Source organism: Levilactobacillus brevis ATCC 14869 = DSM 20054, from assembly GCF_001433855.1.
Classification (GTDB): Bacteria; Bacillota; Bacilli; order Lactobacillales; family Lactobacillaceae; genus Levilactobacillus; species Levilactobacillus brevis.
In genome coordinates, this window is sequence record NZ_AZCP01000002.1 from 173015 (window position 1) to 288357 (window position 115343).

Annotated in this window: 104 protein-coding genes and 2 pseudogenes (2 of these 106 running past the window's edge); 34 read left to right on the top strand and 72 right to left on the bottom strand. The window is 45.7% G+C overall.

Features of this window, described 5'->3' with window-relative positions:
• From FC61_RS04190 to FC61_RS04210, 5 genes are all read right to left on the bottom strand, one after another.
• On the bottom strand, positions 1-688 hold the 5' portion of the coding sequence (locus FC61_RS04190) for a threonine/serine exporter family protein (protein WP_035464301.1). 74 nt of this gene lie to the left of the window's left edge; only the first 688 of its 762 coding nucleotides appear in the window; its start codon is at positions 686-688; its stop codon lies off the left edge, out of view.
• 124 nt (positions 689-812) lie between these two features.
• Positions 813-1460, bottom strand: coding sequence for a metal-dependent transcriptional regulator (locus FC61_RS04195; protein ID WP_035464306.1), 648 nt, complete (start codon positions 1458-1460; stop codon positions 813-815).
• Between the two features lie 61 nt (positions 1461-1521).
• Complete coding sequence (locus FC61_RS04200; protein ID WP_015474047.1) at positions 1522-2418, bottom strand: cation diffusion facilitator family transporter; 897 nt, start codon at positions 2416-2418, stop codon at positions 1522-1524.
• Between the two features lie 171 nt (positions 2419-2589).
• On the bottom strand, positions 2590-3153 hold the full coding sequence (locus tag FC61_RS04205; RefSeq protein ID WP_024526551.1) for a GNAT family N-acetyltransferase: 564 nt from the start codon (positions 3151-3153) through the stop codon (positions 2590-2592).
• 530 nt (positions 3154-3683) lie between these two features.
• Positions 3684-4121: a MerR family transcriptional regulator gene (locus FC61_RS04210; protein ID WP_021741300.1), complete on the bottom strand. Its 438-nt coding sequence runs from the start codon at positions 4119-4121 to the stop codon at positions 3684-3686.
• Positions 4122-4344: 223 nt separating this feature from the next.
• Between FC61_RS04210 and FC61_RS04215 the strand changes: the two genes are divergently transcribed.
• Together FC61_RS04215 and FC61_RS04220 are read left to right on the top strand one after the other, a co-directional pair.
• Positions 4345-5841 (top strand): MDR family MFS transporter, encoded by a 1497-nt coding sequence (locus tag FC61_RS04215; protein WP_021741299.1) that lies wholly within the window; start codon positions 4345-4347, stop codon positions 5839-5841.
• Positions 5841-6566 (top strand): DUF4811 domain-containing protein, encoded by a 726-nt coding sequence (locus FC61_RS04220; protein WP_021741298.1) that lies wholly within the window; start codon positions 5841-5843, stop codon positions 6564-6566. The genes FC61_RS04215 and FC61_RS04220 overlap by 1 nt, the downstream gene beginning before the upstream one ends.
• Positions 6567-6697: 131 nt before the next feature.
• Here the strand turns inward: FC61_RS04220 and FC61_RS04225 are convergent, their stop codons facing one another.
• Positions 6698-6937 carry a helix-turn-helix domain-containing protein gene (locus FC61_RS04225; RefSeq protein WP_021741297.1) on the bottom strand — a complete coding sequence of 80 codons (240 nt, stop codon included), beginning with the start codon at positions 6935-6937 and terminating at the stop codon, positions 6698-6700.
• A gap of 188 nt (positions 6938-7125) precedes the next feature.
• Here FC61_RS04225 and FC61_RS04230 point away from each other — a divergent pair, with 188 nt between their 5' ends.
• Entirely contained in the window at positions 7126-7836 is a 711-nt protein-coding gene (locus FC61_RS04230; protein WP_021741296.1) for an AzlC family ABC transporter permease, read from the top strand.
• A complete protein-coding gene (locus FC61_RS04235; protein ID WP_021741295.1) occupies positions 7821-8153 on the top strand; it encodes an AzlD domain-containing protein in 333 nt (110 codons plus the stop codon). The genes FC61_RS04230 and FC61_RS04235 overlap by 16 nt, the downstream gene beginning before the upstream one ends.
• A 43-nt stretch (positions 8154-8196) precedes the next feature.
• Here the strand turns inward: FC61_RS04235 and FC61_RS04240 are convergent, their stop codons facing one another.
• From FC61_RS04240 to FC61_RS04280, 9 genes are all read right to left on the bottom strand, one after another.
• Positions 8197-9474, bottom strand: a complete 1278-nt coding sequence (locus FC61_RS04240) for a uracil-xanthine permease family protein (protein ID WP_035464299.1) — start codon at positions 9472-9474, stop codon at positions 8197-8199.
• Positions 9475-9655: 181 nt separating this feature from the next.
• Positions 9656-10849 carry an MFS transporter gene (locus tag FC61_RS04245; protein WP_035464298.1) on the bottom strand — a complete coding sequence of 398 codons (1194 nt, stop codon included), beginning with the start codon at positions 10847-10849 and terminating at the stop codon, positions 9656-9658.
• A gap of 31 nt (positions 10850-10880) precedes the next feature.
• Positions 10881-11279: a hypothetical protein gene (locus FC61_RS04250; RefSeq protein WP_035464297.1), complete on the bottom strand. Its 399-nt coding sequence runs from the start codon at positions 11277-11279 to the stop codon at positions 10881-10883.
• Between the two features lie 34 nt (positions 11280-11313).
• The gene (locus tag FC61_RS04255) at positions 11314-11832 is read right to left on the bottom strand and encodes a GNAT family N-acetyltransferase (protein ID WP_024526545.1); all 519 of its coding nucleotides are present in this window, start codon (positions 11830-11832) and stop codon (positions 11314-11316) included.
• Between the two features lie 103 nt (positions 11833-11935).
• Positions 11936-12421 (bottom strand): pyridoxamine 5'-phosphate oxidase family protein, encoded by a 486-nt coding sequence (locus FC61_RS04260; protein WP_024526544.1) that lies wholly within the window; start codon positions 12419-12421, stop codon positions 11936-11938.
• A gap of 120 nt (positions 12422-12541) precedes the next feature.
• The gene (locus FC61_RS04265) at positions 12542-13129 is read right to left on the bottom strand and encodes a GNAT family N-acetyltransferase (protein ID WP_021741289.1); all 588 of its coding nucleotides are present in this window, start codon (positions 13127-13129) and stop codon (positions 12542-12544) included.
• 137 nt (positions 13130-13266) lie between these two features.
• On the bottom strand, positions 13267-14043 hold the full coding sequence (locus FC61_RS04270; protein WP_011668354.1) for a DUF1003 domain-containing protein: 777 nt from the start codon (positions 14041-14043) through the stop codon (positions 13267-13269).
• Positions 14044-14050: 7 nt separating this feature from the next.
• Complete coding sequence (locus tag FC61_RS04275; RefSeq protein WP_042516720.1) at positions 14051-14935, bottom strand: RluA family pseudouridine synthase; 885 nt, start codon at positions 14933-14935, stop codon at positions 14051-14053.
• 18 nt (positions 14936-14953) lie between these two features.
• Entirely contained in the window at positions 14954-15271 is a 318-nt protein-coding gene (locus FC61_RS04280) for a biotin/lipoyl attachment domain-containing protein (protein ID WP_011668356.1), read from the bottom strand.
• A 131-nt stretch (positions 15272-15402) separates the two neighbouring features.
• Here FC61_RS04280 and FC61_RS04285 point away from each other — a divergent pair, with 131 nt between their 5' ends.
• Complete coding sequence (locus FC61_RS04285; RefSeq protein ID WP_011668357.1) at positions 15403-15603, top strand: hypothetical protein; 201 nt, start codon at positions 15403-15405, stop codon at positions 15601-15603.
• Positions 15604-16069: 466 nt separating this feature from the next.
• Here the strand turns inward: FC61_RS04285 and FC61_RS04290 are convergent, their stop codons facing one another.
• The 8 genes from FC61_RS04290 to FC61_RS04325 form a co-directional block, all read right to left on the bottom strand.
• On the bottom strand, positions 16070-16633 hold the full coding sequence (locus FC61_RS04290) for a sugar O-acetyltransferase (protein ID WP_021741286.1): 564 nt from the start codon (positions 16631-16633) through the stop codon (positions 16070-16072).
• A gap of 76 nt (positions 16634-16709) precedes the next feature.
• Positions 16710-18134 carry an L-arabinose isomerase gene (gene araA / locus FC61_RS04295; RefSeq protein ID WP_021741285.1) on the bottom strand — a complete coding sequence of 475 codons (1425 nt, stop codon included), beginning with the start codon at positions 18132-18134 and terminating at the stop codon, positions 16710-16712.
• A 48-nt stretch (positions 18135-18182) separates the two neighbouring features.
• The gene (locus FC61_RS04300; protein WP_011668360.1) at positions 18183-18911 is read right to left on the bottom strand and encodes an L-ribulose-5-phosphate 4-epimerase; all 729 of its coding nucleotides are present in this window, start codon (positions 18909-18911) and stop codon (positions 18183-18185) included.
• A gap of 19 nt (positions 18912-18930) precedes the next feature.
• Complete coding sequence (locus tag FC61_RS04305) at positions 18931-20532, bottom strand: xylulokinase (RefSeq protein ID WP_015474062.1); 1602 nt, start codon at positions 20530-20532, stop codon at positions 18931-18933.
• A 31-nt stretch (positions 20533-20563) separates the two neighbouring features.
• On the bottom strand, positions 20564-21961 hold the full coding sequence (locus tag FC61_RS04310) for a sugar porter family MFS transporter (protein ID WP_015474063.1): 1398 nt from the start codon (positions 21959-21961) through the stop codon (positions 20564-20566).
• A 366-nt stretch (positions 21962-22327) separates the two neighbouring features.
• A complete protein-coding gene (locus tag FC61_RS04315) occupies positions 22328-23413 on the bottom strand; it encodes a GntR family transcriptional regulator (protein WP_021741283.1) in 1086 nt (361 codons plus the stop codon).
• 188 nt (positions 23414-23601) lie between these two features.
• Complete coding sequence (locus FC61_RS04320; protein ID WP_021741282.1) at positions 23602-24165, bottom strand: sugar O-acetyltransferase; 564 nt, start codon at positions 24163-24165, stop codon at positions 23602-23604.
• A 112-nt stretch (positions 24166-24277) separates the two neighbouring features.
• On the bottom strand, positions 24278-25168 hold the full coding sequence (locus FC61_RS04325) for an ArsR/SmtB family transcription factor (RefSeq protein WP_021741281.1): 891 nt from the start codon (positions 25166-25168) through the stop codon (positions 24278-24280).
• Between the two features lie 243 nt (positions 25169-25411).
• Here FC61_RS04325 and FC61_RS04330 point away from each other — a divergent pair, with 243 nt between their 5' ends.
• The 3 genes from FC61_RS04330 (at position 25412) to arfA (ending at position 29251) form a co-directional block, all read left to right on the top strand.
• Complete coding sequence (locus tag FC61_RS04330) at positions 25412-26392, top strand: glycoside hydrolase family 43 protein (RefSeq protein ID WP_021741280.1); 981 nt, start codon at positions 25412-25414, stop codon at positions 26390-26392.
• Between the two features lie 13 nt (positions 26393-26405).
• A complete protein-coding gene (locus FC61_RS04335) occupies positions 26406-27695 on the top strand; it encodes an oligosaccharide MFS transporter (protein ID WP_015474069.1) in 1290 nt (429 codons plus the stop codon).
• A gap of 65 nt (positions 27696-27760) precedes the next feature.
• On the top strand, positions 27761-29251 hold the full coding sequence (arfA, locus tag FC61_RS04340) for an arabinosylfuranosidase ArfA (protein WP_035464294.1): 1491 nt from the start codon (positions 27761-27763) through the stop codon (positions 29249-29251).
• A gap of 36 nt (positions 29252-29287) precedes the next feature.
• Here arfA and recQ read toward each other — a convergent pair whose 3' ends face one another.
• Both recQ and FC61_RS04350 read right to left on the bottom strand, forming a co-directional pair.
• Positions 29288-31063: a DNA helicase RecQ gene (gene recQ, locus FC61_RS04345; RefSeq protein WP_021741278.1), complete on the bottom strand. Its 1776-nt coding sequence runs from the start codon at positions 31061-31063 to the stop codon at positions 29288-29290.
• Between the two features lie 246 nt (positions 31064-31309).
• Positions 31310-31732: an Rrf2 family transcriptional regulator gene (locus FC61_RS04350; RefSeq protein ID WP_024526527.1), complete on the bottom strand. Its 423-nt coding sequence runs from the start codon at positions 31730-31732 to the stop codon at positions 31310-31312.
• Between the two features lie 140 nt (positions 31733-31872).
• Between FC61_RS04350 and FC61_RS04355 the strand changes: the two genes are divergently transcribed.
• Positions 31873-32448, top strand: coding sequence for an NADPH-dependent F420 reductase (locus tag FC61_RS04355; protein ID WP_021741276.1), 576 nt, complete (start codon positions 31873-31875; stop codon positions 32446-32448).
• 201 nt (positions 32449-32649) lie between these two features.
• The gene (locus tag FC61_RS04360; RefSeq protein ID WP_011668372.1) at positions 32650-34053 is read left to right on the top strand and encodes a C69 family dipeptidase; all 1404 of its coding nucleotides are present in this window, start codon (positions 32650-32652) and stop codon (positions 34051-34053) included.
• A 90-nt stretch (positions 34054-34143) separates the two neighbouring features.
• Here FC61_RS04360 and arcD read toward each other — a convergent pair whose 3' ends face one another.
• The 9 genes from arcD to helD all read right to left on the bottom strand — a co-directional run bounded on the left by arcD (position 34144) and on the right by helD (position 50580).
• Positions 34144-35586: an arginine-ornithine antiporter gene (arcD, locus tag FC61_RS04365; protein ID WP_035464303.1), complete on the bottom strand. Its 1443-nt coding sequence runs from the start codon at positions 35584-35586 to the stop codon at positions 34144-34146.
• 373 nt (positions 35587-35959) lie between these two features.
• The gene (locus FC61_RS04370; protein ID WP_021741274.1) at positions 35960-38494 is read right to left on the bottom strand and encodes a M1 family metallopeptidase; all 2535 of its coding nucleotides are present in this window, start codon (positions 38492-38494) and stop codon (positions 35960-35962) included.
• A gap of 157 nt (positions 38495-38651) precedes the next feature.
• Positions 38652-39050, bottom strand: a complete 399-nt coding sequence (locus FC61_RS04375; RefSeq protein WP_021741273.1) for an iron-sulfur cluster biosynthesis family protein — start codon at positions 39048-39050, stop codon at positions 38652-38654.
• Between the two features lie 75 nt (positions 39051-39125).
• Positions 39126-41339, bottom strand: a complete 2214-nt coding sequence (locus FC61_RS04380) for an alpha-galactosidase (RefSeq protein WP_035464292.1) — start codon at positions 41337-41339, stop codon at positions 39126-39128.
• A 198-nt stretch (positions 41340-41537) separates the two neighbouring features.
• Positions 41538-43784, bottom strand: a complete 2247-nt coding sequence (locus tag FC61_RS04385; protein WP_021741270.1) for a KxYKxGKxW signal peptide domain-containing protein — start codon at positions 43782-43784, stop codon at positions 41538-41540.
• 688 nt (positions 43785-44472) lie between these two features.
• Positions 44473-46014, bottom strand: coding sequence for a glutamine-hydrolyzing GMP synthase (gene guaA, locus FC61_RS04390; RefSeq protein WP_172757523.1), 1542 nt, complete (start codon positions 46012-46014; stop codon positions 44473-44475).
• 108 nt (positions 46015-46122) lie between these two features.
• Entirely contained in the window at positions 46123-46707 is a 585-nt protein-coding gene (locus FC61_RS04395; protein WP_042516719.1) for a hypothetical protein, read from the bottom strand.
• A gap of 7 nt (positions 46708-46714) precedes the next feature.
• Positions 46715-47638 (bottom strand): type I pantothenate kinase, encoded by a 924-nt coding sequence (gene coaA, locus FC61_RS04400; protein WP_024526517.1) that lies wholly within the window; start codon positions 47636-47638, stop codon positions 46715-46717.
• A 647-nt stretch (positions 47639-48285) separates the two neighbouring features.
• On the bottom strand, positions 48286-50580 hold the full coding sequence (gene helD / locus FC61_RS04405) for an RNA polymerase recycling motor HelD (protein ID WP_021741582.1): 2295 nt from the start codon (positions 50578-50580) through the stop codon (positions 48286-48288).
• Positions 50581-50924: 344 nt separating this feature from the next.
• On the opposite strand from helD, the gene FC61_RS04410 reads away from it, so the two are divergent.
• Both FC61_RS04410 and FC61_RS04415 read left to right on the top strand, forming a co-directional pair.
• Positions 50925-52778 (top strand): cation:proton antiporter domain-containing protein, encoded by a 1854-nt coding sequence (locus FC61_RS04410; RefSeq protein ID WP_021741580.1) that lies wholly within the window; start codon positions 50925-50927, stop codon positions 52776-52778.
• A 45-nt stretch (positions 52779-52823) separates the two neighbouring features.
• On the top strand, positions 52824-53474 hold the full coding sequence (locus FC61_RS04415) for a histidine phosphatase family protein (protein WP_011668381.1): 651 nt from the start codon (positions 52824-52826) through the stop codon (positions 53472-53474).
• 91 nt (positions 53475-53565) lie between these two features.
• Here the strand turns inward: FC61_RS04415 and FC61_RS04420 are convergent, their stop codons facing one another.
• From FC61_RS04420 to FC61_RS04445, 6 genes and pseudogenes are all read right to left on the bottom strand, one after another.
• Entirely contained in the window at positions 53566-54525 is a 960-nt protein-coding gene (locus FC61_RS04420) for an ABC transporter ATP-binding protein (protein ID WP_021741579.1), read from the bottom strand.
• Positions 54525-55625: an ABC transporter ATP-binding protein gene (locus FC61_RS04425; protein ID WP_021741578.1), complete on the bottom strand. Its 1101-nt coding sequence runs from the start codon at positions 55623-55625 to the stop codon at positions 54525-54527. Before FC61_RS04425 ends, FC61_RS04420 begins: the two co-directional genes overlap by 1 nt.
• 13 nt (positions 55626-55638) lie before the next feature.
• Positions 55639-56664 (bottom strand): ABC transporter permease, encoded by a 1026-nt coding sequence (locus tag FC61_RS04430; protein ID WP_011668384.1) that lies wholly within the window; start codon positions 56662-56664, stop codon positions 55639-55641.
• Positions 56665-56675: 11 nt separating this feature from the next.
• A complete protein-coding gene (gene opp3b, locus FC61_RS04435) occupies positions 56676-57605 on the bottom strand; it encodes an oligopeptide ABC transporter permease (RefSeq protein ID WP_021741577.1) in 930 nt (309 codons plus the stop codon).
• 196 nt (positions 57606-57801) lie between these two features.
• Positions 57802-59427 (bottom strand): annotated as a pseudogene (locus FC61_RS04440) (peptide ABC transporter substrate-binding protein).
• A 372-nt stretch (positions 59428-59799) separates the two neighbouring features.
• Entirely contained in the window at positions 59800-61419 is a 1620-nt protein-coding gene (locus tag FC61_RS04445) for a peptide ABC transporter substrate-binding protein (RefSeq protein WP_024526511.1), read from the bottom strand.
• Between the two features lie 221 nt (positions 61420-61640).
• On the opposite strand from FC61_RS04445, the gene hflX reads away from it, so the two are divergent.
• Positions 61641-62918: a GTPase HflX gene (hflX, locus tag FC61_RS04450; protein WP_035464430.1), complete on the top strand. Its 1278-nt coding sequence runs from the start codon at positions 61641-61643 to the stop codon at positions 62916-62918.
• Positions 62919-62982: 64 nt separating this feature from the next.
• On the opposite strand, the gene FC61_RS04455 is transcribed toward hflX, so the two are convergent.
• The 9 genes from FC61_RS04455 to FC61_RS04495 all read right to left on the bottom strand — a co-directional run bounded on the left by FC61_RS04455 (position 62983) and on the right by FC61_RS04495 (position 69383).
• The gene (locus FC61_RS04455; RefSeq protein WP_024526509.1) at positions 62983-63636 is read right to left on the bottom strand and encodes an amino acid ABC transporter permease; all 654 of its coding nucleotides are present in this window, start codon (positions 63634-63636) and stop codon (positions 62983-62985) included.
• 19 nt (positions 63637-63655) lie between these two features.
• Positions 63656-64294 carry an amino acid ABC transporter permease gene (locus tag FC61_RS04460; RefSeq protein ID WP_011668390.1) on the bottom strand — a complete coding sequence of 213 codons (639 nt, stop codon included), beginning with the start codon at positions 64292-64294 and terminating at the stop codon, positions 63656-63658.
• Positions 64291-65127 carry a transporter substrate-binding domain-containing protein gene (locus FC61_RS04465; RefSeq protein ID WP_011668391.1) on the bottom strand — a complete coding sequence of 279 codons (837 nt, stop codon included), beginning with the start codon at positions 65125-65127 and terminating at the stop codon, positions 64291-64293. Before FC61_RS04465 ends, FC61_RS04460 begins: the two co-directional genes overlap by 4 nt.
• A gap of 19 nt (positions 65128-65146) precedes the next feature.
• Positions 65147-65887 carry an amino acid ABC transporter ATP-binding protein gene (locus FC61_RS04470; RefSeq protein ID WP_011668392.1) on the bottom strand — a complete coding sequence of 247 codons (741 nt, stop codon included), beginning with the start codon at positions 65885-65887 and terminating at the stop codon, positions 65147-65149.
• 383 nt (positions 65888-66270) lie between these two features.
• The gene (locus tag FC61_RS04475) at positions 66271-67203 is read right to left on the bottom strand and encodes a DUF6681 family protein (protein WP_021741571.1); all 933 of its coding nucleotides are present in this window, start codon (positions 67201-67203) and stop codon (positions 66271-66273) included.
• A gap of 20 nt (positions 67204-67223) precedes the next feature.
• Positions 67224-67769 carry a hypothetical protein gene (locus FC61_RS04480; protein WP_011668394.1) on the bottom strand — a complete coding sequence of 182 codons (546 nt, stop codon included), beginning with the start codon at positions 67767-67769 and terminating at the stop codon, positions 67224-67226.
• 74 nt (positions 67770-67843) lie between these two features.
• Positions 67844-68302, bottom strand: coding sequence for a Fur family transcriptional regulator (locus tag FC61_RS04485; protein WP_011668395.1), 459 nt, complete (start codon positions 68300-68302; stop codon positions 67844-67846).
• Between the two features lie 93 nt (positions 68303-68395).
• Complete coding sequence (locus tag FC61_RS04490; protein WP_015474139.1) at positions 68396-68968, bottom strand: nucleoside/nucleotide kinase family protein; 573 nt, start codon at positions 68966-68968, stop codon at positions 68396-68398.
• Entirely contained in the window at positions 68961-69383 is a 423-nt protein-coding gene (locus FC61_RS04495) for a bis(5'-nucleosyl)-tetraphosphatase (protein WP_021741569.1), read from the bottom strand. The genes FC61_RS04490 and FC61_RS04495 overlap by 8 nt, the downstream gene beginning before the upstream one ends.
• A 172-nt stretch (positions 69384-69555) precedes the next feature.
• On the opposite strand from FC61_RS04495, the gene FC61_RS04500 reads away from it, so the two are divergent.
• From FC61_RS04500 to FC61_RS04510, 3 genes are all read left to right on the top strand, one after another.
• On the top strand, positions 69556-70950 hold the full coding sequence (locus tag FC61_RS04500) for an APC family permease (protein ID WP_011668397.1): 1395 nt from the start codon (positions 69556-69558) through the stop codon (positions 70948-70950).
• A 36-nt stretch (positions 70951-70986) separates the two neighbouring features.
• Positions 70987-73422, top strand: a complete 2436-nt coding sequence (locus tag FC61_RS04505; protein WP_021741568.1) for a Xaa-Pro dipeptidyl-peptidase — start codon at positions 70987-70989, stop codon at positions 73420-73422.
• Between the two features lie 77 nt (positions 73423-73499).
• Positions 73500-74411 carry a proline-specific peptidase family protein gene (locus FC61_RS04510; protein ID WP_021741567.1) on the top strand — a complete coding sequence of 304 codons (912 nt, stop codon included), beginning with the start codon at positions 73500-73502 and terminating at the stop codon, positions 74409-74411.
• A 142-nt stretch (positions 74412-74553) separates the two neighbouring features.
• Here the strand turns inward: FC61_RS04510 and FC61_RS04515 are convergent, their stop codons facing one another.
• On the bottom strand, positions 74554-75153 hold the full coding sequence (locus tag FC61_RS04515; RefSeq protein ID WP_011668400.1) for a L,D-transpeptidase: 600 nt from the start codon (positions 75151-75153) through the stop codon (positions 74554-74556).
• A gap of 101 nt (positions 75154-75254) precedes the next feature.
• Positions 75255-76781, bottom strand: coding sequence for an ABC-F family ATP-binding cassette domain-containing protein (locus FC61_RS04520; protein ID WP_021741566.1), 1527 nt, complete (start codon positions 76779-76781; stop codon positions 75255-75257).
• Positions 76782-76993: 212 nt separating this feature from the next.
• Here FC61_RS04520 and FC61_RS04525 point away from each other — a divergent pair, with 212 nt between their 5' ends.
• Both FC61_RS04525 and FC61_RS04530 read left to right on the top strand, forming a co-directional pair.
• Positions 76994-77377, top strand: a complete 384-nt coding sequence (locus FC61_RS04525) for a VOC family protein (protein ID WP_011668402.1) — start codon at positions 76994-76996, stop codon at positions 77375-77377.
• Between the two features lie 11 nt (positions 77378-77388).
• Positions 77389-78078 (top strand): CPBP family intramembrane glutamic endopeptidase, encoded by a 690-nt coding sequence (locus FC61_RS04530; protein ID WP_021741565.1) that lies wholly within the window; start codon positions 77389-77391, stop codon positions 78076-78078.
• A gap of 86 nt (positions 78079-78164) precedes the next feature.
• Here the strand turns inward: FC61_RS04530 and FC61_RS04535 are convergent, their stop codons facing one another.
• The 4 genes and pseudogenes from FC61_RS04535 to FC61_RS04550 form a co-directional block, all read right to left on the bottom strand.
• The gene (locus FC61_RS04535) at positions 78165-78938 is read right to left on the bottom strand and encodes an ABC transporter ATP-binding protein (RefSeq protein WP_024526500.1); all 774 of its coding nucleotides are present in this window, start codon (positions 78936-78938) and stop codon (positions 78165-78167) included.
• A pseudogene (locus FC61_RS04540) lies at positions 78871-79836 on the bottom strand (ABC transporter permease). Before FC61_RS04540 ends, FC61_RS04535 begins: the two are co-directional and overlap by 68 nt.
• Positions 79837-79853: 17 nt before the next feature.
• Complete coding sequence (locus tag FC61_RS04545) at positions 79854-80819, bottom strand: ABC transporter substrate-binding protein (protein ID WP_035464427.1); 966 nt, start codon at positions 80817-80819, stop codon at positions 79854-79856.
• A 359-nt stretch (positions 80820-81178) separates the two neighbouring features.
• The gene (locus tag FC61_RS04550) at positions 81179-82069 is read right to left on the bottom strand and encodes a DegV family protein (RefSeq protein WP_021741560.1); all 891 of its coding nucleotides are present in this window, start codon (positions 82067-82069) and stop codon (positions 81179-81181) included.
• Positions 82070-82624: 555 nt separating this feature from the next.
• Here FC61_RS04550 and trpX point away from each other — a divergent pair.
• From trpX to FC61_RS04590, 8 genes are all read left to right on the top strand, one after another.
• A complete protein-coding gene (trpX, locus tag FC61_RS04555; protein ID WP_021741559.1) occupies positions 82625-83620 on the top strand; it encodes a tryptophan ABC transporter substrate-binding protein in 996 nt (331 codons plus the stop codon).
• Positions 83617-84519 carry an ABC transporter permease gene (locus FC61_RS04560; RefSeq protein ID WP_021741558.1) on the top strand — a complete coding sequence of 301 codons (903 nt, stop codon included), beginning with the start codon at positions 83617-83619 and terminating at the stop codon, positions 84517-84519. Before trpX ends, FC61_RS04560 begins: the two co-directional genes overlap by 4 nt.
• Complete coding sequence (locus tag FC61_RS04565; RefSeq protein ID WP_021741557.1) at positions 84512-85282, top strand: ABC transporter ATP-binding protein; 771 nt, start codon at positions 84512-84514, stop codon at positions 85280-85282. Before FC61_RS04560 ends, FC61_RS04565 begins: the two co-directional genes overlap by 8 nt.
• 236 nt (positions 85283-85518) lie before the next feature.
• Positions 85519-86223, top strand: a complete 705-nt coding sequence (locus tag FC61_RS04570) for a WxL domain-containing protein (RefSeq protein WP_021741556.1) — start codon at positions 85519-85521, stop codon at positions 86221-86223.
• Positions 86224-86248: 25 nt separating this feature from the next.
• Entirely contained in the window at positions 86249-86941 is a 693-nt protein-coding gene (locus FC61_RS04575) for a WxL domain-containing protein (protein ID WP_021741555.1), read from the top strand.
• Positions 86942-86957: 16 nt separating this feature from the next.
• On the top strand, positions 86958-87998 hold the full coding sequence (locus tag FC61_RS04580) for a WxLIP family cell surface protein (RefSeq protein WP_021741554.1): 1041 nt from the start codon (positions 86958-86960) through the stop codon (positions 87996-87998).
• Positions 87999-88020: 22 nt separating this feature from the next.
• A complete protein-coding gene (locus FC61_RS12605; RefSeq protein ID WP_021741553.1) occupies positions 88021-88383 on the top strand; it encodes an LPXTG cell wall anchor domain-containing protein in 363 nt (120 codons plus the stop codon).
• Positions 88384-88389: 6 nt separating this feature from the next.
• Complete coding sequence (locus tag FC61_RS04590) at positions 88390-91509, top strand: WxL domain-containing protein (RefSeq protein ID WP_035464425.1); 3120 nt, start codon at positions 88390-88392, stop codon at positions 91507-91509.
• A gap of 65 nt (positions 91510-91574) precedes the next feature.
• Here FC61_RS04590 and FC61_RS04595 read toward each other — a convergent pair whose 3' ends face one another.
• The 3 genes from FC61_RS04595 to FC61_RS04605 all read right to left on the bottom strand — a co-directional run bounded on the left by FC61_RS04595 (position 91575) and on the right by FC61_RS04605 (position 93587).
• On the bottom strand, positions 91575-91772 hold the full coding sequence (locus FC61_RS04595) for a hypothetical protein (protein ID WP_011668411.1): 198 nt from the start codon (positions 91770-91772) through the stop codon (positions 91575-91577).
• A 91-nt stretch (positions 91773-91863) separates the two neighbouring features.
• A complete protein-coding gene (locus tag FC61_RS04600; protein ID WP_021741550.1) occupies positions 91864-92781 on the bottom strand; it encodes an NAD(P)-dependent oxidoreductase in 918 nt (305 codons plus the stop codon).
• 56 nt (positions 92782-92837) lie between these two features.
• A complete protein-coding gene (locus FC61_RS04605) occupies positions 92838-93587 on the bottom strand; it encodes a TerC family protein (RefSeq protein ID WP_011668413.1) in 750 nt (249 codons plus the stop codon).
• A 235-nt stretch (positions 93588-93822) separates the two neighbouring features.
• Between FC61_RS04605 and FC61_RS04610 the strand changes: the two genes are divergently transcribed.
• Entirely contained in the window at positions 93823-95136 is a 1314-nt protein-coding gene (locus FC61_RS04610; protein WP_021741547.1) for a serine hydrolase domain-containing protein, read from the top strand.
• Between the two features lie 108 nt (positions 95137-95244).
• Here the strand turns inward: FC61_RS04610 and FC61_RS04615 are convergent, their stop codons facing one another.
• On the bottom strand, positions 95245-95868 hold the full coding sequence (locus tag FC61_RS04615) for a glycoside hydrolase family 73 protein (RefSeq protein WP_011668415.1): 624 nt from the start codon (positions 95866-95868) through the stop codon (positions 95245-95247).
• Positions 95869-95982: 114 nt separating this feature from the next.
• On the opposite strand from FC61_RS04615, the gene FC61_RS04620 reads away from it, so the two are divergent.
• On the top strand, positions 95983-96972 hold the full coding sequence (locus FC61_RS04620; RefSeq protein WP_035464421.1) for a YdcF family protein: 990 nt from the start codon (positions 95983-95985) through the stop codon (positions 96970-96972).
• Here FC61_RS04620 and FC61_RS04625 read toward each other — a convergent pair.
• From FC61_RS04625 to FC61_RS04635, 3 genes are all read right to left on the bottom strand, one after another.
• Entirely contained in the window at positions 96969-97946 is a 978-nt protein-coding gene (locus FC61_RS04625; protein WP_024526487.1) for a linear amide C-N hydrolase, read from the bottom strand. The genes FC61_RS04620 and FC61_RS04625 overlap by 4 nt on opposite strands.
• 89 nt (positions 97947-98035) lie before the next feature.
• A complete protein-coding gene (locus FC61_RS04630) occupies positions 98036-98797 on the bottom strand; it encodes an acetoin reductase (protein ID WP_011668418.1) in 762 nt (253 codons plus the stop codon).
• 77 nt (positions 98798-98874) lie between these two features.
• On the bottom strand, positions 98875-99111 hold the full coding sequence (locus FC61_RS04635; RefSeq protein WP_021741544.1) for a hypothetical protein: 237 nt from the start codon (positions 99109-99111) through the stop codon (positions 98875-98877).
• Between the two features lie 202 nt (positions 99112-99313).
• Here FC61_RS04635 and FC61_RS04640 point away from each other — a divergent pair, with 202 nt between their 5' ends.
• Positions 99314-102076, top strand: coding sequence for an MMPL family transporter (locus FC61_RS04640; RefSeq protein WP_021741543.1), 2763 nt, complete (start codon positions 99314-99316; stop codon positions 102074-102076).
• A 56-nt stretch (positions 102077-102132) separates the two neighbouring features.
• Here FC61_RS04640 and FC61_RS04645 read toward each other — a convergent pair whose 3' ends face one another.
• The 3 genes from FC61_RS04645 to FC61_RS04655 form a co-directional block, all read right to left on the bottom strand.
• Positions 102133-103569 carry an MFS transporter gene (locus tag FC61_RS04645; protein WP_035464419.1) on the bottom strand — a complete coding sequence of 479 codons (1437 nt, stop codon included), beginning with the start codon at positions 103567-103569 and terminating at the stop codon, positions 102133-102135.
• 2 nt (positions 103570-103571) lie between these two features.
• Positions 103572-104108 (bottom strand): PadR family transcriptional regulator, encoded by a 537-nt coding sequence (locus FC61_RS04650; RefSeq protein ID WP_011668423.1) that lies wholly within the window; start codon positions 104106-104108, stop codon positions 103572-103574.
• A gap of 228 nt (positions 104109-104336) precedes the next feature.
• Positions 104337-104807, bottom strand: coding sequence for a MerR family transcriptional regulator (locus tag FC61_RS04655; RefSeq protein WP_021741541.1), 471 nt, complete (start codon positions 104805-104807; stop codon positions 104337-104339).
• A 208-nt stretch (positions 104808-105015) separates the two neighbouring features.
• Here FC61_RS04655 and FC61_RS04660 point away from each other — a divergent pair, with 208 nt between their 5' ends.
• The gene (locus tag FC61_RS04660; protein WP_021741540.1) at positions 105016-105486 is read left to right on the top strand and encodes a C40 family peptidase; all 471 of its coding nucleotides are present in this window, start codon (positions 105016-105018) and stop codon (positions 105484-105486) included.
• A gap of 183 nt (positions 105487-105669) precedes the next feature.
• Here FC61_RS04660 and FC61_RS04665 read toward each other — a convergent pair whose 3' ends face one another.
• Together FC61_RS04665 and FC61_RS04670 are read right to left on the bottom strand one after the other, a co-directional pair.
• Positions 105670-106101 (bottom strand): GNAT family N-acetyltransferase, encoded by a 432-nt coding sequence (locus tag FC61_RS04665; RefSeq protein WP_024526483.1) that lies wholly within the window; start codon positions 106099-106101, stop codon positions 105670-105672.
• 16 nt (positions 106102-106117) lie between these two features.
• Positions 106118-106780: a histidine phosphatase family protein gene (locus FC61_RS04670; protein ID WP_011668427.1), complete on the bottom strand. Its 663-nt coding sequence runs from the start codon at positions 106778-106780 to the stop codon at positions 106118-106120.
• A gap of 216 nt (positions 106781-106996) precedes the next feature.
• Here FC61_RS04670 and FC61_RS04675 point away from each other — a divergent pair, with 216 nt between their 5' ends.
• The gene (locus tag FC61_RS04675; RefSeq protein WP_021741538.1) at positions 106997-109147 is read left to right on the top strand and encodes an LTA synthase family protein; all 2151 of its coding nucleotides are present in this window, start codon (positions 106997-106999) and stop codon (positions 109145-109147) included.
• A 79-nt stretch (positions 109148-109226) separates the two neighbouring features.
• Here FC61_RS04675 and FC61_RS04680 read toward each other — a convergent pair whose 3' ends face one another.
• A complete protein-coding gene (locus FC61_RS04680) occupies positions 109227-110222 on the bottom strand; it encodes an NAD(P)/FAD-dependent oxidoreductase (RefSeq protein WP_035464415.1) in 996 nt (331 codons plus the stop codon).
• A gap of 44 nt (positions 110223-110266) precedes the next feature.
• On the opposite strand from FC61_RS04680, the gene FC61_RS04685 reads away from it, so the two are divergent.
• A complete protein-coding gene (locus tag FC61_RS04685; protein WP_035464413.1) occupies positions 110267-111025 on the top strand; it encodes an alpha/beta hydrolase in 759 nt (252 codons plus the stop codon).
• Here the strand turns inward: FC61_RS04685 and FC61_RS04690 are convergent.
• Entirely contained in the window at positions 111010-112053 is a 1044-nt protein-coding gene (locus FC61_RS04690) for a PrsW family intramembrane metalloprotease (protein ID WP_021741535.1), read from the bottom strand. The two genes, FC61_RS04685 and FC61_RS04690, sit on opposite strands and share 16 nt — an antisense overlap.
• Before the next feature lie 168 nt (positions 112054-112221).
• Between FC61_RS04690 and FC61_RS04695 the strand changes: the two genes are divergently transcribed.
• Positions 112222-113178, top strand: coding sequence for a nucleoside hydrolase (locus FC61_RS04695; RefSeq protein WP_021741534.1), 957 nt, complete (start codon positions 112222-112224; stop codon positions 113176-113178).
• Positions 113179-113318: 140 nt separating this feature from the next.
• The gene (locus FC61_RS04700; RefSeq protein WP_011668433.1) at positions 113319-113666 is read left to right on the top strand and encodes a hypothetical protein; all 348 of its coding nucleotides are present in this window, start codon (positions 113319-113321) and stop codon (positions 113664-113666) included.
• Positions 113667-113706: 40 nt separating this feature from the next.
• On the opposite strand, the gene FC61_RS04705 is transcribed toward FC61_RS04700, so the two are convergent.
• From FC61_RS04705 to FC61_RS04715, 3 genes are all read right to left on the bottom strand, one after another.
• Entirely contained in the window at positions 113707-114369 is a 663-nt protein-coding gene (locus FC61_RS04705; protein WP_035464412.1) for a hypothetical protein, read from the bottom strand.
• A 71-nt stretch (positions 114370-114440) separates the two neighbouring features.
• The gene (locus tag FC61_RS04710; RefSeq protein ID WP_021741532.1) at positions 114441-115256 is read right to left on the bottom strand and encodes a Cof-type HAD-IIB family hydrolase; all 816 of its coding nucleotides are present in this window, start codon (positions 115254-115256) and stop codon (positions 114441-114443) included.
• 72 nt (positions 115257-115328) lie between these two features.
• On the bottom strand, positions 115329-115343 hold the final stretch of the coding sequence (locus tag FC61_RS04715; RefSeq protein ID WP_021741531.1) for an alpha/beta hydrolase. It continues 801 nt past the right edge of the window; 15 of the gene's 816 nt are visible here — the last part of the coding sequence; the start codon falls outside the window, past its right edge — the gene reads right to left on this strand; the stop codon is at positions 115329-115331.

Here is a 115343-nt window from a genome sequence, read left to right on the forward strand (position 1 = left end):
CCGGTCCACTCACTAAATTGCCTGCTAAAATATCCCGTACCGAATTGGTAATAGGAACACCGGGAACTAACGGCATCACGCTACCAATAATAATGTCGTCAACGCTGTTACCCAATCCCAAATGCACCACCAAAACAGCTAACAGACCAATTGCTGCTGATGCCGTAAACTCGGATAAAAATCGAATTTGAATAAATTTATTTAGTACATAATAAACCCACCAGCCCAGCAACCCGACCACACAGGTAATCCAGAAATCCGGCAGATTGTGCCGAAAGACCACCTCTAAAGGCCCGCTGACCAACGCAGCTGCCAGTAACTGTAACCAAAACGGAAAGTAGCGACTAATGCTATCGAGATGATCTAGTTGATCGGCAAACTGTTGAAGGGTAATACGGTGATCGGCAAACCGTCGTGACAGATCATTCACAACCGCGATTTTTTCCAGGTCAAACGTCCGCCGTTTAACTGGTTCAATTTGGGCCCCCACTTCTCCATTAATTGCCATCAAAATTCCGGTAATCATGACAAAGAGTTGACTGGTTTGTGCGCCTGCATTCTTGGCAATGCGCGTCATCGTGTCTTCAACCCGTTCGATTTCAGATCCATTTTCAATCATGATGCGCCCAGCCGTCAAAGCCGTATGCAAGATTAACTGATCTCGTTTCTTTTGACTAGCCACTGCCATCCCAACCTTCCTCATACGATTTATATTATACGGCACACCGAGTGGTTGCGAAATAAAAAGTTCACCATCGATGACCGGCTCAATTGACAGCAAAAAAGCCTGAACACCGTCAGGCTTTTAAAAGTTATTTAACAAAAATGTAGTGCGCCGCTTTATAGCTAACGATCAGTTCGGCATTATCCGTTAAATTTTGCACGGTCACGGGTCCCTCAAAAGGATCATGCTTTAACACCTGAAGCTGATCACCAATGTCCAGCTTCAGGTCTCCCAAATACGTTAACAGATCATGATTGTCAATGAAACGATCAACGGTCACAATCTCACCATCGGCAGCATCGTTTAAAACGGTATGACTGTCTTCATGATAATGCCCCTGTCGATCTGGAATAACCCCACCATGCGGACAATGCGTGGGATTCCCCAGCATGTCATCTAAGGCATCGATCAACTTAGGACTCGTGACGTGTTCCAAGACCTCAGCTTCATCATGAACGTCTGGCAAGGCATAGCCCAGCTTCTCCACCAAAAAGTCTTCCCAAATCCGATGCTTGCGGACCAAGTCTTCAGCTAACCGAATGCCTCGGTTCGTCAAGGAAATACCAGCGTAAGGCGTATGTTCTGCTAAGCCCTCAGCCGCCATCTTATTAACCATTTCCGTTACAGAACCTGCCGCAATATTCAAACTAATCGCAATTTGCTTATTGGACACCTTTTTCTGGCGACCGCCTAGCTCAAAAATAATTTTTAAATAATCCTCCTTCATCGGAGTCATCATTGTTCACCTCATCTAGATAGTGTTTCCTTTATACCGCGAAACAGCTTGGCATGCAAGTCTATTCGTGCCGCCAATCATTTTGATCATAAAATAACGACTCGTCTTTTCCCCGTCGACACTCCGCTTGGATCGTCACGTGGTTTACCCCATATTTACGACAGAGCAAGGCCTCGATTTGCCGATAAATCGGCTCAATCTTTGATAGCGGCAAGTTTTCCATATTGACGTGAACGGAAAAAACCACGTTGTTTTCATCAATTAACCAAGCGTGCAAATGATGGACACCGTCCACCTCTGGTAACTGACAAATATCTTGGGCAATCGCTTCATAGTCCAAATCTGGTGACCCTTCCATTAAGATATCAAATGTTTGCTTAATGATCGGCCAAGACTCATAAATAATGTAGAGGGCCACTAAAACCGTAATTAAGGGGTCCACCCAACTGATCTGCCAAATGGTAATCAAAATAGCCCCAATGATCACCCCAACTGACGCCAGCGCGTCACTCAGTAAATGTAGATAAGTGGCCCGAATATTTAAGTTATGCTGAGCCCCGTGATTCAGTAAGATCGTTGAAAACAGGTTGGCCAGGAAACTGACGACCGCGACCAACAACATAATGTCGCCCTTCACGGGTTCTGGGTGAAGTAGTCGGCGAACCGCTTCGACCGCCAATAACAAAGAGACTAAGATGAGTACGGCTGCATTCAGTAACGCCGCCAAAATTTCTGCTCGCCGATACCCAAATGTATTTTGCCGTGTCTGTTGCCGGCCGCCGACTCGATGAGCCACGTAACTCATCACAACGGACAGGGCATCCCCCAAATTATGAAAGGCATCTGATAGCAGTGATAGACTTCCAGACAACAGGCCACCTAACAATTCAAAAATCGTAATAACGACGTTCAAGATGGTGACGAGTAAAAATCGGCCACCAGTCAAACTCTTTTCCAACTAAACCGCCCCCATGACTTACTACCTTCTATTATCGCAGAATTTAGGTCAAAAGAACAGGCTCGTTTCGGCTCCCCTCACAAAAGGTTTATGAGTTGATTCCACAAAAAAGGGCTTAGTCAGCACGCCAACTAAGCCCTAGTTACATCTAATAATATAGGAAGCCTTTATTTATTTGACTGTAGCGGTTGCCACCACGTGCGCTGGGTTAGCATTGACCGTCAACCGTTCGTACGCAAAGTCTTTCGTTCCTGGCAAGCCAGCCGCTGTTAAATCAATTGTCCCTGTTTCACTAAAACCATTCTTTTTAATAACGTGTTGCATGGCCATGTTCTGGGGATGTGTATCAATCCGAACACTTTCAATGTTTGCGGCATGATCAATTTGGTCGAATAACCGTTGGAACAATTCACCGGCTAAGCCACGACCATGATGGTGACTAGATACTGCTACGCGATGAATTGCCAAGTATGGCGCTTGTTTGGTCAGCCACTGACCTTCAATTTCCTTATAGGTGGGATCTTCTCCCGGAATAATGGCTGCGGTCCCCAAAATTTCGTTGTTTTCTTCCAAGACAACCGTCCACCCTTGGTGGATGTCGTCAACTAAGATTGACGTGTTGGGATATGAGCCCTGCCATTGATCAATCGCTTGGGCCGCCAATAACTCACGGCCATCACGGATAATCGATTCAATTTGTGGTAAGTCAGCCATCGTCGCTTGTCGTAACAGCATGTATAACACCATCCTTCTGGTTTTTGTTTTTTGCGATTTTGTTATCTTAACACGTTGGCTTCAAAATACAATGAAATAGATAACTTTTTTGCCCCTAAATTTTCATTGGTGGCCTAAAAGCTGAATTACCAGTCTTTTTAGTCGATCAATCTTCTAATTTTTTCTTCATTTTCTTAAATATTTTTCATAAAATAGTGCACAAAAAAACCGTTCAAGAACTTTCAAAACTTGAACGGTTCACGGAAGCAGTGACTGGCGAGAGAAAAATCAAAGAACTTAATTTTCCAAAAACACGTCGTTTTAGGTTTACGATCGCTTACGCTGACATTTGGTCAACGTAGTCCATGCGCAAGATAACGCGCTACTACTCATGGTTATTCGCCTGGTTTCACAACACGTCAACAACATGATTAAACCACCAATCCAGCCAGAAGATCGATTGGTCTCGAAAGTTTTTGTCTGCCAACCACAACTTGCTCTTCCGTAACTTCAGATTACCATTGTTACCCCTGAGAAACAAATAAACCGTCCTATTCTAAAGGAACCAACCGAAACTGCCAGTGATCACCGACTTGGTCCGCGACCAACCGTTGATTAGGCTGCGGATCAAACACGCCTAAGTCAATCTCGCCGGCACCATCGGCCAATTCCAAATGTTCAAAGCGACTGGTAAAAAAGTCCTGTAGTTTGTCAAAATAATCGCGCCGCCGTTTGGCCTGTTTAACGGCCCCAACCAGTGTATAGCCATCATCTAAAAAGAATTTTATTTGTTGGACCTGAATCAGTGTCTTATAGGTAAACTTCCGATTACGGCCATCACTAACTGCCTGGCTTTGAATGTAACCCTTTCGTTCCCAATAACGTAATTGGCTTTGAGAGACACCTGTTGCTGCTGCTACATCCCCGATTCCGAGAACTAAACTATCTGTCGGCAGCTTCTTAAACATTTTCTTTTGTTCATCATCCACTTACTAGCACCTGCCTTAGATTCTATCGGTCATCCCGATAGTAATCGCGATGGCCATAACAATGAAAGCGTTTGTGAAAAATATAAAATTATTTTAGAAACATGTTCGCTTTTCTCTAAACAGTATATATATTCTAAAAAGTATGTCAAGCTAGTTGACAAAGAGGTTCAATGTGCGTATATTTATTCCAGAAATAATTTTTGAGTAAAAGAGGGAATTAACTTTGGGAAATGCTATTGATACCAACGGTAAGTCCTATAATCGTGGATTGCTTGTTGCACTTCTGCTGATTGGGACTTTTTGTACCGTTTTGAACCAAACTATTTTAAGTACTGCCTTTCCAACATTGATGAAGGCTTTCGACGTTTCCACGTCAACTGTCCAGTGGTTAACCACTGGTTTCTTACTGGTTAACGGGATCATGATTCCTATCAGTGCTTGGTTGATCACAACTATTAGTTCCAAGGTACTTTATATGTCCGCTATGAGTATCTTCTTAATTGGAACCGTTATTTGCTGGTCGGCGGTAAACTTCCCGATGCTATTAATCGGGCGGCTAATCCAAGCCGTTGGGGTTGGGGTCTCCATGCCATTACTTCAGACCATGATGCTCACCATCTTCCCTGCTAACAAACGGGGAACGGCCATGGGGCTAGCCGGTATCGTCATCGGTTTAGCACCAGCTATTGGCCCAACTCTGTCAGGGTGGGTCATTGATAACCTAACTTGGCGGGATTTGTTCGGCATGATTATTCCGATCGTTGCCGTTGTCATCATCGCTAGTTTCTGGCTCATGCGTAGTGTGCTTGAGACTAAGAAAGAACCATTGGACATTTGGTCTGTACTACTCTCAACAATCGGTTTCGGGAGCATGCTTTACGGCTTCTCTTCTGTTGGTGATGATGGTTGGGGCAGTGCCAAAGTGCTATCAACCTTAATCATTGGCTTTGTCTTTGTGGCGCTCTTTGTTTGGCGTCAATTAACGATGGACGATCCATTCCTGAACTTCCGGGTTTACAAGTCTAAAGAGTTTACGGTTTCCGCTATCTTAAGTTCCGTCGTTATGATGGCCATGGTGGGCGTTGAAATGGTCATTCCTTTATACCTGCAAATCGTCAAGGGCATGTCCGCGTTTCACTCTGGCTTAACCCTACTGGCCGGTGCTCTGATGATGGGGGTTATGAGCCCGATCACTGGACGGGCATTTGACCGTTTTGGTGCTAAGCGCTTAGCAATCATGGGGATGTTCCTCTTAACTATTGGGACCTTACCATTTGCCTGGATCACTAAAGACACCGCTACCTTATACATTGTCATCTTGTATGCGGTTCGGATGTTTGGGATTGCCATGGTCATGATGCCAGCCACAACTGCCGGGATGAACGCCTTACCAATGAACTTAATCAGTCACGGGACCGCTGTTAACAACACCCAACGGCAAGTCGCTAGTTCTGTTGGGACCGCCATTCTAGTGAGTGTCTTGACCAACGTCACTAAGAATAATATCCCTGCTAAACACGTCTTAACCACTAACCCATTAAGTTACGCAGATAAGGCCATTAATGCCACGTTAACCGGTTATCACGCTGCCTTCTGGGTTGCTATCGGCTTTAGCTTCATTGCCTTGGTCGTAGCCTTCTTCTTAAAAGGTAGCAACCGCTCAACACATGTAACCGATCAAAGTACCGATGAAGCTGCAACTAAGGGAGGTGCCGCCTAATGATTATCGTTACACTTGTCATTTGTGCGATTCTCGCATTTTACTTTTACGTTTATTTAAGCAACCGAGTTGTTTCTAATAGTTTAACTATTCTGGCGGTTGCTGGTGTTATGGTTAGCATCTTCTTCATTGTTAAGAATGACCATGACTACTATGGCATGCACAACGTCACTGAAACTAAAACGCAACGGATTTACTCAGCCTCACCATCCAAGAATCTACCGATGATGCTGTATCAATCGATTGGGACAGCCGATAAGCACCGCGTTTACGTCTACAAGACTAGCGCTTCGGCTAAGAAAACGAATCATACTCGAGCTAAAGTTACGACCAGTAACACGGTCAAACGGACAACTGGTCATAACCGGATTGTCACGACTAAGACCTATCGCGAATACAAAAATAGTACAGCGAAATTCTGGTTTGGTTTAGCCGATAATGGTCATCAATACGTGAAGGAACACAATACCATTTACATCAACAAGAACTGGACCGTATTGAGTGCCCCACAAGCTAAGAAATTGCAGAAACTAGCTAGTTCTAAGAGCTATCAAGCAAAACAAAAGGCCGCTGCAACGGCTTATGTTAAAAAAGCGGTTATGGCAGCGATGATGAAGAACCCATCAATGACTGCTGCGCAACAGAAACAAGTTACCCAGCAAGCCGCCGCTGCTTATCAAGCACAAGCCATGCAACAACTGATTAAACAAGTTAAAGCAGAATAGACTAAAAGGCCGATCGAGGATTTCTTCTCGACCGGCCTTTTTAGTTATCCCACAGTACGCATACAAAAAACGACCGGGACTCATCATCACCGGCCGTTCTATTCACCCATTTTACTCATTCATTACCTTAATTACTGTACCTGGGTTAACTGCGATTGGCCCTTGCGGCACCGTGGCATTAATCCGGATAAGTCGTCTAAAGACGTCCCATTATCCTGAAAACATTGAATCATGTCGATCCAGTACAAATCTGAATCATCGAACTCCGTCGTCGAATGTTCCTTACCTAATAGCCCACTCTTTACGTAGTCCTCAATGCGGCTAGCATCAACGTGTGCTGAAGCTGCTAGTTCAGTTAAGTTCATCTTCATCGCCCATACCCTCACTTTCGTTCGTTATCAATGAGAGTATCATACAACCCTCTTTACCGAAATGCAACCTTTTCCCTCAACTTTTTTCAGCCAGCATATTTACAAATAAATTACAGGTTTACAGGCCCCGGAGACACGGCTAAACTAAAGGTTAGACTTTAATTAGAAAACGGAAAGAAGGCTTATTTATGGGTCCAGACCTAACCTTTCGAGCGGGCATTCGTGACGTTCTTCCCACTGTCTTTGGCTACATTGGTGTGGGCTTAGCGTTCGGAATTGTTGCCCACACGAGTCACTTGAGCTTACTGATGGTTGCTGGCCTGTCATTTATTGTGTACGCTGGCTCCGCCCAATTCATCATCACCAGTATGCTCTTAATTCATGACCCCCTGTCAGCAATCTTCATTTCTACCTTCCTTGTGAATTCACGGATGATCCTGATGAGTACCAGCTTGGCCCAGTATTTTCGCCATGAATCCTTAATTCGTAATGTACTGATTGGTACGCTGGTAACTGATGAAACCTTTGCTTTAGCCATGAATAAACAAAATAAAACCCATGGACCATTAAGCTTTGCTTGGCAATCGGCAGCTAATCTTGTTGCCTATTTAGTCTGGGGACTAGCAACCCTGGTTGGGGCTATTCTAGGCGGACTCATTGCCAATCCAAGCCGCTTTGGGTTTGACTTCGCCTTGACAGCTATGTTTATTGGTCTCGTCTATCTCCAGTTGATTAGTGACAAACACCTCGGAATGCGCCTGCAATTATTCGTCATGGGGTTTGTTGCTCTCATTTATTACTTGATGATTGGACTCATGAGCGCCAACTTTGCCCTATTAGTCGCCACAGTTGCCGGATGTCTATTTGGAATGGAGATGAAAAAATGTCAATCAGCCTAACCGAATTATGGGTGATCCTGGGATGCGGACTCGTCACGATTCTTTCGCGAACGCTCCCCTTTATTTTTGTCAAACAACTGACGATGCCGGGCTGGCTGGTGAGCTTTTTGTCATTTGTTCCCATCACGATCATGACGGCCCTATGCTGTCAAAGCCTGTTCATCGCCCACACTGGTCAGTTAGCCACGCTAAATGTTGCCAACTGCTTAGCTGCCATTCCGGCGACCATCGCTGGGGTCCTCACCAAGAGCTTACTCATGGTCGTCGTCATTGGCATCATGGCAATGGCCCTTCTCCGCTATTGGCAAATCGGCTAATTCCAACATCAGAAAAGTCCCCGCAAAATGGCGAGGACTTTTTTTATTGGTGAGCTGCTTGGGGCAATACTAGATTTAAGATAATGCCTAAGACAGCCGCCACGGCTAGGCCTGAAAATTGATATTGACCGATTTTGAGGTAAGCGTCCCCAATCCCAATGACCAAAATTGCCGAGGCAATCATCAGATTACGTTTTTGATTAAAATCGACATGTTTCTCAATCAGAATTCGCAGACCACTTGACGCAATAACACCAAATAGAAGAAAGCTAATTCCCCCAATTACCGGATTAGGAATACTTTCGATCAAGGCACTCAACTTGCCAACAAAACTGAAGATGACGGCAAACGTCGCCGCGCCAATCAGGACATACACACTGTGTACGCGGGTGATAGCAAGGACACCCACATTTTCGCCATATGACGTGACAGGCGGCCCACCAACAAAACTCGCGATAATTGAAGCCACACCGTCGCCAGCTAACGTGTGTGTCAACCCAGGATCACGGAAGAAGTTACGATGGGTCAACTCGTTAAGCACGGTAATGTGGCCAATATGTTCCGTCATGGTGACAAAGGCAATGGGCGCCAAACTTAGCACCGCACCCCAATAAAAATGTAAGGAATAGCTGACCCCCGGAATTTCAAATTTAGGTAACTGAAACCACTCTGCCTGCAACACTGGTGTAAAGTTTACTAGACCAAATGCCACTGCCACCAGGTAGCCGCACACAATCCCTAACAGAATGGGGACTAAAGCTAAAAATCCCCGCAAGAATAAGTTAAACCCAATCGTCAGGAGTAAGGTGATGATGGCAACCGCAAAGAACTGCCAGTGATACGTACCTTGACTATCAACTGTAGCCTTTTGCGCTGCACTCCCGGCTAGTGATAGTCCGATGACCATCACCATCGGGCCAACGACAATCGGTGGCAAAACGCGATCAATCCAGTCCGGACCGACAGCCGCCACGACTAAAGCAACGATCAGATAAACTAGTCCCACCGCCAACGTTCCCTGAGCAATCCCCGGATAACCCGTGGTTTTCATCAGGGCAATCATGGGCATGATAAACGAAAAACTAGAGCCCATGTACGCTGGAATCTTTCCTCGCGTAATTAAGATATACATGAGGGTACCCACCCCTGAGCTAAACAGCGCAATGCCTGGATTTAACCCCACCAAGATGGGTACCAACACGGTGGAACCAAACATTGAAAATAAATGTTGCAGTGATAGTCCCAACCATTGGCCCCATCCGGGCCGCTCGTCGATATCAATCAACGCATCGGGATTACGATAATGTGACGGCTGCTGCATAATCAATTCCTCCTTGTCCATGAAAAAAGCGCACCCGTCCCGTAAGGAAACGTGTACGCCAATTAAGCCCAGCTTGCGCCAGAAACGTCGTACCTTCATTGCCTCACGGGACAATGTTAAAGGACTATATTAATAGAAATTATAGCGAGACTCACGCCTGCTTGTCAAGACCATTTAATAATCATCGTGACCGCCGGGCAAGCCGTTGATAGCCTTGATAAATGCCCACTAAACCGATTAGGAAACAACTACCGACTAACAGTAAGGTCGCATTCCCCAACTCATCCGTCACAAACCCAAAAATAAAACTGCCCAAGGGTTGAAACGCATCCATTGCTAAAAATAAAAGACCAAACATTCGACCCAAGTAAGCCGGATCAGTTAGCTCCTGTGTAATCGTCAACGCTCGGATATCAAAACACGTATAGCAAAAGCCAATGACCACACTGCTCCCCAGTAACATCCAATAATTAGGAAAAGCACCAGCCAGTAAGAGCATGCCAGCTAACAGGCCCAGATCCCCATAATTCTGCTGGTGTTGCGGTAATCGTTTAGCTAAAGTCAACCGCAAGCCACCTAAAATTCCGCCCACCGCCATGGCAATCAGTAAATAACTGTAACGGGCTGACTGTCCCCCATAGATGTGTTGAACATCATACGGGAGCACGAGTTTAGAGGCCGCGTACATCACATTTAACAACCCACCCAGAGCAATCGTTTCAACTAGAATTGGCCGTTGCCAGACATACCGCCAACCGGTCAGCAGGCTCGCTTTAATTCCCAGTGTCGCCTGCGTTGAGTGGCGCGGAGGATAACGAATACTGAGATATAACCCCAATGATAGGAGAAAAGATAGGCCATTAATAAGTAAAAACCCCCGCAAATTTAACCAGTGGAGGGTCAGTAAAAAGCCACCTAATAACGGGGCCAAAATATTGGCAAGGTCAAGTAAGGTATTACTAATGGCATTAAACCGCTGGCGAGCGGCTAGAACGATCAATTCGGGAATCATCGACTTAGCTGCTGGCAGGCTAAAGGCTAATCCAATATCTAAAATAACCGTTAGCGTTAGTAATGGGCCGGCAGTTAGATGAAGAGGGTCTAACCAGAGGGCCACCCCAATACAGCCCAACACACTCACGAGTTCGGCCAATACCACGACCCATTTACGATTAAAGTTATCTACGACGACGCCACAGAAGAGATCGCCTAAAAATAAGACAACCCCGCCAACCGCTTGAATAATGCCCAGCAAAGCCGCATTACCAGTGGCCTGTACGACAAACCAATTTAACCCAAATAAGTAGAGGGCATCGCCCATTCGTGAAATAAACGGTGCCAGTAACAGGGGGACGTTTATTTTTTTCGTACTCACTACCGTATCGCCCCCTCATGTTGAAAGTATGTTAGTCTTCAACCATCCGCCAGTTACCTTCGTCAGCTCGCGAAATATCATTTAGAAACTTCAACACGCGTTTTGCCCGATCTGGTTGGTGTTCAAACAAGGTATTGACCCCAGCACCCGTGACCATGGGTTCACTCAAGCGAAAGTCACCATCCGCTTGTTCACCCGTGGCAAAGGTAACGACCGTTTCACCTGACGCTAATTTTGTTGTCAAGAAGAACATCGTAAACTCGTCGTCGACCGTCATGTAAGCTGGCATTGCCCAAATATCGGGAGCAATCTCTTGCATCTCACCATCTAAGAATTTGAACTCTTTATGGTTAGCCTGAGTAACGGGCTCTTTCAATACCAATAGCATTTGATTGAATTCTGCGTCACCTAATTGTAAATTATCTTTCACGTTGGTTAGCCTCCTAAAATTGTCATAGCTCACATTATACCAGCGTCTTACGCAAAATTAAATCACGCTGAGTGGAATGGCCTAACTGGAAAACATGTTCACCAACAACGACAAATCCCATCTGCTGATAAAAAGCACGGGCCGAATCATTATGTTCCCAGACGCCCAGCCAAATCGCCGTTTTTCCCAATTGCTCGGCCGTTTTCCGCGCTAATTGGAACAATTGACGGCCCAATCCTTGTCGCTTAAACGCAGGGAGTACATAAATCCGTTGAATTTCGAGACAGTCATCCCCCTGCGCTTCTGACTGTGTCGCTCCCCAATTTAATTTTAAATACCCCGCCAGCTGTTCATCTTGATAAATAAAGGTAAACGTACTGGTCGGCTCAGCCAGTTCGCGGGCTAATTGCGGTAAGCTGTATGCCCGCTCTAAATAAACTGCTAAATCGGCGGCCGTATTCACCGCCCCAAACGTGTCACTAAAAGTTGTTCGACTAAGTTGCTGTAAGGCTGGCAAATCAGCTTCAGTAACGGCTCTTAATTTTGTCGCCATCAGGTCACACTCCTCGCTCATAACCGATTAAGTTCTAGCATAAGCTCATTTAAGTGTATTTGCAACAATAAACAAAAAAAGCGCCACCGCGCTTTTTTTCAGATCAGTGAGACTGTGCGAGATCGGCCGCTTCTTTTCCGGTCATGTGCGCCACTGTCATTTCCAATAAACTAAAATGATCCAGTCCCTGATCTAAATGTTGATGAATTTTTTGGGCGTAATCAGGTGCCAGATGCAAAGCAAATTGCCGCATCAATTCCCGCTTCCGCTTAGGATCCGTCACAATGGTGACTCGGCCAAAAGCAATCACACTGCGAAACTCATTGGTTAATGCTGCTGGTGCTACCACATCCCGATCGACTACACAAAAGGAAACCCGGTTGTCCCGTTGAATGGCCGCCATTTTATGACCAACTGGCGCACCATGAAAGTAAAAATGCGTTCCATCAAAGTAATAACTGAGAGGTACGGCATATGGGTAACCCGCATCCCCGTGGACCGCTAAGACCCCCGCTGTTCGCCGCTGTAAGACCGTATTTATTTGTTCAGGCGTTAACGCCTCATTTGCCAATCGCATCGCACGAAACATTACTGATCCACTCCTTCTCATAGATTTATTACTCTTAGTATACAACGGTTTGTTCATTAAATCACAAAAAAGACTACTATAAAAGGCTAGGAACAGTGCTCCTAGCCCGCATTTACGTGTTTAGTTAGTCACACGAACTGGATCACCAATCTCCAGTTGCATGTGGTAGTACTCATGGTCCCCAATCATTTGGGTCCCCGTCACCTCGTAGCCCATGCGTTCATATAAACGCATGGCACCCGGGTTCTCTAAGTCGACGTTTAGCCCAATCACCGCTTGCTGATCGCGACGCGCATAAACCGGTAAGGCCCGCAACAACTGGCGACCGATTCCCTGCCCTTGATGATCCGGCGAGACCGCCAGTGAATCCAAATACCATTCGCCAGCCGCTGTCTCGGATTCTAAATCAAATGGTTCATCAAACGCATCGCTTTTCGCTGCTAATCGTGTCATCACATCATCGACAATGTCTTCCCTTTCGCCGGGATAACCAAACGCTACCCCAACCACTTGGCCATTGGCCTCGGCCACCACCGTAGTTGCCGCACCGGATAAATACGTTCGGGTGCGGTAAGCTGCCGTGATGACCTTCAGTAAGTCAGGGCCTGGAACGTCTTCCAGGTCAGTTAAAGCCATTTCATCGTAGATCAAGTTCATCAACGGGGCTATCTGAGGCGCATCCGTTGGTCGAGCTTCACGAATTATCACAAAAAATCCTCCATTTCTAGTTCTTTAACCAGATTAACGGAGGATTACAGGTTTGTCAAAGGATTTGCCGGGCACTCTATGAATGAACCCGTCCAGCTACCCGCTGACCAAAGATGAGGCCAACGAGGAACAAGACACTAGCGGTGATCCATGTCCTCATGGTGAGACTCCCTTCGTGTCGCTGTGGTTGCGGCCGATTTTTCTGTCCGCAACTCAGCGAGTTCTTGGCGAATTTCGCCTAAAATTTCCAGTTGAAATCGTTCGACTTCCATGGTGTGCGGCACCTGATTCTGTGCTAGATGATCAACCTTAGCATGTAGTAACCGCAACTCATGTTCAGATTTCAGGTTCACGTGATAGTCATTCTCAGCCATCATGCGATCCCGGTCAGCAGACCGGTTCTGACTCATCATGATGATGGGTGCTTGAATCGCCGCGACACAACTCAGAACTAAATTTAACAGAATAAAGGGGTAATTGTCAAAGTCGACACCAAATAAATGCAGCCCATTGACGATCATCCATCCCAGTAAAACAAACATAAAAATGAAAATGAAGCCCCAAGACCCGCCAAAGCGCGCAACTTCATCCGACACCTTCTGACCAAACGTTAAGCTATTAGTGAGACTTTCGTTAACATCGATGATGTCATAGTCGTCACTTTGAAGGGCTTTAGTCAATTTATGATTGATCTTCTTCGTTTGCTTTAAATCGGCATTGATCATGGCATCAACGTGATCCAACCGATATTTTAGAAGATGGTGACCACAGATATAATCTGTCACCTTACTTTGGGGATAGTCACGCTTAATGCGATTCCGCAACCCTGCTTCCAACTCTGCTAACTGTAGACTCGTTTCCAGTGAGATTGGCTCACCATCCACTAAACACGTCAACTGTTCTTTTTCTGTCATTCCTGTGTCACTCCTCCGATAACTGGTGTATTAGGGCATGCCAATCTGCCGGTAATTCACTGGTAAAATGCCGCTGTTCATCTGTAAAAGGATCTTCGAACGTCAGTGAAAGAGCCTGCAATGCTTGACGGTTGATACCAGTCACAGACCCATCGTATAAGGCATCGCCAAGTAAGGGATGACCTAATGACGCAAAATGAGCCCGAATCTGATGGGTTCTACCTGTATGTAATTTAACAGCCACCACGGTTGCCGTTGCAAAACGCTGTTGCACCCAATACTCGGTTTGCGCCGGTTTACCAGTCGGTGACACCATCTGATTATAACCAGTCGGATCACTCGCTAGTGGCGCATCAATCACCGCATGATCTGCCTCGAGTCGTCCACTGACAACCGCCAAGTAGCGTTTATCAATTTGATGGGCCGCCTGTAATTGACTAGCTAGACTGTTGGCCAACCGGTGCCGAGCAACCCACACAACGCCACTGGTAAACCGATCTAAGCGCGTTAAAATATGAGGCACTAAATTCTCGGCGTGTTCCGCTTCCCAGTATCCTTTTATCCGATTAACCAAGGTATCTGTTCGATTGGCTGGTCCTGGTACCACATTTAACCCAGCTGGTTTATCCACCACGAGCCAATCCCGATTTTCAAACAAAACGGTAATTGGCTCGCGACTGACAGCAACCGCCTCATCGGCAGTCTCCGGTGGAAACGTAACCGCAACGTGATCGCCCACTGCCAAAGTGACTGCCGGTGTGGTCACCTGCCCATTAACGCGAATTGTTCCCTGTTGTTTCAAATCGCTAAAGACCCGATGACTAATGCCCTGATTAGTCAAAAATCGCTTCAAACTGGTTACGGGTTCTTTCACCTGCCAGTCGAGTTCCATAGGCTGTTATCTCCTTTTCTATTCATCAATTAATTCGAGTAACCAGGCAATTGAATCATCCCGATGATTCAATTGCTCAGGTTGCTGATTCAGCTGAGTATTCAGTTTTGTCACGCGTCCACTAAAGGGTAAGCGTAACGTCAAAGATTCCTGTTCACCGCGAATAATCATAAATGGCGTTCCCAATTTAACTGGACCTAGCGCAATCAGCCACTCAATTGCCGTCACTGGTCCCACCAATTGACGCCCGTTATCGGCAAACCCAATTTTCATGGCACCAGTCTCATCCGGTGTGACCCATAGGGCATCTGCACTAGCTTCAATTCGATCAATCATTTCGGTCACCTCTCACATTATCTTAACGGTCTAATTAGATTATATTTTACCATAGCACCAGAATCCACGGGAATTATTTCCCCTTTCACCACAAAACTGGTTATAATAAAGTTGTAAAGGGGGAGATATAAATGTTCACTGGTACAGAATTAACGGGGATCTTAATTCTCGCAACCGGAATCGCCTTGATTCTATTGATGTTGGTCAAATTTTGGCCACGAATTAAGCAACTGGATACGGATACCTCAACACTCGTCGGTATTTTCACGCTGCTGGCCATTGGCCTGTTGGGACTAGGCGGCTGGCTGAGCTTTAGTGGCCTGCTCCACTAATCATTCGGCAATCAACCTGTACACGAAAAAGTTGTGACCCTTTAAGGGTGGTCACAACTTTTTAATTTCCGCCATTATTAAACTGCCAATTCGAGTGTTTGAGGTGCTCAACTTGCTAAAGTCTAGTGCTAAGCCTGCCCCATGGCCGTACATAGCTTATACTGTTGTCATTCTCATAGCCAGATCACACTGATTCAATGAGGAGGACAACAACGATGACCGTCTATAAACCTATCTTGCCCACCAAACATCCCACACCGTCGGCTCCCAAGCCCAAGCTAAACGTCGTCATCCATCCGCACCATCAAGCGGCATTTTTACGAAAGCACGCACAACAACCTGCGCCACATGCACGTCGATGGCACTCTTTTAGAAACACTTATTGATTATTCGAAATACCTAGCCACTTCAGTACCTCATACACTGAAGTGGCTAGGTCTTTCTTAATGTCCGTATTCGTTTATCCTTACTTTAATGGCTTAATGACCCGCGCGGGATTGCCACCTAACACAACGTTGCTCCCAAATGACTTCGTCACAACCGCACCAGCGGCCACAATGACGTTATCTCCCAAAGTTACGCCGGGACAAATAATGGCACCACCACCGACCCACACATCGTCACCTAAAGTCACCGGTTTGCCGATTCCCATCGCGCCATTTCGGCGCAGTTCCGGTTCAGCGGGATGGTTAACTGAATAGATTTGCACCTTGGGACCCAATAAGCAATGCTTGCCAATCCGAATGGGAGCAACATCTAATATCGTACAATCGTAGTTGGCAAAAAAATCTTCTCCTACATAAATGTTATAACCATAGTCACAGCGAAACGTTGCATGAACCTCAACCTGATCTCCGGTTGCCCCAAATAGGCGTTTAATCAGTTGCTGACTTTTTTCGGGGTCCTGTTCACCCAATTCATTTAAGGCTTCAACCTGTTGTCGAGCCGCTCCCCGCTCTGCAACTAGCTCAGGGTCGTAGACGTTAAACAGCTCGCCAGTAATCATCTTTTCTTTTTCACTCTTGTCCATTTTAGTTAAACCACCTTTCGTTAAAAAAATGGCTGTGATTGCTCGCCGGCAACCACAACCATTTTAAATGTTTAGCTTACTTGATGAACGCCTTTGTCATACCAACCATGGTAGCAAAGTCTTCCATTTGTTCTTCCGTTAAGGAGAAGGAAAGCATGGTGTGGTGACCACCGCCGGCCTTCATCCATTCCAAGGCACCAGTCTTCAAACCAACCTTAGGTGTCCAAAGTTGCTTAGCAACTGGCAAATTAGGTGTTTCGCCTTCAGGCTTGTTCGCATCAACAGCATAGCCAATCATCTTGAAGCCATCACGGAAGTCCGCAACGGTGACGTCAATGGCGTCGCCTTCAGAACCAGTGAAGACCAAACGAGCTGGGTCAGCTTTACCACCAATATCCAATGGGTGAACTTCAACCCGTGGCTTGTCGGAAGCAATCGTTGGGTCGACTTCCAACATGTGAGAACCAAGAATAGCTTCGTGGCCCTTACGTAGATCCAAGGTGTAGTCTTCCATGAAGGCTGTCCGATCATTGTGAGACATGATCTTCATCACACGACCCAAGGCAGCGGTCTTCCAATCACCTTCAGCACCGAAGCCGTAACCGTCACGAATTAATAATTGAGCGGCCAAGCCAGGTAATTGTTCCATCCCCCAGAGATCTTCGAAGTTCGTGGTGAAGGCAGTGTAACCGCCCTTTTCCAAGAAACGCTTGATCCCAAGGTATTGTTGTAATTGAACGCGAACGGAATGCTTATAAGTTTCAGCATCATTGTCCCCTTGAACCATAGTGTACTTGGATTCAAGATCGGCATATTCTTTATCAACGTCGGCATCAGAAACCTTATTGATTTCTTCAACTAAGTCGCCGATACCATAGTAATCAACTGTCCAGCCCATCTTGATTTGTGCTTCAACCTTGTCACCTTCAGTAACGGCAACATTACGCATGGTATCACCAAAACGAGCAACTTTAACTTTAAAGCTTTCGTTGTAAGCAACCGCAACGTCTTCCCAACGTGCGATTTGGTCTTGAACGTCTTCATCACCCCAGTAGCCGTAAACAATCTTGTTGTTGACGTTTAGACGGGCATTGATGTAAGCATATTCACGGTCACCATGAGCACTTTGGTTCAAGTTCATGTAGTCAAAGTCAATGTCAGCATAAGGAATGTTGTTCAAGTATTGCGTTGCCAAGTGCAGCAATGGCTTTTGCAATAATTCTGTCCCACGAATCCAGTTCTTGGCTGGGGAGAACGTGTGCATCCACGTAATCACACCGGCAACCTTGTCGTTGTAGTTAACTTCTTTCATGAAGTTAGTGATGCTTTCGGCCGTTGTCATAACATCCTTGAAGACAACTTTGTAAGGCAACTTGCCGCTGGCGTTTAACTTGTCAGCAATATCTTGGGCGTCCTTAGCAACGGACTTTAATTGTTCTTCACCATAAAGGTGTTGTGAACCGGTAACAAACCAAAATTCATAATCTGGAACTGATAACATAATTGAGCACTCCTTTAGTATAATTTGGTTTTAAAATGGATAACAAATTTATTGACGCGCCGCGTGATCTTGGGAATGGGCATTGTTTTGACCATAATAAGCGTTGGCCCCATGCTTACGCAGGTAATGCTTGTCCAACAGATACTGTGGCAATTCCCGATTAGCACGCGTCATTTGAGCAGTGTGATAGTCTTCTTCGGCAACCACTTCCAAAACCTTGGCATTGTAAACTGCTTTGGCTGGAGTTGGCCCCCAAGCGAAGGGACCGTGTTGACTAACCAAAGAAGCGGGAACGGCTTCGTAATCAATGCCGCGTTCCTTGAAGGTCTTCACGATGGTCTTACCCGTGTTGCCTTCGTAATCTTCTTCAATTTCTTCCTTAGTTAAGGCATCAGCAGCTGGTACATCACCATAGAACGTGTCCGCATGCGTCGTGTTCATTGCTGGAATATCCATCTTAGCAGCGGCAAATGACACTGCCCAAGGTGAATGCGTATGAACAATTCCCCCAATATTAGGGAATTCATTGTAAAGAACTGTATGCGTTGGGGTGTCACTGGAAGGATTCATATCTCCTTCAACAACTTCACCCTTTAAGTTAACAACAACCATGTCACTGGGCTTCAAGTCATTGTAATCAACCCCAGAAGGTTTGATAACAAACAGGCCTTTGTCCCGATCAATACCGGAAACGTTACCCCAAGTAAAGGTAACCAATCCTAATTCAGGCAACTGCATGTTGGCGTCGTAGACTTCTTGCTTTAAATCTTCTAACATTCAATTAACCTCTCTTCTCTTAATCGCTAATAGCTTCGCCAGCGGCAGCTTCCACTGGCAAGCCAGCTTGATAATTCTTGATAAACTCTTGATAACCAGCAACCCCAGCAGGTTCAGGACTCAACGTCATACTTTCAGGATTCTTGAAGACCTCTTGATCCAAGAAGTCTTCAAGGTTCTCACTCGTTTGACGTTGGGCATAAGCCGCCAAGACAGCCATCCCCCAAGGGCCACCCTCACCAGCCGTACTCATAACCGTGATGGGGATATTTAAAGCGTTAGCCAGTACTTGTTGACCAATTACTGGTGTCCGGAATAAACCACCCTGCGCAATCATCACGTCAGTTTGTACGTGTTCTTCGTTGACCAAAATATCCATCCCGATTTGCAGTGGTGCAAACGCAGCATAGAGCTGAGTCAGCATAAAGTTTGGCAGAGAAAACTTGCTGTTAGGTGTTCGAACAAATAATGGCCGGCCGGCTTGAATCTTAGTAATGTTTTCACCAGATTGATAACTATAATTGACCAATCCACCCGCATTGGCATCTGCTTTAGTTGATTCCAAGAAAAGCGTTTCATACAGTCGATCTGGTTTCAGATCAACACCTAGCCGAGCAGCAAATTCACTGAAAATACTTGCCCAAGCGTTAATATCAGATGAGCAGTTGTTAACGTGGACCATGGCAACTGGTGAACCATCTGGGGTCATCACGATATCAATATCGCGATAAACCTTCGACAATGGTTTATCTAAGACATTCATGGAGAAGGCTGATGTCCCAACGGAAATATTACCAGTCCGCTTACGAACACTGTTCGTTCCAACCATCCCTGTACCAGCATCCCCTTCAGGTGGTGCCATAACACTACCTGCTTCAAGGTTGCCACTGGCATCCAATAAGCTAGCCCCTCCAGCGGTTAGCTTACCAGCAATTTTACCGGCTGGTAAGATGTTGGGTAGGATATTCTCAATCTGCCATGGATACCGCTTAACATTATCTAAACTGCTAAACTTATCTAACATTGCTTGGTCATAACTACCAGTTTTTTCATCAATTGGGAAGACACCTGAAGCGTCTCCAACACCCAAGACTTTCTCGCCAGACAATTTCCAAGTAACATAACCGGCTAACGTCGTAATGAAATCAACCTTAGCAACATGGTCCTCATCATTCAAGACTGCTTGGTATAAGTGAGCAATGCTCCACCGTTGTGGAATATTGAAATCAAAGAGCTTGGTTAATTCATCAGCCGATTGGCCCGTAATATTGTTCCGCCAAGTTCGGAAAGGCACTAACAACTCATTGTTCTTATCGAACGCCAAGTAGCCGTGCATCATTGCACTAACACCAATCGCATTAATATGCTTCAAGCTAGCATGATATTTGCTTTGAACATCCGCCGCCATTTGTGTATAGCTCTGCTGGATACCGGACCAAACCTCTTCAAGTGGATAGGTCCAAACGCCATCCTCAAACCGATTTTCCCAAACGTAACTACCGGAAGCAATCGTATTGAAGTCATCGGTGACTAATACCGCTTTAATTCGAGTTGAGCCTAATTCAATCCCTAAGGAAACCTGCCCCGCCTCAATGGCTTGCGCCGTTTCGACTAAGTTCATTTCGTTATGCCTCCTAAATCATTCAAAAATACTAGTTATTTTGCGCCGTTTCAGCTTTCTTACCACGGTTAGTACCAGCAGCTTCGATTTCTTCAAGTGAGTGACCACGGGTTTCTGGAACACAGAAACGAACGAAGAGCACACCCAAGACACAGATAACACCGAAGACAGCAAACACCGCTTCTTGTGACATTGAAGCCGTCATGATTGGGAAGAGTAACCCAACGGCCCATGAACCAATCCAGTTAAAGGATGATGCTAAACCAGATGCCCGGCCCCGAACAGCCAACGGGAAGACTTCACCAACCAGCACCCAAGTTAATGGCGCCCAAGTGAAGGAGTAAAAGGCCACGTAAATTGATAAGAAGACCACAATCATCATTGGACTTGCATTTGGTACCAAACTGTTAATTACAGCTGGTAGCAGGAAGGATAAAGCCATCACTGTACCACCTAAAGTCAACAAGGTCCGCCGATTGAATTTTTCAGCAATCCAGATATATAAGAGTGAACCAAGAACTAACAGAACACCTTGAACAATTGGCCACATCAATGCAGAACTAGCAGCACTACCAGTTGCCTTTTCAACAATTAATGGAATATAGTAGAAGATTGCGTTGGCGCCTTGGAATTGCTGGAAAGCTGCCACACCAACCCCAGCAATAACTAAGTAACGATATTTGCTATTGAATAAGGTTGCCCAGGATGTTTTAGCCATGTTACTTGATTCATTTTGTGCCGTTGCTTGAATTGACTTAACTTCAGGTTCAACTTCTTCTGGTTTACGAACAAATGATAAAACCTGCCGTGCTTCATCTAAACGGTTAGCCTTGATTAAGAAGCGAGGTGATTCAGGCAGCTTAAGAACCCCAGCAAATAAGATAATTGCAGGAACAGCAGCTAGCCCTAACATTAAACGCCAAGAAATATTTTCTGGTAAATCCTTTAAAACAAAGTCAATAATGTATGAGATCAACATCCCAGAGACAATCATCGTTTGATTAATCCCAGACAAACTCCCACGTAATCGTGCCGGTGCCATTTCTGACATATAGGCTGGTACCAAAGCAGAGGCCGCACCAACAGCCAGTCCTAAAAATATTCTCATGCCAATCAGGTAAAACGTCCCGTTGTTAGGTGAAAATCCACATAGAATTGAACCAATAGCGAAAACCAAAGACGACATTAGAATCATTCGTCGCCGACCAAGTCGATCAGCTAGCTGCCCAGCAATTGCAGCACCAAAGATGGCACCGAACATCACAGCAGAAGTAACCCAACCAACTAATGACGCATTTGTTAAATTCCAGTCAGTCTTCAGAAAAGGTAGTGCTCCGGTCATAACACCAATGTCATAACCGAACAAGATACCACCAAATGAACCGAAGAAGAAAATAAACTTACTGGAAACATTCTTTTTCTTATCCAATTTTATTCCTCCTAAATCAAGGGGTTTATCAAAAATAATTGCTTACCCAAGTATTCATCATCTATCGAAAGCCCTTTCAATAATTCGTGACTCCCTGCGCCGGCATGCTTTAGGAATCACAATCTTATGAACCGCTTTCATTTATTGAACAAATACAGTTTATAATATTTGTACGCATAAATCAACTTGTTTTTTTGTTGTTCGGACTAATTGATTCGTTAGATGCTGTTATCTCGGCGTTTATTTGGTATATTTTTTTGTAAGCGATACCGTTATTCCTATCACTTATGTTTGAATCCTTAGTATGCGCACACAAAAAGGAGCCTGTACACTGCGTTTCTACAGTGTATAGGCTCCTTTAATTAATTATCCTAATAATTTTGGAGATGCAACAGATTCCCGTACAATTAGCTGAGGATCGTACATAATTGATGTGACAGGCTTCTTTTGTAAAAGATTGAGCATCATTTTCCCAGTATCTTCACCCATAACTTCCTTTTCGTGATTTAAGGTTGTGATTCCTGGACTCATATATTGTGCCATCTGATAGTTATCAAAACCCACAACGGAAATATCCTGTGGTACTAAAAATCCATTACTCTTCAAATAATCTAAGACTTGGATCGCTAATTGATCATTATAGCAGGCAATTGCCGTTGGCCGATCCGGTGTTTCTAACGCCGACGCTACCCGCTGAGTAATCTTATCAAAACTATCTCCTGATTGATACATCACCAGATTACCTTTATAGGAAATCTCTGGATGCTGTTGATATGCCTTAACGAATCCATCCATCCGATGAACCCCCTGCATGTCATCAACCTGAAAAATTCCCAGAATACTCTCATGGCCCATGTCTAGTAAATAATCAATTATTTTGCGCTCTGCGCCAGCATCATCAGTCGTCACTGTTGGAAACTCCAACTCCGGGTAACTAGCATTGATAAACAATACTGGAATTTCATCATCTTTAATCTCTTGATAAAGATCCATATTAGGATTTGGCAGCGCACTTTGTGTCGGTTCAATAATCAGCCCGGCCACCTTACTATTCAGCATGTTGATAAGGTTTTTCCGTTCTTTTTGATGATTATTGTGCGTATTGCCCAGCAGTAGCGAATATCCCCCTTCAGAGATCATCTGATCAATGCCATAAATGATTTGAGGAAAAATATAGTCCGCAATATGAGTCGTGATGACACCAATCATTTTACTATCGCTATCGATTGACCAGTCTTTATGCCAATCCTGAACAAACATACCACCACCCTGAATTCGGTAAATATAATGTTCTGATTCTAAGTCCCCGACGGCCCGACGAATCGTGTACCGTGAAACGTTAAACTGATTCATTAATTCCGTTTCGGTTGGCAATTTTTCATCAATCGGATTCTTACCTGAAAGAATAGCTTCTTTCAAGGTATCTTTGACTCTTTGATATTTATTTTCCATAACTTTCTCCAATTATATTTCGTAACCTGAATTACCCCACGGTTGCTTATATTTATAACGTCTACCCTATAGGATAGCAAATTTAAGTGTTCCTTACCAATCATAACAGGTACTTGGTAAAACGTTATTTTTAACTGGAGTAAGTTAAAAATTTAATATCCCACTTTTTGCCGATGGTATGTTTCTCCTTATCCTTTTAAGTGCTTGATCACTCGGGCCGGATTTCCCGCAATTACGACATTATCGCCAAAGGACTTCGTGACGACGGCACCGCCGCCAACAATAACATTATTTCCCAAATGCACACCTGGTAAAACAGCAGCATTGCCCCCTAGCCAACAATTATTGCCAATTGAAACTGCCTTGCCACAACCCAGCCATGATGTGCGTTTCTGTATGTCCAAAGGATGTGCGGCTGTATAAATTTGCACACGCGGTGCTAACAAAACATTATCACCAATTGTAATTGGGCAAGTATCTAATAAAATACAATCAAAATTGGCAAAAAAATTATTACCAACGTGGATATTATAACCATAATCGCAAATAAACCGCGGCCGTACTTCACTTCCCGTCCCAACTGTTCCAAACAACTGTTTAATCAATTGCTGTAACTTTTCTTTATCATGAAAGGAAGTTTGATTAAGTGTTTCATATAAATCCCGCGCATTTGAACGATCATCAACCAGTTGACGGTCATTCACATCATATAAGTTTTCTGCCATCATTTTATCGTATTCCGTTTGTGCCATCTACTCTCAGTCCATTCTTCTAGTTTAGAACTCATATTAGCATGTTAAGTAAGCGATTTCAAAAAAATATCCGAATAACTCTTTTAGTATAAAAGTTATTCGGATATTTCTATCAACTATAGTATGCTAGTAATTCGATATTTTGGTCATGATTACCGAAACCTTGCCCAAAGATTGTGCACCCCCCGGCCTTTTCAGCGTTCTCCTTAACTTCAAAGCGCACAGTCCAAGTCTCTTGATCAATTGGTAAATCCTTTAGACAAATATCTGTAAATGGCTGTCCATCTAAGTAAGTTCCATGATCGGTCACTCGTAACGTTTTTAAGACGCCATATTGATTAACATTATCCGGAACCCATTTGGGTGTATATTTTCCGCGAATATCAGAAAAATCGCCCGGACTACGCCAAGTCCCAATTTCTTTACCGTTGATAAAAAAAGTAATATCCGATGGCCATGTGTTGTTTGAAAAAGGAAACTCCGATCCAAGTTCTGCTGTCAAATCTAACATCTCTAAATGTTCATGCCCTTGAATGAAATTAGGCGTCTGATATTCAACATAACCGTTATTAAACCAGATCATCCCAGCATTCATCCGTTCTGGTGCCATAAAATATCGGGGATTGTCCACTTTACCAATATAGCCATTCTTTCCTGCCAAGCCACACGACGGCATTACACGGTACTCTGTGTAATGCCCAACTGGAATACTTGTTTGATGAACCTGAAATGTCGGATAGATTTCGCGCGGAAATTTCACCTCAATCGTATCAACCCGAAGCTCCGTCATTTTTGATCGTCCCACTCGTTTACTCGTTACCAACTCGGCAGCAGCCAATTTGTCTAAATGTTTCGTCACAATTGCACTACTTAAGCCTAATTCTTGTGCTAACTCCTTAACACTCATCGGCTTCTCCGAAATCAATCGAATAATGTGCAGACGAACTTCACTACTTAATGCTTCATAAACTGGCAACGAAGCACTGCTCATATCTAATTGCATTTTGTCGCCTTCTTTTCATTAACTTTTATATTAATTAAGATTAACTATACTTTTATATTACCATTTAACGATTAACTTTAGTGTTAATCCAGACGCTTTTTTGCAAATAAATTAGCAAAAATATTAATTTTAATATTGACAGCGTTTTCATCCGGCTGTATATTTCAAGTGTGCTAATTTATTAGGACTTATTTTCTTAAAGCAATTTAAGTCCTTACAAATTTCAAAAGGAGAGATTGACTAATGGTCCAAGCTCAAGACTATATCAACCCACTGATTGTCCAGCGGGCTGACCCCTATATTTATAAACATACTGACGGCTATTATTATTTCACAGCCTCCGTACCGGCGTACAACTTAATTGAAATTCGTCGGGCCAAGACCTTAAATGGATTGGCTAATGCTGCTCCTCGAACCATCTGGCGTAAGCATCCAGATGGTAGCGGTGCCATGAGTCAACTCATCTGGGCACCAGAGCTTCATTACATTGATGGCAAGTGGTTCATCTACTTTGCCGCTTCACATACCAAAGAGTTCGACCATAACGGGATGTTCCAACACCGGATGTACTGCATTGAGTGTGACAACCCCGATCCCATGCGCGATGAAGCCGATTGGATTGAACACGGCCAAATTGAAACGCCATTAGACACATTTGCCTTAGATGCGACAGTTTTCGAAGCACAAAACAAATTGTACTATGTTTGGGCCCAAAAGGATCCCGCTATCAAGGGTAATTCCAACATCTACATCGCGGAAATGGCTAACCCATGGACGTTAAAGACCAAGCCGGTCATGCTAACAAAACCAGAATACGATTGGGAAACCAAAATTTTCTGGGTAAATGAAGGGCCGGCCGTCTTACACCGAAATGGTCGCTTCTTCTTGACCTATTCTGCAAGCGCTACCGACGAGAACTATGCCATGGGGATGCTAACCGTTGCCGAAGATGCCGACCTCTTAGATCCCGCTAGTTGGTCCAAATCTGAAACACCCGTTTTCCAAAGCAACATGCCAATCAAACAATTCGGTCCTGGTCATAACTCATTTACAGTTGCCGAAGACGGTGAAACTGACATGCTGGTTTACCACTGCCGGAATTACACCGATATCAAAGGTGATCCATTATATGATCCTAACCGTCACACAATGGTGCAACCGTTTACTTGGAATGACGATGGTACGCCTAACTTTGGCAAGCCGGTTCCTTACAATTATAAATAGAGGCGAATAAATCATGGATAGTGCAAAAACTGAATCGAAACATTTCTGGGGATTTCCCCTATCTCACTTTAGCTACTTCTTCATTTGGGCCGTTGTTAACGGTTATTTAACCCTCTGGATGGAACAAGTTGCCCACTTAAACGGGACCGAATCTGGTGCCGTCTTCTCAATGATGGCGGGTATTTCCTTGATCTTCCAACCTATCTTTGGGGTTGTTTCTGATAAATTACTCTTCAAGAAAAACTTAATCTTAACGATTGCGATCGTTGGAATCTTCATCGGTCCTTACTTCCAATGGGTCTTCATGCCCATCTTACACATTAACGCCTTCTTAGTGGCCATCGTTACTGGGACTTTTCTGAGTTTCATCCTAAACGGTGGGGTGTCCGTCATTGAACAATACGTACAGCGGGCTAGTTTGGCTAACGGCTTCGAATATGCCCACTCCCGGGTCGGTGGTTCCGTCGCCGGTGTCGTTGCTTCATTAGTTGCTGGGCGAATCTTCCTCTGGAAGCCTAACTCCATCTTCTGGGCATGTACCATTGCCGCTATTATCTTAACTTTCTTATTGCTCTTCTCTGACAAGGTTAACTTAGATAACGCTGCCGCTGCTGGTGACACGTCCGATTCACTTGATATGAAGACGGTTCTGTCTGTCTTCAAACTTAAGAACCTCTGGGTTTTAGCTATTTTCTACATGGGCGCTTCTGCCTTATTCGATGTCTTTGATCAACAGTTTATCATCTTCTTTAAGACTTTCTTTGATACCGCTGCTCAGGGGACCCTGGTTTACTCTTACATGAGTTCTGCTCAAACAGCTATCGAATTTTGTTTAATGTTCCCAATGCCATGGATTATCAACAAAATTGGTTCTCGTAATGGTTTGTTAATTTACGGTTTCATTACCTGCATCCGGATCTTAGGCTCTGCTTTATCTCCTAACTGGATCTGGGTTGTTGGTTTCCGTTTGTTAGCTGGTTTGGAAATGCCATTGCTATTAACTTCCATCATGAAGTACATTGCTGGTGCCTTTGATATTCGGTTATACGCAACGGTTTACGCATTGGCGTCAAACTTTGCTAAACAGGTATCCGTCTTCATCTTCTCCACAGTTGCTGGTCGGATGTATGACGTTATCGGTTATCAACACACGTACATCATCATGGGGATCGTGGTCTTCTTCATTACCTTGTTTGCCGTCTTCTTCCTGAAGAAAGAAGATCCGATTCAAGCCGGTGAAGTCGAGGATCCTAATGTTAAAGCTAAAGTGGAAGCGGCTTCTTCAACTGATAGTCGTGAATGAGTGAGTTGCGACACTCATTAAGGGGTCCTCTCAGTAGGGCTCCTTTTTCTAAAGGAGGAAAAATCATGCAAGGAAAACTAACCGTTGACCCAGCCAACCAAATCGCCAAAATTGATGACCGTGTTTACAGTGCTCTCATCGAGCATCTCGGTCGATCCGTCTACGATGGTCTCTATCAACCCAATCATCCCCAGTCAGACAAGGATGGTTTCCGTCAGGACGTTATCGACGCCGTTAAATCGCTAAATATCGACCTCATCCGATATCCTGGTGGTAACTTTGTCTCTGGCTTTAATTGGGAAGACAGTATTGGACCTAAAAGCACCCGCCCCACTCGTTTGGATCTGGCATGGCGGAGCATTGAAACTAATCAATTTGGTCTTCATGAATTTATGAAATGGACGCAAAAAACTGGCACACGGCCTGACATGGCTGTTAACCTTGGTAGTCGAGGAATCGATGCTGCTCGTAATTTAGTCGAATACTGTAACTTTCCCGGTGGCACTTACTGGAGTGACCTGCGAAAGCAAAATGGTGCTGAGGAACCCTTTAATATCAAGACTTGGTGTCTGGGCAATGAAATGGATGGCGATTGGCAAATTGGTCATAAAACAGCCGATGAATACGGCCGTTTAGCCCACGAGACAGCAAAAGTCATGCGACTCGTTGATCCCAGCATTGATCTAGTTGTCAGTGGCAGTTCCACTCGTGAAATGGCTACCTTTGGCAGTTGGGAAGAAACGGTGCTGGACCATACCTACGACGATGTCGACTACCTTTCCCTTCACCGTTACTATGACAATGAAGAAAATGATCTCGCTAACTTTTTAGCCAAATCCATTGATTTTGACGAATTCATCAGTGGAATTGTCGCAGTCTGTGATGCTGTCAAAGCACGCAAACACAGCCACAAAACCCTCAATTTAGCCCTAGATGAATGGAATGTCTGGTACCATTCTCACAAACAAGATGATGAGACGGCTCCCTGGCAACAGGCCCCACACTTGCTAGAAGACCACTATAACTTTGAAGATGCCTTGATGGTCGGCACCATGCTAATCACACTGCTCAAACATGCTGATCGCGTCAAGATTGCTTGCCTTGCCCAGCTAGTCAACGTGATTGCGCCAATTATGACGGACGAGCATGGTATCTGGCTGCAATCCATTTTCTTCCCCTTCCTGCAAGTTTCCAAATACGGCCGGGGAATTGCGCTTACGCCACAGCAAACCGCTACAACCTACGATAGCAAAGATTTTAAAGATGTCCCTTACTTGGATAGCCTAGCCGTTTACAATTCCGAAAACCACGAAATCGTAATTTTTGCCGAAAATAAAGGTAACACGACGATGGACTTTCAAACTGATCTGCACGATCTCAACGCCCAAACGGTGATTGAGTCCACGCAATTCTGTGGTTATGACATCAAGCAAACCAATGAGAACCAACAAATGGCGTTGCATCCCAATTCAAACGTTCATTTGTCCGACAACACCCTAACGGCGTCACTACAACCACTATCCTGGAACATGTTTCGTTTACACGTTACTCATTAATTCAAAACACGCGACCGACTATCGATCGCGTGTTTTTTAGTCCATATCTTGATTCTCTCGAATCACCGCCATAAATGCTTCCCCATACCGGTCCAGCTTACTCTGTCCGACACCTTTCACTGCAAGAAAGCTATCATCGTCTGTTGGCAAGGCTTCACACATCGCGTGTAAGGCCTTATCCGAAAAAATCACAAATGGTGGCACATGCTGCTCCTCTGCCAATTCACGCCGCAAGTCGCGTAGCTTGCCAAACAACGCCGTATCTTCCGGTACCAATCGCTTCACCCGTTGCGCCATCTTGCGGTGGACCTGTTTTTGCCCCTTTAACACAGCGACACCATTAGCCGTTACCTGCAACGTCGGGTATTGACCACCCACGCTCTGCAAATAACCAGCTGCCGTTAAAAAGTCAATGAGTTCGCCCACGGCCTTTTGTTTTTGGTTGGCCATCAAACCATAAGTTGGCAGCATCGTCAGATTGTTGTCACGGATCCGTTGATTTCGTGCCCCCGTCAACACCTGCGCGACCACGCCCTTACCAAATCGTGACCGCAACCGCACGACACACGACAACACCTGTTGGGCCGCTGTCGTAACATCTTGGGATTCCCGTTCATCCAAGCAATTACTACACCGACCACACGCCGGTGATACTTCCCCAAAATATTGGAGAATAAACTGCTGCAAACACCCCTCCGTATTCGCATAATGATTCATCACCTGTAGCTTTTGATAGGCACGTTGCCGATGCTCTTCGTCCATTTCCGATTGATCAATAAAAAACCGTTGAATCTGTAAGTCCTGAGCGTGGTAGACCAAAATTGCTTCACTCGGCAATCCATCTCGACCGGCTCGACCGGCTTCTTGATAGTAGGCCTCTAATGTTCCCGGTACCTGCGCATGAATCACAAACCGAACATTACTCTTATCAATACCCATTCCAAATGCATTCGTCGCCACCATGACCTGAATCCGATCATATAAGAAATCTTCTTGATTTTGCTGTCGCTGTTCGTCACTCAAACCCGCGTGATAGGCCGCTGCAGTGACGTGCTGTTTCGTAAGTAATTTTGTCAGTCGTTCGACTTCCTTACGGGTACTAGCGTAAATAATGCCCGCTTCTCCTTGATTGACTTGCAAATAATCCAAAATATAGCGATCCGTATCTTGATCCTTGACGACCGTTAGATTCAAATTATCCCGAGCAAATCCAGTATTCACTTCATTTTGCGGATCAATTCGTAACTGCTGACAGATATCACGAGCAACTTGGGTGGTTGCCGTCGCCGTCAGTGCCAACACCTGTGGCTGACTTGGCAGCTGTTCAATGGCATGACTCAGCGTCAAATAGCTCGGTCGAAAATCGTGGCCCCATTGGGAAATACAGTGGGCTTCATCAACCGCCAACAGATCAATTGGCAACCGGGCCAATGCTTGAACAAAGGCTTCTGAATCTAACCGTTCTGGCGCAATATACACCAATTTGTAGTCCCCATTGTGCAATGCCGCTAACCGTTGTTGAATTTCCGGCCAGTCCACCGAACTGTTAATGAAGGTCGCTGGAATCCCACTATCATTTAGCGCATCAACCTGATCTTTCATTAATGAGATGAGTGGGGATACCACCACCGTGATACCAGAAAATAACATTGCCGGTATTTGATAGCAAAGCGATTTTCCCCCGCCCGTTGGCATAATCGCCAAGCTACTATCGCCCGCCAGCACGTGTTCAATGACGGCCTTTTGACCTGGTCGAAACTCGTCGTATCCGAAGACTGTTTTTAACACCTGTTGTGCTGCCGCCAAATCCATTCTATTTACCCCTCACTTATTCAATGCTTCCATTCTACTGGCATTTTGTCCCGGACACAACCAAACATCCTTTTTCAGCGATCATTACCGGATATTATCTGACTTACGAGGTACTGCCTTTGGGCGCGCGTTTCAACACCGCATATTTGAAGACACGAAAAGGAGTCTGGAAGTTTTATCCCCGACTCCTTTCTTCACATATTTGGTAGCGAAATCCGCTGACTGCCCGCCATTTGCACCACTTACCTAACGATCATTTTGTAACGCAATATCAGCTAGGATATCTTGCAGGGTAATGCGCGCCATTCGGTCCTCAGCCGCAGCTTGGATTTCCGCATAGTAGCGGTTTAATGCCACCGGCACCGCCGCCCCCACTGGACAGTCTTCGTTTGTTTTGGTATCAACATTTAACAATGGCCCCCGATCTGGTAATGTTCGATAGATATCTCGCATCGTGATCTCTGCGGCTGGTTTTGCTAAGCTGACGTGGGTGGTTGCCTGTCCCGGACAAACTAGTCCCCCTCGTTTCAAATTCGCTAGAATCTTCCGCACTAGACTAGGTGATGTCTGTAAGCTGCTCGCCATCGCCTGACTCGTAATCTTCTGATCCTTAAAGTAGGCAATGTACGTCAATACGTGAATTGTATCACTGAGCTGCGTGTTGGCCATCTTACTCGCTCCCTTTTTGTATTTGATTATAAGACAAAATATTATAATAAACAATCAAATGATTTAATTTGACAGAATCGTAGAAACAGGTTAAATTATATCTGTACTTAAAAAAAGAACAAGTTTTGGAGGGGTTTATTATGGCAGCAATTACAATTTTTGGAAATGGTAATATGGGACAGGCTTTGGACAGTGTCTTTACAGCTGGTGGCAACACCGTAACACACATCGACCGTGACGATGCAGTGGAAAACCTGGGTGATATCGTGGTTTTGGCTGTGCCTTATCCAGTGGCCGTATCGATTGCTAAAGCGCAAGCTACTCAGTTGGCCGGCAAAGTCGTTATCGACATCAGTAACCCATTGAACTTTGATACTTGGGATGAATTGGTTGTCCCCGCCGCCAGTTCCGCAACCGCTGAACTGGCTAAGTTGTTGCCTGACAGTCAAGTCGTCAAGGCCTTCAATACGACGTTTGCCGCTACTTTGGCTAGCAAGCAAGTTAGTGGCAAGGAACCCACCACGGTTCTAGCTGCCGGTGATGATGCCGCAGCCAAACAAACGTTAGCAGATGCTCTCAAAACCAGTGGCGTGAAAGTCATTGATGCTGGCGCACTTAAGCGAGCCCGCGAATTAGAGGCCATGGGCTTCTTACAAATGACGTTAGCGGCCAGCGAAAAGATTGGCTGGACCGGTGGCTTTGCGATTCTCAACTAACATCACATTAAAAATTCTAAAAATGGTTCCTTTAACAGGTATATCTGTTAAGAGAACCATTTTTTATTTAACCACCAGACAGTAGGGTCTGCCAATAGTCAGAGTCAGCTACGTCTCATTCCCCCAGCTTCACTTAGGATAATCCCTTCAACTTCTCTAGTCATCAATGCTATAATACGGGATAAAAGGAGTGCTGCATTTATGACAAAACGTATTAAAGGTTCTTGTACCACTATTCTTGTAGGTAAGAAGGCCTCGTTGGACGGCTCCACCATTATTTCTCGAAACGATGATGGTCACGAAGCGCTCGACCCCGAAAAATTCGTCGTCGTTAATCCTGCCGACCAGCCCACTGATTACCAAGCCGTTATCAGTGGCGTCAACATTAAATTACCTGATAACCCGCTCCGGTATACGTCGATTCCCAACTCTATCTTGACAAACGGAATCTGGCCCGCTGCCGGTATTAACAGTGACAATGTAGCCATGTCCGCCACAGAGACCATCACGACGAATGCTCGTGTCTTGGGTATCGATCCATACGTTGCCGGTGGCATTGGTGAAGAAGACTTGGTCACTCTCGTTCTCCCTTATATTCACAGTGCTCGTGAAGGGGTTGAACGCCTCGGTCAGTTACTGGCAGAATTTGGGACGTACGAACCCAACGGTATTGCCTTTTCTGATAACAATGAAATCTGGTGGTTGGAAACCATTGGCGGTCATCATTGGGCTGCCAAGCGGATTCCGGACGACGCTTACGTCGTTGCCCCCAACCGAATGAACATTGACGACTTTGATTTCGCTGCCGATGATACCATGGCCTCCGCTGATTTGGCTGACCTCATTGAAACGTATCATTTGAATCCTGATTTCGATCGAATCAACCTCCGCCACATCTTCGGTAGCGCAACGGACAAGGATACCGTCTATAACAATCCTCGTGCTTGGTTTGGTCAAAAGTACTTTACACCAGACGTTGACCAAGACCCTCAAGGCCAAGACCTGCCCTTCATCTGCCATGCTAACCGCAAGATTTCCATTGAAGATGTTAAGTACGTCTTGAGCTCACACTACCAAAACACCCAATACGATGTTTATGGTGATGGGACTGAAAGTGACAAGACCAAGTTCCGGCCAATCGGTATCAACCGGAATCACGACGTGCACATCCTCCAAATTCGTAACGATGTCCCCGCCAGCATTGCCGGGATTCACTGGCTAGCCTTTGGCGCGAATACGTTCAATACGGTCGTTCCGTTCTACGCGAATGTCGACGACACCCCCGCCGCTTATAAAGATGCTGATGGTACCTTTAATCTGAATCATATGTACTGGTTAAGCTGCACCACGGCATTACTCGGTGACACGGACTTCGACTTATATGAAGACTTCCGTAATACCTTCGCTTTAGAAGCCATGGGAGCCTACCGGAAGATTCAAAACGATACTGACGCAGCCATCAAGAACGGCGCCGATGTGTCAATTTTGAAATCTGCTAACGAACAGCTTTCCAATGAATCCTTCACGCGTCAAACCAAATTATTGGGTGACATGGTGACCTTTGGTTCTGAACACATGAAGTTACGCTACAATTTAAACGACTAATGCTCTAGTCAACTCTATTTTAAATACAAAGCGTCCAGGACTTATGCCCTGGGCGCTTTGTATTTTCGTGTATTTGGTACGTACCTTTTCCTAAATCACTAATTTTCCCGCAATGACTAACCCAATCGCCACAAGTGCACAGATAACGACACTCGCCACGTACAGCCGTTCTAATGGTGACTGGAACCACCGCCGCTCACTTTCTTTGCGCGCCATCAGATATAAAATACTTCCCGGAATATAGGCAATCGTGCAGAGAATAATATACTTAAAACCGGAAAAATAAATAGCGGTTCCTTCAAATAACAGCGCCCCAATCCCAATGGCTAACTGCCAACGACTACCGGACTCACGCAAATGTTGCCATGAGTACTTAATCTGGTAGGCCGCCACTAAAATATAACAAATCGTCACGGCCGCCGTACACATCGAATAGGCAATTTGATAAGCCTGATCCGTAAAGATCAGCGTGACCAAAAAGAACTGGACCAAGACACTACTGGTAACCAACGAGACCGTGGGCGCTCCCTGCTTATTTTTTCGACTAAAGACCCGTGGTAATAGTTTCTGGTCAGCCATCAACCGAATCGTTTCCGCCGGTAACATGGTCCATGATAGCCAAGACCCCAACGTTGAAATGATTAAACCCAGGCTAATCAAGGCCCCACCCCATGGCCCGACCATCTCTTTAAATAGGTAAACCATCGCCGGTTGATGAATAGTTGCTAATGCCTGGCGACTGAAGTAACCATAGGGCAAGACTGACGCCAAAACATAAATCGTTAATAAACCAACTAAACCAATCAGTGTCGCTTTCCCCGCATCGGCGGTCTTTTTGGCCCGTGACGACAGCATGGTGGCCCCTTCAATTCCGACAAACACCCACATCATAATAATGAAGCACCGTTTGATTTGGCTCGCAATTGTTTCAGTCCCTTGTAAATTACTACCAACATTGGTCCAAAAATGAGCCGTAAAAACTTGGCCCTTAAATAGGAAAATGGCAAAAACAATAAAGACAAAGAGTGGAATTAACTTGCAAACCGTAATCATCGCGTTTAGGAGCGCTGCACTTTCAATCCCATGATTCACTAATAAGGTTAGTAACCACAGGATCACACTGGCAACAATAACCGAGGGAATTTGACTGCGGCCATTAAATACCGGGAGAAAATAGCCCACAGCACTCATCATCACCGTCGCAAATGCCACATTTCCCATCCACGCCGAGATCCAGTATCCCCACCCACTGATAAAGCCGGTATACTTGCCAAAGCCCTCTTCTGCATAGGAAAAGATTCCCTCCAAGTCTGGCCGCTTGAGGACTAAATTGTTCAACGATAAGGCTAACATCAAGGTTCCCAACCCCACGATGCCCCAAGCAATCAGCGCGGGACCAGGTGACGCTGCAATCGCCAAATCTGAGGTGAGAGCAAAAATCCCCCCACCAATCGATGACGTAATAACTGTTGAAATCAGTGCCAACAACCCGAGGCCGTGACTTTTATCAGGTGATGAAGTGGCCTTTTTCATGAGTAAAAGATCCTTTCGAGCAACGTCAATTTTAAAGCGTTTTGGACGATAGACAAGGTGGCAAACAATATAAGCGCTTACATATTCAAATAAAATAACCATTGGCACACTACTGCCAGCCAACACATCCGTCAATATGTCAGAATTATACACCCTTACACGATAAATATACATGAACTTTTTCGCATTTTATTGGCCAACAAACCATAGCAATCACAACTTATACGCTGATTTTGCACTGAACGAATGTGTATAAAAGAACGACTGGGAATTCAGACTATTTATGCATTTTAACTTTTTGTTCAGTTTTTCGCAAATGAAACGCAAAAAAAGAACCTAGACCAGCATCTAGGTTCTTCGTCACTTACGTAAATTATTGGACGACTTGTGCCACCGCAGCATTCACTGCGGCTTTTTCATCTTCAACTAAGGCCACGCGACTTGCGATAACCTTGGTATCCATCTTGATTTCACGTCCTAAACCAGGCGTCGGAATCTTTGGTTCAAAGAATTCCTTGAACTCAGCTAACCGTTCAGGTGTGTGGAAGATCGCCGCAGTTACCGTAATAAATGTGGTGAATTCCATATCACCACCCACAGTTGCTTCCAACCAATCCCAATCTTGACGGATCCAGTCCCAAGCCGCCTGCTGCCCCTTGGCATTGGCCAAGACACCACGGTACCAAGCCCGTAAGTCCTGTGGTTTAACCGTGGCCGCGTCTTCAAAGACTGCGATTAACTTCGCAATCAACTTGGCATCTGGTGTGGTCGTCAATGCGGCACACAGATCGGCCTTGTAGCTGGCATCCGTTGCTTGCCGGTAATCTGTCAGCAACTGATCAAAGACCGTTGCGTCACTGAAGTTCGTGACTTCATTTGCCAAAACATAGTAACGCGTTGCAGCTGGCAAGCCTGCTAAATTGTCGCGATTGGCTGTGAACAGTTCATGCGCAGCGGCGACTGATTGGGCATTTTTAGCATAGAGGGCCGCGCTTAATACATATGGCCGGGTTAACTGGTCATCATTAGATTCGCCAGCTTTAGGGGTCCACCCCAACCGGTCAACTTGTGCCACACTTAACCGATCAAAGAATTGTTGCAGTTGCTTTTCGGCATCAGAATCTGGCGTGACGAACTTCTTCAAGTTACCAGCGACCTGATACAACGCATCGTTAACCACCGTAGCTTCACTAGCCGCAAATCGTGGCAACAAGGCGACGACATCCGCATAAGAAATCTGCCGCCCTTCAGCCAATAGTCGTTGATCTTGTAGCAATTGGAGTTGATCAATCGCTGTTAACTCAGTGATATGATCTAAAATATCTGCTAGTAAGGTATCATCGTACTTCACAATCGCATGTGAATTATTGCCGACATTTAGCCGGAACGGCTGTCCATTAGCCTGCCGTAAATCCGCATAAGTTCCTAACGTCACTTGTGACGCCGTCAACAATTCTGGGACTTCAGCATAGTTACTGCTCAATGGCACTTGCCATTGACGTTTGGCGTCTGTGCCATCGCCAATAAAGAATTGTTGCTGGGTCACTGTCAACTGACCATCGACCACCGCAGCCGTTAAGACTGGGTAACCAGGTTGTTCCAGCCACGAATTCATTACGCTCTTCAAATCCATATTGGCAGCAGTCCCTAAAGCAGACCACAAGTCAGCCCCAGTTGCATTGCCAAACTTATGGGCGTCGAAGTAAGCCTTCAGGCCCGTTCGCAGAGCATCATCGCCAATTAAAGCCCGTACCATGACTAACATCCGGGCACCCTTGGCGTAAACAATGGCACTATCAAAGAGCGCATCAATTTCAGCTGGATCTTCTACTTGCACGTGGACAGATTGTACACCGTCCGTTGCGTCCCGTTGTAAGGCCATCGGGGCTTCAGTTGTTTGGAAGACTTCCCAAATGTGCCAATCAGGTTCGATGGCATCAATGGCAACGTATTCCATCATGTTGGCAAAACTTTCGTTCAACCAAAGATCATCCCACCACTTCATCGTAACCAAATCACCAAACCATTGGTGAGCCAGTTCATGAGCAATGACGGTGGCAACCCGTTGCTTCGTTTCAAACGACGTATTGTCGGGGTCTAAAACGAGGTAAGCTTCCCGGTAAGTAACCAATCCCCAGTTTTCCATGGCACCAGCGGAAAAGTCAGGTAAGGCTAACTGCCAGGAATGTGGTAGTGGATAAGGTGTCTGATAGAAGTCTTCGTAAAATTCAATTGAGCGCTTGGCAATGTCTAACGCAAAGTCCAATTCATTGGCTTGATGCGCCTTGGTAGCAAACACCCCAACCTGAACCCCACTCTTAGTAGTCGTCATCTTACTTTGCAAATCACCAAAGGCAAAGGCAATCAGGTACGTGGACATCTTAACCGTGGTGTCAAAGTAGTGCACGCCGGCTTCGACCTTGGTCTCAGGCATGTTACTGATAACCGTTTCACCAGGCTGTTCATCGAACTTAATCGCTAGGTCAAAGGTTGCTTTGGCCTCCGGTTCATCGATACTTGGGAAAGCTTGGCGCGCAGCGGTCGTTTCAAACTGGGTTCCAATGATTTGCTTTTGTTCGCCGTTAACGTCGTAGTAGGATGGGTAAATCCCCATCATGCTATCAGTTAATGGCGCCGTGTAATCAATGGCTAACGTCACGTTACCCGTCTGTGGGACCGGAATCCGAATGGCTTCGGCCGCAGGATCATCCGTAACCGTCACGGCTTTGCCGTCAACCGTTACCTGTTGGATCTTTAAGAACTTCTGGTGAATGCCAATCGTCGTAGCTAAGGCGTCACCAGTAATCGTCGTCTTCCCGCTAATTTGCTTCGTTTCGCGGTTAATGTCGAGATAAATATCGTAGTGTGCCGGGTGGAACAGGTCATACAAGTGCGTTGATTCTGTCATGAGTTCCCCTCCAGATTAAATAGAATATCTACATTATACGACAAACTAGGGTAAATATGAGAATGGTTTGCCATTTTCTCATATTTACCCTAGTTTGGCAGCTTATTTTAAAAACTGTATCATTATTCTCACTCTATGGAGAGTATCAACAAGACTTTTAACACCCACCATTACTTAGCTTAACCCCAGCCTGAAAAGCGGCCAGAACATCGGCCCCCTTAACCAGCTGAACAGTGCCATCCAGCATCATGTGGGCATCATCAGTAATGGCAATGCTTCTGTGACGATAGTCTAATTTTAACCCCGTTCCACAGAAAACCAGATCATAGTTAGAGGTCCAGAGCCGGACACCTTGCGCATTCGTCAGCAAAATGGGGTAGTCAGCGTCTGGCTCATCAACGTCAATGATGCTAAAGTTCGTGCCAATACTACAAGCACCGCCCTGTAGCGAGTACTTGCCGCCACCATCATCCACTAATAAAATCAGGTTGTGGTCCGTCAGGTGTTTTTGCTGAAGATAGTGGTAGAAATCGGGTGTTAGGGTAATTTCGGGCATAGTGGGAACCTCCTCGGGGTTAGCTGTGATATTCTTACTAATTGTAAGGATATCACATTTTCAATAAATTCTCGCCTAAATTGCCGTCACCACAAACAACTGGGCATAAAAGTCTTTAGACTCTTGGCCGTCCGCCAAAATGGTTGGGACAAAATAACCAGCATTCATTAATTCATCCCCATAATAGGTTGATGGGTCATCATTAATTTGATAGCGCTGATTAGGACGTAATCCCTTGAAATAGAAGCGGGTATAAGGCGCATTGGGATGATTCAACAGTTGGTACCGGGCGGCAATCGCTTGTTTCTGGTCGTCACTCACAACCTGCCAACTAGTGACATTGCCGTCCCCCACAAAGGGACTGTCGATTCGGTAAAACTTTCCAAATTGGAAAAGCTGGCGATAACGTTTATAAAAGGCCACTTGTTTTTTGACTTGGTCCAATTCCGTTGGCGCCATCTTGGTAATATCGAGTTCATACCCCAAATCACCGAAGAACGCTACGGCCCCTCTGGTCTTTAGCGACGTGATCCGCCCCATCTGGTCATTTGGAACCGCAGAGACGTGGGCTCCCATCATGGCTTGTGGATACCCATAGGACGTCCCGAATTGAATCAGCAGGCGTTCTGCCGCATCAGTATCATCACTCGTCCACGCTTGCGGCGCATAATACATCATCCCCAGATCGAACCGGCCCCCACCGGACGCACAGGATTCAAACAAAACATTCGGATAGGCCTGCGTTAGTCGAGCATACAACTGATAAACGCCTAGAATATATCGATGCGGCAGTTCTAATTGCTGGTCATTAGTTAACCTTGAACTAAACATTTCCGTCGCATAGCGGTTCATATCCCACTTGATGTAGTCCAAGTTCGCCGATTCAATCATCTGACTCATCAGCTTAAATAGGTAATCGACCACTTCTGGCCGCGCCATATCCAAAACGAACTGGTGGCGACCAGGCGTTGGCGTCGATTTGGGTGCATGAATCAACCAGTCGGGATGCTGTTGGTAAAGGTCACTATCAACAGAAACCATTTCCGGTTCAAACCACAAACCAAACTTCATCCCTTGCTGATGAACTGCTTGACTGAAGTGTTCGATGCCATCCGGAAACTTCCTCTGATCGACAAACCAGTCCCCTAAGGAGGTGGTGTCGTCATCCCGGTGGCCAAACCAGCCATCATCCAGCACAAACATCTCAATTCCCAGTCGCTTAGCTTGGTTAACAATCGTCATCAACTTCGCTTCGTTAAAGTCAAAGTAGGTGGCCTCCCAATTATTAATCAGCACCGGCCGTTCCTCATGAGCAAATCGCGGATTAACCAAATGCTGCTGATAAAAACTAGCCATCTGCTGTGACAGTTGGTTCATTCCGGCTGAGGTATAACTCAAAATTGCCTCGGGAGTCTGAAATGTCGCTTGCGGGGCCAGATTCCAACCAAATTCGTCTGGATTGATTCCGGTCAGAATCCGGCTGGTACTGTATTGGTCAACTTCAATGGCATCCAAAAAATTACCGGAATAAACTAAATTGAAGCCAAAGACCGCCCCTTGCTCGTCGGTCGTCTGTGGTCGGGCCAACATCATGAAGGGGTTTTGTTGGTGACTTGAGGCCATCCGTAGGCTACTAATACTCTGCATTCCCGGTCGTAATGGCTGACGATACAGATGCCGTTCACGCGCCCACGTACCAGAGAATTGGATCAGGTCATAATTGGCATCCGGTAAATCTAATTGAGAACTGAGCGCCCGATTCAGAACTAATTTTTCGGAACTTGGATTGGTAAACTTCGTACTTTTTACAATGACATCTTGGTGTGGAAAAATACTATAATTAAGGTCAAGTGCCAACCCGGTAATCCGATCGTTAAAGGACACGACTAATGTTTGGGCATCGTCATCGGTATCATCAAACGTTGATGGCAAGTTGGCTAATCGCTGTTTCCCTGTTAGTAGTTGGTAATGATCATAAGTCAACTCGGTAATCCGACTCCCATTTGCTTGGGTCACTTGAAAAGCCGGTTGCCGGAAATCGCCCTTGCCCAGGCTCGCATACTCGGCCTTGATCGTGGCTGGCTGAAAATTCGGGTTTTCTTCGTTCAATGACGGTGTCGCATCACGCCATTCCTGTGACATGAGATTTTGATAGGTCGGTTGCACGTGGATTCTTGGTCCATAATAAATCTGACCGGCCTCGCCATTTTTCATAATTTGAAAAATATAACTCGTGTGATCGGTTTGTAGATGAAACGTAAGATTAGCTTCATTGACATGGATTGACATAGCATCGATTCCTTTCAAAAAAATGATAGCGATTACATTGTTTATCATACAACAGTTGCGTTCAGGATTCATCGGGATAGCTCAACTGTTGGCATTTGCGCAATTGGTTAAAATCCCAAACCACAAAAAAGCTGACAACTTACAACTTCGCTGTCAGCTTTTTCAAATGATTTATTAGCCTAGTCCCAAGTGATGAGATTAATGCCGTCTTCTAGCATCCGCAAAGCCCAAAGTTGTCAGTAGAACGAGAACTCCGGCAACGAATGAACTCATCGTAGATTTTTCATTGGTCTGTGGTAACGTTTCGGTCGCCATTTTTTCGCTAGTTGTCATCTTTTTGTCGGCCTTCGTCACTGGGGATTTTGCGGCCGTCTGCGCGACCTTTTGACCCTCAGCCTTGGTATTTAAAGCGACTGTCGTATTCTTTTGCGCACTCTTTTGCCCCTTGGCCGCTTGACCATTTTGATGAACCGCCAACTGCTTGACTGACTTAGTTACTTTGTCGGCCTCGTTCTTATTAGGAACAATCGCGTCACCGTCACCGCCATTAACAATTGGGTTAGGGGTAGTAGGCGTTTCAGGAACTACGGGCGTATCTGGATTGCTTGGTGTTCCTGGATCAACGGGTGTGCCCGGGTCAACTGGCTCGGTAGGAGCAGTCTTGGTCATTTGATTATCAACGTTAATGTAAACGTAAGCGGAATAAGTTGCATTTTGCGCGAGGAGGTAAATTAAATAGGTCCCACTCTTGACATCTTTATTACCGGTAAATTGGTAAACACCATTAGCATCTTGCGTAATTTTAAACGTATTGGCCGCATCTTCTGCGACGTTTTTACCATTTACATTCGTTATCCGCATGACCGAACTGGTTAAATTATCAAACTTGAAATTTTCCATGTCAAATTTGGTCGGCTGATTTTCCCCAGTCGTTAAGTCCTGCAACCCATTAATAACGGCACTTGGTTCAAACGTCATATTGTCATCCGTTAAAATGACGTCATTGCCCTGAATACTTTGTTTCCAGCCATTATAGCCTTGATAGGTATCACTATTATTGGATAAGATTCCCGAAGTAAAATTATTGTAAAAATACAAAAGATTTTTCAATTTTTGGGTATTAGGCAAATCACCACTGAACTGATTATTCTGCAGCCATAACCACTCAATGTTTTTTAAGTCAGGCAGTTGACCGGTAAACTGATTGTTATTTAAATTAGCTTCGACCAGTGAATCACCAAATTCAGCAATCGGCCCACTCAGTTGGTTATACTGTACAGAAACATATCTCAGTCCGGGTTGATTCAAATTCTCAATATTCCCGGTTAACTGATTTTGTGAAACGTTAATACTTTCCAAATTTGTTAGGTAACGCAAACTTGGAATCGTCCCGGTTAACTGATTTTCAATCATATAAATATTCTCTATTTCCGGATTATTACTAAAATCAGGAATTCCTCCGGTAAGATTTTGTTGATCAGCCCGGAAAAACTCTAACTTAGAGTTAGCATGGAGATACTTCTGAACCAAATCGTTAGCCGTCATTCCCCAGTTTACTGGAACGCCGGTAAGATTGCTAAGTTCAAAACTAGTTAGATTAGGCGCAAAACTGAGGTCAATCATGGCAGATGGGTCAAAATAGCGCATGTCCATTTGAAAATGGATAAGGTTGGTAACCCGTTCCAACCCTTTCAAACTGGTAATCATTCCCACATCATTTGTTGAAACAGGCTGTATCATTTGTATCTTGTAATTGTCATTCAAATACTGATACAGGTTCGCATCATTAACCGTAGTCCAGGAATACGTTTTCTGAATACAATCCTCAATATATGCCCGCAAGTTAGCATCTGGCATCCAGACCTGCGCATTGTTAGGATCAAGCACACTAGCGGATTCGGCAACAGCTATCTTGTCTCCATCAGTTGTAATTGGGACCGAGTGATTTACCGCATTGCTGACATCGTTAGTCGTATCGTTCGCATCTGCATCATCGACAACCGCACTTTGCTTGTTAGCTAAGCGATTATTGTTCTGAGTAGTCGTTTCTGGCTGACCAACCGATTGATCGCTATGTACTGGATTATCAGTTGCGTCTTGCCCATCATTAGCTGGCGTCTCAGTGGTCGTCGAAGTCACTTGCGCCTTAGAAGTAGCGGTTACAGGTGCTTGTTTATCCGATGTTTGGGGTGTTTGTGAAGTGTTGGCTGAGCTAGTAGATCCAGTAGCTGAGCTTTGAACAGAAGAGGATGTGTCAGCACTGGACTGCTTTTGTACTAACGATGACGAATCAGCGGCAGGCGTTACGTCGGCATGAACCGTCGTCTCAACAGTAGCGGTCCCAAGTCCTAAAGCTAGAAGCGTAATACTAGCATAAAGCCAGTGTTTTCCTGCTTTATAGCTCTTATAATGTTCCTTGTTTTCACCAATAGTTGCACGTTTCATGATAATATCCTCCTTATAAAGTATACTCGTATAAACTACATTTGATGTTTATATATTATGTGCCGCAGGTTATTTGCATACCTAGTTTTAGCGGTTTATGTAATTTTATTGTTTTATATTTATTATCCACAATTAGTAATATGGATAACATTTACTTTATCGTACCATGTCGCACATAAATGTCAAGATGTCCTTAACCCCTATAAACACTGCACTAGATTGTTTGAAAAAACTTAGCATCACAAATAACTTGTTGAAAAGCATGTGAAAGCGGTTAGTGTTAGCCATACCAATAACTTTATTCAAGAATAATAAATCGGCTATCTGAATCAATCCATTAAATTATTTCATCGAATTTTATTGATGAAATCTAAAGTAACAAAAAACTTAGAACCAAAATCACAAAATCTATGAGTCTGATTCTAAGCTCTTTTCCTATTTTGTGTTCATAATATTTTCCAGACCATAAAACCACACTTCCCCCCTCCGCCGCGCCAACCAAGTTTTGCATGAACGTTTGATATTTATTTCTAAATAAAAACGACAAGCCTACTGTCACGATAACAGTAGACTTGTCGTTTATATCTATAAAACTGGTGGGAATTTGTCTGAGAAGCACACTAACTATTGGGCATTTTTCAATACCTAAATCAGTAATGTTGTTAACTCGACACACCGATTTGAGGGGCTATTCCCACTCAATAGTCGAAGGCGGCTTACTCGTCACATCATATAAGATGCGGTTAACATGTTCCACTTCATTAACAATCCGCACGGAAATATCTTGCAAGACATCCCATGGAATATGCGCGAAGTCAGCCGTCATACCATCAATCGAAGTGACAGCACGAATACCCACGGCGTAATCATACGTCCGGCCATCGCCCATTACCCCGACACTCTTGATGTTAGGCAGCACCGTAAAGTATTGCCAAATGTCTCGGTCGAGCCCGGCCTTCTTGATCTCCTCACGGAGAATCAAATCGCTATCGCGGACAATTTGGAGCTTTTCTGGTGTGATTTCACCCAACACCCGAATCCCTAAACCAGGACCAGGGAATGGTTGCCGCCACACTAACTCGCTTGGCATTCCCAGCTTTTCACCCAATTCACGGGCTTCATCCTTGAACAGCGAACGTAAGGGTTCAATCAATTGGAAATGCATATCTTCCGGCAAGCCACCAACGTTATGGTGTGACTTGATTGTTTGGGCCGTATCCGTCCCACTTTCAATCACGTCAGTGTACAGCGTTCCTTGGGCTAAGAAGTCGATACCATCCAGCTTTTGGGCCTCATCATTGAAGACTTGAATAAACTCATTTCCAATAATCTTACGTTTCTTTTCGGGTTCCGTAACGCCTGCCAACTTACTCAAGAAGCGATCTTGCGCGTTGACCTGCACGATGTTCAACCCAAATTTACCTTCTAGACTGTCCATCACTTGCTTGGCTTCACCCTTACGTAATAGGCCGTGATCGACGAAGATACTGGTCAATTGTGAGCCGATTGCTTTATGCAACAACACGCCCACAACGGATGAATCAACCCCACCAGACAGACCCAACAGGACCTTCTTGTCGCCAACGGTTTCCCGAATTTGAGCAATTTGTAAATCAATGAAATCATCCATTGACCAGTTGGCCTGTGCTTGGCAGACATCAAAAGCAAAGTGCTTTAAGATATCGTTACCGTATTCCGTGTTCCGGACTTCAGCATGGAATTGGATCCCATAAAAATTACGGGTCGTATCCTGCATCGCTGAAATTGGACAGTTTTCACTGGTTGCTACCCGTTCAAAACCATCAGGCACTTGAGTGACTAAGTCCCCATGGCTCATCCACACCGTTTGTTCCTTAGGGGTGTCGTGGAATAGCTTTGCGTCGTCGCTCAGAACCGTAATATCGGCCCGACCGTATTCTCGGTTATCAGCGGATTCAACCTTACCACCCGTCAAACTGTGGGCCATCAGTTGCATCCCGTAACAAATTCCTAAAATTGGAATACCGAGGTTAAAAATCTCTGGGTCCACATTAAACGCACTACTGTCGTAGACACTATTTGGTCCACCAGAGAAGATAATTCCCTTGGGGCCCCAAGCCTTAATCTCAGCCGCAGTCATCGTATGGGCCTTTAATTCGGAGTAAACTCCGAGGTCGCGAATCCGGCGGGTGATCAATTGGTTGTATTGACTCCCAAAGTCTAAGACGATGATCTTGTCGAATTTAGACATATCAACGTTTGCCAAGCCATTCACCCTTTCTTCTTTTTCAACATTGCTTATATCATACCGATTTCTGAAACGCGGGTCAATCTAAAACAACGTTCAATCTATCACGAATTAGTTTATCCGGTAACGCAGATGAAGGTATGGTTGCCGATCCAAGCGCCGGCGTTCGGTGGTCACACACCCAAACATGGCCGCTAGCTGGGCCAAACGACTCCCAGGCCGCACATCTAATCCCAAGAAGGCCTGACCACTCAAACGGGCCTGATGAATGGCATCCCCAAATAACCACTCATCAAACCACTTTTGTTGATAAGTCTTGTGTTGCGAACGGTTACGTACCGTGAGCAAGTCCAAGTACCACTCATCAGACAACGCGCGCGGTGAGACCACTGACTGCTGCGGTGGTGCCACCTGCAAGCGTTCAAACAGGGTCGTCCACTCATTATCCAATGTCATTTCAACGGCTGCTGGGTACCCGTAAGCTACCCCGACGGCCACGCCCTGATTTTGATAAACGCGCGCTTGTGGAAAACCATATCGAAACGCTGACTGGTGATACCCGACAAACAATAGCTGCGATAATTGCTCTTTACTAAGGCGCCGCAATCGGCGTAACTGGCGGCGCTCCAGCTCGTGTAAGACCAACATGCTCACCGCATCCGCATCAACAATGGTCGCATCACGTAGCACTCCCATCGCCCCCCTAATATTTCCGTAACAGCAATCGATCAATCCGGTGGCCGAATGTTTTATGAATAATCATATCGGCCCGGTTGCGAGTTGGTAAAATATACTCTTCCAGGTTTTTTAAATCAATATCACGCCACACCCGTTTACTCTTAGCAATGGCCTCATCATGATCGCCAATCGCGTAAGGGTAATAGTAATTGGTCGGGTCCTGAAAAGCCGTCGCTAGTAGCAATTCAAACCGTTCCAAGAACCAACTTTCAATCAGCGTTGGGTCGGCATCTACGTAAATTGAAAAATCGGTGAAATCACTGACATAAATTTGCTCGTTAGTCGGCAACTGTAAGGTATTGATGCCTTCAACGATCAGCACATCTGGATGCATGATGTAGTCAAACTGATCGGGAACGATGTCATACACTTTGTGCGAATAGACTGGGGCCTTAATCAGTTCCTTTCCCGCCTTAACGTCATTGAGAAATTGAATCAGTGCCGTCATATCATAGCTTTCTGGAAACCCTTTACGTGCCATTAAATTACGTTTTTTAAGTTCCTCATTGCTATATAAAAAGCCATCGGTCGTAATAAGCTGAATCCGTTGATCCGTAAAATAGTGATTAAGCAACACTTCCAATAACCGTGCAGCCGTACTCTTGCCCACCGCCACGCTACCGGCAATTCCAATAATAAATGGAACTCGCTGTTGTGGTTGCTTTAAAAAGGTTGCTTTATCGCGTTGTAACTGCCGATAATGATCAAATTCCAAGTGTAACAAGTGCACTAGCGGAATATAAATATCCTGCACATCTTGCAGCGAAATGCGGTCGTTAAACGCCTTAATCTGCCGCAAGCTTTCTTGCGTTAGTGGCAAGGTAGCGTCCGCCGAGAATTGTTGCCACTGCTCACGGGTAAACGCGTTGTAATTAATGGGATCACGCAATCGAGACACCTCAACTTCTACAAAATAATTACTGCCTATTATACCGCAGAACTTGGTCAGGCTGACAATATTCTCGGTGAAAATCCAACAGCCATGTCCTGGCTTTATCCCGCTGCCAGACATGTATGCTACTACCCTGCCTTCCAGGCGCGTGTCCCATGTAAGTCGCTGTAAGTTCTTGCCCTGTCGCCTTCCAGACTCAGAATGGCTAAGAATAATAGCAGCCGCGAATAGTTGCCAGTACCACAATACTATCGTTCATAAATAATTAGATCAATGCCGCCAAACCGGCAAGTCAGACTTGTTCTAATCGGACTTAGGGTTTAACTAATGTTGCCGTATCACGCTACACTAGCCCGGCGGGAAGCGGCAAATGGGCTCAGTACCGTCGTTAGCCTTAGGGCGCGTCCTTGGTGCTCTTAGGATAAGACCGAGCTTTAAGACAAGTGCCTTGCTTGGCTTAAAGTCGTGTCCGGTACGTTCCAGTCCATTTGCTGCGACCAGAGGGCGGGCAGTAGCCGACCGTATGACCACGTCACAACACATTCGTTGCGACCCAAAGGCAGGCAGCCTCGAAAAATGTTGCTTTAATAAAAAACTAGGGTAGCCAGAACACAAACCGTTCTGATTACCCTAGTCTTAATCACTTAAATCACTGTATATTCTTCGGCTGGCACGTCACTTAATAAGGGTGAGACTTCCCCCACCGCCACTAAGCTTAGACGGTGCATCGCTCGTGAGCAAATCGTGTAAAGCAACTGCCGTTCATCTTCAGCCGCATAACGACTAGCTGAAGCCTGCCAAACAATTATGGCATCAAACTCTAGGCCCTTTGCCAAGAAAGACGGTACCACAATGGTCCCCGGCGCTAGCCGCTGATTTTCTGACTGAATCAAAGTCACACTAGCACCCGCTGCTTTGAGTTGATCGGTTAAAGCTCGGCAATCAGCTAAGTCTTTTCCAATGATCGCCGTCGTTTCTTGATCCGCTTCATTTTTCTGGACCTGCGCAATCACTTTCTTTAGCGCACCGGCTTCATCATTAGCTACCGTCACTGTTGGCAATTCCCCTTCACGGGCAAATGCTGTGACCGCCTCCCCATTTTTGAGGATATGCTTGGTAAAGTCCGTGACCTGCTGCGTCGACCGATACGACTGCGTCAATTGAACAACCCGGGTCTTATCGGGATCGAACATCGTACTCAGCTCTTGTAACAATGTCCGACTGTTTTCTTTGGTGAAAATCGCTTGGTTTAAGTCCCCCAGCATTGTGAACCGCGCTCGTGGAAAGCTAAACTTCAAAAAGGCTAACTGGAAGGCATTATAATCTTGAATTTCATCAATGAAGACGTACCGCATGTCTCTCTCACCGTCTTTACCCGTCATTTTGTCATACAAGTACAGGTACGGTGTGGTATCAACCAGCTGCATACGATGATCCTTCAACTTAGTAATAGACTCTTCCACGCTGGCCTGCCAATCAGCCATCGAGATACCATAATCACGTAGTTCCAAACGATTGGGTATATCCCGCAGCATGTGGACATACTGGTTATTGATACTCAAGAAACGCGCCCGCACAATCGCCTTACGAATTGGTTCAAAGGCCTTCATCACCACTTTACGTGATAAGAACTGCATTTCCTTTTCAGAGGATTCGAACTCTCGTGGCTCATCGCCATACAGCGAATCTAGCTCCTGTTTGCTCAAATCCTGAATGGTTTCTTCAACCCACTTTGTCTTCATTTCACTAGAAATCCGGCGATTCAAAATGCGAATCAAGGCTTCCTTAGTCGCTTGCAGTCGATTCCCTAAATGATAATTACGATTGAAACTGTAATAAATATCTTGGATTTTTTCTTTATCAATGAACACTTGACCCTTAAACTTGATGTTTCTAAAGACCATGTCGGCACTTTCCAGATGATCGGCATACCCCGTCACAGCATCGAAAAAGGCCAGGCTCCCCTTTAGCTGATTAATCTTCTTTTGGGCGGGCGTATTACTTTCATCAAATCGTTGGGCCAAAGTCTCCACATCAATCTTTGGCAGACGTCGACCAGCATATTGGTAATAGGTCATCTGCACCATGTTATGTTCCCCTAATTCTGGCAACACCTGATCAATGTAATCATTAAAGAGCTGGTTTGGCGAGAACAACATGACTTGTCCTGCATTCAAATGGCCTCGGTACCGATACAACAGGAACGCCACGCGTTGTAAAATGGCGGCCGTTTTCCCGGACCCAGCCGCCCCTTGGACGAACAACAGATCTGATTTGGTATCCCGGATAATTTGGTTTTGTTCCTTTTGAATGGTCGTCACAATGCTCTTCATCTTGGTATCTGAGTGTTCACTCAGCGCCGATAACAGCATCTGATCCGTCACCGTTTGATCAGTGTCGTAGAGTGTGACAATCGTTCCATCTTCAATCTGAAATTGTCGTTTTAACTGAACGTTGACGGTCTGTTCCCCATCCGGCGTTTGATAGCTGACATCGCCCAGTTCACCATCGTAATAGATACTGGAAATTGGAGCCCGCCAATCATAAATCAAAAAATGATCCGGCGTGTCCGAAAACGAGCCTAATCCAATATAAATTGACTCAGTCTTAGCGGTCGGCCCTTCTTGAAAATCGATTCGGGCAAAATAGGCCTTTTTCTCAAGCCGCTGTAACGTGCTCAACTCAGTTGTGGCATGTTGCCAACTGTTCTGACGTTCTGCCAACATTTGCTGCTGTTGCCGCACAGACAGTGCCGTTTCCAACAAGCCCTCATAACTATCCGTTTTAATCCGTAAGTCATTAACAAAATTTTTGCGGATACCGGCTTCATCATTTTCCGCAACATCAATTCGTTGCTTGGCGTCTTCTTCTGCCACCTTAACCTTGGCGACCACGTCATCCAAATGTTTTTGCTCGTAAGCTTTAATTGAATCTGGCAAGCCGATCCCTCCTCAGTGAACTGGATTGTTAAAATAAACTAATAATTCGCCTAACTATTCTACACGTCTTCCGGGTATAAATAAAGCAAACTGACCGCTACTGAATCCGTTAGTTTTTCACATTCCTACTCGTCTAACCATCAGTCTTGACCGATAGTTTTCTGCTAAACTGGGCACCTTCAAACTAACACTATCCAACTTTTCTGCAGTAGTGACCATAATTGGCTTAAAGTCGTGTCCGGTACGTTCCAGCCCATTTACCACGACCAGAGGGCGAACAACCCCTAATCAGACCAGTTTTGCTATAATGAAAGTTGTGTACCATAACTTCTGGGGGTGATTTTATGGATCAACTTTCCTTATTAATCATTTTAGCCGCTGCACTGATTACCCCGCTCACTATGGCTTGGTTTCGGTTAACTGCCTTACCAACTGCCGTCGTGGAAATTCTCGTGGGTATCTTGCTCGGCCCAAGTGTCTTCAATCTCGTACAATCTAATAGTACGTTGACACTGTTGTCCAATACTGGGGTCATTTTCCTGCTATTTCTTAGCGGGATGGAAATTGATTTCAGTCTGTTCAATCGACGCAAACAGCCACAGACGCCACTAGCCGCTAAAGTTGCCGGCAGCGCGCCCCGCTATTCACCCGTCTTCTTAGCCATTAGTGCCTACGTTGGTGTAGTTGTCAGCTCACTCTTCTTGGGATTTTTATGTCAGTGGACCGGTCTATTCAAGGACCCATGGCTAGCAGCCATTATCTTCATGACCATTTCCTTAGGGATTGTCATCGCAACACTAAAAGAAAAGGAATTGCTTAGCAAACCATTTGGTCAAACTATTCTATTGATTGCTGCGCTCGGCGAAATTGTCCCACTCTTTGCGCTCACACTATATGCCTCAGTCTTTGGCAACAACAGTCAGTCCTTATGGCTGTTACTACTAGTTTTCTTTGCCGCAGCTCTACTCTTCTTACGATTTAAGCCCTTCTTTAATTTCTACGAACGGATTAATAAGTCCACGACCCAGCTGGATATTCGCTTGGCCTTCTTCTTAATCTTTAGTCTCGTGATTGTGGCGGAATCGGTTGGAGCAGAAGGTATTCTGGGCGCCTTTGTGGCCGGTATCGTTATGAAACTTCTTCAACCACATGAAGACACTCGCGTTCGTCTTGATGCCATCGGGTATGGCTTCTTCATCCCCATTTTCTTTATGATGAGTGGCATCAATCTCAATTTGCGCACGCTATTAGCCGATCCAGCAACCCTATTGCTAATCCCCGCCTTTTTTGCCGCTTACTTATTCTCTAAAGCCATTATTTATGGTATCTTACGTCTCCGTTTCAAACGGGGTAACGCCTTTGCTGGTACTGCTATCTCCGCAGCCACCATTACGATGGTCTTAGCCGTCCTACAAGTTGCGAAAACCATGAAGGTGGTTACGTCCCAACAATCCGGCGCCTTCCTATTAGCGGCCATTCTAACGTGTGTCTTGGGGCCCTTGTTGTTTAACACGAGCTACTCGGCCGAAGCCGAGGACCTTAAGAAGACCACCGTGCATTTTATTGGGACTAATCTGCTGACCGTTCCCGTTGCCCAACAATTAGCTGGCTGGTATGACATTTCAATGTATACCGACAAGGCCGATAACTATAAAACATACAATTCAGAAGTTAATGTTCACTTACTGGACACTTTAGAAACGACTTACGTGCGGGAACAAGGCGTGTTCGATGCGGATACCGTGGTTCTCGGTCATTTTAACGCGACTAAAAACTATGAACTCGCTAAGGCTGCTAAAGCATACGGGGTTAGCCGGGTAATCGTCCGGTTCGAAGACCGCAACGTATTAGACGAACGAGAAGACGAGCTCACCAGTCTTGGTATTGAGGTCTACGACACGCCTAACGTCAATATTGCTATGCTCCGCAGCCTAATTGAGGCGCCCACGACGCTACGTCTACTCACCTCATCAACGACTGCCGTCTATGAAGTTGCCCTCAAAAACCGGCGATACACAGACCAAGAAATTCGTAGTCTCCCCTTCGTGGGCGATATTACCATCAGTCAGGTTTTCCGTGATGGTCAGTTCATTCGGCCCACAGGTACGACACTCTTAAAATTTAACGACCGGTTGATCTTTACCAGCAGTCCCGACACCGCTCGTGAAATTCGGCGCGAACTAGGCATTCTCAATTAGAACTGTTAAACTAATAGCAGTCAATGCTAAAGGAGAGAGTAAGAGATGGCAGTTGAACTTTATTTGGTGCGGCACGGCCAAACCTATTTAAACAAGTACCACCGGATTCAAGGATGGTCCGACTCACCACTGACGGACAAGGGAATCGCAGATGCCAAGCGCGCCGGTCAACGACTGGCACAAGTGACATTTGCGGCCGCCTATGCGAGTGACACCACCCGGGCACAGAATACGGCTAAGCGGATTCTAGCCGCTAATGCGCAGCCCGTCACACTGACGACGGAACCTGCCTTCCGTGAAGAAAACTTTGGTTACTTTGAAGGCCTAGATACAGGTCTCACGTGGCACACCTTGGGAACACCACTAGGGTTAGATTCCTTTGATGCCATGATTGCCAACCTCACCATCGAAAAAACTAAGGACATGTTCCACGCTCAAGATCCCTTCGGTGACGCTGAAGACAATGCGCGTTTCTGGGATCGGGTACAGCCTGGCTTAGATCACGCCATTGCAGCAGCGAACGATGGTGATCGTTTATTGATTGCCACTCACAGCACAACGATTCGTAGTATTGTTTCAAAATACTCGGACATTGATGTTTCCGTACCCGTCGATAATGGCAGTATCACCAAGCTATCAGTCAATGATGGTCATTACCACGTTGACTACTATAACAACACTGATGGTAAAATTTAATTCTAGCCGCCACTAACCGCCTAATTCTTGACGGTTGGTTGTGAGCAAATAAAAACAGTCATTGCCCAATCGGACGATGACTGTTTTTGGTTTACTTCTTAATCAATGACGCCTCATGAGCTCGCTGCGTGTACATATCAATTTCATCATCAGCTGCTCGTACCCAGTGACGCGGTGAAATTTCAACCAAATGACGTTCTTTACCATCATTTTCGCCGCTACCATCATAGGCAATCTCTTGCCGGGTACGTTCAAACTCAGGATCAGGAACCGGCACGGCCGATAATAAACTCTTCGTGTAATCATGTAACGGGTGGGCATAGATTTCATCAGAATCAGAGATCTCTAACATCCGCCCGTAATGCATGACCCCAATTCGATCGGAGATGTACTTCACCATCGACAAGTCATGGGCAATGAACAGGTACGTTAAGCCCTGTTCACGTTGGAGCTTCTTCATCAAGTTAACCACTTGGGCTTGAATTGACACATCCAACGCAGAAATTGGCTCATCAGCAATGACAAACTTAGGGTCCACGGCTAATGCTCGGGCAATCCCGATCCGTTGCCGCTGACCACCAGAGAATTCGTGCGGATAACGGCTAGAATGGTCCTTGTTCAACCCCACGGTCTCTAATAGGTCTTCGACTTTTTTCGTCCGCTCAGCATCGTCTTTCGCCAAATGATTGATGTCAATCCCTTCAGCCACGATGTCTTTAACCTTCATCCGTGGATTCAGTGACGCGTAAGGGTCTTGGAAAATCATCTGCATATCCTGACGAAATTCACGTTGATCAGCTTTACTGGTAAAACTATCCACGTTCTTACCGTCAAACAAGATTTCTCCAGAGGTGGGCTCATACAAGTGAATAATGGCCCGCCCGGTCGTTGTTTTCCCTGAACCGGATTCACCAACTAAGCCAAAGGTTTCACCTTTATAGATGTCAAAGGAAATATCATCCACGGCCCGAACTTCATCAGCCTTACCCACATTGAAGTATTGTTTGAGGTGTTTAACCTCGAGGATTTTTTCGGCATTTTCGTAATCCATTATTGCTGTTCCTCCTCTTCTTCAACTGGACCGGCAGTCCGTTGCTTGGCTAACAGTTCCTGATTCATTTCAGCATATTGCTGTTGCCGCGCCACGATTTGTGCTGGTGGCGTAACCTTAGGGGCATCCGGATGCAGCAGCCAGGTTGCTGCATAATGCGTATCAGAAACCTTAAAGAACGGTGGTTCCTGTTGCGTATCAATCTTTAGTGCATAGGCATTCCGGGCAGCAAAGGCGTCCCCAGTTGGTGGATCCAATAAATCTGGTGGCGTACCGGGAATCGATGGTAATTCATCACCACCGGTATCCAAGGTTGGCATTGAGCTAAGCAACCCCCACGTATAAGGGTGCTTTGGATTATAGAAGATTTCATCAACCGTGCCGTATTCAACGATTTTACCCGCGTACATCACGGCAACTCGATCAGCCATACCAGCCACCACACCCAAATCATGGGTGATAAAGATAATTGAGGTTGAAATCTTATCTTGCAATTCCTTCATCAAATTCAGAATTTGGGCTTGAATGGTCACGTCCAACGCCGTGGTTGGTTCATCAGCAATTAAAACGTCTGGATAGTTAATCAGCGCAATCGCAATCACAATCCGTTGCCGCATCCCACCAGAAAATTGGTGAGGGTAGTCGTTAATCCGATTTTCAGCGTCGGTAATCCCGACTAATTTCATCATTTCCAAAGCTTGCGCCCAAGCCTTGTCTTTCTTCATCCCCTTGTGCACCATGAGGGGTTCAGCAATTTGCCGACCAATCTTCATCGTTGGGTCAAGGGAGGTCATTGGGTCTTGGAAGATTTCAGCGATATCTTGGCCCCGAATGGCTTCCATATCTTTATCGCTCTTCTTTAGAAGATCCTCGCCCTTGTACATAATCGAACCACTGGCAATATCGGCGTTGCGGGCATTTAGGCCCATGATGGTCCGCGTCGTAACGGACTTACCGGAACCAGATTCCCCAACAATTGCCAAGGTTTCGCCTTTTCGCAAATCAAAGCTAACGTTTCTGATGGCCTTCACGTCACCAGCATAGGTTTTGAAGTTAACTTGGAGATTGCGTACTTCTAACACATTATTTTCATTTTCCATACTGTCCGGTCACCTACTCTTTCGTCCGCGGATCAAAGGCATCCCGCAAGCCATCACCCAAAAGGTTAAAGGCTAACATGATGATACATAGGACCAGTGCTGGCCACCACATCTGGTATGGCAGGAACTGGAAGTTCTTTTGCCCATCATTTAGCAATGTCCCCAAAGAAGCTTGTGGTGAAGAAATCCCGATCCCAATATAGGACAAGGTTGCTTCAAAGAAGATGGCGTTGGGAATTGTGAACATCGTATTGATGATAATGACACTGGATAAGTTAGGTAACAAATGCTTGAAGGCAATCTTCAACGGACTCTCACCCAGTGTTTTCGCAGCTAGAATAAATTCTTGCTCCTTTAATTCCAACGTCTGCGCTCGAACCAGCCGGGCCATATTGGTCCATGAGGTTAACGCAATCGCAATAATAATTGAGGTCATCCCGGGTTTCAGAATCAAAATCAACAGCACGATCACAACCAAGTTTGGAATTGACAGGATAATTTCGATGACCCGTTGCATGAAGGTATCAATACGGCCACCTTTCCACCCCGAGAACATCCCATAAGTTACCCCGATCGTTAAATCAAATAGCGTGGCAACCAAAGCAATAATCAAGGAGATCCGTGTTCCGTAAAGGACCCGTGAGAACAAGTCCCGACCTAAATAGTCAGTTCCCATGATGTAGGCCTTACCAGAAGCCCCGGCTTGTTGATAAGCATCAATTCGTTGGCCCGCTTGAACCAGCGTTCCATTGAATCCGTTAATCCCCACACCGGGAATCTTTGACGGTAAGTTCGCATACGATGGGTGCACCGCATTGGGATCATGAGGTGACACGAAGAGTGAACCAAAGGCCATGATGAAAATAATCGCCAAGATAATCAGGGACACCCAAGCCCCTTTATTTTTCTTTAACCGCCGCCAAGCATCTTGGGTAAACGTTAAGGATGGCGCGGCAATCTTTTCACTGTCAAGCGATGCCCGGTCATCGGCCGTCATCGGCTTAAAGCTATCTTCAGGGAGTTTTACTGTATCTGCCATTTATTTACCTCCTAGTTAGCCTTTCCTGTGAGCCGAATCCGTGGATCAACAACACCGTATAAGATGTCAGTGAACAACAGAACCACACACAACATGAATGAGTACACGATGGTCAAGCCCATAATCGTTGGGTAATCATTGGTCAAGACGGACTTAACAAATTGTTCCCCAATACCAGGAATGGAGAAGATGTTTTCCACCACCATCGACCCAGTCATAATGTTCACGGCTAATGGACCCACAATCGTAATCAACGGAATCAAACTGTTCCGCAGCGCATGGTGGTAAATAACCCCCGTACGACTTAATCCCTTGGCCTTAGCTAGCTCAATATAATCCGAACTCAGCACATCGACCATTTCGGTTCGCACAAACCGAGCGGACTCGGCTAATGGTGTTGCGGCCAGCGCTAAGGTTGGTAGCACCGTATAACTAAAACCACCCCATTCAGCAATTGGGAACCAGCCCAGCTTCAGTCCTAAGTAATACTGAAGTAACACCGCTAAAACGAAAGACGGGATTGAAATTCCCAGAATCGAAACGATCGTTGAGGTCGTATCAACCCAAGAGTTTTGTCGCATCGCACCAAAGGCACCGATGATAACACCTACGAGCACGCCAAGGATGATGGCTTGCAGCCCAATCTGCAAGGATTGTGCAATACGACTTGAAATCAAGTAGGAAACGGGTTGATCACTAAACTGGAACGAGGTCCCAAAGTTTCCTTTAACCGCCCCAGCAATGTACAACAGGTACTGTTGCCATACAGGCTTATCCAAACCATATTGCTGATAAATCAACGCAATTTGGCTCTTGGATAGCTTAGCTTGGTTGGTCAGTGGCGTCCCAGGTAATAACTTCATTAGGAAGAACGTCACGGTAATCACAATGAATAAAGTCAGGATCAGGTAGAAGATCCGCTTTGCTAGGTACTTTGCCATTTGTTTACCTCTCAATCAGTAGACTTATTCGTTACCGTTAAGTTACGAAACTTAACAAGAACTCCACGAAAACAACAAGATGATAAAAAGCCTGCAATAACATCGAAAAGTAAGGACCAGCTCCCGTTAATCCTTACTCCCCGGTAAGACTTATTTAGTCGGTCACCCGACGAAAACAATTACTTAAGTGATGAGCTTACTTGGAAATATATGCTGTACTGAAGTCCCAGTTAGCGCCAGTTGGGAAGTAAGTCAATCCCTTGACGTTTGACTTAACCAATTGTGCTTTCCCTTGTTGGTAAATTGGGATAATTCCTTGGTCATTCAGGATCGTCTTTTGTGCGTTAACCATGTCACTCCAACGAGCGGCCGTGTTGTTGGCATCCTTACCAGTTGCGGCTGCGATATACTTATCGTATGCCTTAGATGACTAACGACCATTGTTGTACGAATTACCAGAAGTGAACAGTGACAAGAAGGAAATTGGATCTGGGAAGTCAGCACCCCAAGCAGAGACCACAGCATCGAAGTCACCACTTTGAGAACGAGCTAACCGGGTCTTAAATGGTAAGTTACTGTTTGTCACCTTCAAGCCAGGCAACTTAGCCCATTGACTTTGAACGAATTCAGTAATGTTTTTACCAGCTGGTGTATCATCAGCCATTAAGGTTAATGAGTAGCTTGAACGGCCCGTTTCCTTTAAGGCTTCCTTCCATAGCTTCTTAGCCTTCGTTAAGTCTTGGCTTGTCGCTGATGGAACCGCAGCATCCGTGTTGAAGTCCTTACCCTTGTAAGAAGCTAAACCAGTTGAAACTAGACCTTTAGCAGTGGTTGAACCATCTTGTAAAACCTTGTTAACAAATTGGTTCCGGTTAACTGCCAATGATAAGGCTTGACGAGCCTTCTTGTTCTTCATCATTGAATCTTTCTTTTCGTTCAATTCAATGTAGAAGGTTGAAGCGCTCTTCCGTTCAACATATTGCTTACTGTTTTTGTAGTTCTTAGGTTGTTGCCCACTCAAGTAAGTCGCATCCAACTTACCGCTCTGGTATTGACTCAAAGCCGTTTGCGGATCTTTCATCGTCTTGAAGTTAATCTTCTTTAGTTTAACATTCTTGGCGTTCCAGTAGCTAGAGTTTTTGCTCATGCTCCAATTATCAGACGTCCCGGTCCAGTACGTTAACTTAAATGGTCCGTTATAGACGTTATCTTGAGCATTAGTGGCATACTTCTTGCCGTACTTTTGAACCACTGACTTGTTTTGTGGGAAGAACATTGGACTAGCAGCCAATGAAGGGAAGTAACTAGTGGCCTTGGTTAAGGTGACGACCACCTTATAGTTGCCCTCTGCCTTAATCCCTAATGTCGAAACAGCCTTCTTCTTATTGATGATGGCATTAGCGTTCTTCACTGGCGCATACATGTAAGCGTATTGTGAAGCAGTCTTGGGATTAACTGTCCGTTGCCAGGCATAAACGAAATCTTTAGCTGTAACTTGGTCCCCGTTACTCCACTTAGACTTCCGTAAATTGAAGGTGTAAGTTTTCCCATCCTTGGAAACCTTGTAGCTCTTGGCAACCCCAGGATACGTCTTACTGTTCTTGCCAATTCGTAAGAGACCTTCACCAGTGTTGTTAATGGTTTCCCCGGAAACGACATCGGTGGCGGTGGAAGCATCCATCGACGGTAATGCTGAACTTTCCATCCAGTTTAACGTCTGCTTGCTGGCGGTGCTAGAACTGCTGTTTGATCCACACGCTGCCAGTAGCACAGCGGCGAAAGTTGCAACTGTTCCCAGTTTAACTGCCGAATTGATTTTCATTATAATTCCAACCCCTCTTAGTTGTGTGTGAAATAAATTGACAACCTCAAATTTGATGTTTCCAATTGTATATTAGAAAACAATTAAAATCAATGGTAAAAGCTAATTTTATTTAAAAAAGTTTCAATAATCCTTATATATCAAGGAATTAAAATGAAAAATTAAAATTCGATGTCACATTTTTCTGAGGATAAACATGCTTTTTTTGTATACCATATACAGAAAAATGGCGAACATTCACCTTATCCACTCATTTTCTATTCAGACAGACATCGTCATTAATAAAAAGATCCGAGACGCCTTGTCTCGAATCTTTTTATCAGCGCTTCGTTGAACGTGCCCACACGTTTGTTACCCATCAACGAACACAATTTACTTAGCAATGTAAGCTTTACTGAAGTCCCAATTTGAACTAACCGGGAAGTAAACGACGCCCTTAACCTTAGATTTCATCAATTGAGGTTTGCCTGCTTGGTAGACTGGAATAATCCCTTGATCGTTTAATAGGATCTTCTGCGCATCGATTAGATTCTGCCACCGGGCCGCCGGTTTGTTCGCGTTAGTGGTGGTCGCGGCCTTAATTAACTGATCATACTGCTTGTTGGACCACTTACCATTGTTGTATGAGTTATCTGATGTAAATAGCGATAGATCCGTAATTGGATCTGGGAAGTCCGCACCCCAGAGTGTCACAACTGCATCAAATTGACCTGCTGCGGATCGCGCTAATCGCGTCTTGTAAGGTAGATTTGAATTAGTCACCTTGAAATTGGGTAACTTGGACCACTGGCTCTGAACATATTCAGTCGTACTCTTGCCTTCAGGAGTATCGTCAGCCATTAAGGTCAACGAGTAGCTGGAACGACCCGTTTCCTTTAGGGCTTCTTTCCATAGCTTCTTCGCCTTAGCAATATTGTGCTCCGTTGCGCTAGCCGTGCTAGCTTCACTCGCAAAGTCCTTACCATTACGGATTGCCAGTCCACTTGTAACAATCCCATTAGCAACCTTAGAACCATTATCTAAAACTTTATTGACAAATTGCTTACGGTCAATAATCAATGATAAGGCCTGACGCGCCTTTTTATTACGTAACATTGAATCCTTCTTTTGATTCAATTCAAGATAAGCCACTCGTGATCCGTTCCGAGCATGGTAATCCTTACTGTTCTTGTAGTTCTTGGGTTGTTGTCCACTCAAGTAAATGGCATCTAGCTTGCCACTCTGGTACTGGCTCAACGCCGTCTGCGGATCCTTTACCGCACTAAACTTAACGTGCTTTAATTTGACAGACTTGGCATTCCAATAACTTGGATTCTTAGTCAGCGTCCAATTATCAGATGTTCCTGTCCAATAAGTGAGCTTGAAAGCTCCGTTATAGACATTGTCCTTAGCATTTGTGGCATACTTCTTGCCGTACTTTTCAACAACAGATTTATTTTGTGGGAAGAAGGCTGTTTGGGCAACCAAAGTTGGGAAATAACTAACCGCGTGGGTTAACGTTACAACCACTTTGTACTTGCCAACTGCCTTGATGCCTAGCGTTGAAACCGGCTTTTTCCCTTTCATAATGGCATTGGCATTCTTGACATCAGCATACAGATAAGCGTACTGCGAGCCGGTCTTCGGATTCACTGTCCGTTGCCAACCATAGACAAAGTCTTTGGCCGTTACTTGATCCCCGTTACTCCACTTGGACTTCCGGAGATTAAATGTATAGGTCTTCCCATCCTTCGACTTACTGTAGCTTTTGGCTACCCCCGGATGGGTACTACTATTCTTCCCAAACTTCAACAAGCCCTCACCTGTGTTATTCAGGGTCTCGCCAGAAACGACATCCGTTGCCAACGAATTATCCATGGTTGGTAGCGACGATGTCTCCATCCACGTTAAGGTTTGATTCTGTGACTGCTTAGATGACGTGCCACACGCCGCTAACGAAATCGCCGTTAGCGCGGCCACCGTTCCCAACTTAATCATTGCTCTAACCTGCATACTCATTCCAACTCCTCTAGTTGTTCTTGTGTATGCAGTCTACTATAAATTAAAATTAGATTAGAATCAATACCAAATTTTAATTTATGTCAATTATTCTAGTCATTACCGTGCCTAATACTGATTAAGGCCACCTTTTAGGCTTCCACCGCTAATCCTTACTGGAATCCGACTTGGCATGGTATACTCGACACATAGACTTTTATAAGGAGGGTGATCTTTTGGAAGAAACCCCACGAACACCAGTCATCACAATTGGGTTAAATGCTGGTCAAGCAACATTTGATTACGCAATGGCTGAATTAAAGAACCTGGTGGAAGCAAATCACATGACCGTCGTTAAAGAGGTTCAACAGGCCCTGTCACGGCCACAACCCGGGACATACTTTGGAACCGGGAAAGTTGAAGAGTTGGCAACGATTGTTGCTGACGACGGCGTTGATACCGTTGTGGTCAACGATGAACTTACACCTAGTCAGATCCGTAATTTGGAAAAGGTAACCAAGGCTCGGATCATCGACCGCACTGGCCTCATTTTGGAAATCTTTGCCAATCGAGCCCAGTCTCGCGAAGCCAAGCTTCAAGTACAACTGGCAAAATTACAGTACCAACTGCCTCGGTTACACACCAGCGCTTCACAACGTCTGGATCAACAGACTGGGAGTGGCGGCGGTGGGGGCTTTACCAACCGTGGTTCTGGTGAATCACAGACCGAAATCAGTCGACGGACCTTGCAACGCGCCATCACCCACGTTAATCATGAGCTAAAAGAAATTAATCAAGCGGCGGCGACGCAACGACAACAACGCGAGCGTAACCAGCTGCCTTCCGTAGCTTTGGTTGGTTATACCAACGCCGGTAAATCAACGCTCATGAATGCGTTAGTTCGTGAATTTGGTAAAAGTGATGAGAAACAGGTCTTCGTTAAAAACATGCTGTTTGCGACGTTGGATACTAGCGTCCGACAACTAACTTTTCCGGATCAAAAGAAACTGCTTTTAAGTGATACGGTTGGGTTTGTCAGTCAATTACCCACACAATTGGTCAAGGCCTTCCGTTCAACGCTGGCCGAGGCCGCTAATGCGGATCTTTTAGTTCAAGTTGTTGACTACGCCGATCCCAACAAGGAAGCTATGATGGCAACAACCGAGCAAACCTTGCACGACATTGGCGTTACCGATGTGCCCATGGTAACGGTCTTCAACAAGGCTGATTTGACTGAAGCTACCTATCCCAGTCGAGCAGGTGACCAATTAATTCTTTCAGCACAAGACCCAGCCTCAATTGCATTACTGGTTCAGACGCTTAAAGAAAAGGTCTTTCACAACTATGTCACAGCGGATTTCTTAATTCCCTTCGCTGATGGTGATGTGGTCGCCTACTTGAACGATCACGCTAATGTCTTATCAACGGGTTATGAAGCGACAGGAACCGCCCTAAAAGTGGAACTCCAAGATACCGACTTCAATCGATTCAAGCAGTATGTTGTCACCCCTTAGCCCCAACGAAAAAGCACGTCAGAAATTAACTTCTGACGTGCTTTTTGTCTTAAACCAATTCAACTTAAGCTTGGCGCTTTTCTAAGTACCGAGCTAGTACTGATAACAAGTAACAAACGATAAAGTACATAACCGCAATGGCCACAAACATTGGAATAATGTAGTTGGTATTTTGCCCATAGATAATCTGGGAGCGGAAGAGCATTTCTGGCAGCAAGATAATCGTTGCCAATGACGTATCCTTAACCAGGGAAATAAATTGACTCACTAGCGCTGGAATCATCTTAACTAGCGCTTGTGGCAGAACAATGTACCACAGTGCTTGCCAATACGTTAACCCGTTAGCCCGGGCCCCTTCCATCTGGCCTGGATCAACCGCTTGAATCCCGGAACGCACAATCTCGGCTAACATCGTTGATTCAAAGATGGTCATGGCCAAAATCGCTGCCGGAATGACATCGGGCTTCACCCCTAAGTTAGGGAGTCCAAAGTACGTAAAGAACAGAATCAAAATCAATGGCAGGTTCCGAATCACATCAATGATAAACCCAACGATGGCTGATACATACTTGATTTTGACATAACGAATGACTCCTAGAATCGAGCCGATAATAAAACTACCGATAATTGAAATCACCGATACTAAAATGGTAATGCCTAGTCCACCGAACAGGTAGCGTAAGTTATCCGGAGAGTAAGCCGCGATAAAGTTTTGCAACATAATATGTCCCCTCCCCTTAAGCTAAGCGCTTTTCTAAGTAGCGCATGTAGTAACTGATCGGCATCGTGATCACCAGGTAAAGCACCCCAACGGCTGAATACGCCGCGATAGTCTCTAGAGAACTCGAGGCAATGACATTCCCTTGGTACATCAGATCAAACCCACCCACGAAGGCTAAGGTTGATGAGTTTTTAACCAAGTTCACGAATTGATTTCCCAGTGGTGGAATCACGTAACGGAAAGCCTGCGGTAAAACAATGTAGCGCATAGCTTGCCAGAAAGATAGCCCGTTAGCCCGGGCCCCTTCCATCTGTCCTGGATCAACTGATTGAATCCCAGCCCGCACCGTTTCAGCAATAAAGGCTGACGTGTACAGGGTCAAACCAATCGTCCCAGCTGTAAATCCGTTCATTTTGATCACATACAGCGGGAAAACCACGTAAAAGAACATGGTGATGACCAGTAGCGGAATATTCCGGAAAATTTCAATATAAACTCGTGCAACACCACGGCCAAATTTGCTAGGTGATTCTTCCAGCAAGGCAAAGAATGTCCCAATAATCAAGCTAAAGATGAGTGCTAACAGGCTACATAACAACGTCTGGCCTAAACCATAAAGGAGTGTGCCTCCATATGTTTGAAAGATATGAATCATTCTTTAGCCGCCTCCTCGTAGTCAAAGCCCTTCACGTTGTGGAACCACTTGTGAAGAAGTTTGTTGTATTCGCCGTTGGCCCGAACTTCCTTTAAAGCCTGATTGACGGCTGCTTCAAATTGTTGTTGGTTCTTATCCATAGCAATCCCATAAGGTTCAGAGACGAAGGTACCACCGGTTACTACATAACCTGGGTTCTGTACTGACATCCCGTAAAGGATCCCATTGTCAGTCGTCAACGCTTGCCCTTGTCCGGACTTCAACGCAGTCATTGCTTGCGCATAGTCGGTTAACTGCAAGACCGTTGCATTTGGCGCAACCTTTTGAACATTTTCAACGGAATCCGATCCAACAACCCCTAGAACCGTTCCCTTTTGCTTGTTCAGATCTTTGACATTCTTAATGCTGCTGCCTTGCTTTACCAATAATGACTGGCCGGCATAGAAATAAGTATTCGAGAAATCAACTTGTTTGCGTCGTTCTGCTGTATTGGTCATCGTGGCAATAATGGCATCGATATTGCCGTTTTTAAGCATCGGCATCCGCGTCGAACTGGTTACTTGGATAAACTTGGCCTTGGCATTTTTCCCCAGCATCTGCTTGGTTAATGCTTTAGCTAAATCTACTTCAAACCCCTTGATTTTACCGTCCTTGGTGTCTAGCAACCCGAATAATCGCGTATCCGCTTTAACACCCCAAGTAATGGTTTTCGACTTTTGATCCGTCTTCCAAACATTTCGTGAAGACAACGCCGTACTCCCACACCCACTAATAACGGCCGTTAAAGCAACCAATGACAGTAGGAGGCTCAAACTACGAATCCATTTTTTCATATGAGCTTTCCTCCCCTGATTAGTGTGTAATAATCTTGCTTAAGAATTGACGAGCCCGTTCATTACTTGGTTCACCGTCGAAGAACTTCTCTTTGGAATCATCTTCCAAGATCCGTCCATCCGCCATGAAGATTACTCGGTTAGCCACTTCTCGAGCGAAGCCCATTTCGTGAGTAACGACAAGCGATGTCATACTGGAGTCTTGCGCAATCGTCTTCATAACATTCAGCACATCATCAATCATTTCGGGATCAAGCGCACTGGTTGGCTCATCAAATAACAGACACTTAGGCTTCATTGCCAGTGAGCGGGCAATCGCAATCCGTTGTTGTTGGCCCCCAGAAAGTTGTGATGGCATCTTCGGTGCTTGGTCAGCTAAGCCAACCCGATCTAACATTTCCATCGCAACTTTTTTATTCTCTTCTTCACCACGGTGCAAAACAATTCGTGGTGACAACATGATGTTTTCCAGAATTGTCTTGTTAGCGTATAAATTAAAGTGTTGGAATACCATTCCCACGTTCTTACGAATCCGGTTCATATCCGTCTTGGGGTTGGCAAGATCCTGACCATTGACAATCAATTGCCCATGCCGAATTTCTTCCAAACCATTAACTGTTCGAATTAACGTTGACTTCCCAGAACCAGAAGGACCGATTAGAACAACCGTCTCCCCTGCCTCAATTGTTAAATTAATATTGTGTAGCGCGTGAAAATCACCGTAATACTTTTCCACGTTGTGAAATTCAATCATTGACATAAGTATTCCCTCCACTAGTTAAAGTTTACCGTTCGGTCGGTGGACTAGCGCCCCATGCCAATCCCGTAGGACTGGTTTTTAGTTGCTAAATTAAAGTTTAAACCAAAAAAATTACCCGGTCAAAGTAAACAACCTTGAGATACAACTCACTACTGATGTTTTGAGGGGGTAAAAGTTAGGTATACCACGGACTTACCACCTTTCAAAAAAAATTATGTTCAAGAAAACACCTGACAGTTTAATGTTATAAATTCTAACACTTATTATTTTTGACGCTGTTCCCAGCAAAAAAGGCCGAGAACTAAGTCTCAGCCTTTCTGTATTATTCAAGTATTAAAATTCTGGATCGGCAAATCACTGCTTGCCATTAATCGCAGAATGCCTTAATGATGATACCGAGACGTCCGTGTCATCGGTTCATCAGTCGCTGATGATTCAGTGCTATCGGTCGAATAACGGGCCCGACGCCTGCCTTCACCAGTTGTCGACTTCCGATCGCCTGTGGCGCGATCCCGCTGATGCTTATACGCCAACTGAACGGCCACTTCAAAATCGTTAGCCTGTTCAATCATTGATGTCCGGCCTAACACCTTAAAGGGACCACCTACTAACGTCGCGTTAGCAAGGTACAATTCAAATTGATCACGCACATCAGCCACGCTCTGCAATCCCACCGTGCTGACCGTACCAACCCGCTGCTTATCAGCTTGATTGATTCCGGCATAAACCACCAATTGGTTACCTTCCGGCTGCATCTCAAAGTAAGGAATCAGTGTTCCCGGTCCTGACGCGTAAACCGGCTTGCCCGTTTTAGTCGTTTGCTCCATAATCTCACGATCACCCAAGCCAGAATAATCCAGCTTTAAGAGCCGAGCTTGTTGCAATTGCGTAGCCAAATTTTGAATATTTTGCACATCACTTGGCGTTGACGCTAATTTTCCTGGCAAGATTTTCTTTTCATCAAAGTAGCCATTAGCCGGGATATTCCGGCCATGAATAGTCTGGTGCCCGGTTGTCTCCTCTTCTTTAGGCTTAATGTGCAGCCATTTTTCAATTTTTGGAGAAATATCGAAGGGCGCCTTTTTTTCTGTGAAGTAATACATACCATTCAAGTACACAAAGTACAAGAGCAGTAAGGCCACCAGCAAGATTAGTAACCCCCAAAATGGATGACCATTTTGCAGATAACGAATGGCGATATAAAACAAATAGAGGTCACCCAAGGCCCCTAGAATCACATAAACCCGATTCTTAATCTTGGCATTCACATTGATATAACCTAAGTAATGGTTGACCATATCAAGAAAGCTTAGCATTACCGATCCCCCTTTCGTTATTATTGATCAGTCGTATTGGTGCCATTAGTCGTTGCACTATACGTATTGTGGCTGTACGTACCCGATCCAGTATCATCAGTCGTATCATTCGTTGTATTATCAGTCGTATCGTCCGTTGTATCATTCGTCGTCCCATCTGATGAACTAGCCGCACTGGATGACGTCTTCTTTTTAGACGTGGTTCCCGTAGATCCAGTATTCCCAGTCGTCCCATTAGAAGACTCCTTCTCAGAAGTCGTATTAGCCGATGAGCTTTGTGTATCCGTCGTCGATGACTCACTACTACTGTCTTTTGAAGAGGAGTCACTACTATCTGAAGATTTCTTTGATGAATCTGAATCCTTTTTCTTGCTGTCATCACTGGCCTTTTTCTTCGAATCATTAGATGACATGCCGCTGACCAGAGACGAGCTAGTAGAAGAAACGCGTGCGGCCCCTTCATTCGTCTTGGTCACCGTATTGGTTACCACATTCGTTGCCCCGAGTGCTAGTGCCATCGAGACAATGGCAAATGGCGTGATAAAGGGTGGTGTTCGATACGCCATACACAATTCCTCCTTACGATTTACCTACTTCTATTATTGTGCCACAAGAAGCTCAAGTTTTTTTCAAAAATACCTTAATTTTTAACTAAAGTGGTCTCTTTTACGCCTGCCGCCTGACAGGTTCCACAAATCCCATAAAGTTCAAAGCTGTGTCCCGTTATCTTGCAGTCTGGTAATTGAGCCGTAAAAAAGTCCATGGGACACATCTGTAATTCAATCACCTTGCCACAATTTTGGCAGATGAAGTGATGGTGATGCTGATGATGAAAGTCACACTGATACTTCACGCGAGTCCGTTCCTGTTCGGTATTCTGTTCAACGATTCCCACTTCTTCGAACTCTTTCAAGTTACGATAAACCGTATTGTGACTCATCCCAGGAAATTCCGTTCGCATGTAAGCATCAACTGTAACCACATCCGTGTAATGTGCCTGATTCGTTAATAGGAACTCTAGTAAGGCGTGACGCTGCTTGGTTATTTTTAATTTATTCTGCCGTAGAATAGTCATTGCGGCGGTTAGCGATTCTGCCATTTTTGGGTGCCTCCTTGTTAGACCTAACCCTGTCGGTAACCCGTTCGGTTGAAACCCGAATTCCTTGTTAGTTTAGCATATTTATCGCGAAACTCAACTATCAACTGCTTGGTCTTGCTCAAGCGTCGTCATGAGCGCATCCAACTTGAGTTGTGTCTGTTGCCAATGATCATTGTTTAGTTGAACAGCCCGGCCCTTTAAGGCTAAGGGCATCTTTAAATCACGACGATACTCTGGGCTAGCCAGACGCTGAGCCATCATTGATTTGTCATCACCCCGTTGGCTTAATCGACCCGCTAACTGCTCTGAATCACTAACTGTTAGGAAAATAATCACGGCCTGATCGCCTAACTCTTGGGCATAAGTAATCGCCCCTTTTGTATCCAAAACAATTGCAGCAAACGGTGCCCGTTCAAATCCTGCCGCAATTCCTTCGCGCGACGACCCGTAATGATAACCGGCATATACGACCGATTCCAAGTAGTGCTTTTGTTGGAAGCTTACCTCATCTTCAAAGTAATAATCGACACCATCAACTTCTCCCTGACGTGGTGGCCGGGTTGTATGGGTCACAATTTTTGTCACAGGGTAGTTTTTAACCAAGTAATCTTGGACGGTGGTTTTTCCCGTTCCCGTTGCGCCGGTAATCACCAGTACCTTATGCATGATGATAATCCTCCAAATAGGTATTAGCTTGATCCAGCAAGCCCTTTAAGTTGTCGTAACTCAGTGTGTCACGTGCCGTCGCGTAATCAAACCAGCCAAATGCACTGATTTCAACTGTTTGTCGCTCAATGACACTGTCCGCTGGCACTAACGCTGTATACAAGACCACATGCTTATGGTGGCCATTAACCATGTCATAATCCAAATCTGCATGAAAATCTGGATTGATGGCTACATCTAATTGGGTTTCTTCCTTTATCTCACGTACGGCCGTTTGCAGATCACTTTCGTCCCCTTCGACATGGCCTTTAGGGAAACCCCAGAAATTACTGGTGGCACTTTTTAACAATAAATATTCAAGCCGCCCATCTACCAGCCGGTACACGACAGCCCCACTTGCTCTTTCGGTAATCATGCGTCATTGCCTCCTCAGAATTGACTAAACTCCTTTCATTTTAAATCGAAATGGTCTGTAATGGGAGTCCTTTACCTGACTTTTGTTAAAACAAGTCCCAACTCTCATTGACTTTTAATTTAACTCTAGGGTACACTATCCGAGATATCACCATTTATTAAGGAGGGTTTTTATGGGACTTGCGCGCATCTTTCGCCGCGAAAATTTAGATAATTACTTAAAAAGTGACCAGCATTTTGCCAAGACCATGTCAGCAAAAGATTTGATGTCACTCGGGATTGGTGCCGTGATTGGTACTGGGATTTTCATTCTTCCGGGGACAATTGCTGCCCAGTATAGTGGCCCCGGGATCGTTTTATCCTTTCTCCTAGCCGCTGTGGTCTGTTCAACGGCCGCCATGTGTTACGCCGAATTCGCTTCGGTTTTACCAGTGGCCGGATCGGCTTACTCTTACGGTAATCTCGTCTTCGGGGAAATCATCGGTTGGATCCTTGGTTGGGCACTGATTTTGGAATATGTGCTAGCTGTGGCAGCCGTGGCCAACGCTTTTGGCGCTTACTTTAAATCTTTTCTAGCTGGGTTTGGGGTCAACCTACCGACTGCCATCACGGGACCTTATGACCCTAGTCATGGCACCTACGGCAATATCATTGCCATTTTAGTCGTCTTCCTCATCAGCTGGCTACTGAATCGTGGTATGCGCGAATCCATGCGGATTAACAACGCGATTGTCATTGTTAAAATTGCTATTATTATTTTATTTGTGGTGGTTGGCATTTTTTATGTTAAACCCGCTAATTGGCAACCATTTGCGCCATTCGGTTCCAAGGGAATTCTTCGGGGGGCCTCGACCGTTTTCTTCGCATATCTCGGTTTTGACGTCGTCTCAGCTTCAGCTGCCGAAGTCAAGAACCCCAAGCGAAACATGCCCATCGGGATTATCGGAACATTGATTGTCGCTACCGTCCTCTACATGATGGTGGCCATCGTTTTAACCGGTATGGTGCATTACACCAAGCTTAACGTTGCCGATCCCGTAGCCCTTGCCCTAACGCTGGTTCATCAAAACTGGACTTCCGGCATTATCTCATTGGGTGCGCTGGCCGGCATGTTTACCATGATGGTCACCATGATCTATAGTTCTTCACGGCTCATCTATTCCGTTGGTCGCGATGGCTTATTGCCTAAGTTCTTGGGAAAAATCGATCACCAAACTGGAACCCCTAAGCACAGCTTAGCCGTCATTACCGTGGTCATCGCTGTGTTAGGTGGCTTCGTCCCCTTAGCTCAATTGACCAATCTGGTTAATATTGGGACGTTGGTTGCTTTCCTCTTTGTTTCCTTTGGGATTATCCGGCTCCGACATCTCGATAACTTGCCGCATAATACGGGATTCCAAGTTCCCTTTTATCCCGTTTTACCCATTGTCTCTGGACTCTTATGTTTCTACATGATGCTCCAGCTTCCCGCGGAAACGTGGATTGCCTCTAGTATTTGGTTTGCATTAGGACTCATTATTTACTTTAGTTATGGTCTGCGCCACAGTCGTTTAAACGACCAGGCCTAGTCACTCGTTTCTAACTTAAAAGGTAGGCGAAAATTTATGCGCAATCAACAATTTGCAATTCGACCAACCACGCTGGATCAAGCGCGCGTGGAACTTCAACAGATTCACTTCTTAGATGACACCAATCTGTCATTTACGACGCCAAGCGACCTTCTACGGGATTTCTACGACCGGAGTTGGCCCGAGTACACCACCAGCAGCGTGGTTGCTCAACAGCTCAGTAACCTCATGGCAACGCCTGAAACTGATGGCCTAACCTATTTGACCACCCATGAGCAGGTCCCGATTGATGTCTTCTATAATCTGGCCCTGCAACGACTCGGCTTTGCGGTAGATTTAGACTTTCAGCTCACCGATCCATTAGCAGCCATGACTAAGATTCAATTACCCGTGGCTGACCATGAAGGAACGACCTTTACTTTAAATGAATTAATGAATGCGTGGTACGTCTTACTCACCACGCACAACAAAACTGGTCAGACTTTCTTAGATCAATTGACCACACACGGTTATTTTGCACCACTCATTCATGATAACAGCGTGCCTAAGCCCCTCATCTTCAATGGTAAGGCCCAGGCCGTCTTTGATACGACCCAATTAATTCATGAAGTGGTTTACGTTGAAAGCCCGCAGGATACGGATCATGACGGCCACCGTGACTTGCTCAAAGCCGAAGTCATCCGACCTGCTGAAACGGCTAACGGACTCAAGGTTCCGGTCCTGTATACGGCTAGTCCTTACAATCAGGGGACTAACGACGAGGTAGGAGAAGCTCTGACGCACAACGTCAACGTTCCGCTCACTGCCAAGCAGCCAGCGGCCACAACCTTAGCCGATGTCACGGCTGAGCCAGTGACCACCCCGCTGCCAGATGCACGGCCAGTGACAGCGACAACCCACACTGCGGCAGAAACGTTTGCTCGTGAGCAATCATACACCCTCAACGACTATTTCTTAGCCCGGGGATTTGCCGTCGTCTACGCGGCTGGTATTGGAACCAAAGACTCTGACGGGTTACGGACCACTGGCGATCCGGAAGAGACCACCTCAACAATTGCCATCATTGAATGGCTAGCAGGCAACCGCACTGCCTTTACTACCCGCAATGCAACTCAGGCCATTCCGGCTTGGTGGAGTAACCATCAAGTTGCCATGACCGGCCGGTCGTACCTTGGCACCTTAGCAACAGCAGCCGCAACAACTGGGGTAGCTGGTCTTAAAACCGTTATCAGTGAAGCGGCCATTTCCAACTGGTACGATTATTACCGTGATGGCGGTTTGGTCGTTGCCCCAGGTGGCTTTCCCGGTGAAGACGCCGACGTGTTGGCCGAAGAAACCTTTAGTCGGCAACTTCTAGCCGGTGATTATCACCGGATTCAAGAAAAATGGCAACATCAGTTAGCCGCCATCACTCAGAAGCAAGACCGCGTGACCGGAAATTACAATCGCTTCTGGGATGCCCGCAACTATCTCAAAAATGCCAAAAATATTAAAGCTGATCTGTTGCTCGTCCACGGGTTAAACGACTGGAATGTAAAACCACGAAATGTCAACAATCTTTGGCGGGCTGTGCGCGACTTGCCCGTGACTAAGAAACTTATCTTGCATCAAGGCCAGCACATTTACATCAATGCCTTTCGGTCGATTGACTACACGGATATCGTAAACCTATGGCTGACGCATGAACTGTTAGGCGTTGACAATCACGCTGAAACTTTATTGCCTAATGTCATCATCCAAGATAATGTGACGCCAGAAACCTGGCAAGCGTACCCCGATTGGGATGCCCCTAGCAATCCGGTTCAGCACTTTAACCTCCAAGCTGACGAGTTAGTCGCCCCCAGTGATCACATCCCTGCGGCGGCCACCAGCTTTAACGATCAATTACCAGTCGATCAATTTAATCATTACACGCACCACATTGACGAGTGGCAAGCCGATTTACTCGGTGATAAACATAACGCGATGTTTAAGCACCGGCTACTATTCAAATCGGCCGTTTTGACCGACGACTTGGTCTTAGACGGTCGGCCCACCATTGACTTGCAAGTCGCGGTTAACCAGCCACTGGGACTGCTCAGTTTTCAATTAGTCGACTATGGTGATGCTAAACGATTAGGCGTCAGTCCAACACCTTTACGGATCCGATTGGATGAAGGTTATCGCTGGCGTGAAGACAATCTGCGCGAATTTACTGTGGCTGCAACCACGCCATGGAAAATGATTACCAAAGGTCACCGGAATCTGCAAAATCGAACCAACGCCTATCAAGTGGATGAACTCAAACCCAATACTTTCTATGACTTGAGTGTCACCTTACAGCCCACCCACTACCGGTTACTAGCCGGTCATCAATTGGGGCTCGTTATTTATGCGACCGACTTTGGGATGACCGTCCGTGGTAATCAGGATTTGCAGTACTCCATTCAGTTAGGCCAGTCGGCGCTTCACGTACCATTCATCACCGATTAAGCCACCACAGTTTGGAATTCACGCGAATAGTGATAGACTAATAATTAACTTCATTGACAGAAACGGAGGAATTTTTTATGAAACAAGGGACCACAATTATCACACTTGATAACGGCTACCATCTTTGGACCAATACCCAAGGTACTGGCGACATTCATTTACTCGCTTTACACGGTGGCCCTGGTGGCAACCATGAATACTGGGAAGACACGGCTAAGCAGTTGGCCGCCCAAGGATTGAACGTTCAAGTTCACATGTACGATCAATTAGGTTCTTGGTATTCTGATCAACCTGACTACAGTGACCCAGAAATTGCTAAGAAGTATCTCACGTATGATTACTACTTGGACGAAGTTGAAGAAGTTCGGCAAAAGCTGGGCATTGATGACTTCTATCTGATTGGTCAATCATGGGGTGGCGCACTGGTTCAAATGTACGCGGCTAAGTATGGTCAACACTTAAAGGGCGCCATTATTTCCTCCATGGTTGATAACATTGACGAATACGTGGAAAGTATTAACCACATTCGGGAAACGGCTTTAACGGCAGACCAAGTCGCTTACATGAAGCAAATTGAGGCTGAAGGTAACTACGACGATGCCAAGTACCAGAGCTATGTTGACATCTTAAATGATGGTTACGTTGATCGGAAAAAGCCAGCCGCTATTTCTCACCTCATCAGTACGATGGCAACTGACGTCTATGGTGCCTTCCAAGGTGACAATGAATTCGTCATCAAGGGAAAGCTGGCTGAATGGAACTTCCGTGATCATTTGAAGGACATTCAAGTGCCAACCCTCCTGACATTTGGGGAACATGAAACCATGCCATTGGCAACTGGTCAGAAAATGGCAGAGCTTATCCCTCACTCTCGCTTTGTGACTACCCCTGAAGGTGGCCACCACCACATGATCGATAATGCCCCTGTGTATTACGATCACTTGGCAACGTTTATTCGCGACGTGGAAGCCAATAATTTTAACGATTAATCTAAAAAACCAACCGACGCTGAAAGGCGATGGTTGGTTTTTTATTTTCGACACAATTTAAGGTTTAAACTTAACAATCCTTTTTTAGTTACTTATAGTAAAAAAATCGCTACAACTTTCGCTGTAGCGATCCATCTAAATTCTAATCGTGAATAACAACCTTCATCCCATAAGGGACATGATTATAAACCCATTTGGCATCGGCAACTGATAGGCGCACACATCCATGAGAAGCGGCGGTCTTCCCTAGTTCCTCAGCCTCTTTCTTGATGTAATTACCGTCGGCATCCGTTGGCACACTGTGGAACAAGTAAATCCCATGGTCTTTCCAAGAGACCCAATAACGGGCCCCTTCACCAGAACCTTGGTTATAGAAGAACTTGCCGCGTTCCGCTTGAATATGGTACGTTCCATGCGGCGTCTTGTTCTTACCAACCCCCGTTGAGCAATACATCGTGTATAGAATCTGTTGGCCATCCCGAATATAGACCCGTTGTTTGCTGGTATTAACATCCAGCCAAGCATCCGGATGTTGCTTCAAGTTCGGATAGGCTTTGTTTTCTGACGGCTGACGCCAGTTAATGGTCTTGGCCTTCGTGGTGGTTGTTTTTTTCTTGGTCGTGGGTTGTGCGGTCGACTGGGTCGCATCATCCGCCGAACTCTTTTGAATCACACGATTAATCCCCGCTGCCACAGCAACAATCAATACGACAATTACCAATAACCGTCTAAAACGTCTCATGCTCTTCCGTCCTTTATCGATTTTTTCATCTCTAGCGTTAACTCTAACGGATTTTTCTGAAAAAGGGAATGCTTTTTACCAAAACGTAATCTCAGTGACATCTAGTTGGTTGAGCCATTACGCAAACTCAACTTTTCCACGTTTAAAATCTTATCGACTAACCCGGTATAGAAGCTGGCCTCATGGCTAACAATGATGGCATTGCCAGGAAAGTCATTAATCGCCTGTTTTAAAGCTTGCTTCGTTTCGTCGTCCAAATGGTTAGTCGGTTCATCCATAATCAGGAAGTTGGCTGGCTCAAATTCCATTAAGGCCAATTTAACCTTGGTCTGTTCGCCCCCTGAGAGCTCACCAATGGGTTTCATCGCGTTAGCGGAATCCAAACCACATTTGGATAACTTCGTGCGAATCGCCTTTTGAGGTAACTTCTCGTATTTGGCTTGGATAATTTGTAGCGGTGTTTGCTGGTTATTATCCCACACTAAATCTTGGCTGAAGTAGCTAATCCGTGCGGATGGTGAGAAGTGCGCCTCGCCACCCTTAGCTTTGATAATCCCCAGAATTGACTTAATCAATGTCGACTTCCCGACACCATTAAATCCGGTCAACCCGACCTTTTGATCAGTCGTGACGGAGAAGGTTACCGGTTTAAGTAATGGTCGATCATATCCCACGGATAACTCGTCAACGACTAAAGCATTTTGCGAACCCGTTTCTTGATAAGGAAAATCAAAATGGGCTTGCACATTGGTCGAAGGTGGATCGACCCGATCCAATCGATTAAGCATCTTTTCCCGCGATTTGGCCATTGTTGATTTTGAACCGGCCTTGTTCTTTCGAATAAAGCGTTCCGCCTTTTCGATCACAACCTGTTGCTTATCAAACTCCCGTTGCTGAGCCTTTTCACGTTCACCCCGTTGGCGCATGGCTTGCTTAAAGCTGCCCCGATACTTGGTAATTTGGCCGAAAGCCACGTTGATGATACAATTCGTCACATTCTGTAAAAAATCATAATCATGAGAAATGATGAGTGCTGCTCCGTCAAAATTATTCAGATAATCTTCCAACCACGCAATGTGGGCCACATCTAAGTAGTTGGTCGGTTCATCAAGTAAAATAACGTCAGGATTTTCCAATAATAACTTAGCCAAAATAATCTTCGACCGCTGGCCCCCAGACATCTTAGCGACGGCGTGATCCCGACCAATATCGTCCAGGCCCAACCCTGAGATCACCCGTTCAATCTCAGTTTCAACGTCATAGAAGTTCCGGGCGTCTAGTTCTTCTTGAATCCGGCCCGCGCGTTCTAAGAGCTTGTCGTTCATCGTTTCAGCGTATTCCGTATACATGGCCGTCATGCGGTCATTCATGGCATACAAATCAGCATAGGCCGTATGAAGAAAATCAATTAATGTCATTCCATCAGGAATATCGGCATACTGGTCCAAATAACCAATGTGCGTCTTTTTTTGCCATTTAACTGTCCCAGTTAGGGGGAGTTCCTGTTCCGTAATAATCTTAATTAAGGTTGACTTTCCAACCCCGTTTTGCCCGACGACACCCATGTGTTCGCCCTTTTCGAGGGTAAAACTGGCATTCTCGTAGAGTTTCTTATCAGCGAAGCTCATACTGAGATCGTCAACTTCTAATAGTGGCACGTGTATCCTTCCCTTCTTCTCTTACGCAGAAAAAAGCCCGACAGCGTCAGGCTTTAATCCTAAAACTTATATAGGTAGTAACTTACCACGAAATACGGGGGTTCGTCAACTTCATGGCCTAGGAGGCTACCTATCATCTGTGATATAATAGGTGAAATTTACTGCTTAAGGACTGACTGACTATGAACATTCGTAATATTGACCATTTAACCCTGACCGTGAGTGATATTGAACGGTCTATTCGCTGGTACCATGAGGTCTTTGACCTCCCCATCATTGAATTTGACGATGGTCGTCAAGGCGTTAAGGTGGGTAAACAAAAGCTTAACTTTCAACAGAGCGATACTCCGCATCTCCCCGTGGCTAATCATCCCACGATTGGCGCAGCTGACTTTGCCATTATTGCCACCGACCCTCTGGCTAATATCTTATCGCATTTAACCAATTATGCCGTTGAAATCGTAGACGGTCCGGTTACGAAACAGGGGGCTCTGGGACCCATGACCTCAGTCTACGTCCGTGATCCTGATGAAAACCTCATCGAAATCGGCAAATACGAGAAATAGGAGGCTTCGCCGTGAATCGTTTCAACCAAATCTTTGATTGGATTGCCCGTTGCTTCAGATGGGTGGGCTTCCTGTTGATTTATCTCGTGGACACCGTCATCTTATCGTTTGCAACGATGCAAGTTAAACACCCCACCGTGGTGAACCGTTCGATTGGGATGATGCTGATTTATTCAGCCTTTGTCTTGGCTTTCATTACCTGGCGGTACCAAAAACAATTACAAAGTAACAATCCCCGCCATTTCGGTCGTACCAAATTAACGGGGACCCGGTTTGGCCAGCTGATGGCATTCTTCTTTCTCATGTATGGTATTCAAATGGTGTGGAGCCTTTTGATTAGCGCGCATATTTTGGGAACACCCGCTAACCAGACGGCCGTCAATAGCCAGATTATTCAATTACCATTCTGGAATCTGGCCTATTCGATTCTTTTTGCACCGGTGATTGAGGAACTGATCTTTCGCGGCATTTTTCTGAATTACTTCTTTCGGCAAAATTCTCGCGTCATGAATGTCTTAGGCGTTCTGTTCTCTGGCATGATCTTCGGCTACATGCATGTTACCAGTCTGTCTACCACGTGGATCATGTATTCATTACTCGGTTGCATCTTAGGTTGGGCTTACCTTCATTTCCGGGATATTCGATACAACACAACCTTACATTTTATGAATAACGCGTTGTCGTTATTAGCATATATCTGAAAAAAGTCGCTTAGAAAATCACATGCTGATTTTCTAAGCGACTTTTATATTTAATTAATCCTTTGATGTTAGGCGCCAGGTTCTCCCTAATCAGTTGCCGTAAATAACGTCAGCAAATCCTCCGCACGTAGATTGGCTTTCTCCGCGCCGCGGACGTCCAATTTAATCTGACCGTCTTGAACCATCACCAACCGGTTACCATAAGTTAATGCGTCACTCATCTTATGCGTAATCATCATGGTTGTTAGGTGATGACTCGTCACGATCTTTTGCGTCAAGTCCATCACTTTTTGACTGGTCTGCGGGTCTAAAGCGGCCGTGTGCTCATCCAACAATAATAATTCTGGCTGACTGAGGGTTGCCATCAGCAACGATAATGCTTGGCGTTGCCCCCCCGACAGATATTTAACTTGCGTCGTCAAGCGATCCTCTAAGCCCATTTCAAGTGGCCGCAAAAGTTCCTGATAAGCCGCCAGCTGGTCTGCCCGACGGTAACGTCGTAAGCTCATACTCCCCGTGTGCTCTTGTGCTAACGTGAGATTCTGAGCCACGCTGAGCTCACCAGCCGTCCCCATCTTGGGATCTTGGAACACACGCGATAACCATTTAGCCCGGTAAGCCACTGACTTCTTGGTGACCCGATGGCCGGCTAATGTCATCTCACCCGCATCGACTGGCAAGGTGCCAGCAATCGTATTCAACAGTGTCGACTTGCCCGCCCCATTGTTACCAATGACAGCAACAAAGTCTCCGGGCGTAATCTCTAAGCTAACGTTTTTTAACACATGACGCTCATTTGCTGTCCCGGGAAAGAAGACCTTCTGGAGATGCTTGACGCTTAAGACTGCTGGTTGTTGCATGTTCATCGACTCCAATCTGTTTGAGATAACGGTTCAACTGTTGCCGGGTCCGGTACTTATTACGAAGAATCGGCAGGCAAATGACCACGACCAAGATTCCTGCAGATAAAATTTTGAGATCATCGACTGGGAATCCAAGTCCCATCGCTACGGTCAATAAATAACGATAAATCACAGCGCCCAACGCCATCGCGGTTAATCGTAACCACATCTGGCGACCGTGTAGGAAGATTTCACCTACTAAGACAGAGGCTAATCCAATAACGATCGTGCCAATTCCCATACCAATATCCGCGTAACCATTGCTTTGAGCAATCAGCGCTCCGGACAAGGCGATACACCCGTTGGAGACCATGTAACCAATAATCACCATTCGGTCAGTATGAATCCCATTGGCCGCACTCATCGCCGGATTATCACCAGTTGCCATCAACGATAATCCCAGTCGCGTCTTGAATAACCAGATGAGTAGCACAATGACTAATCCTGTCACCACTGCTCCAATAACAATCGTTTGCAGGTCTAATGACCAACTCGCCGGTAAAACATTCATCAATACTTTTTGATTTAATAGTGGCACGTTGGATTTTCCCATGATGTGCATGTTCACCGAATATAATCCGGTCATCGTCAGAATACCGGCGAGTAAGGAAGGCATATGAAGCTTCGTATCCAAGACTCCCGTCACTCAGCCAGCGATACACCCTGCCAAGAAACCCAACAGACTGGCAACGATAGCCGACTGCCCACTTAACATCGCGCTAACCGTTACTGCCGCCCCCAAGGGGAAGCTTCCTTCAGTGGTTAAATCAGGAATATCTAAAATTCTAAATGTGATAAAGACCCCGATGACAAGCGGCGTCCAGAGGAGACCTTGACCGATACTGGTGATTAACATAGAACCGAACCCCTTTCTTAAGGTTGCTTGATTTGATTTGTGGCTAATCCAATGGATTTAGCATTAGCTTTATTGACGTACAGATGTAGCTTCTTAGAGGTTTCAACCGCCATAGATTGTGGCTTCTTGTGGTTAACTAAGACATCATAAGCCATCTTCCCGGTTTGCTTGCCCAAATCGTAGTAGTTAATCCCATAGGTTGCCGTCCCACCATCTTCGGCCATTTCAATTGACCCGGTAACAACGGGAAGCTTGGCGGTCTTAGCCTTTTGACCAATTGTCTTCATGGCACTAGCCATCAAATTATCCGTTGGCAGATAAAGCCCTGAAACTTTCCCGGTTAATCCGGCCAATACACTCGTCACATCGTTGGTGCTCGTCGCACTGACCACCTTTAGCTTTAAGTTATGTTTCTTCGCATAGGCCTTAGCCAAGTTTACTTGCAAGACAGAATTTTCTTCAGATGAGTTGTACATAATTCCCAATGGTTTGTTGCCTTTGGACATGCTAGCCAACAGTTTTAATTGCAAGCCAACCGGCGTTAAATCACTCGTCCCACTGACATTCGTATTGGGCTGTTGATTAGACTTTACCAGTCCGGCTGATTTCAAATCAGTCACAGCAGTCACCAGCGTTGGCGTCGTGGTCGTCTTCTTAGCCAATGCTTGCGCAGCTGGCGTGGCAATTCCAACCAACAGGTCATTCTTTTGTTGGACCAACTGTTGGCTCATGGTGTTCAAGTTAGCTTGATCGCCCTGCGCATTTAAGTAGTGATACGTGACCTTGGTTGATTTATCGTGGGCTTTCAATTGCTGATTCAGGCCAGCCTTGAATCCTTGCCGTGCCTCATCGAGTGAGCCATGTTGCACCACCTGTAAGATACCAACTGACAATGATTTACTGTTAGACGATGATGAATGACTGGAACAACCGGCTAAGACTAATCCTAAGAGTGCGATGCTACTGATTAATAGTTTTTTCATAATGAGACCCCTCAATTTTAATTTAATAAACAAAAACACCAGATAGATTCAAAGTAGAATCTACCTGGTGTTTTTATCGGGCCCGATATTATTTCTCCAGATAGATTATACCCGTATCTATCTGGCGCTAAGTCATGTTGAAAAACTTTAGCTAATCGATAGATACAAACGCAGTTGTGCGGTGCGTTCGTATCCAGCGAGCTGAACACAAACGCTATCTAAAGAAAAAGCTAAAGGCAAATTGGCTATTTAAATGTTGGAGGTATGATGATTGCATAATGGCAAGTTCCCTTTCATTTATCAATTTACAAGTATTAGTAAACCATTTAAAAATGAGGCTGTCAACCCCAACTTTTAATTTACTTCTCATTTTCAACGGATATTAGACTCTGATAATCTTGGCTCCAGGCCAACCCCATGGCACCATCACCAACATGTACCCCAAAGCTCGGCCCAATTTCAGCGACATCAAATTTAACCGACGGAAATCGTTTCTGAGCAGTTGCTAACCACTGTGCTGTCGTTTCTGGCTGATCGGCATTCAGAATAGTCGCTTTTACTGGGACTGCTTCGGCCAATGCCGCCGCTAAATCATCCAAGAAGTCACTCATTGCACCCTTTAATCGCAACGCACTACCGGCAACCCGCATTTTCCCAGAGGATTCAAAAACTAGGATTGGCTTTCCGGGCAATAGTGGTGCATTGCCCGGACCATGCCCATTCACTTCACCCGTTCGCAAAAGTGGTTTGATGGAATCCACGACAAAGGCACTATGGGTCGTGTCCCGTAATCGTTTCAGTTGTTCAAGAATCTCTCTTGGGGGGGTCCCTTGCACAGCTAGCATTGCCGCTAATCGCGCCTGGTCACCCATAGTTGTCAGAATGCCGCGAGAATCCCACGGCCATACGTGGAGACTGGTAATATTCTCAGCATAGGCCGCTAACGTATTCACAAATCCAGAAATACCTAGTGACGGTCCAATTACAATCACATCAGTAACCCCCGTAGCCGCTAGCTCATCACAGGTCTGGTGCACCATCTTCATTGAAATCTGTGGAGCGGTTGGTACCAACTTTTTAGACTTAGCCAGTCGCAATAACCGATAATAATCGGCCGTCGGCAAATCTTGATATTCATGATATTGCCGATTACCAAACATAATCGGTGCAGCCAATAGGGTTATTTGCTGTTGCTTAGCTTCGACAAATTCAATCCCAGCTGACGTATCCGTTAACACTGCAACTTTCATATCACAACCTCCTTCAAACTATTCTTCAATTAGATCCATTTTTAAAAGTAAATGGGACAAAGCCCCCCCTCCCGCCGTGGGTTCTTACTGACCTTGGTGCGCGTTTTTAGCGCGCTTAGGATAAGACCGAGCTTTAAGACAAGTGGGTTGCTTGGCTTAAAACGTTCCAGCCCATTTACCGCGACCAGAGGGCGGGCTTAGCCTCACGGACAGGCTTAGTTACGCTCAAGTATACCAAAAAACTACAAAAGATGGTTGACGGTTTTTCAGCAATGCCGTACACTATATCTATTCGAAACGGAAAGGAAGGAAAGTGAAATGCAAATGTCTGCCTTTGAACTTAATGGACGTTGGCAAAGCCGGTAATCAAGTCGTCATCATGTAGATGCGACTTGAGCTCCCAGAGCGATTTTCGCATCTGCGCCGGCTAACTTTCTGATGGGCCTGCACGGATGTTTTATCCGGTGTTGCGGGTCCTTTTTCTTTGGGGCACCCAGCCGGTCTGGGTGCCCTTTTTGTCGCGATAAGCAAAAAATCAAGTGAGGTTGATGCGCTATGAAACGCCTGTATGGATTAATTGGAATTATTGTTATTTTTCTCTGTTTTGCCTTTGTTCAAGAGAGCCGTCCCCAGTCAGCTACCCGGCAAAAAGTCCCCACAGTTGGCATCTTACAGCTGCTATCTCACCCTGCCCTTGACACAATTCATAAGGGGATTATTCATGGCTTGGCTGAAGAAGGCTACCATGTGGGTAAAAACATCAAAATTGATTATCAAAATGCCCAAAATGACCAAAGTAATCTAAAAACGATGAGTGCCCGGTTCGTCAATGAAGACGCCGATGCCATGATTGGTATTGCGACGCCAGCTGCGCAAGCGTTAGCGAACGCTAGCAGCAAAACCCCCATCGTCTTAGGAGCTATCACTGATCCCAAAGGAGCAGACTTGGTCAAGAGTAACCGTCACCCCGGAAATAATGTTACGGGGGTCTCTGATCAAGCACCACTCAAATCACAGTTACACCTGATCAAAAAAGTTATGCCGAAGATGAAGACGCTGGGAATTATCTACACGTCATCTGATTCTTCCGCCACCGCGCAATACCATCAATTCGTTGCTTTATGTAAGAAAGAACACGTTCGCTTAAAGTCCTATTCAATCGCTAATACCAACGACTTGAATCAGGTTGCCGAAGAAATGGTCACCCAAGTTGATGCTGTCTACGTGCCAACTGATAATACCATTGCCAGTGCGATGCAAACATTAGTTGCGGCTGCCAATGCCCAGAAGGTGCCTGTCTTTCCGGCCGTAGATACCATGGTTAAGTCTGGTGGCCTTGCAACTCTCAGCGTTAACCAGTACCAATTGGGAGTTGAAACGGGTAAAATGACGGCCGCCATTTTACGAGGTAAGAACCCGGCAACCATGCCAATCAAGTTTGAACGCCAAGGTGAAATGGCGATTAACTTATCAGCAGCTAAAAAGCTGGGTATCACCTTACCAACATCTGTCGTTAAAGAAGCGCAAACCCACGGGGAGGTTTTTAAATGAGTTTAATGGTATCTGCAATCGGACAAGGCCTCCTTTGGGCCGTCCTCGGGGTAGGATTATTCCTGACCTTTAGAATTTTAGACTTTGCCGATATGACGGTTGAGGGCACTTTCCCATTAGGTGCCGCCACCGCCGTCGCGGCTATTAGTAACGGCATGAATCCGATTCTGGCAACCTTGCTGGCGTTTATCGCCGGAGCCGCAGCCGGGTTAATTACCGGATTGCTCTATACGAAAGGGCACATTCCCATTCTATTAGCGGGAATCTTAGTGATGACTGCCTGCTACTCAGTCAATTTACGAATTATGAGCGGTCGTTCCAACGTCTCACTCTTAGGAAAAGAAACGTTGTTTAAATCCCACTTTCTAGCCTCTCTACCACACTACTTCGATAGTGTCGTCCTCGGCGCCGGTGTCATGATTATCGTCACCACTCTCGTCATTTATTTCTTACAAACCGAACTGGGGCAAGGCTTCATTGCCACTGGCGATAATCAAACCATGGCTCGCTCTTTGGGAATCAATACCGATAACATGAAGATCATGGGATTAATGGTCTCTAACGGTCTGATTGCTTTTGGCGGCGCCTTAGTCGCGCAGAACAACGGTTATGCCGATGTTAACATGGGAATTGGGATCATCGTTATTGCTCTAGCCTCCATCATTATTGGTGAAGTGGCCTTTGGTGATTTAACATTAAATCAACGGCTCGTGGCTGTAACTTTAGGTAGTATCCTCTACCGATTCGTCTTGTTAATCGTTCTAAAACTAGGCTTCAACGCCACCGATTTGAACTTGGTTTCTTCGGTCGTCTTAGCACTCTGCATGATGTTGCCCGTCTTCAAGAACGTTCTCAACTTCAAGCATATTTTGAAACGGGGGTTAGATACCAATGACTAAACCACTCCTTGAATTAAAAGACGTTGTCCTCAAGGTCAACCGGAACACACCCGAAGAAATCATGATTTTAGATCATCTCAACCTGACCATTAACGCCGGAGATTTCATCACCGTGCTGGGTTCTAATGGTGCTGGGAAATCAACCTTATTTAACGCCATCGGTGGTGATCTCAGTATTGATAGCGGTCAAATCCTCCTCAATGGCAAGGACATTGCCCACGAATCTGTCGAGAAACGTACGCGTTTTTTAGCCCGGGTTTTTCAGGATCCAAAATTAGGCACGGCTCCCCGAATGAACGTGGCCGAGAATCTACTATTAGCTGAGAGCCGCGGGCAGCACCGCGGATTACGGCCCCGGCACCTTAATAAACAACTCGACCGCTACCGTGAATTAACTGCTACCATGCATAATGGTCTTGACAGTCGCTTAACTACGGCTACGGGGAACTTGTCTGGTGGTCAACGTCAGGCCTTAAGCTTTCTGATGGCAACGCTCAAACGCCCGGAAATCCTACTGCTGGATGAGCATACAGCTGCCTTAGATCCACAGACCAGTCAAGATCTCATGCACTTGACGAATGAACGGGTTCAACAAGAGAAGCTAACTTGTTTAATGATCACCCATCACTTGGAGGATGCCCTAACCTATGGTAATCGCCTCATTGTCTTACATCACGGGCAGGTAACTTTCGACGTAGCCGGAGAAGCCAAAGCTGCTTTGACCACCGAAAAACTTTATAGTTTCTTTGCCGACATTGAATAGGTCTCTTAAAAGGCACGAATCCAGCAGATTCGTGCCTTTTTATTACACTCAATTCTCAACTTAATAGCGAAATTATTAGATTTTATTTATGAAAATTATTAGTTTTATTGACAAATATAGAATAATCTGATAATCTTATTTACATCACATAACGTTAACTATTTTAAAACAAAAAAAGTTGTTGTGTGACACTTTGATGTTGTTGGACAGATTCATCAATCGAAAGGAGAATACCGATGAAAAAACATTTACTCATCAGTGCCCTAGCCCTTGGTTTGATCGCTGCCCCCGCGACCCTCGTTCATGCCGACTCAGAGGGTTCCACACTTAGTCAATTAGAACTGATTGATAACAACGGCCCAACTGTCCCTGTCGATCCCACCGACCCAACAAAACCACAAGATCCCAATGATCCAGATAACCCTGGAACCGGGAACTTAGGTAAACTGACGTTGGATGTGGCACCAGCTACCTTCAACTTCGGTCAAGTTGCGGTTTATGCCAGTGCCAAAACTTATCAAGCTAAGACAACTGGGACTGGTCACCAATATATTCAGGTCACCGATAACCGGGATGTGGATGAACAAGGCTGGCAAGTGACCGTCGAACAAAACCACGATTTAACCGAGACAACTGGTGCTACACCTCACGTTCTAACTGGTAGCACGATTGCCATTCCAGCCGGAACACCTCGCAACAGTCTCGCCAATGATCCTACAGTAGCAGACACGAACTTGCTGACTCACGCCGCCGAAGTTAACGAAGAAAATGGCGCCGTAACTGTTTTCGAAACAACGGCTACCACCAACTCTGGTAAGGGCACCTCCGTTAAGAACTGGAACCCTGAAGAGGTTTCCCTGACAATTCCTAAGAACACTGCCAAAAAAGGGATTTACCAAAACACCCTGAAATGGACCTTAACCGCTGGCACTCAAAGTTAGTCCCCACTTAAAAGGAGGCCCTCGCATGATCCAGTTTAGCCAAAAACTACTCACATTGATGACAGTAGCCGTGCTTGGTGCGGCAACCGTTCCAGTAGTCGCCCACGCCTCAAGTGCCGAAACACAAGGTGCTATCAGCTTTATTGATGACGATGGTGCAACTGCGCCAGTTGACCCGGTTAACCCCGGTACCCCACTACCAGACACCGATCCGAATAATCCAGCAACGGGGAACACTGGAACCTTAACTTTAGACGTTGCACCTAAGACCTTTAACTTCGGGACCGTCGCTGCAAGTAACGCCGCCAAAGACTACGTCGCCACTGGTAGTCAAAATCAGTATCTCCAGATCTCCGATAAGCGAACCGACACGGATGGTTGGCAGGTTAACGTCAAGCAAGATCGGACGTTAACGGATACTAACACAAACTACGTGTTGACTGGCGCTACGATTCATCTCCCTCAAGGAACCGCACGTAACTCACTCAATGCGCCCACTTCAAGTCCTGATCCCAACTTAGTGGTTGCCCCATCAGTTGCTATCACCAATGTGGATCAACCGGTGGTTACCGCTCAAACGGTTAAAACCGGTAAGGCCGTATCGACCTTAACCTGGAATGCCGGTGCTGTTAAACTATCCGTTCCTAAATTGACCGCCAAGAAAGGAAGTTATACCAACAATGTTGTCTGGACCTTAGTGGCTCACGCGACCCAATAGCGTACAGGAGGATCTCATGAAAAAAATCACGACCCTTTTATTACTCATTAGTGGCATCTTCATCGGTAGCTCTGGCTTAAATGCTCAGGCGGCTGATCACTCAAACGCCAATATTCAGTATAGCGTCAACAAAATCAGTCCCGGTAACGAAGTCGATGCCAACAGTTCCTTTTACGATTTGAAGGTTAAACCCGGACAGACTCGCCAGATTCAAGCAAGAATCCGCAATGCAACCGCTAAACAAATCACAGTTAAATCAAAATTTTTTACGACTTTTACCAATAACTCCGGACAGGTTGCGTACACGCAGGCGGCTAAAAAAGATGACACTAGTTTGCAGAATAAAATCAGTGATTTTACCGAGATCAAAAAAGGTGATGAACAAGTCACCATTCCTGCTAAAGGTAGTCGCGTGGTTACAGCAACCATCAAGGTACCGCAATCGGCCACCGGTGTCATGCTAGGCTCCTGGTATTTTGAAAAAAACAATCAAAACGCCGGAAAACCAGCCAACGGCATCAATATCAACCACAAGTATGGCTATGCGCTAGCCGTGAAACTCACGACCAAAGAAATTAGCCATCCCAAGCTAACTTTGGGTACCGTGACACCCGGACTAAAAAACTATCGCAAAGCCGTTCTTGCCACAATCCACAATCCCCGTCCAGCTGTTATGAGTCAACTGAGTGTTAAAACTGAAGTGACCCAAAAGGGGGCAACCACTGTGTTATTCAAAAATACCAGTCAAAATTTGATCATGGCCCCCAATTCCCACTTCCAGTATCCCACCTTTTTAGATAAGCAACCTATGAAGGCCGGAGACTATACGCTCAACATGACCGTAACCACCAAAGATGCCAAGTGGCCGGATCAAACGTGGCAGTGGTCTAAGAATTTTACCATCACTAATGAACAAGCACGACAAAATAACCGACAAGCTAAAAATGACCCCGATGTACCGATTAGTATTTGGTGGTACGTCGCCGGCGTTGTTCTAATCGCCGCTATCTCTGCCGGTATTGTCTACCTGCTGATGAATCGTAAGCGACGACAGTAATCACCATTAGGAGGTGCTGACCATGTTCAACTGGCTTAGGCCATTACTCCTTGGAGTTCTCCTATTTGGCGGACTCCTCCTCAGCCCCCCGTTAACTACCTGGGCTGCCAAAACATCGACGACCACCTTAGAGCTCATCGATGACCAGCACCCACCCGAAATCAAGGGGTATAAACGGGGCCAACCACATGAATTTGTGACCGGCCCCCTTTTTACTGGCGAAGATGCCGATGATTCCTTGAAAGCGGGCCAAACATCCCCTCCCGGATCGCAGTTTTTGCCGCAAACTAACGAATCACGGCAGCTGCTATTAATGATGGGCGGTGTCTTAATTGGGTTAACGGGACTATTGCTTTTTCTCCTAGCTCGCCACAGAAAGGAGTGACTTCCTGTGACGTTAACATCCCGTTTTTGGTTTACACTACTCGCCACCCTATCCTTAATCTTAGGGTTAGTGACCACCAGTGGCTTTGCTTGGTTCAGCGTACACGCAGCCGAAAAGGCCCCACTAATATTACGCACGTCAGATAAGCAGCTCACCGTGGATCAGCCATTCACGGTTACCTTAGACCCACAAGAATCCACTGGTGACACGTTTACGCTACAACTTCCCCACAGCTTAAACATTGACGAGACCGCAACTAAATCACAAAACAAATCAATCAAGACCCTAGAAATGACCGCTTTACGTGAATTACGCGTGACGGTTGCAACCACAGCTCAACCGCAACCCATCAACCTGGTATTGACTGCACAAAAAGCACAAACGATCACCCTTCAAGCCAAGACTACTATTCAGGCCTTAACACCGACCGACGATGCCACTGAAACAGCTGATAATCAGACTATTGAGCTGGCATCTAATGTATTAGAACTAACCATACGGGCACACCCGACGCCGGAACCAGCTATCCCCGTTGTCCCTAAATTATCGCAGCCCACCGAAAAGGCTGGTTCATCCCTAACATCGTCTCAGGATGCTGTCACTGAATCGTCAGCCACTGAAAAAAGTGAGACTGATCAGGAGACCACATCAACGAAGCAAGCCGCAACAACATCTGAAAAAGCCCCCACGGCAACGCCAAAAGCTGCCGCAGAGGTCACACCCCTCACCACTTCGGTCATTACCAGCTATGCTGCCTTAAAAACCGCTTACGCTGATAATTCGGTCACCACGATTGAATTAGGGGCAAACATCACCCAATCCGGAACAGCCGCTACCGATTTGGGTACTCGAACGAGTAACCTAACCATCGACGGTAAAGGCTACGCTTTAGACATCGGCGTCACAAACTTTCGGTTGGGGAGTACAACCACTGCCCAAACCTTTACCTTAAAGAACTTTAGCACTATCCGCTCGGCCGCCACTAGTGGCACCGGCACCGCTGGTTCTTTAGCCATCGTACAAAGTGGTTCAGATGGTGGTACGACGGAAGGTGGTGCCAAATGGACCATCAACCTAGCTGATTTGACAACTGATTCTTCCGTTCTGCGGTTAGTCAACAGTCCCGGAAACCTGGTTAATATCAGTGGAACTGTTAATTCAACAACGGTTTGGGAAAGCATGGTGACCGGTGGCGTATCCGTTGCTGCCGATGCCCACTTCACCGCTCGCAAAAAGTTTACTAATGGCGAAAATCGCTCATTCTTTTGGTTTTCGGCCACCAGTACGGCTGGCACCGGTACTCGTCAATTCACGATTGGCACCAACGCTGTGGTTGACACTGTGGGCGCTCCAAGTGATACCAGCTACCCCGTCATCTATAATCAGTATGACAGTGTCACGGTCGGCACCGGGGCAACGTTGATTGCGAAAATGTATGGCAACGCCTATCGTGCCGAACGGGCCAATACGTTTACCGCCAATACCGGAAGTAAAGTCACCCTAGAAAATCTATCAACCAGTGGCGCTAACAACGCCCTCAACTACGGCGGCTTGTTAGGTAGCAGTACCTTTACCGTTAACCCTGGCGCCGAATTGTATATCACTAACAACGCTCCTGTCCCCGTTTTCGGCGGTAATTTGCTTAATGTCAGTATTCTCCTCGATAGTCTTAAAGCCTACGATATAAAAAACACGTCAACTGGCTTAACGGCGGCTACTGGATCAATCGTCAACGTTACCATTCAGAGTTTTGAAATCCGTAATACGAACCTCTCGATGTGGTCCGTTACCTTGCCCATCTCGGTCAGCGCTAAGGCCACCTTTAAAAACGTTGAGTGGATCAAACAGACACTGTTAGTCGTCACTTCTAGTGACCTGTTGTTAGTTTCCCTATTCTCCTTTTCCTTAGCTCGCCGAATCAACAATACGTTGGCTATCCCTACTGCCAAATTCAGTTCCCCATACACGGCTAGTTTGGGACAAGAGCTGGTCACCGACGCAGATAAACAAGTCCGGGTTCGGGTAATCGTGAGCTATTCGGAATCTGGTGGCCTCCAAACACCAGTCTATGCGACAAGTGGTCAAGCGAGTGTCCTTCTAACTGATGATCTGGCGGCTCAACAAACCGCCACGACCGACGCCAACGGTTACGCGACCTTCACTTTGAATCATTATCCACTCGCCGGTAAATCCCTTTCGGCACAAGTAACCACCACGATTCAAAGTGATCCGGTAAGCATTACGGTTCAAGACAAAACCCCACCAGCTCCCGTGACCGTCACTAACGGTAAAATTGTGGCTGACCAAACGAGTCTGACTGGAACGGGTGCTGAACCCGGAAGCGTATTACGTTATACGGTCAACGGTCAATCAGCAGTGAACGCTAGTGGCACTCCACTTACAACCACCGCTAGTAGTACGGGAAGTTGGACACTGGCTACACCAACACCTAAATTAAAAGCCAACGATGTCATTCAACTCTTTGCTAAAGATGCTGCCGGTAATGAGAATCCAATGACGGCAACCACTTACCATGACAACACATTCGCCGCAGCAACTAGCTACACGGTTGCACCAGCTAATGGTCCCACAAAACCGACCATTCCAGATGCACCGGGTACTGGCGATGCAACCGATGTGGAAAATCCGGGAACCGGCAATACTGGCGAATTACGATTGGATTATGCGCCAAGTCGCTTTAATTTTGGGACCGTAAAAACCAGTATGCAACGACAAACCTATACCGCCAGTCGCGTTAACAATGTCGCCAAACAGTGGTTACAAGTCTCAGATAACCGGCTAAACGCTACTGGTTGGCAAGTCACTGTTGCCCAGCCAACTGCATTTACTAGCAGCACCGGTAAAACGTTAACTGGCGCCGAACTCAAACTACCAGTTGGTCACACTTATAATGAACACACCACAACTGGCTTAACCAGCTATGGCTTAACCGTTAATAACGCAGCTCAGCCAATTTTCAGAGCCAGTTCTGGCAATGGTCGGGATTTATCCACCAATGTCTGGGCTCCAGAAGATGTTTCCTTAACACTCCCCGGTCAAACGGCAGTTCGTGGCGAAACTTATACCACAACCATCAATTGGACATTAACTGCCAGTGTAAGCTGATGCTACACAAAAAATGCGTGTCTCGCCACCAATTGGCAAGACACGCATTTTTAACTGTTTTGATTTCACTTATCGACTTTCGCACGAACCAGTGAGGTTAATAGGCTAACTGTCCCTAGAGACACTAGCAAAATACGCCAAGTGCCCTGCCATAATGGTTCATTTGGTTCTAACCACAACATTCTTGTGGCTGGTAATACTAACGCCCAGCCTAACCAAAACGTCGCCATTCGATAGAAATGTCGTTCAAATTTTGCTGGCATCATCATCCCCCCTTTAGGAGGAATTGTATTATACCCGCGATCCCTACGTTAAGCGACCGATTTGCCCTACATTCTATCAATCACCAACACCTTAATGTTGTTCATAAGTCTTGATTAACCCCTGAGTGCCATCATTACCTAAATCATAGTCATCCACCATGGCTTCATACAGTAGCTTTGCTTGTTTCGTTGCTGGCAAGTCTAAGCCCATCTGATCGGCTTCCTGTAAGGCAATCCGTAAATCCTTTAAGAAGTGCTTAGCAAAAAAGCCTGGCGTGTAATCGCCCTTTAAGATTCGTGGCACGTAGTTATCCATACTCCAGTTATCAGCACCACCACTGCTAAGCGTCGCTAACACATCTGACAAATTAAGGCCGGCTGCTTTCGCATAAACCAACATTTCGGTTAACCCAGTCATTGTCCCGGCAATCATAATTTGATTGGCCATCTTCGTATGTTGCCCTTTCCCAGCGTCACCAAAATAATGCACACGTTGCCCCAACTGCTGAAAGACTGGTAAGACACGCTCGTAGGCATTCTGGTCACCACCGACCATGACCGTCAGTGTCGCCTGCTTGGCCCCAACATCGCCACCTGACACGGGCGCATCTAAGGCCAGCAATTGATGATCGTGCGCCAATTGTGCCAATTTAACAGCCAACGCCGGTGTACTTGTTGTCATATCCACGACGATACTTCCTGGTCGAGCCCCCGCAAAGATACCGTCCTCTCGGGTATAGACGTCTTCAACATCTTGCGGATAGCCAACCATGGTCATGATGATATCCGCTTTAGCAGCGACCGCTTGTGGTGTTTCCGCCCAAGTAGCACCCGCATCCAAAACGGCTTGAGCATGCGCTTTGGTTCGGTTATACACAACAACCTTTTGTCCGGCATTCAACAAGTTCCCGACAATCCCTGTTCCCATAACACCCGTTCCAATAAATCCGATTTGCATAAGCACTGCCTCCCGTTTATGATTGCTTCCATCATAACATGAACGGGCCATCACCTCGTCGCAAAGGCTATCAAAAATGGACCACGAATAACTCGTAGTCCATCAATTTAATTCTCTTTAGTTGTTGTTCGACGGCGGATAACATGAATAATCAGGGTCACAATAATTGCCCCCACTACCAGCAACCCAAACAAGGTGGCTGGAATCTCAATATCAATCGCTGGAATTGAAATAAAGAGCTTCACAGCAATCAAGGCTATTAAGATGTAGGCCATTGGTTCCAACTCCGGAATTTTCTGCATGAGGCGCATAATAACTTCGGCGACTCCCCGCATGGCTAGAATACCAATCAATCCCCCGATTAGCACAATGACTGGATTAGACGAAATAGCTAACGATGCTAAGACTGAATCCACCGAGAAAATAATATCCATCATTTCAATTTGAAGCACGACGGCCCAAAACAAGGGCAACCATCGGTGCTTCTTCTCTGAAGCTAACTTACGGGTATGCTTGACTCGGGTCCGGGTAAAGAATTGAAAGACCAAGTACAATAGGTATAATGCACCAATGACTTTAATTTCCCAGAAATGAATCAAATACGTTCCCAATCCAATGATAACAAACCGGAAAAAGTAAGCCCCCCAAATACCATAGAACAACGACTTTTCCTGCTGTTCACGAGTAGGTAACGACTGTGTCTGTGCGGCTAAAACCACGGCATTATCAACTGACAAAAGGCACTCAATTAAGACCAATGAAAAAATAATCAGCCAATCGTCGCCTGAGGTAATCACAGTTTCCCAATTATGGAGATCAAAGAACGGTCCGTACAATTGACCCAAAAAGTGTAACAATGCTTGCTTCAGCTCCTTCAGATATTAACTTTTGCTGGATTTAGTGTACCATATTCCCCATTAACTTGCGATTGATTCTACTAATTTTCCGTAAGTCAGGCGCGGGGCGGTCGGTGTTATTTCATACCATTTTTCCCAAGTTATTAAAAAAGTTACCAAAACGCTACGCTTCTGTTACCTGTTCGCAACTAAGCCGCGTTACCATGAGGACATTAAAAAGAGGGAAAGGGATTTTATGAAGAAGCTATGGTTTATTTTAGGCGGGCTCTGTGTTGCTGGTGGTCTATTATCCACCCAACCGGCCGAAGCCAAAAGTTATTTGACAATTACCAGTACACAAAACACCAGCTACAATGCGCGATTTAACAACCAAGGAACGCGTAATGATGGGATCTATTACTATGCGCCCTATTATACCCAACGTTCAGCCAAGACCCGCGACGCTAGTGGAAAGGATTGGCAACATCGTTTCGTTAAAGTCACTAAGGTGGCCAAGCTCTCCAATGGCGCAAGCTACGCGCAATTTTCTTGGTATGGCAAAGCAATTGGGTGGGTCGATCAAGCGGCACTGCAAAAATATAGTCGTTCCCAAAACGCCGCTGCCTTGCTGAAAAAGTCACATTTTCAAGGTAATGCCATGCTATTTAACAACTACGCCACCGGGGCAAGCCACGTTAGTGTGGGCAGTGCCGATGCAACGGCCAAGCTTGCTAATACTAACACGACACTCTTCCCATTGGCTTCTTTACAAAAAGTCATGACAGGGGCCGTCATTGAACAATTGGCTGCCAGCAAAAAATTGTCACTAAATGACAAGCTGAGTCGTTACTATCCGAGTGTCACCAATAGTAAAAACATTACACTACGCCAGTTATTGAATCATCGTTCTGGCATTGATATGGATGAAACCGCGCCGTCTGCCGTACTCAACACACAATCGGCTGAGCTCAACTACACCTTGGCCCAGTTGAAAGTTTCTGGCGATACCTCTTTCACGTATACCAATGCCAATTACACATTATTGGCCGCCGTGGCCTCGAAGGTCACCGGACAAAACTATGACACGCTGATTCAAAATCGGATCATTAAACCCTTAAAGTTAACCCATACGTACGCTTGGAATAAGCTTCCCAGTACCAGTACCGTTGCCAACGGCTATCGTTACAACAATGGTCAGGATAATGTCGCCCAAAACGTTTCCCAAAAATTGATGTCATCTCTATTAGGAGCCGGTAATTACTACGCCACGCCGAGTGACTATTACACCATCCAAAAAGGCTTACGCAATGGTAAGATTCTAACTAAGTCACAGTACTACGACTTGGCGAATGACTACAAACTCAGTTATGCCGGCGGGCTGTATCATTACAGTGGTGGTATCAAGCGGGTTCGCGGCGCCTTATCTGGTGCCGGTTATAACAACATTCTTTATGGTTCAGAAGGCAACAAAACCGGTGTCATCTTATTCGCTAACCAAAGTCCTACCCGCTCCATTGATTCTTTAGCCAAAACCCTCTATGATTTGGCACGCTACTACAACGAAAACTAACATTGGTTGTCTTCAAGTCGAGTGAGCGTTACTCTCAATTTCTCAGAATTACCTAGCGACAAATAACCCCCAGCTCGCTGATTAGTCTAGCGAGCTGGGGGTTTGTGTTTATGTGTCATACTGATTTAGGTTATAGGTTGCAATCACATTTTCCAGCTTTTTGGCATACTTGGGATCTGTCGCATAACCATTACTTTGTAAGAGTTTAGCTGCCGTTTTATAATCCGTAACGGTCTGCTTAAAATAACTCTTCTTCAACAACGCATCATGATCCAAGATGGCCGCCGTTAGATTTGGATAGTTACGGAAATTAGCCTGAACTGTAATTTTTTTACCATTTACGTATTCTGTTGTTGGGAAGGACTTCGAGCTTCCTTGATAGGCGCCCTTCACCCCAAACGGATTATTGGCTTGTAAGAATAGTCCCGACGTTCCCCAGCTAGATTCTAGGATTGCCTGAGCAATCACGATGCTGGGTAATACCTGGCCATTCTGCTGATAAACGCGGACTGCAGGGGCTGCCATTTTCTTAATAAACTTTTGTTGGGCCGCCGTTTCACCATCAGTAGTTTGGCTACTGGTCTGATTAATTCGTGTTGATTGAATCTCTGTTTTTATTTTTCCCCGAATCAATAAGCCACCGCCTAGCACCAACAGGACAATAACAAAAATCCACGTGGCCGTGACGGGGCTGTTGGTTTTTTTACGTGACTTTCTTCGATGTTTAGGCACCCAAGTCCCTCCGTTTTCCGTTATAATAGACTTATTATACCGAGTTTCTGACCGTATAGGTTCAATTGATGAAACTCTCAAAAAAACTTAACTTTTATGAAAGGAGGACCCGACATGCTGATTAGTGCGAGTCTATTCTTACTCTGCCTCTCAATTCTGCTGACCTTTTGGCAACCACGCGGACTAACTAGTGCCGTAGTCACGTGTCTCAGTGGTGGATTGCTAATCCTACTAGCCAGTTTCTCTCATCATGCAGCGTGGCAATGGGTGGCCCACATCGGCTGGGTCCTCATTGGTGTCGTTGCTTTCAGTGGGCTAGCCCTGTTGCTGTTGATTTTACTGGCTCCACAGAAAGTTCTTCGCAAACGCGAACGCCTCACGCCCATTTTACTAGGTGGCATCTGGTTATGGCTACTCCTAGACCTTGGCTGGATAATTGCCCTTCTTCGGGAATCAAACTTCGCCGACAGCTTTTGGCCCTGGCTAAGCTTCATCCCCATTTTCAGCATTTACCTGGGTATTCTTTTTGGCGCAAGTATTATTGGCTATTTACGAGCAAATGTTTGGCGTGCACGGCGGGCTGACACAATCGTCATTCTCGGTGCCGGCCTTCGCCACGGCAGTCAGATTGGCCGTACGTTAGCCAACCGACTAGATGCGGCACTAAAATTAGCGCATCGCCAGTCAACGCCCACTACGCTAATTGTCACCGGCGGTCAGGGGCCCGATGAACACCTTACCGAAGCTGAAGCAATAACCACCTACTTAGTTAACCACGGTTGGCCACAGGAGCGTATTATTCAGGAAAGTCGCGCAACCAGTACGTTAACTAACTTACTTTACAGTCAACGTTTATGGAGTCAACTCCCCCACCAAGGTGGCCGGGTCGTCATTGTCACCAATAATTACCATCTCTTCCGTGCGGAGCACCTAGCAAGTCAGTTGGGCTTACGCTTGGGTGGCTATCCGGCCCCAACGCGCCGGGGCTACCTGCCGGCTGCATGGGCACGCGAGTTTTTGGCAATTATCATGCTTCATCCACGCCTACATCGCGGGATACTAGTCGGCTTAATCACGGCCAACATTCTCTGGTACTTGCTTTAATTTAGGACTGTCGTCTGTAAGTCATTGGCAACTGGATAAAATTTAGGGGCCGTCCACGATAACATTTCCGGCGTTAAAGTCAACTGAACCAGATCTAAACGATTATAAGGTTGAAAATAATACGTCAGCGATTCACAAACGGTCGCTGCTCGGTACACAGAATACGTCGGTCGATACTGATGACTCTGTGGCACCGCCACACTATCTAACAAATGCCACGCGCTGATAATTCCGGTCGTTTCATCAACCGGAATGTCGGCGCGTTCTTTGTAGTAGGCTGCGCGAACAAACCGCCCGCCCGGGGTAAAGGAACCGGATGGTACTGGCTTACCAGAGAACTTTCCTGTAGTCACGCGTGGCGTATTAAGGGGGACCTTTCCCTGTTTAAACGCCTCGGTAAAGTTAACGTACTGTCCCAAACGCTCTAACTGTAAATCAAAATCTTTACTATTAGTAACAACCCCCAAGGGATTCTCCCGTACCCGTAGTGGAAAATGCGTGGGTTCAATCACAACTGTACGACCCGTTCGATCGACCACCGCAAAGTGTAACTCAGCGTGACCAATGTCGTTAACGGCGTACCGGTTGGTCATCAATTGAATCTCATCCAAATGCGCTTCAATATCTGCCACTGACGCGTAATGACCCAGTAAATAGAAAGAAAATTCATAGGGCGCCAACTGAACTCGCCCCGGTGTCGGCTCGTCCACCAACTGTGATCCATTGGCAAAGGTCAACTTCTGGACGCTTAGTCCCATCTCATTAACCCCATCGGATACGTCAATCTCATGATGGTGGGCCCCACCGCCACCAATCATGGCATAACGGTTTGTGTGCACCCGATTATCATACACACTCTCCCATTGGTAGCCACGCGGTACAAACAGTGGTTGCACCGCCAAGACGTGCCAATCCATCGTGCGCGCCAAAATATGACTCCCATCTTTGGCTATTTGTAAAATACTTGTACACACAGTTACCATCCTCCTAGGTTAACGTAAAAGTCAAAAGAGCGGGCACCGCATCGCGATGACCGCCCCGATCTTTATCCGGTTAATCTATTCTAAGCGAAATTAATCCCACCATCAACAATGATGGCTTGTCCGGTGATGTAATCAGACTTCTTGTCAGCCAAGAATGACACTAAATTGGCAACGTCAGCAGGTTCTTCACCTCGTCCTAACGCAATACTGTCAATATTCTTCTGCAAGGTTTCCCCTTCTGGCACATTGTAAATTTTCGCCATCTTTTGATCAATTTCGTCCCACATTGGAGTCAAGACAATCCCTGGACAATAAGCATTCACAGTGATGTGATCTTTGGCTAGTTCTTTAGCTGCCGCCTGCGTTAATCCTCGAACCGCAAACTTGGTTGCTGAATAAGCCCCCAACATTTCAAAGCCTTCGTGGCCGGCAATCGACGATGCACTGATAATCTTACCGCCCGTTCCTTGGGCTTTGAATTGCGCTGCCGCTGCTTGAATCCCAAAGAAAGCCCCCTTAACATTAACGTCCAGAATCTGACTAAGATCTTCTTCCGTGGTTTCAGTGACCGGTGCAATCTTGGCAATCCCAGCATTGTTGACCATCACATCCAAGTGGCCCATATCCGCCACAACGGCCTTAACTAAATCAAAGACCGTTTGCTTTTTAGAAACGTCGACAAAATACCCTTGGGCACCATTACCAACTTCCTCAGCCACTTGTTTCGCGTGTTCTTCATTCAAATCAGCGACAGCAACCTGTAACCCATCTGCTGCCAATTGCTTAACGATACCTGCGCCAATTCCTTGGCCACCACCTGTAACGATTGCAACTCTGGTCATCTTAACCACTCCTTTGATTAGATCGGAAACATCAAGAACAGCTCCATTAAACCATATAAATGTAAGCGTTTCAACATTTAGTGATTAGCGGCTTGGGCATCCGTTAAAAAAGCCTGAAAGCGACGGTCAATTTCTTTTTGTCGTGGTAACACCGGTAATGTCGTCGGAACAGCCGCGGTTATCTGTAAGTAACCAAACATAATTTGACTTGGATCTAGACCCGTTTGGTCGGCCAACTGATTCGCAAAGTCATAACGTTGTTCAGTTAACATTGCTGCGTAGGGACTATGATAACGCTGATGATGCTTTGCCATTTTGGTTCTCTCCCTTTTTGTGGAATACAAATAAGTTCTACTGTAGCAGTTTCAGCGTTTATGGCAACTAAAGAGTTTCTTAAACTTTCTTAAATCGGGCACAAAACGGCCCCAAGTCGCCTCAATATGGTAGAATTGAGAGTGGATTGTACCCTGCTTGCACGGCGGGAGATTTGATACATAGAGAGGACTCAGATTACTTATGCGAGAACGGATTAGTAAGCTTCACCATAATCGAATTTTTGCACTCGTATTCTGGTTGATCGTGATTTTTGCGGCGATTGTAACCTTACCAAACGTCAACACTATCATTCAATACGATGGTCAACCACAATTGGCGAATACGAGTCAACCCGTTAAAGCATCCCAAATTCGCAACACTTGGGGTCGCAATTTAAACGGAACGTACACGGTCAACGCGGTCTATAACAACCCTGACGGTGCCTTAACCAACAAACAGTTGGCGGCCATTAATAAGTCAGTGGCCCAATTGCAGAAACGCTCCAGCTATTATGGGATTCAAAAGATCACCACGATGACTAACACGCCCACCAGCAAACCGCAATTATTTTCTAAGGACAAATCAACCGAGATTGTCCAGTTAGCTGTTAGCCATAACCAAGGTACAGTGCGGCAAATTACGTCTCAATTGAAAGATCAGATTGCGACAATTGGACTAAACACTTACGTTACCAGTCCAGAAATTGTGAGTGATGCAGCTAACGAGCACATTTCGTCATTTACTTTAATCGTCATTCTAATGACGCTACTCGTTGCTTTAGTTGCCATGGGCATTTTATTTGCCTCAATCATCGCGCCAATTATTACCTTCTTAGCCATCTTAATTAGTTATATCTCTACATTGAGTTTGGCAACTAACTTAGCCTATCACTGGAATTTTGCGTACTCTGAGTACACCCCCATTTTCCTATTGTTAGGGATTAGCCTCTTTACCTTGCTGACCAGTTTCTGGTTCTATCGTGACTTACGTAATCACATCGATGATGGAATGGAAAGTCAGGCGGCAACGAGTCAGGTTATCCAAAATCTAGGCTATCGGGTGCTCATTAGTACGTTGAGCCTGACTCTCGCCTTTGGTAGTCTCATGCTCTTTGATTTCTCCACGATTCGGGCTTACGGGCTATTGGGAATTGGCTTTGCCATCACTGGGATTGCCAGTGTCACTTTAGTTCCCGTCTTTGCCGGTATGCTGGGTAATAGCCTCTTCTGGCCCAAGAAAACACGGCCACAGTTGCGTGATCACAAGATGTGGCATACACTGGCCCGCTTCGGGATGTGGCAACCATGGGTCGCTATCTTGGTAGTTGCTTACTTGATTGGCCCATTTGCCTATAGTTATCGTAGCCAACTCAGCTATGATAATGCGACCGATATTTCAAATAACCAAGCCGTGCAGAGTGCTCGGGTTCTCAGTGCTCATTTTGGTCAAGGTAAAGCGACACCTGTGACACTTTATCTTCAGACTAGTCAACGTTTAGATAATCAAAACCAACTGTTCCAGTTGGATAATTTAACCAAGAAACTGCGGGCACAACCGGGAGTTGCTTCGGTAACTTCTGTCACCCAGCCTGGTGGTCAACCCATCACGCAATACTATGTCTCCAGCCAACTCAGTTCGATTGATAATGAACTGACCGGTGTGTCTGGTCAGTTACAGACTGTCCGTAATGACTTGAAGTCTGATAGTGTTAATCTTCGTCAAAAAGCGCTTAAGGCCGAAATTAAACGACTCCAGAAATTGACGAGCAAGACTAGTAGTCTGGTAAGCGATAGCAGCACATTACAAAGCTCGATTCAAAGTGCTTCTAGTAAATCATCAGCTTCTGGTTCCAGTTCATCCAAGGCAGCCAAGAGTTACATTAAACAGTTAAATCAAGTGAACACCGAATTGTCCACCGCACTCAGTACGTTAACCAGCCTATCTAATGGTATTGATACAGCGAATACGAGTGCTACCGCGGCACATTCCAACTTGAGTAACTACGCGACTGGCTTGAAGGCAGTCAACGATAGCCTCAACAACTCACGTAAGCAAGTCATCAACATGCAAAAAACCACGAATAAGATCTACTTGTATTTAGATGGCTTACAAAGTTCTGAAGCAGCGAAGTCACTCTACCTCTCACCGACCCAAATTGCTAGCGGCGATTTCCAACAATCCCTGACTAACTTCACGGATGAGAAGGTTAAGTCCACTTACCTGACCATTACGCTCAAGCAAGCCCCTAATGCACAAACAACGGCTAAGACCTTGACGCAACTACGCCAAGTGGCCAAGGCTCAACTGCGGGGAACCGTCCTAAAGAATGCAACGCTAACCTTTGCCGGTCAACCCGTTGTCACTGCCACTATTCAAAACCAGTATCAACATGACTTACCACGCGTCTTATTGCTAGTCTTTGGCATCACGCTGCTACTGGTCATCCTCTTCAGCCGTTCGCTTCTCCAGGCTGGCTACTGGTTCTTGACCTTCCTAGCTTCGGTTGCCGCTAGTTACCAATTAACTCACCTCATCATGAAATGGTTAACTGGAAACGGCGACTTCAACTGGCAGGTGCCCCTGTTGGCCTTTGTTCCGGTTACCGTTCTCGGTGTCGTTGAACTCACGCAATTAGCCCTGAGTTTCCGTCTGAATGAAGCACCGTTAATGGACTGGTTATTGCCTGGCTTGAAGGATGTTGGTCAAACGATGCGCCACTCTCTCTTCATTATCATTGCTGGCGTATTGGGCCTGTTAGCTGCTGAATCCCAAACGTTAACCGCCGTCACGTTGATTACCATCTTCACGGCAATCATCTTTAATTTGACGTTACCAATCATGGCCGCGGCTTTCGGCAAGCTGTCCGTTGTTATTCCGGCGCAAAAGCCTTATCGCTTCCGCCGTCAACGTCGTGCTGATCGTTCATTGAAATCAACTGATGACACGACACATGATGAAAAATAATAGGTAAAAAGATCCCGATTCGACAATATCTCGAATCGGGATCTTTTTTGTGTCCATTAAGCTTGAGTTGCGTGTTTTAAGAGCCGCCACCCAGTGATTATCGTGGCTACTAAACAGATACTTAGCGAGACTAAAAAGGCCACGTGCATCCCGGTAATAAAAATGGCCGGATGAGCTGGTAAATAAGCTGTCACTTGGCGCTTAGCAGCCCGGCTCATCGCAGCAAACAAAACGGTGGTTGCCACCGAAATACCGATCACCATTCCGAGCTCGCGCGCTAATGCATTCACCCCACCAGCCACACCTAAATCCTTAACAGGAACCGAACTCATGACAATCGAATTGTTGGGGGCCATGAAGATACCATTGCCCAACCCCACGAGTCCAATAAAGAACATGAAAAGCCACAAAGGAGTCGCTAATGTCGTCAACATATAGCCCACCTGACTGATCGCAATCAAGATTAATCCCATAAAGGTAAGCAACTCCGGACCAATCTTATCGGAAATACTCCCAGCGATTGGTGCGACCACAACTTGGACAATGGGAAATGTCATTAATGCATAGCCCGCATAGTTAGCTGCCATCCCCCGCGCATTTTCTAAGTAAAATGGTGCGATAACATTAAAAAAGAAGTTAACCACAAAAATCAGAAAGGCACAAAGGACACTGACACTAAACCGGGTATTCTTGAACAAATGTAAGGCCAATATGGGGTCGCTCACCCGCAACTCTAAGCGAATAAAGCTAACCATTGTGACAATACCAACCACAAATAATCCCCAAATAATCGGTCGGTTGAATCCAATCTCTTGACCCATGAAAACCGCGGCAAAGAGGCTCACCATCATCACTGCAAACAGACTGGCACCAGCAATATCAACGGAAGCATGTGTCAGCGTAATATCCCGCGGTAAGATCCGTTGACCAACCATGAATGCCACAATACCGACGGGCACATTAATCCAGAAGATATATCCCCAGCTTAGATGGGCTAAAATTAATCCACCGATTCCGGGACCAGCAATGCTCCCCAAGGCCACGAAAGATCCGATCGTACCCAATGCTCGCCCTCGTTCATTGAATGGAAAGACCTCCGTAATGATACCGTTACTAGTCGCCATCGTCATCGCCGCACCAACAGCCTGAACTGAGCGGGCGACCAGAAGTAACGGCAAGCCTACACTAAAACCACATAACAATGATCCCAATATAAACAAGACTGAGCCTATTTTGAAGATTCGAATTTTGCCCCGGGTATCCCCTAATTTACCGAACAAAAGTAACAGGGAACAGATAACAATTAAATAAATGGAAACGATCCATTCGGCTTGATTCATAGGTATTCTCAAATCCGTACTCATAACGGGTAACGCAATATTAACAATACTGGCATCTAACGTTGACATGAACGTAAAGAGACAGACTGCCACCAGAATCCACCACCGTCGTTTTTGAATCCGCGGATCGTCTGCAAAGGTTTTAGGTGCCATGTTCATTCCTCCTCAGTTAGCTGTGCCAGTTGCTCAGCAATCCAATCATCCTGAACTTGAGCTCGCATCAACTGCAACGTATTAAGCCGGTCAGCATCAATCACGTCTTCCGCCACCATTCGGGGACTATCCGTTAAGTAGCGCTGTGTTTCTTCTAAATTTGCCAATTGAAATTGGCTAAACTGTTGAAAATCTTTCAATACGCGTTGCTGCTCATCACCCGTTAATAAATGTAAAAAACGGCATTTGATTTGAAAAGTGAGCTGTGTCTGCTTATTAATGGTCACGGGCTCTAAGACCAAATCGTGGAACTGTTGTCGCCCGGCCGCTGTGATTTCTGCTTGTTTCTGGGATCGAGTTGCATTAGCTGTTGCATTTTGCTTAATTAGCTGCTGCTGTTTTAACTTATCTAGTAGCGGATACAAAACACCGTAGCTAACCGTCTGCTCTTCCCCAACGATAAATTTTAAGGCCTTGCGTAGCTGATAGCCTGTCATTGGCTGATCCATTAGCTGGCCTAGTACAAAAAGTTCATACATCCTGACCCCTCCTTACGACATTAACCAGTCTAATGTATCTAACAGATATATGCAAGCAAAATTTATCACAGTTGCACGAAACGTCCTAACAAAAAAAACGCTGAAACCCGAAGATTTCACCGTTCATTTTGCCTAAAGATGCTTTGTATTTAAATGGCTCGTTATTCAAAGCTCTGACCAATAGAAAAGCGAGACAAGCCGTTTGCTTATCTCGCTTACTCATAGCATTCAGTTAGGTGCTGCCTGCGTTAATCGCTGCGCCTCATCATTGGGAAAGAGGCGATATTGCGTGGGTCCCGACTCTGGCAAGATAGCCATCAACGTCTGATCTGCGTCAAACGCTCCCAGGTTAATGGCCATTTGCCCGTCAACCGTTGCAAACCCTTGTAAGCCTGATGAAATAAATCGATGAATGTACTTCATCCGATCTTGGCGACTCCGTGCTTGGTGGCTGGCTGCTTCCAGCGTATACCCTTCATCTAGGAAATACTTAATCATCGACACCTGCACAAACGTTTTGAACGTGTATACGCGAGCTTGCTGGCCATCTTCGCGCGCTTGAGACGCAATCAGCCCCTTCTTCTCCCAGTAACGTAACTGTCGTGCGGATACATCCGTCATTGCTGACAGTTCCCCGATACGAAAAACTAGGCGTTGAATATCAAAGAATTTTCGCATTTCATTTGTAAATTCAGCCATGGTCGTCTCCCCCTCCAATCGTTTCTTTGTTAACTAAGTTACCAACTATGTTAGATAATAGCAATTATTCTACCCCAAATGCAAGTCATTGGGCAAAAGTAACGTTTTGTTTAAGACATTTAACGCCATTGAAACTGGCTTGTTACACTTTTGTCATATTACATTGGTACGCTAGTACTTGTAAAATTCATGAGGGGTGTTTATTAGGATGAAGAAAGTTAGTAAAGTAATCGCATCGATGATTTTAGTTTTTGTTGGGTTTATCGCATTTAACGCTAGCAACACAACCACTGCTTCAGCTGCCAGCACAACATCATTTAGCTCTGTATACAAGGTTGCTAAATCTCATTTAGGTGCTAGCTATGTGTATGGTGCAACTGGTCCTTACGCTTTTGATTGTTCTGGTTTTACCGGCTACATCTACAAGAAAGGTGCTAGCGTTAGCCTTCCTCGTACTGCCCAAGCACAATACAATGCTTTAGATCATGTTAGCTACAAGAACATCAAGAAGGGTGACTTAGTCTTCTTTGGTGGTAGCAAGGCGTCCATCTCTCACGTTGGTATGTACATTGGTAACGGTAAAATGATTGATGCCCAAAACCGCGGTGTTGTTCGCGAAGCCGTTCACGCACCTTGGTGGCATGCTGTTGGTTATGCACGGGTTGCTGACGCTAACTAATTATGACATCGTTCAGTTAACACCTCATGAATTCATCTGAACGTTAAAATTAATCCGTTGCGGATAAGCATAGTGGCTTATCGTAACGGATTTTCTTTTGTCTCCAAATATTCTAAAAAAGGTGATCCCGGAATTATAACAATTCTGAGGTCACCTTTTTTAGAATTGACTCTTTGATCATACTTACCCGCGATATTCAACGGTTCTATGCTGAATACCAGCTTCTTCAAAGGGTTCACCCACCGGGACAAAACCCAGTTCTTGATAAAACGGGAGCGCCGTCAACTGCGCATCCAACTCGATATGGGCCACTTCAGAACGCTGACCATCCGCAATGATACTTTTAATCAGCTCACCGGCATAGCCATGCTGACGAGCACTCGCGACGGTTGCCACCCGTTGAATTTTGACCCGGTTGCCTGCCAGCATATCAATCCGGGCGGTCGTTACTGGCTGGCCATCTACGTAGCCAACGTAATGCATCTTATCTTCATCCGTCCCATCAAGCTCTAGGCGCGGATCAATCCCTTGCTCGCCAATAAAGACTTCCTTACGAATTGCCAAAGCGTCCTCATAGCAAGCATCTTTCTTACCCCAAGTCCATTTAATATCCATCAACATTTCCTCGTCTCTAATCTTTTTGATTGTAGCGAACAACCTGAATATCATCCGGTGTCAGCAACAATTGGGTCAAGCTACCATTGGCTGGTCGTTCACTCAGATCATATTTCCCTTGGCCATAGCGTTCCATTAAGCTAAGTAAGGTATTGCCATGACTAACCATTAAGACATTATCCCCATCTTGCAACGCCGGATTTTGACGAATCAGATCAAACCCTTGGTCCACCCGTTGCCAATACTCAGCATTATTTTCAGCTTGGTGAAAGGGATCGGCTTCCTTTAAGAAATCCTTCGCCTTACCAATCGAATACCGGGCCTCAATGGCCTTAAACGTTGGCACCCCATGTGGCGCGCCAGCAACGTACCAAGCCTGAGCCATATCCGTTCCCTCATAGTACCCATAAAATTCTTCTCGAAAGAACGGGGCCGTAACCAACTGTGGTGCCGGTTGGGTCTGGGCCGCCAGAATTGTTTTAGCCGTTTGTTCGGCACGGGTGGTATCACTACAATAAGCCGCAGCAAACGGAATCGCTTTTAGTCGTTCCCCCGCCGCTTGGGCATCTGCAATTCCGGCTTCTGTCAGTGGTGAGTTACTCCATCCTTGTAATTTATTATAAATGTTAAAATACGTTTGACCATGACGCACCACATATAAGTTCAGTTGCTTTGCCATTGCTTGTCACACCTTTCTCATCTAAATTACCTCTAGTGTACCAAAGTTTCAGTGGATAGCGGTTACAATTCGCTATCGGGCCTTAAAGTTTTCCTAAACTTGTCAGTCTCTAACGCTGACGCGCCCTGAGTTTGTTAGGATAGATAGCATGTTATTATGATGGACTAGTCGGTTTCTAGTAAAACACTATGGTAAAATGAGACTACTTAACCGTATATGAAGGAGCGAAAACACGTGGAACGTTTCAAAAAATTATGGGCGCGGACCGGGACCCGAATGGGCTTTGTCATGCTTATGGTCTTTTTATTCTGGGCCAAAACGCTGGTCGCCTATTTCGTCGACTTCAATCTAAATCTCAGTGACCCGTTTCAATTCTTGATTATTCTCATCAATCCGATTGCGACGACGTTATTGTTATTTGGATTGGCGTTATATTTCAAACGGGCCCGGTTCTTTTACCCGTTCCTGTTTCTCATTGATATTCTTAATACCCTACTCCTCTACATAAATGTCATTTATTTCCGGGAGTTTACTGACTTTATGACCGTCAGCACGGTGCTCGGCTATTCCAAGGTTGATCAGGGCCTCTCTGGTAGTTCACTCGCCTTAACGTCGCCACACGATATCTTATACTGGTTGGACTTAGTGATCGTGTTAATTCTGATGGCGACTCGTCGTATCTACATTGATCCTCGTCCAGTTAATAAACGGGTTGGCTTTGCGGTCACCTCATCAGCCTTACTACTGTTCACCGTTAACTTGACTATGGGCGAGATGGATCGGCCCCAGTTGCTGACTCGGACCTTTGACCGGACCTATGTCGTCAAATACTTAGGCCTAGACGCCTTTACCGTTTACGATGGGATTAAGTCCCAGCACACCAGTGAATTGCGCTCTCACGCCAAAAAATCAGAGTTAAGCGGTATTCTCAAATATGTCCACAAGAACTATGCCGCCCCGAACAAACAACTTTTCGGCGTTGCTAAAAAGAAAAATGTCATTGTCATTCACCTGGAAAGTTTCCAACAGTTCCTGATTAACAAAAAGGTCAACGGTCAAGAAGTCACACCTTTCCTAAATAAACTTTATAAGAGTAAGGCCACCTACAGCTTCGATAACTTCTTCCATGAAGTTGGTCAGGGGAAGACCTCGGATGCTGAAACCATGCTTGAAACGGGCACCTATGGTCTCTCACAAGGTTCATTATTTACCCAACTGGGAAATGACAATACCTTCCAAGCGGCCCCCGCAATCTTCGATCAATCTGGTTACACGACCGCTGTCTTCCACGGAAATGTCGCGAGTTTCTGGAATCGGAGTAACACTTACAAAAACCTGGGTTATCAGTACTTCTTCGATGCCAGTTACTTCGATACATCAGGCGACAAAGCTCTGGGTTACGGGCTAAAAGACAAGCTACTATTTAGTGATTCCGTCAAATACCTGCAACATCTCCAGCAGCCATTCTACGTGAAGTATTTAACGGTCACCAACCATTTCCCGTTTACTTTAGATAAGGAAGATTCCAGCTTTAAAACACCGAATACTGGTGATAAGACGGTTGATAATTACTTTAAGACCGCTCATTACTTGGATCAATCCATCAAGGAATTCTACCACTATCTTGATAAATCCGGCCTCGCCAAGAATTCTTTAGTCATGATTTATGGGGACCATTATGGGATCTCTAACTCATCAAATAAGAGTTTAGCGAAGTTGCTGGGTGTCAATCCCGATGATTGGAATGATTATGATAACGCCCAACTTCAACGCGTGCCACTGATGTTCAATATGCCTGGCTATACGAAGGGTAAAGTTGAGCATACCTATGGTGGCGAGATCGACGTGTTACCAACACTGCTCCATCTGATGGGCATTAATTCCAAGAAGTACATTCAATTTGGAACTGATCTTTTCTCCAGCGAACATAATCCCGTAGTTGCCTTTCGAAATCGTGATTGGGTCAGCCCGGACTATACGTCCATTGATGACACCATTTACAGTAATCGCACCAAACAAGAGATTCACCCGACTGGAAAACTGGCAAAGAAGATCGCGGCTATTCAGAAACACGTTAACCAAGGTCTCAACGATTCCGATTCACTGAACCAAAAGAATCTGCTACGATTCTACCATCCTAGTGGCTTCAAAACCGTAGATGCCTCAGATTATAACTACTCTGACGGCCTACAAAAAGCCGAAAAATTGGAGAAGAAGTTGGGACTAAAGTCAACTAGTCTGTTCTCCCGTAATGGTGATAAATCAACACAGTCTCTTTACCAAACTGATGCGCCAGAATTGAATCATAAAGAAACGGATTCCAACCGGATCAAGATTACCAATCAAGACGATACCAGTGGCAAATAGACATGATCATTAATAAAGAAGCTGTTCGCTCGATCTCATGATCTGGCGAACAGCTTCTTTGAGTTTTTAACACTTTGTTTTATGATTGAGGTGTCAGCGACGTACTGTGCATGGGTCCCCGCCGATCTGGGAAGAACTGTGTCATAATTGACTGAACGGCCACTGGTGCTTCGCCATAGCCCGTCGCAATTAAGGGTTGCTTACCAGGATAGGTGACGCCATCCCCAATTGCATAAATACCGGGAACGCTGGTCTCCATGGTTTGTGACACATTAATCAGGTTGCGGGTTTCCGCTAAGTCAATATCCCAGCCAGCTAAGGCGTGATGATCTGACGTATAGCCATAGCTCACGACAAGTTTATCGACAATTTGTTCGGCGGTGGCTGTCTGTGAACCAACCTCCTTCAAGGTCACCTTGAGTTGCCCCGTCGCCGTTGGTGCGACCTCACGAATCAAGTATGGTGTTTTAACTGCTACCGTCGAGGCGTGCAATAAATCTACCATATGTGCCAATCCTCGAAATTGGGCACGACGATGGAGTAACGTCACCGACTTGGCGACCGGTTCCAGCATCAAGGCCTGATCAATTGCCGCATCACCACCACCGGCAACCATCACCGTCTGATCTTGAAAATCGGCCAATCGGGGAACGCTGTAGACCAATTGTTTTCCCGTTGCGGCTTCGGCACCGGGAACAGTTAAGGGACGTGGTGCAAATGCGCCATTACCGATGGCCACAATAATCGCTGTAGTCTGCGTGGTCCCGGCATCTGTGGTCACGGTAAATCCGGCCTCATTAGCGGTCACATTAGTTACTTCCTGCCCCGTCTTAATTGTCAGGGGGAACTGGGTCAGTTGTTCACGCTGAGCCTTGATCAAGTCGCGTCCATTGATAGCCGGTAGCCCCGCCACATCTAAAATCGTTTTCTCTGGATAGAGGGCATTAACCTGCCCGCCCAGTTCACTTAGACTTTCTAACAGTTGGGTCTTGGCGTTATGCATGCCCGCGTAAAAGGCCGCAAACATGCCCGCTGGGCCGCCACCAATAATGGTTATATCGTATGTTTCTGTCATTCTCATTTACTCCATTCTATTCTGTCCTTAAGGAGGTGTTTGCCATGGCTCATCGACGTCGCTTAACGGTTCTCTTGACCACCATCGTAGTTCTCTTAGGTCTCTGTACTTGGTGGAACCACCGTTGGTCGGTCTTAACTCACGTTCGCGTTCCCCAAACCACCACCGCAACAATTTTTTTACCCGGAAGTAGTGGCGGATGGCTGTCACTTCGGAGTATGGTCACCAGTCTTAACCGGCCTCATCTGGCCACCTTTGCGCTCACAGCCCACGTTTCTTTTGCCGGCCGCGTCTCTTGGCAACAACGGCACGCTATTCGGGCAAATAATCCATTGGTTCCGATCATCTTTAAAGATAACACACATCCCCAACGACAAGCGCGCCAGTTGCTCGTTGTCTTAAACCAACTCCACCGCCGTTATGGGATTAATCACATTAACGTTGTCGGTCACTCTTCGGGCGGCACCATTATCTATGATTATCTCAATAACCGGTCACAAGCCCCGGTAACCGTTCGCCGAATTGTAACAATTGGCGCTGACTTTCCGGAACGAACACCTTTACGCCGCGTTACCCCTAGCTGTGATTGGCTTAATCTGGCCGGTACAATTGGTGCTTTGGACAATGATAGCGAGGTTCCCGCAGCGACCGTGACCCCACTTGCACACTTGGTTGCCCAACGCGGTGTCCATTACCATTTTCGGCGTTATTCCGGTCCCGTTTGGAACACACAACATTCCCTGCTACATGAGAACCCCGCGTTAGACGCACTGATTATCCGGGCCCTTTACCCACCTAACTGAGTGCTTTTTAAAATTCGCTGGCCTTGTAAAGTGCGTGCTTCCCGTAACCCCGCATTGACCAACACGAAGATGGCCATCCAACCAATAGCAATTAATACCCATTGCTGGAGATAAAGAATATCTAACAAGGCAAAGGGGGCATTCCAATCCCAAATGGCATGCAGTGCGACCGCCAATAAATAGAAACGTAAGAATTTCGGCGCCACCATATTGCTCCCCGTGACGGGCTGATGCCGATCTTTGGCTAAAATAATTGCAGCACCCATAATGGCGGACCAAATCGTGTGAGTCCCTATTGCTTGCCAGCTGCGCATTAATAGTGTCACTAGTCCGTATTGACCCGTGTAGCCGGCCGTTTCAAATACGGCAAATCCAGCTCCAATTGCGGCGCCGACTAATAATCCATTAAAAATATAATTCAAATGAAATTGATTGATAAAATAAGCAATTACTAACATTTTGGCAGTTTCTTCAATAAAGCCCACAATTAGGGCCGATTCCCATGAAACGCCGTTACCAGAGGGAATTAATGAGTACAAAATCATCGTCGCAACCAGCGATAAGATCCCACCGACCAAAAATACGGTCATCAGTTGGTAAACCGAAATATTCTGGAAAACATTCATTTCGAAAAACATGACCAGTAACGAAAATGGCACGGTTAATGAGCCAATGAAAATCATCCCCGGAACCGCATTATTACTCCGAAAGACTAAGAAGAGCATCGCTAGTAAGAAGAAACTAGCACCCAACAATGCAAACACACGGGAAAATAGCCATGGTTTGACTGGTGCAGCCGATACTGCCTCTAAAGACGGCGTCGTTTCTCGAGTTCCAACAATGAAAAGCGCTTCAGCCTCGTCATGATCGTGGTGCTTAAAGACGGATGAGAACATCTGGAATAGGTGGATTTCAACCACCTTATTCTCCCCGGTCCACTCATTCATCTCTTTGGTGGCATCGTCTAATAAGTGGTTATGGTAGTGAAATCGTTTTTTTAGTGGTTTAATGGCTTCCTTATCGGTCATGGTGTCGTCCCTTTCCTGCTATCAACGGATTAATTCGGTTCCTATCTTACCCTGAACGGTCAAATGCTTCAACTTGGTGACGGGGTGAGCTTGCTAAATGTAACCCGTTACATTATAGTAGAGAGAGGCTTTTAACTAATTCTGGATTAAAGGGGAGACAAGATTATCATGGCAAAACGCAAAATGATTTTAGACTTAGATACTGGGATTGACGATTCTCTCGCAATCGCTTACGCACTGGGTGCACCTGATGTAGATTTGATTGGGATTATCGGTTCTTACGGTAACGTGGTTATCGAAGAAGGTGGCAAGAACGCACTAAAGATTTTGGAACTGTTAGGTCACACTGACATCCCCGTCTATCTAGGTGAAAGTCATTCTTCAACCTCCGATCATTTTGATCGGATGGAAGTCAGTGCCAACATTCACGGCCAAAATGGGATTGGTGAAGTTGACCTGCCTGAACCAACGCGTGCTATCGAAAGTGAATCCGGTGTTGACTTCTTAATCGATGCCGTTCACCAATATGGTAAAGACCTAACGTTGGTTCCAACCGGCCCAATGACTAACTTAGCTGCTGCTTTGAAGAAGGCCCCAGAAATTGCCACAGAAATGGGCAACATGACCTTCATGGGTGGCGCCTTAACCATGCCAGGTAACGTAACCCGTTTCGCCGAAGCAAACATTAACCAAGATGCCGAAGCCGCTAACGCCGTCCTCACTAGCCCACTCCACTCAACGATGGTTGGCCTAGATGTTACGCTACGGACTTTGTTGACTAAGAAAGAAACCCAACAATGGCGTGATTTAGGTACGACATCTGGTGAAAAGTTTGCTGACATCGTGGACTACTACATCGAAGCCTACAAGCAATTTAACGACAACTTGGGTGGCTGTGCACTGCACGATCCATTAGCCGTTGGGGTAGCGCTAGACCCTAGCTTTGTGACAACGATTGATCTCAATATGGTCGTCAACACCAATAAGGAAACTTATGGCCGAACTATCGGTGATGACAACCGTTTGAACGAACCAACTAACGTCAAGGTCGCTGTAATGGTCGACAAAGATCGTTACCTGAAAGTCTTCATGGACTACCTGACCAACTTATTCAAAGAAAACTAACTCATTATCAAAAACCATTGCTCTGCTATTTAAAGTCGAGCAATGGTTTTTAATATTCTATCAGTCTAATCGTTTTTCTTTACGCCCACGCTGAAATCCCGTAAACTTAACTTATTAACTTTACGCAAGGGGGGACCACTATGCAACCACAAGTTCAGTCTGAACATCGGGTCATCAATGGTTTAAGTTATTTGAGCGTTATCTTTATGCCAGTCGGCTTTCCATTATTGGTGTTAATCACGGCGGCTTTCACCCAATTGGCACCCGACGTGACCCGCTCAGCACGGCACGCATTGATCTTGCAATTACTGCCATTCATTTGTTTCATCGTCTTAGCCTTTAGCATCGGTGGCATATCACTCTTCACCTCTGTTAACGGTCGCTTCTTAGCCGGTAGCGGCTTAATCATTGGCGCGGCTTTGGTGCTACTATCTGTCGTGCTCTATCTATATAACATTTACCGAGCAATTCGTATTTTTGCCGCTTAGGCCCACTAAAAAACACGACCCGTTAAAGGTCGTGTTTTTATTATGCCTTGTAATTGAAATTACTAATCATCGTTTTTACAGCCGTGTTGGTATACTCAGTTGCATAGGCCTTCTTTTGTGCTGCCGTTAATGTTGAAGCACTGTCAAAAGCCTCCGTGTACTTCTTCAACATTACTGGCTTCACATACTTCTTAGCATAGGCAGAAGCTGGACTCGTCTTAGTCTTGGTATACGTATAGCTCTTACCCGATGTCGCTAATCGACGGTTAAGCTTCGTGCCATAAACCTTCGTACTAACCGTCGTACTGGTCTTCTTGGTCAACTTAAACGTATAGTTTTTCTTAGACAAGGACGTCGTTGTCTTATTATCTTTTGTTTTAAATTCAATCAGCTTGTACTTAGTCGTTAACGTCCGCTTATTTTTACTTAATTTAATAGAACTTGGCACGCCATACTTCACATTCGCGTTAGCACCATTAAAATCGCCGAAGATCAACAATGTTCCAGTCTTGCCAGATGACTTGTAGGTCTTAAAGTAAAAAGCGGTCTTCGATTTGGCGCTCTTGTAATAACGCTTTAAATCGGTATTGGTAAACGTTGGTTTGGCTTTTGTCTTAGCACTAGCAACACTTGGTGCGGCAATTCCTCCCAAAGTTCCTGCTGCCAGTACCAATAATCCCATCTTCACCATTAAACGTTTCATGACCATAATCCTCCTTAAGATTCATGCTGTACACTTTTTATACTAGCATTTTACAAGTCTAATTACCAGCTCTATCCCAGTAATTCTGGAAACACGTGTTGTAAATAAGCCGCCACACCAGCGTGATTATTATCCACTGGTGTCTGATGGTTAGCTGCCGCCTTCACTGCTGGTTGACCATTTTGCATCGCCACACCATCACCGGCTGCCTTAATCATGCCCAGATCATTTTCAGCATCGCCAAACGCCATTAAATCGCTGAAATCCCAGCCAAAATGCGTTAATAACTGGCCCAATCCAACGGCCTTATCCATATCCGCAGCCAAAAATTCCAAAATTTTGGGTTGTGACCGGACAACGTGGTAAAGCTTTGTAAGCTCTGGTGTCAACTTAGCCACGACCTGATCCAAGATGGCAGAATCGGTCGCCATCACGGCTTTACTAAATAATTGGTCTGGCAAATCAGCAAAGGCCGTTGGAATAAACTTCATTGGCGCTTTAAGCATTTGCTCATAAACCGATGGTGTTAGATCCGCAATCGGATAAACCTGATCAAAATCAAGCACATCCATCGGATAATGGTTAGCCGCGGCAAAAGCATGCAACGGTTCAAAATCATTCCGGCTCAGTCCACTTTGTGCCAACGCTTCTTTAGTTGAATTCTGAATCACTAACGCTCCGTTAAACGTGATTGTGTAGTCATCGTCTGTTGTCAATCCCAGCTGCTCCAAGTAATGCCAAATCGCATTGATGGGCCGGCCGGTGCACAAAACAATTTTAATACCGGCCTCATGCAGTTGGCGCAAGGCGGTTGCATTTTCTTCGCTGATCGTCTTATCCGTATTGAGTAGCGTCTCATCTAAATCGAGCGCAATCATTTTTATCATTCGTCAACGTCCTCCGTTTTATTCCCTAGTACCCTCAGTTTACACGTTATGCCGCTCGAAATAAACCTTCAGTTACGTCAGGAGGTC

Coding starts and splice junctions, on each gene's coding strand:
- FC61_RS04220 (WP_021741298.1), top strand. CDS start 5,841: ATGATTATCGTTACACTTGTCATTTGTGCGATTCTCGCATTTTACTTT.
- FC61_RS04315 (WP_021741283.1), bottom strand. CDS start 23,413: ATGGAAAATAAATATCAAAGAGTCAAAGATACCTTGAAAGAAGCTATT.
- FC61_RS04385 (WP_021741270.1), bottom strand. CDS start 43,784: ATGAAACGTGCAACTATTGGTGAAAACAAGGAACATTATAAGAGCTAT.
- FC61_RS12605 (WP_021741553.1), top strand. CDS start 88,021: ATGTTCAACTGGCTTAGGCCATTACTCCTTGGAGTTCTCCTATTTGGC.
- FC61_RS04500 (WP_011668397.1), top strand. CDS start 69,556: ATGGGACTTGCGCGCATCTTTCGCCGCGAAAATTTAGATAATTACTTA.
- FC61_RS04465 (WP_011668391.1), bottom strand. CDS start 65,127: ATGAAAAAATGGATTCGTAGTTTGAGCCTCCTACTGTCATTGGTTGCT.
- FC61_RS04235 (WP_021741295.1), top strand. CDS start 7,821: ATGTCAATCAGCCTAACCGAATTATGGGTGATCCTGGGATGCGGACTC.
- FC61_RS04570 (WP_021741556.1), top strand. CDS start 85,519: ATGAAAAAACATTTACTCATCAGTGCCCTAGCCCTTGGTTTGATCGCT.
- FC61_RS04600 (WP_021741550.1), bottom strand. CDS start 92,781: ATGGCCCGTTCATGTTATGATGGAAGCAATCATAAACGGGAGGCAGTG.
- FC61_RS04360 (WP_011668372.1), top strand. CDS start 32,650: ATGACAAAACGTATTAAAGGTTCTTGTACCACTATTCTTGTAGGTAAG.
- FC61_RS04305 (WP_015474062.1), bottom strand. CDS start 20,532: ATGAACTTAGTCGAAACGGCGCAAGCCATTGAGGCGGGGCAGGTTTCC.
- FC61_RS04470 (WP_011668392.1), bottom strand. CDS start 65,887: ATGTCAATGATTGAATTTCACAACGTGGAAAAGTATTACGGTGATTTT.
- FC61_RS04350 (WP_024526527.1), bottom strand. CDS start 31,732: ATGGCCAACACGCAGCTCAGTGATACAATTCACGTATTGACGTACATT.
- FC61_RS04565 (WP_021741557.1), top strand. CDS start 84,512: ATGACTAAACCACTCCTTGAATTAAAAGACGTTGTCCTCAAGGTCAAC.
- FC61_RS04425 (WP_021741578.1), bottom strand. CDS start 55,625: ATGGAAAATGAAAATAATGTGTTAGAAGTACGCAATCTCCAAGTTAAC.
- FC61_RS04280 (WP_011668356.1), bottom strand. CDS start 15,271: ATGATTGATCGAATTGAAGCTAGTGCAGATGCCCTATGGGTCACACCG.
- FC61_RS04640 (WP_021741543.1), top strand. CDS start 99,314: ATGCGAGAACGGATTAGTAAGCTTCACCATAATCGAATTTTTGCACTC.
- FC61_RS04490 (WP_015474139.1), bottom strand. CDS start 68,968: ATGCATAAGGTACTGGTGATTACCGGCGCAACGGGAACGGGAAAAACC.
- FC61_RS04485 (WP_011668395.1), bottom strand. CDS start 68,302: ATGGCAGAATCGCTAACCGCCGCAATGACTATTCTACGGCAGAATAAA.
- trpX (WP_021741559.1), top strand. CDS start 82,625: ATGAAACGCCTGTATGGATTAATTGGAATTATTGTTATTTTTCTCTGT.
- FC61_RS04205 (WP_024526551.1), bottom strand. CDS start 3,153: ATGCTGTTACGACAAGCGACGATGGCTGACTTACCACAAATTGAATCG.
- FC61_RS04375 (WP_021741273.1), bottom strand. CDS start 39,050: ATGCCCGAAATTACCCTAACACCCGATTTCTACCACTATCTTCAGCAA.
- FC61_RS04495 (WP_021741569.1), bottom strand. CDS start 69,383: ATGATTACCGAAAGAGCAAGTGGGGCTGTCGTGTACCGGCTGGTAGAT.
- FC61_RS04700 (WP_011668433.1), top strand. CDS start 113,319: ATGCAACCACAAGTTCAGTCTGAACATCGGGTCATCAATGGTTTAAGT.
- FC61_RS04580 (WP_021741554.1), top strand. CDS start 86,958: ATGAAAAAAATCACGACCCTTTTATTACTCATTAGTGGCATCTTCATC.
- FC61_RS04415 (WP_011668381.1), top strand. CDS start 52,824: ATGGCAGTTGAACTTTATTTGGTGCGGCACGGCCAAACCTATTTAAAC.
- FC61_RS04460 (WP_011668390.1), bottom strand. CDS start 64,294: ATGATTCATATCTTTCAAACATATGGAGGCACACTCCTTTATGGTTTA.
- FC61_RS04290 (WP_021741286.1), bottom strand. CDS start 16,633: ATGGACAAGAGTGAAAAAGAAAAGATGATTACTGGCGAGCTGTTTAAC.
- FC61_RS04325 (WP_021741281.1), bottom strand. CDS start 25,168: ATGCAATTAGATATGAGCAGTGCTTCGTTGCCAGTTTATGAAGCATTA.
- FC61_RS04300 (WP_011668360.1), bottom strand. CDS start 18,911: ATGTTAGAAGATTTAAAGCAAGAAGTCTACGACGCCAACATGCAGTTG.
- opp3b (WP_021741577.1), bottom strand. CDS start 57,605: ATGGCAAAGTACCTAGCAAAGCGGATCTTCTACCTGATCCTGACTTTA.
- FC61_RS04650 (WP_011668423.1), bottom strand. CDS start 104,108: ATGTATGAACTTTTTGTACTAGGCCAGCTAATGGATCAGCCAATGACA.
- FC61_RS04430 (WP_011668384.1), bottom strand. CDS start 56,664: ATGGCAGATACAGTAAAACTCCCTGAAGATAGCTTTAAGCCGATGACG.
- FC61_RS04620 (WP_035464421.1), top strand. CDS start 95,983: ATGCTGATTAGTGCGAGTCTATTCTTACTCTGCCTCTCAATTCTGCTG.
- FC61_RS04655 (WP_021741541.1), bottom strand. CDS start 104,807: ATGGCTGAATTTACAAATGAAATGCGAAAATTCTTTGATATTCAACGC.
- FC61_RS04335 (WP_015474069.1), top strand. CDS start 26,406: ATGGATAGTGCAAAAACTGAATCGAAACATTTCTGGGGATTTCCCCTA.
- FC61_RS04520 (WP_021741566.1), bottom strand. CDS start 76,781: ATGAGCTTCGCTGATAAGAAACTCTACGAGAATGCCAGTTTTACCCTC.
- recQ (WP_021741278.1), bottom strand. CDS start 31,063: ATGGATTTGGCGGCAGCACAACAGGTGTTAAAAACAGTCTTCGGATAC.
- arcD (WP_035464303.1), bottom strand. CDS start 35,586: ATGAAAAAGGCCACTTCATCACCTGATAAAAGTCACGGCCTCGGGTTG.
- FC61_RS04330 (WP_021741280.1), top strand. CDS start 25,412: ATGGTCCAAGCTCAAGACTATATCAACCCACTGATTGTCCAGCGGGCT.
- FC61_RS04550 (WP_021741560.1), bottom strand. CDS start 82,069: ATGAAAGTTGCAGTGTTAACGGATACGTCAGCTGGGATTGAATTTGTC.
- FC61_RS04475 (WP_021741571.1), bottom strand. CDS start 67,203: ATGCTAAGCTTTCTTGATATGGTCAACCATTACTTAGGTTATATCAAT.
- FC61_RS04420 (WP_021741579.1), bottom strand. CDS start 54,525: ATGGATTACGAAAATGCCGAAAAAATCCTCGAGGTTAAACACCTCAAA.
- FC61_RS04705 (WP_035464412.1), bottom strand. CDS start 114,369: ATGAAACGTTTAATGGTGAAGATGGGATTATTGGTACTGGCAGCAGGA.
- FC61_RS04260 (WP_024526544.1), bottom strand. CDS start 12,421: ATGTTTCGTGCGATGCGATTGGCAAATGAGGCGTTAACGCCTGAACAA.
- FC61_RS04275 (WP_042516720.1), bottom strand. CDS start 14,935: ATGGAACTCGACTGGCAGGTGAAAGAACCCGTAACCAGTTTGAAGCGA.
- FC61_RS04395 (WP_042516719.1), bottom strand. CDS start 46,707: ATGGGAGTGCTACGTGATGCGACCATTGTTGATGCGGATGCGGTGAGC.
- FC61_RS04380 (WP_035464292.1), bottom strand. CDS start 41,339: ATGTCAATCCATGTCAATGAAGCTAATCTTACGTTTCATCTACAAACC.
- FC61_RS04445 (WP_024526511.1), bottom strand. CDS start 61,419: ATGCAGGTTAGAGCAATGATTAAGTTGGGAACGGTGGCCGCGCTAACG.
- arfA (WP_035464294.1), top strand. CDS start 27,761: ATGCAAGGAAAACTAACCGTTGACCCAGCCAACCAAATCGCCAAAATT.
- FC61_RS04410 (WP_021741580.1), top strand. CDS start 50,925: ATGGATCAACTTTCCTTATTAATCATTTTAGCCGCTGCACTGATTACC.
- FC61_RS04225 (WP_021741297.1), bottom strand. CDS start 6,937: ATGAAGATGAACTTAACTGAACTAGCAGCTTCAGCACACGTTGATGCT.
- FC61_RS04535 (WP_024526500.1), bottom strand. CDS start 78,938: ATGCAACAACCAGCAGTCTTAAGCGTCAAGCATCTCCAGAAGGTCTTC.
- FC61_RS04545 (WP_035464427.1), bottom strand. CDS start 80,819: ATGAAAAAACTATTAATCAGTAGCATCGCACTCTTAGGATTAGTCTTA.
- FC61_RS04230 (WP_021741296.1), top strand. CDS start 7,126: ATGGGTCCAGACCTAACCTTTCGAGCGGGCATTCGTGACGTTCTTCCC.
- FC61_RS04665 (WP_024526483.1), bottom strand. CDS start 106,101: ATGGATATTAAATGGACTTGGGGTAAGAAAGATGCTTGCTATGAGGAC.
- FC61_RS04630 (WP_011668418.1), bottom strand. CDS start 98,797: ATGACCAGAGTTGCAATCGTTACAGGTGGTGGCCAAGGAATTGGCGCA.
- FC61_RS04610 (WP_021741547.1), top strand. CDS start 93,823: ATGAAGAAGCTATGGTTTATTTTAGGCGGGCTCTGTGTTGCTGGTGGT.
- FC61_RS04690 (WP_021741535.1), bottom strand. CDS start 112,053: ATGACCGATAAGGAAGCCATTAAACCACTAAAAAAACGATTTCACTAC.
- FC61_RS04680 (WP_035464415.1), bottom strand. CDS start 110,222: ATGACAGAAACATACGATATAACCATTATTGGTGGCGGCCCAGCGGGC.
- FC61_RS04355 (WP_021741276.1), top strand. CDS start 31,873: ATGGCAGCAATTACAATTTTTGGAAATGGTAATATGGGACAGGCTTTG.
- araA (WP_021741285.1), bottom strand. CDS start 18,134: ATGTTATCAGTTCCAGATTATGAATTTTGGTTTGTTACCGGTTCACAA.
- guaA (WP_172757523.1), bottom strand. CDS start 46,014: ATGTCTAAATTCGACAAGATCATCGTCTTAGACTTTGGGAGTCAATAC.
- FC61_RS04670 (WP_011668427.1), bottom strand. CDS start 106,780: ATGGCAAAGCAACTGAACTTATATGTGGTGCGTCATGGTCAAACGTAT.
- FC61_RS04575 (WP_021741555.1), top strand. CDS start 86,249: ATGATCCAGTTTAGCCAAAAACTACTCACATTGATGACAGTAGCCGTG.
- FC61_RS04710 (WP_021741532.1), bottom strand. CDS start 115,256: ATGATAAAAATGATTGCGCTCGATTTAGATGAGACGCTACTCAATACG.
- FC61_RS04595 (WP_011668411.1), bottom strand. CDS start 91,772: ATGCCAGCAAAATTTGAACGACATTTCTATCGAATGGCGACGTTTTGG.
- FC61_RS04320 (WP_021741282.1), bottom strand. CDS start 24,165: ATGGCACAAACGGAATACGATAAAATGATGGCAGAAAACTTATATGAT.
- FC61_RS04675 (WP_021741538.1), top strand. CDS start 106,997: ATGAAGGAGCGAAAACACGTGGAACGTTTCAAAAAATTATGGGCGCGG.
- FC61_RS04685 (WP_035464413.1), top strand. CDS start 110,267: ATGGCTCATCGACGTCGCTTAACGGTTCTCTTGACCACCATCGTAGTT.
- FC61_RS04370 (WP_021741274.1), bottom strand. CDS start 38,494: ATGACAGAATCAACGCACTTGTATGACCTGTTCCACCCGGCACACTAC.
- FC61_RS04695 (WP_021741534.1), top strand. CDS start 112,222: ATGGCAAAACGCAAAATGATTTTAGACTTAGATACTGGGATTGACGAT.
- FC61_RS04255 (WP_024526545.1), bottom strand. CDS start 11,832: ATGGCGACAAAATTAAGAGCCGTTACTGAAGCTGATTTGCCAGCCTTA.
- FC61_RS04510 (WP_021741567.1), top strand. CDS start 73,500: ATGAAACAAGGGACCACAATTATCACACTTGATAACGGCTACCATCTT.
- FC61_RS04645 (WP_035464419.1), bottom strand. CDS start 103,569: ATGGCACCTAAAACCTTTGCAGACGATCCGCGGATTCAAAAACGACGG.
- FC61_RS04240 (WP_035464299.1), bottom strand. CDS start 9,474: ATGCAGCAGCCGTCACATTATCGTAATCCCGATGCGTTGATTGATATC.
- FC61_RS04560 (WP_021741558.1), top strand. CDS start 83,617: ATGAGTTTAATGGTATCTGCAATCGGACAAGGCCTCCTTTGGGCCGTC.
- FC61_RS04195 (WP_035464306.1), bottom strand. CDS start 1,460: ATGACTCCGATGAAGGAGGATTATTTAAAAATTATTTTTGAGCTAGGC.
- FC61_RS04660 (WP_021741540.1), top strand. CDS start 105,016: ATGAAGAAAGTTAGTAAAGTAATCGCATCGATGATTTTAGTTTTTGTT.
- FC61_RS04525 (WP_011668402.1), top strand. CDS start 76,994: ATGAACATTCGTAATATTGACCATTTAACCCTGACCGTGAGTGATATT.
- FC61_RS04285 (WP_011668357.1), top strand. CDS start 15,403: ATGTTCACTGGTACAGAATTAACGGGGATCTTAATTCTCGCAACCGGA.
- FC61_RS04515 (WP_011668400.1), bottom strand. CDS start 75,153: ATGAGACGTTTTAGACGGTTATTGGTAATTGTCGTATTGATTGTTGCT.
- FC61_RS04270 (WP_011668354.1), bottom strand. CDS start 14,043: ATGACAGAAAAAGAACAGTTGACGTGTTTAGTGGATGGTGAGCCAATC.
- FC61_RS04635 (WP_021741544.1), bottom strand. CDS start 99,111: ATGGCAAAGCATCATCAGCGTTATCATAGTCCCTACGCAGCAATGTTA.
- FC61_RS04505 (WP_021741568.1), top strand. CDS start 70,987: ATGCGCAATCAACAATTTGCAATTCGACCAACCACGCTGGATCAAGCG.
- FC61_RS04480 (WP_011668394.1), bottom strand. CDS start 67,769: ATGGCGTATCGAACACCACCCTTTATCACGCCATTTGCCATTGTCTCG.